We start from the raw sequence: 113,658 nt of genomic DNA, 5'->3' as shown, positions 1-113,658 counted from the left end.
GCTTACCGCGCCAAGGAAGCGGCCTCCGTGCAAGGCCCGTACCTGGTGCTGGCCGCTACTCTGGTAATCCTGGCCGTGCTGTTCGCGCTGGCAAAATTGCCGAAGATTTCGCATGCCGACGATGCCGCCGCCCTGGCGCACGATGGCCACAAGGTCTCGATCTGGTCGCACCGCCACCTGGTGCTGGGCGCGCTGGCCATCTTCCTGTACGTGGGCGGTGAAGTCAGCATCGGCAGCTTCCTGATCAACTTCCTGGGCGAGAGCCATATCGCTGGCCTCAGCCACGCCGATGCCGCCTATTTCGTCAGCTATTACTGGGGTGGCGCCATGCTGGGCCGCTTCGTCGGCTTCGCCGTGATGCGCTATGTCAGCCCGGGCAAGACCCTGGCCTTCAACGCCGCCGTCGTCATCGCGCTGATCCTCGTTGCCGTGTTCTCCAGCGGTCACACAGCCATGTGGGCCTTGATCGCCGTCGGCCTGTTCAACTCCATCATGTTCCCGACCATCTTCAGCATGGCCCTGAACAAGCTGGGCGCGCAAACGGGACAAGGTTCGGGCATCCTCTGCATGGCTATCGTCGGCGGCGCCATCGTGCCGTTCATCCAGGGCTTCCTGGCCGACCACATCAACCTGCAACTGTCCTTCCTCGTGCCGGCCCTGTGCTACACCTTCATTCTGTACTTCGGCTGGAAGTACGCCAGCATGTACAACGACAGCGCCAAGTAAGCAAGGTGGCGTGATCAAGCAAAAGGGTGGCCTCGGCCACCCTTTTTTACGTCAATGCGCGAACGGCGTGCCCAGCACGTCCTGGCATACCTCGAGCCAGGCGCGCGCCGCGTGCGACAGATAGCGCCCGCTCCAGATATGCGCCACCTGCCACGCCACCTCCGGCTCGACGATGCGCACGGCCTCCAGCGGTTCGCCAGCCAGGCGGTGGATGAACGGCTCGGGCAGCAGGGCCACGCCCAGGCCCGCCGAGGCCATCGCCACCAGCCAGTCCCATTGCCCGCTCTGGGCCGCGATGGTCGGCGCGAAGCCCGCTTGCGCGAAATGCTGGCGCAGGCTGCGCGTGAGGGCGAAATCATCCTTTAACAGCACCAGCGGCAAATCGGCCAGCGCCTTGAAGGGCAGGGTCGTGCGGTTTTTCTGGAACGTGCCCGGCTCGGCCAGGGCCCAGATCGGATAGTTGGCCACTTCCACGGCCACGAGATCGAGTTCCGGGTCGGCCGGCAGCACCGTCATGCCGATTTCCAGCTCGCCGGCCGCCACCTGGCGTTCGATCTGCTGGCCCGTGTCTTCCTGCAGCGTCAGGCTGATGTGCGGGTGACGCGCACGGAAGGCCTTTAATACAGGTGTGAACAGCACATTGATCATGGGCGGGATACCGACCGTCAGGCTGCCGCGCTGCAAGGCCTGGGTGTCGCGCACTTCCAGGGTCAGCTGGCGCATGTTCGCCAGCATTTCCTGGCCATGCTGGTAGACGATGCGGCCCGTGTCCGTCAGGGTCAGCTTGCGCCCGTCGCGCACCAGCAGCTGGGCGCCCACTTCATCTTCCAGCTGGCGCACCATCTTGCTGATGGTCGACTGGGTCAGATGCAGCGATTCGGCCGCCTGCGTAAAGCTCGACAGACGCACGGTTTCGACGAAATAGCGCAGGGAACGGATATCCACGAGGGTGCTCGGCATTGGCAAGGCATGAAAATATCGACTGGATGTGGCGAAATTAATTCATGCCATGCATGTGACCGCGATTTTATACTGATTCCACTTATGGGGCTGGTGTATGACAGCCATCCAGTTTGAGAATAGTAAGAAGATCAGGAGCATCAGATGTACGAGGACCGTATCCGCCACCCAGGCTTGCTCGGCAAAATCATGAGCGCCGATGAGGCAGCCAAATTGTTCCACAACGGAATGCGTGTCGGCATGAGCGGTTTTACCCGTGCCGGCGACGCCAAAGCCCTGCCGCGCGCGCTGGCCGAGCGCGCCCTGCAAGATCCATTAAGCCTGACCCTGATCACGGGCGCTTCGCTGGGCAATGGCAGCGACGGCTTGATGGCCGAGGCGGGCGTGCTGGCGCGCCGCATGCCGTTCCAGGTCGACCCGGTCTTGCGCGGCAAGATCAACAACGGCGAAGTCATGTTCATCGACCAGCATCTGTCGGAAACGGCCGAGCAGTTGCGCTCCGGCAACCTGGCCGCCGTCGATATCGCCGTCATCGAAGCCACGGCCATCACGGCGGCCGGCGCCATCATTCCGACCATGTCGGTGGGTAACTCCGCCGCCTTTGCCCAGCAAGCCACGCAAGTGATCATCGAGATCAACCTGTCTACGCCGCTGGCGCTGGAAGGCTTGCACGACATCTATATACCGCACACCTTGCCGGGCCGCGAGCCGATTCCCCTCACGCGCGTGGACCAGCGCCTGGGCAGCACGGCCATCGCCATCGACCCGGCCCGCATTGCCGCCATCGTCATCACGGACAGCCCCGACAGCCCGTCGAACGCCTTGCCGCCCGATGCGGAAACGCAGGCGATCGCCGGCCACGTGATCGCCTTCCTGCAGGGCGAAGTGGCGGCCGGGCGCATGGGGCCGGAATTGCTGCCGCTGCAGGCGGGCATCGGCACCATCGCCAACGCCGTGCTGCATGGCCTGATCGGCTCGCCTTTCCGCAACATGACGATGTATTCGGAAGTGCTGCAGGACAGCGCCATCGAGCTGCTCGATTCGGGCCAGCTGGCGTTTGCCTCGGCCTCGTCGATCACCCTGTCGGCCGCCGTGCACCAAAAGCTGATGGACAATATCGACCATTACCGCTCGAAGATCGTGCTGCGCCCGCAAGAGATCAGCAACCATCCCGAGATCGTGCGCCGCCTGGGCATCATCGCGCTGAACACGGCGCTCGAGTTCGATATCTACGGCAACGTCAATTCCACGCACGTGTGCGGCACGCACATGATGAACGGCATCGGCGGCTCGGGCGACTTTGCGCGCAATGGGCAAGTGTCGATGTTCGTGTCGAAATCGGCGGCCAAGGGCGGACGCATTTCCAGCGTCGTGCCGATGGTCTCGCATGTGGACCATACGGAGCATGACGTCGACGTGCTGGTGACGGAGTGGGGTTTTGCGGACTTGCGCGGCCTGGCGCCGCGTGAAAGGGCACCGTTGATCATCGAGCGCTGCACACATCCCGATTACCGCGCGCAGCTGCGTGCCTATTATGACGCGGCATGCCAGCGCGGCGGCCACACGCCACACATCCTGCAAGAGGCGCTGTCGTGGCATGTGCGCTACCAGGAAACGCAGAGCATGCTGGCAGCGCAGTAAGCTTCGCCAGCATCAAGACAGGGCAGGGCGGTGCGGCACCGCGCTGCCTTTTTACTTTCCTCAGTACATATGCAGCGCCTTGGCGCCCAAACCCAGCAGGGCAAACGTGGTGGTGGCCTGTATGCCCATGAACCACAGGAAGTGGGTGTGCATGTGCTTGCGGATGTCGCCCAGTTCCGTGCGCAGGGCGTGGCAGTCGCCGCGCAAGTCGCCGCAAAATTGCGTCAGGTCGGCACGCAGCAGCTGTGATTCGTTGTGCAATTCCGTGCGTACCTTATCGAGGCCTTCGCCAAGACGCTGTTCCAGGGTCTTGAACCATAGCCGGTCATGTTCCCGGTCCGTTTCCAGTTTTGTCAGGCGCGCTTCCATGCGTACAGCATTGTTCGCGCTTTGCTGTTTGTCAAGCCGGTCCGTGGAATAGGCTTCGTTCATCTCGCACTCCTTCGCGCAAGCCGCGCTGCATCGGCGCAGGCGGCTTCACTCCACTGTCCGCCTTTTCCGTCCGCCTGGTTTGCGCTGGATCAAACGTCAGGAAGGCGGTGCAAAGCGCAGGCGGATGCCTGTCGTGACGACGGCGAGCAAGTCGTCGATATGCGTGTTCATTTCCGGGTGCGGCGTCCATGGGTCGCCCGCATCCATGACGATGCGCAGCGACACGAGGCCGTGCAGCGATTGCCAGAAGATTTGCGTCATCGTGTGCAGCGCCGGCTCGTCCTGGCGTACCTGGCCCGCCTGCGCCAGCTCGCCGAACAGGTGCAGCGCGTAGGCATACGGGTCTTGTTCGATATTGCCGTGTTCGACGTCGACGGCGTCGACTTCCGCGTGCGGGCGCAGCTCCATGAAGATCAGCGAGTACTCGTCGGGATGCTGGAAGCCGTATTCGATGTAGGCGCGGCCGACCAGGCTGATGCGTTCCCATGGGTCAGTGCTGGTGTCGCAGGCCGTGCGCATGGCGCGCACCAGTTCCAGCAAGTCCTTGTCCATGGCCTGGGCGATCAGGGTGGCCTTGTCGCGGAACAGGGCGTACACGACGGTGGTGGAAAAGCCGGCCGCCTCGGCCACCTTGCGGATGGAGACGGCGCGCGCGCCGCCCTTCTTGATGAGGTCTTTGACGACGTCGATGATGTGCTCGCGCCGCGCCTGCGCCTCGCGTAATTTTCTTTCCTGAATATTGGTCAGCTTCTTGTCCACGACTCTTTCCTGGCGACTCTATGAAAGCAGGAATTATAGGGGGACGAGGGGCTGCCAATGTTTCCGGCATTGTTACAATTCAGTTTTTTGTCCGGTAGATGCGACAGTGGACCGATTTTTCGCGCTTTTGCCCGGCGCTTTTCCATCGATGCCCCGGAATGGTGCATAAATCACCGGACCAGGCTTTGCGAACGGGGCCAAAGGGCGGAAAATAGCGGGATAGCTTACACTGCGTTTTTTAGCGCGACGGCGGTGGCCCACGAGGCAGCGCCGGAACACTTACATTCGGACGGGATCATTACATGACCATTAAAATCAGCCAGAACTTCGACTCGGGCGCCATCGACGTGGTGAGCGCCACCAGCGCCGGCGCCATCGACTTGAACTTGCGCAAGGATAGCCACGCCGACATCCACCAGTGGTTCCACTTCCGCCTGCAGGGCGCGCGCGGCCAGGCATGCACGATGCGCTTCCTGAACGCGGGCCAGGCCACCTATCCGGCCGGCTATGAAGACTACCAGGCCGTGGCCAGCTACGACAGCGAAAACTGGTTTCGCGTGCCGACGGCGTTCGACGGCCAGGTCATGACGATCTCGCACACGCCTGAACTCGACAGCGTGTACTACGCCTACTTCGAGCCGTATTCGTGGGAGCGCCATTTGCGCCTGCTGGGCGAAGTGGCCGAGCATCCGCTGGCGCGCGTGTCCGACCTGGGCAGCACGGTCGATGGCCGCGACATGAACATGGTCACCATCGGCAATCCGCAGGCGGAAAAGAAGATCTGGGTCATCGCGCGCCAGCATCCGGGCGAATCGATGGCCGAATGGTTCGTCGAAGGCTTGATCGACTCGCTGCTCGACGACGCTAACCCGATCGCGCGCAAATTGCTGCAGCGCGCCGTGTTCCACATTGTGCCGAACATGAACCCGGACGGCTCCATCCGCGGCAACCTGCGCACGAATGCGGCCGGTGCCAACCTGAACCGCGAATGGATGACGCCTTCGCTGGAATCGAGCCCGGAAGTGCTGTGCGTGAAAAACAAGATCCACGAAACGGGCGTCGACATGTTCTTCGACATCCACGGCGATGAAGCGCTGCCGTACAACTTTGTGGCCGGCAATGAAATGCTGGAAAACTTCACGCCCGCCCAGGCGGCGCACCAGAAGGCCTTCATCGAGCGCTACAAGCAGGCCAGCCCCGACTTCCAGGACAAGTTCGGCTATGCGGCCAGCAAGTACAAGTCCGACATGCTGACCCTGGCGTCGAAATACATCGGCCACCACTTCGGCTGCCTGGCGCTGACCCTGGAAATGCCGTTCAAGGAAAACGCCGACTTGCCGGATCCAAGCGTGGGCTGGAATGGCGCGCGCAGCGCGGCACTGGGCGCGGCCATGCTGCAGCCTATCCTGCTGTCGCTCGATTGAACGGCGTTGATCATGGGCGTCGAGATCGAGCGTAAATTCCTGCTGGCCGGCGATGCCTGGCGCGGCCTGGGGCAGGCGGTGCTGCTGCGCCAGGGCTATCTGTCGTCCGCGCGCGAGCGCGTGGTGCGCGTGCGCATCGAGGGCGAACAGGCGATGCTGACCATCAAGGGCGCCAACGTGGGCGCCACGCGCGGCGAGTGGGAATATCCGATTCCGCTGGCCGACGCGGCCGAACTGCTCGACGGCCTGTGCGAGCAGCCGCTGATCGAAAAGGTTCGCCACCGCATCGAACACGCGGGCATGGTATGGGAAGTCGACGAGTTCCTCGGCGCCAATGCGGGCCTGCTGGTGGCCGAGATCGAACTGGCTTCGGAAGACCAGCCCTTCGACAAGCCGGACTGGATCGGCGCGGAAGTGTCGGGCGACGCGCGCTATTACAACGCGAATCTGATCCGCCACCCGTTTTCACAGTGGTGATGGCGCGTTAAGCGTGGCTTGAAATGCAAAAAGGCGGAACCGAGGTTCCGCCTTTTTTATGCGCCAACGCTGTTGTCGGATTACGCCGTGCCGGCTAATCCGACCTACGGCCCATACCGGCAGCGTAGGTCGGATTAGCGCGCAGCGCGTAATCCGACAACACCGTTACAGCATCAGTGGAAATGCTCTGTGCCTTGTGGCGTATCTTCGGGCATCTCCGCATGCGCCAGTTCGCCGACCGGGTCGGCAAACAGGGGCGCGCCGCAATCGTCGCAGTATTCACCGACAAAGCGTTCCGCGTGGCGCTTGATCTGCGTCACGCCAGCGGCGTTCAGGTGCTCGATGATTTCATCGACCGGTGTCTTTTGCTTGTCCAGCGCGGCGATGCCGACCTGGATCAGGCCTTCGATCGGCGTGCCATCCTCGTCTTCCTGGCCGTACAAAGGCCAGACGATGCCATAGATGACGTCCGGCGCCTGGCGCAGGGTGAAGGCGATGCGGTACTCGTCCACCTGGCCGTCGGCCGCTTCCTCGCCGAAGCCGGCGATGACGGCGCGCAGTTCCGACGGCTCGATGGCCAAGGTATGCGTCAGGTAGTGCACGGCGGCGCGTACGGAGACGGGGCGTATCAGCTTGTCCGCTTCGCGGCAGGCCACGTAATACGCCTCCGGCAGCAGCAATTCCAGGCCGCAGCCGGGCAGCAGGCGGGCGAATGTCGGCGTCGCCTGCGTGCGCCATTGCTCCAGGGCGGCGCTGCGTTCGGCGATGAAGTCGAGCTGGCTCGAAGGCGTCTGCCAGCGGAACAGCGGCGCGCCGGCAGGGGCCACCACGGCCACCAGCAGGTAGCGCGTGTCGGCCAGGAAGGGCGCCGTTTCCGCTTCTTTGCCCGAGGGCTTGACGGCCGTGCCTTTCAGCGCGGCCAGGGCAAGCTTTTGCGTCTTGGCATAGGTTTCGACATGGCTGCGCGGCAACTGGTCGATCGAGTACAGCGTTGGCGCCATGGCCATCTTCGTGCCGTCGGCCAGCAGGTGGGCGGCGAAATGCGCCGACAGCACACCGTGCGCGTCGCCGGCCATGGGGCCGGAAGCGATGGAAAAGCGCGTCCACGCGAGGATGGGCACGGCGACGAGCAGGGCGTCGTAGCGCACGTCTTCATGCGTGATGACGGTCGATTCGCTGACGGCTTCAACGCAGTCCATCAGCACGTCATAGGCGTTCAAGTCATCCTTGAACAGGCTGCCCAGGGTGTTGTCGATGGTGTCCTGGTGGCCGGTTTTGAGTAATTTCTGGAGCTGCGTATCCAGGCTGTGTTCCCAGGACCGCTCTTCGAGACGGCTGGCTGCCTGTACGATCGCCTGGGCAAAGGTGACCAGGCGCTGGCTGTCGGCAGTCAGTTTATGGGATGAATCTTTGGAAGGACGACGCATAGCGGGATAAGAGTCTCGGAAAGTGAAAAAAATGGATCAGTCAAACAATGATAAACCCTTATAACCGTATTGTAGAGGATTCAGCCGCACGCAATACGTAAGCTGTCCTTAGATCATGCCAATAGTCGAAATTTCAAGTCGGAACGGGATGCAGGGACGAAAAAAAGCGCCGGTCGAAACCGGCGCTTTGATCTTGCATCACAGCTGGGCTGATTACTCGGCCAGCAGTTGACGCAGCACGAATGGCAGGATACCGCCATGCTTGTAGTAATCGACTTCGATTGGCGTATCGATGCGCAGCAGGACTTTGACTTCCTGGCTGGAGCCGTCGGCGCGGTGGATCACCAGGGTAGCCAGTTGCTGTGGCTTGATTTCGCCTTCGAGGCCTTTCAGGTCGAAGGTTTCCTTGCCGGTGATGCCCAGGGTTTGCACGCTGTCGTCGCCGATGAATTGCAGCGGCAACACGCCCATGCCCACCAGGTTCGAGCGGTGGATACGCTCGAACGAACGGGTGATCACGGCTTTCACGCCCAGCAGTTGCGTACCTTTGGCTGCCCAGTCGCGCGACGAGCCCGTACCGTACTCTTCGCCGCCGAAGACCATGGTTGGCGTGCCTTCAGCAACATATTTCATCGCTGCGTCGTAGATCGACATTTCTTCGCCGGAAGGCTGGTGGATCGTGATGCCGCCTTCGACCGCCGAACCGTCCGCCTTGGCAGGGATCATGCGGTTTTTGATACGCACGTTGGCGAACGTGCCGCGCATCATGATTTCATGGTTGCCGCGACGCGAGCCGTAGGAGTTGAAGTCCGCTTTCAGGACGCCGTTTTCCTTCAGCCATTTGCCTGCAGGGCCGTTTTCCTGGATCGAGCCGGCTGGCGAGATGTGGTCGGTGGTGATGGAATCGCCGAACACGCCCAGTGCGCGCGCGCCTTCGATGCCGGTGGCCACGGCCGCTGGCGTCATCGAGAAGTTGTCGAAGAACGGTGGTTCCGCGATGTAGGTCGATTTCGGCCAGTTGTAGACTTGACCGGACACGGTCGTGACTTTTTCCCACAGCTTGCCTGGCGCGCCCTTGACGTCCGCGTAGTTGTCCTTGAACACCTTGGCGTTCATGGCGAACTTCATCATGGCCGATACTTCAGCCGAGGTCGGCCAGATGTCGCCCAGGTAGACGTCCTTGCCGCCCTTGCCCTTGCCGACCGGTTCCGTCATCAGGTCGCGCGTCATGTTGCCGGCGATGGCGTAAGCGACGACCAGCGGTGGCGAAGCGAGGAAGTTCGAGCGGATGTTCGGGTGAATACGCGCTTCGAAGTTGCGGTTGCCCGACAGCACGGCCGACGCGACGATGTCGTGCGTGGCAATCGCTGCGTTCAGCTCGGGCGTCAGGTCGCCCGCATTGCCGATACAGGTGGTGCAGCCGTAGGCGGTCACGCCGAAGCCCAGTTTTTCCAGGTATGGCAGCAGGCCGGCAGCGGTCAGGTACTCGGTCACGACGCGCGAACCAGGAGCCAGCGAAGTCTTGATGTGCGGAGCGACTTTCAGGCCGGCTTCGACGGCTTTCTTGGCCAGCAGGCCGGCAGCCAGCATCACGCTCGGGTTCGAGGTGTTGGTGCACGAGGTGATCGCGGCGATCAGCACGTCGCCGTTCGACACTTTCACGCCGTTCGTCGTTTCGTACACGGCAGCCAGGTCGGCCGGGTTCTTGTTGAAGCCGTTTTCCGTGGTTGGCTTGGCGAACAGCTCGGCGAAGTTCGCCTTGACGTTGCCGATTTCGATACGGTCTTGCGGGCGTTTCGGGCCAGCCAGCGACGGAGCGACCGATGCCAGGTCCAGTTCCACCACGCGGGTGTAGTCGATCTCGCCGGCTTTTGGCACGCCGAACAGGTTTTGCGCCTTGAAGTAGCCTTCGAACGCGGCGATTTCAGCCTTGCTGCGGCCGGTGCCCTTGAAATAATCGATGGTCGCTTCGTCGACCGGGAAGAAGCCCATGGTCGCGCCGTATTCCGGTGCCATGTTGGCGATCGTCGCGCGGTCGGTCAGGGTCAGCGATTCGGTGCCTTCGCCGAAGAATTCGACGAACTTGCCGACGACTTTTTCTTTGCGCAGCAGTTCGGTGATGGTCAGTACCAGGTCGGTGGCGGTGCAGCCTTCGCGCAATGCGCCCGACAGGTTCACGCCGATGACGTCTGGCGTCAGGAAGTAGACCGGTTGGCCCAGCATGCCGGCTTCCGCCTCGATGCCGCCCACGCCCCAGCCGACCACACCGATGCCGTTGATCATGGTGGTGTGCGAGTCGGTGCCGACCAGGGTGTCAGGGTAGTACACGTCGCCGGCTTTCTTGCCTGCGTGGTGCACGCCGCGCGCCAGGTATTCCAGGTTGACCTGGTGGACGATGCCGAAGCCTGGTGGCACGACGCCGAAGGTGTCGAATGCCTGCATGCCCCATTTCATGAACTGGTAACGCTCGTTGTTACGCGAGAATTCCAGTTTCATGTTCAGGTCCAGCGCTTTCTTTTCGCGGTAGTGATCGATGGTCACCGAGTGGTCGACCACCAGGTCGACCGGTACCAGCGGTTCGATCTTCTTGGCGTTGATGCCCATCTTGGCGGCCACGTTGCGCATTGCTGCCAGGTCGGCCAGCAGCGGTACGCCGGTGAAGTCTTGCAGCACGACGCGCGCCACTACGAACGGGATCTCGTCGGTGCGCTCGGCGGTCGGGCCCCAGCTCGCCAATTGCTTGACGTGTTCTTCGGTGACTTTTTTGCCGTCGCAGTTGCGCAATACCGATTCGAGCACGATACGAATCGACACTGGCAGGCGGGAGACATTGATGCCCAGGCTTTTTTCCAGCGCAGGCAGGGAGTACAGCTTGCCCTTCTTGCTATCCGAAATATTAAAGTCCTTGAGCGTGTTCAGAGTGTTGCGGGACATGACCTCTCCTTGTTGGGTATCGTCTATTTATTGATTATTCAAATTACAAAACATGACTGAGCCCCCGAAGAGGCCCTTGCTACGCACATCAGCCGCCGGCGGCCGGCAGCACGCCCAGCGATGGCGCGGCTTCCACCACTGCCGCCGGCTTGGCTTGCTCCGCATCCTTGCATTCATTGGCCAGCTGGCGGCCCTGCTTGGAATCGAGCAGCATGCCTTTGGCCGGGATGCCGATCCACACGAGGCCGTACAGACGGTTCTCGAAGCGGTTGGCGCCGGTGGTGGTGCCAACGCGGCTCAGGCGGTGCAGGCGCTTCTTCCAGCGCAGGGCGATGTGTTTGTCGTCAGTAGCATTGGTGTAGATGGTAATTTTGTTACCAAGTTCACAATTGAAATCGGTGGAAGCCGAGCCTGCGGTGTCCGGCTCATCGGATTCTTCCTTGTCGGCGACCGACATGGCGAGCGGATGGGCTTCCTTGGCGGCTGCCTTGGCCTTGCTGGTCTTGGCCTTTGGCTTGGCCTTGACAGCCTTGACGGCCTTGGGATTTGCCTCTGCCGTGGCGGCGAAGCTGGCTGGCGCCAGCGTGAGGGTCATGGCGCCCAGCGCGACGCTGCAGGCAATTGCTAATTTGGAGAGGGACATCGTGTAATTCCTGTCAGTTTTCAGTGGTGCTGGAAGAGGGGGTGTTGAGTAATGCAGCGGCCGCCTCGGGCAGGCCGAGGCCCGCCAGTTTGGCGCGTTGCAAAACGGTCCAATAATATCGGTAGCTGGCGCGGTCGTGCAAGCGGCCATTTTGTGCAATCGGTCCCCAGTTGGCGCGCAGCGCCTCGTTGAGGATGTTGCTCGCTTCGTTGACTTCGGACAGGCGCGGCGTAAAGGCCTTGATGATGGGCTTGATCTGGTCCGGGTGGATGCTCCACATGCGCGTGTAGCCGAACTCGGCTGTCGCGCGCTGGGCGTCATTCGCCACCACGGCCGAATCGCGCACGTCCGTCGTCACGTTGTGCGACGCCACCTTGCCGTGCGCGTGGCAGGCGGCCGCCACTTCCAGCTTGGCGCGCACCACCAGCGGGTGCGTGAACTGGCCCGGCGTGCGCATGGCGGCGGCGGGAATGGCGCCGTAGTGGGCCGACACGAAATCCATGATGCCGAAGGACAGGCATTCGACCTGGGGCAGGGCTGCGATCGCGTAGGCGTCGCGCAGCGCGCCATGCGTTTCGATCAGGATGTGCACGGGCAGGTTGTCGCGGCCGGCGCGGCGCGCGTGCAGGTTGATCAGGTCGATGGCCAGCATGGCATCCTGCACGCCAGCCACCTTGGGCACGGCGATATAGGCCAGGCGGGACGCGGCGCTGCAGATGATTTCCACGTCGCGCGCGAAAAACGGGCTGTCGACGTCGTGCACGCGCACGCCGATACGGTTGAACTGGTTTTCGCCGCTGGCCAGCAGGCCGGCGATCATCAGCGCGTGGGCTTCTTCGTTGCCGGCGCTGGCGCCGTCTTCGCAGTCGAACGTGATGTCGAACAGGGGGCCAAGCTCTTGTTGCAAAGCAATCGATTTACGCATCAGCTTTTCAGAGCCGGCGTAGTGGTCGCAAGCGGCGAGCAACAGCGGCTGGCGTTTGCCTTGGAATAAAACCTCGGAAGGGTGCATGCTTAAGGCATTTCTGCAGGTAAAGACTACTTGATAAAACAGCCGCGCCGCGACATGCGCGGGGCGGCCTTCTTTGGCGGGCGGCGCATTGCCGCGCCGCCAAAACTGGACTTAGGCCAGCAGGTGTTTCACGCCTTCGCGCTCTTCGGTCAGTTCCTTCAGGGTCAGGTTGATGCGCTCTTGCGAGAATGCATCGATTTCCAGACCTTGAACGATGGTGTACTCACCGTTGTCGGTGGTGACCGGGAAGCCGAACACGGTGCCTTCAGGGATGCCATACGAGCCATCCGAAGGAACGCCCATGGTGGTCCACTTGCCGGCCGTGCCCAGCATCCAGTCATGGATGTGGTCGATGGCGGCGTTCGCTGCCGACGCTGCCGACGACAGGCCGCGCGCTTCGATGATGGCCGCGCCGCGCTTGCCGACGGTAGGCAGGAACACGTTGGCGTTCCATTCCTGGTCGTTGATCAGGTCTTTGACAGCCTTGCCGTTCACGGTGGCGAAGCGGTAGTCGGCGTACATCGTAGGCGAGTGGTTGCCCCAGACGGTCAGCTTCTCGATGTCTTTCACGGCGGTGCCGGTCTTGGCAGCGACTTGCGACAGCGCGCGGTTGTGGTCCAGGCGCAGCATGGCGGTGAAGTTTTTCGCTGGCAGCGATGGTGCCGATTTCATGGCGATGTAGGCGTTGGTGTTGGCAGGGTTGCCGACCACCAGTACTTTGACATTGCGCGAAGCGACGGCGTCGAGCGCCTTGCCTTGTACCGTGAAGATCTGGGCGTTCGCTTCCAGCAGGTCCTTGCGTTCCATGCCTGGGCCGCGTGGACGCGCGCCAACCAGGACGGCCACATCGACATCCTTGAATGCGGTCAGCGGATCGGAGTGGGCGGTCATTTCCGTCAGCAGCGGGAAGGCGCAGTCGTCGATTTCCATCATCACGCCCTTGAGCGCCTTCTGGGCTTTTTCGTCCGGGATTTCAAGCAGTTGCAAGATGACAGGCTGGTCTTTGCCGAGCATGTCGCCATTGGCGATGCGGAACAACAGGGCGTAGCCGATCTGGCCGGCGGCGCCGGTCACTGCAACACGCATTGGGGTTTTAGCCATGATGAATCTCCAAAAATGGGAAAGAAAACGGGCTTGAAGCTGGGCTTACGCTTATCCGGAAAAACTGTAATGATACCAAAACCGGCCCGCGCCACCGAATTGCTGGTGTACGCTGCCGTCACGCTTGTGCTGCACGAGGCCAGAGTGGCTGGCCGACAACATAAAACGCTGGCTCACAAGTTTTATCGAGGGCAGTTTAGGCCTCTGATCCCTATCTGTCAATCATATCTTATGTCTTATATAAGACAGATAACTACGTCTGTTTTACTGGACGCGGGCAGTGATTTGTGTTGAAATGTCGGACTATGAATTCCGCCTCGTCCAATCTGACCAACAATGCCACTGCTGCAAGCGGGGCGGTCAGTCCGACCGCGGGCGCCCCGGCCACGCCTGCTGCCACTGCGGCCAGCACTCCTGTCGCCAGCGTCAATACCACTACCGCCGCCGTGTCCGCGCCTGCCGCGACCGCTTCTCCCACCTTCAGTCCCCTGTACCAGCAGATCAAGGCGCTCATCACGCAGAGCCTGCAATCGGGCGAATGGAAGCCGGGCGAGCTGATTCCCAGCGAAGTCGAACTGGCAGGCCGCTTCAAGGTCAGCCAGGGCACGGTGCGCAAGGCCATCGATGAACTGGCCGCCGAGAATCTCGTCATGCGCCGCCAGGGCAAGGGTACTTTCGTTTCCACCCACCATGAGGCGCGCGCGCATTTCCGCTTCCTGCGCCTGGTGCCGGACGAAGGCGTGCCGCATTATCCCGAAAGTAAGTTTATCGAAGTCAAGCGCGTGCGCGCGCCGGCCGACGTGGCGCGCCTGATGGACCTGAAGTCCGGCGACGCCGTCATCTTCATCAAGCGCGTGCAGTATTTCGACGGCGTGCCGACCATCGTCGAAGAGCTGTGGCTGCCCGGCCTGATCTTCAAGGGGCTCACGGCCGAGCGCCTGGTGGAATACAAGGGCCCCATGTACGGCCTGTTCGAAACGGAATTTGGCACGCGCATGATACGCGCGTCCGAACAGATCCGCGCCGTGTGTGCCGACGCGGGCGCCGCGCAATTGTTAAATATCGACCTCGGCACGCCCTTGCTCAGTTCCGAGCGCGTGTCGTTTACCTACGGCGACAAGCCGGTCGAACTGCGTCGGGGCTTGTACCTGACCAGTCGCCATCATTATCAGAATGAACTCAGCTGAAGCGGCGGGGCGCCTGCGGGCGTCCGAACAAGCAGCAAGGCTGAAGTGCATCGCTTGCAAGATGCCTGCCGCAAGGCGGGCAACGGAGACAACGGAAAGCGCAGAGACAGCATGGCCCGCCCCGGCGGGCCGTGTTTTGCCGGCGATTCTGTAATTAAATTACGTGAACTACGGAAAGTAGCGCGGTATTTTGTAGTAAAAAACCATTTTGGTTATATGTAACAATAGATATTGGTATGGGTTGCGAAAATCGGCGAAAATCGCGGCTTCAATATTTAGTTGAAATTCAAAGGGGAGGTTTTTGTTATGTCTGAAGCCGTAAGAGAAGTACCAAAAAAAGAACGGCCGCAATTCCGTAACATTCATGTTACCGAATTGTCGAACTACCGCATGGCTGTCGGCGCCATCGTCTCGATCCTGCATCGCATCAGCGGTTTCATCATTTTCGCCTTGCTGCCATGTATCCTGTACATGCTGGAACTGAGCCTGCGTTCCGAAATGTCCTACGCCTACTTCCAGGGCATCGCCTCGCACTGGTTCGTCAAGCTGATCACCCTGGGTCTGGTCTGGGCCTTCCTGCACCACTTCTGCGCCGGTATCCGTCACCTGTTCATGGATGTGCACGTTGCCATCGAAAAAGATTCGGCACGCAAGACCGCGTCGTCCGTGCTGGTCGTGAGCCTGGTGTTGACGGCCCTGGTCGCTTTGAAACTGTTTGGAGTATTTTAAACATGGCAGACAATAATATCGGACCGAAACGCCTCGTCGTCGGTGCCCATTACGGCTTGCGCGACTGGCTGGCGCAACGCGTTACCGCCATCGTCATGGTGGCCTATGTGGCCATCCTGCTTATTTCTTTCCTGACCGGTAGCAACTTCAGCTATGAAGGCTGGGCTGGTCTGTTCGCACAGCAGTGGTTTAAATTGTTCAGCCTGGTGACCTTCGTCGCCCTGTTCTACCACGCATGGGTCGGCGTACGCGACATCTGGATGGACTACGTGAAAAGCGCTGGCCTCCGTCTGACCCTGCAAATTGCCACCATGCTGTGGTTGATCGCTTGTGCCGGCTGGACGGTACAGATACTCTGGAGTGTGTAATCGTGGCAGCATATAAATCTGCAATCCCTACCCGCCGCTTTGATGCGGTTATCGTTGGCGCCGGCGGTTCCGGCATGCGCGCGTCGTTGCAGCTGGCTGAAGCCGGCCTGAACGTCGCAGTTCTGTCGAAAGTCTTCCCGACCCGCTCGCACACCGTTGCGGCGCAGGGCGGTATCGGCGCGTCGCTCGGCAACATGGCCGAAGACAACTGGTTCTGGCACATGTTCGACACCGTCAAGGGTGGCGACTATCTGGGCGACCAGGATGCCATCGAATTCATGTGCCGCGAAGCACCGAAGGTCGTGTACGAACTGGAACACTTCGGCATGCCATTCGACCGCAACCCTGACGGCACCATCTATCAGCGTCCATTCGGCGGCCACACGGCCCACTTCGGCGAAAAGCCGGTGCAGCGCGCTTGCGCGGCAGCCGACCGTACCGGTCACGCGCTGTTGCACACGCTGTACCAGCGCAACGTGCGTGCGCGTACGCACTTCTTCGTCGAATGGATGGCACTCGACCTGATCCGTGACGCCGAAGGCGACGTGATCGGTGTTGTCGCGCTGGAAATGGAAACCGGCGAATGTATGATCCTGGAAGCAAAAACGACGGTCATGGCAACGGGCGGCGCAGGCCGCATCTTCGCCGCGTCGACGAATGCGTTCATTAATACCGGCGACGGCATGGGCATGGCGGCACGCGCCGGCCTGCCGCTGCAGGACATGGAATTCTGGCAGTTCCACCCGACCGGCGTGGCCGGCGCGGGCGTATTGATCACCGAAGGCGTGCGCGGCGAAGGCGGCATCCTGATCAATAGCGAAGGCGAACGCTTCATGGAGCGCTATGCGCCGACCCTGAAGGATCTGGCGCCGCGCGACTTCGTCTCGCGTTCGATGGACCAGGAAATCAAGGAAGGCCGCGGCTGCGGTCCGAACAAGGACCACGTGATGCTGGACCTGCGCCATATCGGCGCCGACACCATCGCCAAGCGCCTGCCGTCGATCCTGGAAATCGGCCACAAGTTCGCCAACGTCGACGCGACCAAGGAACCGATTCCTGTCGTGCCGACGATTCACTACCAGATGGGCGGCATCCCGACGAACATCCACGGCCAGGTCGTCACCCCGACCGGTCCGGATAATTCGGCCAAGGTTGTCAACGGCCTGTACGCGATCGGCGAATGCGCCTGCGTGTCTGTGCACGGCGCCAACCGCCTGGGCACGAACTCGCTGCTCGACCTCGTGGTCTTCGGCCGCGCGGCCGGCAACCACATCGTCAACAGCGGCCTGAAAGCCAAGGAAAACAAGCCTTTGCCAGCCGATGCAGCCGAATTTGCCATGGGCCGCCTGGCGCGCCTGGAAAACTCGACCGGCACGGAAACCGTGCAGGGCGTGGCGAACGACATCCGCGCAACGATGCAGAAGTACTGCGGCGTGTTCCGTACCGACGAGATGCTGAACAAGGGCGTCGAAGAAATCATGAAGCTCGACGAGCGCCGCAAGCACGTCTCCTTCAAGGATAAATCGATGGTCTTCAACACGGCCCGCGTGGAAGCGCTGGAGCTGGACAACCTGATCGAAACGGCGAAAGCGACCATCGTTTCGGCGGCAGCGCGCAAGGAATCGCGCGGCGCCCACGCCCAGGACGACCATCCGCAACGTGACGACGACAACTGGATGAAGCACACTCTGTGGTATTCGGAAGGCAACCGACTGGAATACAAGCCAGTCGTGACCAAGCCGCTGACGGTTGATACCTTCAAACCGAAACCACGTACTTTCTAAGGCTATACCATGGCACGCACTCTTAAATTCAAAATCTACCGCTACGATCCTGACCAGGATGCCAAGCCGTACATGCAAGACCTGACGGTCGAACTGAAAGACACCGACAAGATGCTGCTCGACGCACTGCAGCGCATCAAGGCGGACGTCGATGACTCGCTGGCCCTGCGCCGCTCGTGCCGCGAAGGCGTGTGCGGTTCGGACGCGATGAACATCAACGGCAAGAACGGCCTGGCATGCACGACCAACCTGAACGAACTGTCGGAGCCTATCGTACTGCGTCCGTTGCCAGGTTTGCCGGTCATCCGCGACCTGATCGTCGACATGACGCAATTTTTCAAGCAGTACGATTCGATCAAGCCTTTCCTGATCAACGATTCGATCCCGCCTGAAAAAGAACGCCTGCAATCGCCGGAACAGCGCGAAGAACTCGATGGCCTGTACGAGTGCATCCTGTGCGCATGCTGCTCCACGTCGTGCCCGTCGTTCTGGTGGAATCCGGATAAATTCGTCGGCCCGGCCGGCCTGCTGCAAGCCTACCGCTTCATCGCCGATTCGCGCGACGAAGCCACTGGCGCGCGTCTGGACAACCTGGAAGACCCGTACCGCCTGTTCCGCTGCCATTCGATCATGAACTGTGTCGACGTCTGCCCGAAAGGGTTGAACCCGAACAAGGCGATCGGCAAGATCAAGGAATTGATGGTCCGCCGCGCGATCTGATCCCCCTGATCGCATCCGCCGGGCACCGTTTGCGGGAAGAGGGTATCCTCTCTTGCCTGCAGGCGGCGCCTGCAAAGCAGCACCGTGCCGCAAGGCACACGTAAAGTGGTAAACCAAATGACAGAATCAATTTTGTCCTCGCATCAGGCCGACCCGGCCAACCGCGCCCGCCTGCGCTGGCGTTCACGCCGTGGCCTGCTGGAAAACGATATTATCCTGACCCGTTTTCTCGATGCGTATGAAACCGAATTGACCGATGAAGAAGTTGACGCGCTGACGCGTTTGCTGGATTTATCGGACAATGCGTTAATGGATCTGGTACTGGCCCGTAAAGAGCCGGAAGGCGAAGTCGATCTGCCGCATGTGCGCGCACTGCTGCAACGACTGCGCATTGCCTAGACGCCTGGGCGATATATTGCAAACGGTGCGAGTGGCGCGCTGTAGCACTGCCGAGTGCGGTGCGAATTGCAGCCAGAATTTTTGATTTTAATTTCGACTCACTCCCGAGAAGGAAGAGCCCATGAATATCTCTGACACAAAAGCTACCCTGTCGTTCTCCGATGGCAGCCCATCGCTTGAATTTCCAATCTACAAAGGCACGGTTGGCCCGGACGTCATCGACATCCGCAAACTGTACGCCGGTAGCGGCAAGTTCACCTACGACCCAGGCTTTATGTCGACGGCCGCCTGCAACTCGTCGATCACCTACATCGACGGCGACAAGGGCGAGCTGCTGTACCGTGGTTACCCGATCGAACAGTTGGCCGTCAACGCCGACTTCATGGAATCGTGCTACCTGCTGCTGAACGGCGAACTGCCGAACGCGGCGCAAAAAGCCAAGTTCGTCGACACCGTCACCAAGCACACGATGGTGCACGAACAGATGCAATTCTTCTTCCGTGGCTTCCGCCGCGACGCGCATCCGATGTCGGTCCTGGTGGGCACCGTCGGCGCGCTGGCATCGTTCTACCATGACTCGCTGGATATCAACGACCCGCGTCACCGCGAAGTGTCGGCCATCCGCCTGATCGCCAAGATGCCAACCCTGGTCGCCATGACCTACAAGTACTCGGTCGGCCAGCCGTTCGTGTACCCACGCAACGACCTGTCGTACAGCGCCAACTTCATGCACATGATGTTCGCCAACCCGTGCGAAGAGTACAAGGTCAACGACGTGCTGGTGCGCGCCCTGGACCGCATCCTGATCCTGCACGCGGACCACGAGCAAAACGCATCGACATCGACCGTCCGTCTGGCCGGTTCGTCGGGCGCCAACCCGTTCGCCTGTATCGCTGCCGGTATCGCCTGCCTGTGGGGCCCTGCCCACGGCGGCGCCAACGAAGCGGCACTGAACATGCTGAAAGAAATCGGCACCGTCGAGAACATCCCTGCCTTCATCGCGCAAGTCAAGGACAAGAACTCCGGCGTCAAGCTGATGGGCTTTGGCCACCGCGTGTACAAGAACTTCGATCCACGCGCCAAGCTGATGCGTGAAACCTGCTACGAAGTGCTGCAAGAACTGGGTCTGCAAGACGACCCGCTGTTCAAGCTGGCGATGGAACTGGAAAAGATTGCACTGAACGACGAGTACTTCGTGTCGCGCAAACTGTACCCGAACGTCGACTTCTATTCGGGCATCGTGCAATCGGCGCTGGGCATCCCTGTGTCGCTGTTCACCGGTATCTTCGCCATGGCCCGTACGATCGGCTGGATCGCCCAATGGAACGAAATGATCGCCGACCCAGAGCAAAAAATCGGCCGTCCGCGCCAGCTGTTCGTCGGTTCGACCACGCGTGAAGTACTGCCACTGGACAAGCGTTAATCCAGAGCGGTATCTAGCGAACAAAAAAACGGGCTTCGGCCCGTTTTTTTATGCCGGGCTGTTATGCTCGGGCCCTGGTTCAACAGGAAACACAACGCGATGAATGAAGAAACCTGCGCCCCCGGCGGCGTGGCCCTTGGCGATACGGCATTCGGCTATACCTTGTCGCTGATCGGCGGCAAGTACAAGATGCTGATCCTGTATGCGCTGGCGGAAAACACGGTGCTGCGGCATAACGAACTCAAGCGCCATCTCGGCGGCATCGCCTTCAAGACCCTCAGCGTCGTGCTGAAGGAGCTGGAAGCGGACGCGCTGATCGTGCGCAAGGAATATCCGCAAGTGCCTCCCAAGGTGGAATATTCGCTCTCAAGCAAGGGCGCCTCGCTGATCCCCGTGCTGCACACTCTGTGCGAGTGGGGCGAGCGGCACCAGCCAGCCTGATCCTGATGTGCATGGCAAGGCGCTTTTCTACAGCTAAGTAACTTACTTTTTGTATGGTATGGGCAGTAAATGTGCGTACTTTTGAAAAGTACTCAGCATGGTTATGCTGTTTTTGCCTCTGCGGGCGCAACCACGCGCTACGGGGCAGGGTACCGGCTTGCCTGCTTTTCTGTGAACGCGGGGCCGGTGCATCCATCCCATTTCAGGAAAAACAGCATGTTGAAAACCCTCGTTATCGTCTTCCATCCCTCCATCGACACGTCGGTGGCCAACAAGCGCTGGCTGCAGGAGCTGGCGCAGTATCCCGACCGCTACACCATCCATGATGTGCACCAGGCTTACCCCGACGGCATCATCGACGTGGCGCGCGAGCAGGCGCTGGTGGAAGCGCACGCCAATGTGGTCTTGCAGTTCCCCGTGTACTGGTTCAACTGTCCGCCCTTGCTCAAGCAATGGCTCGACGAGGTACTGGCGTATGGCTGGGCCTACGGCACGGGCGGCGATGCCTTCAAGGGGAGAAAAGTGGCGCTGGCCGTGACGGCAGGCATCCGCCAGGAAGACTTCACGCCGGAAGGCAAGTGGAACGTCACCCTGGCGCAGCTGTTGGCGCCGTTCGATGTCACCCTGGCGTATATCGGCGCCGACAACCGCCGCTTCTTTGCCTTCTATGGCGCGGAAGACGGGCCGAAGGAGCCGGACTATGCCGGGCGGCTGGCACGCAGTGCGCAAGAGTATGAGCGCTTCCTGGCCGCGCTGTAAGGCAGCGGGTCCAGCCGCAGTTCAATGCTGCTTGCCGCTGGCGGCGATGGTGTGCGCTAACTGCGCCGCACCGGAACGGTTTCCAGGGTGCGGGCGCCGCGTGCAGGCATATTGTTCTTTATGTATTGAATGCTCTCCCGTCTTTCGACCAGGCGCGGCAAATAGGGTAGATTGCGGTATTAGTTGCATGGATCGGATGAATCAAGGGAGTATCACCGCATGGACCGTATCACCGCCGCACAAGTATTCGTCGCCATCGCCGAGCGGGGCAGCATGGTGGCTGCCAGCGAGACGCTCGATATGTCGCGCGCCATGGTGACGCGCTATCTGGCCGAGATGGAAGAGTGGGCGGGGGCGCGCCTGTTGCATCGCACCACGCGCCGTCTGAGCCTGACGGATGCGGGCGAGACCACCTTGGCGCGCTGCCGGCAGATGCTGGAAGTGGCCGGCGCCATGGCCGTCACCTCGCCCGAGGGTCTCGATACGCCGCACGGTTTGCTGCGCATCACCTGCTCGCAATCGCTGGCGCAGACGGCGCTCGCTGGCGCAGTAACCGCTTACCTGCGACGCTACCCGCGCGCCGCCGTCGACCTGCAGATGGAGAACCGCGCCGTCAACCTGGTGGAGCAGCGCATCGACCTGGCGATCCGCATCACGAACGCGCTCGAGCCGAACCTGATTGCGCGCCAGCTGGCCAGCTGCGCCTCGGTGGTGTGCGCCGCACCATCGTACCTCGCAGCGCACGGCACGCCGCGCCGGGCGCAAGACCTGGCCCTGCACAACTGCCTGACGTACACGTATTTCGGCAAGAGCCTGTGGCAATTTACGCATGACGGGGAAGCGCTCACTGTCCCCGTCAGCGGCCGCCTGTCGGCGAATGAGTCGCTGGTCCTGCTGGTGGCCACGGTGGCGGGGGCGGGCATCGCCTTGCAGCCGCGCTTTTCGGCCGCACCGCTGATCGCCAGCGGGCAACTGGTGGAGCTGCTGCCCGCGTACCAGCCGCAGGACATGGGCATCTACGGCGTCTACACCTCGCGCCAGCACATGTCGCCCCTGCTGCGCACCATGCTCGACTTCCTGGTGCAATGGTTTGCCGGCGATGCCGAGTGGCTGGCCGCCATCGCGGCGCCGCCTTCGCCGGGCAGACCAGTTGGCCGCAAGCGGCACGCCGGCAGGGCCGCCGATGTGCCGTAAGCACAACAGTGACAGGCTTGCAAGCCCGGGAAAATCAACAACACAGCTTACATTTGCTTGCCAAATAAAATTCAACTTGCCGTTGTTGCGTTACAATACCGCGTGCTATTCTAAATGACGGTATGCAGAATGCTGGTGCAATAAAAAAGCCCTTCCCCACAACTTGATGTGCAATCCGCTAACCGGTCAGGCCGTGTCGCGGAAGGTTAGATTAACCCGCTAATTCCTCGCGAAGCGCGAAGAAAGGTGAGCAATATATGCAGCAATTAACGACCAACTCCTACCTGTTCGGTGGGAATGCTCCGTACGTGGAAGACCTGTACGAGGCATATTTGAACAACCCAGGCTCGGTCCCCGATAACTGGCGTTCCTACTTCGACGCAATGCAGCACGTGCCTGCCGTCGATGGCACCAACAAGCCTGACGTGGCGCATGCCTCCGTCGTCGCCTCGTTCGCCGAGCGCGCAAAAGCAGGTCCGATCCGTACAGTGACCGCTTCCTTCGATGTTGAAATGGGCCGCAAGCGCGTCGCCGCCACGCAGCTGATCGCCGCTTACCGCTACCTCGGTTCCCACTGGGCCAACCTGGATCCGCTGCAACGCCAGGAACGTCCGATGATCCCTGAGCTTGAGCCGAGCTTCTACGGTTTCACCGACGCTGACATGGACACCGTGTTCAACATCAGCAATACCTATTTTGGCCCCGAGACCGCCACCCTGCGCGATCTGCTCAACTATCTGCGCGATACCTATACGCGTTCGATCGGCGCCGAATTCATGTACATCTCCGACCCGGCCGAAAAGCGCTGGCTGCAAGAGAAACTGGAATCGATCCGCTCGACCCCGAATTTCACCCCAGAGAAAAAAATTCACATCCTCGACCGCCTGACTGCGGCTGAAGGCCTGGAACGCTATCTGCACACCCGCTACGTGGGCCAGAAGCGCTTCTCCCTGGAAGGCGGCGAAACCTTCATCGCCTCGATGGATGAAACCATCCAGCGCGCCGGCGAAAAAGGCGTGCAGGAAATCGTCATCGGCATGGCCCACCGCGGCCGCCTGAACGTGCTGGTCAACACCCTGGGCAAAGCGCCGCAGGAACTGTTCGAAGAATTCGAAGGCAAGCATGGCGACGACCTGCCTGCCGGCGACGTGAAGTACCATCAAGGCTTCTCGTCGGACATCTCCACCGCAGGCGGCCCGGTCCACCTGTCGCTGGCGTTCAACCCGTCGCACCTGGAAATCGTCAACCCTGTGGTCGAAGGTTCCGTCAAGGCCCGCATGGATCGCCGCGGCGACGCGCAGGGCGCGCAAGTGCTGCCTATCCTGGTGCACGGCGATGCCGCTTTCGCCGGCCAGGGCGTGGTCATGGAAACGCTGAATCTGGCGCAAACCCGCGGCTACCATACCGGCGGCACGGTGCATATCGTGATCAACAACCAGATCGGTTTCACCACCTCGGATCCGCGCGATGCCCGCTCGACCCTGTACTGCTCGGACGTCGTCAAGATGATCGAAGCACCGGTCCTGCACATCAACGCCGATGATCCGGAAGCCGTGGTGCTGGCGACGCAGATCGCGCTCGACTACCGCATGGAATTCAAGAAGGACATCGTCCTCGACATCATCTGCTACCGCAAGCTTGGCCACAACGAGCAAGATACGCCGGCACTGACGCAGCCACTGATGTACAAGAAGATCGGCCAGCATCCAGGCACCCGCAAGCTGTACGCGGACAAGCTGGTAGCGCAAGGCGTGATCCCTGCCGATGGCGGCGACAAGATGGTGGCCGCATTCCGCGACGCCATGGACGCCGGCAAGCATACCGTCGACCCAGTCATCTCGAACTTCAAGAACAAGTACGCCGTCGACTGGCTGCCGTTCCTGAACAAGAAATGGACCGATTCGGCCGACACCGCCGTGCCGATGACGGAACTGAAACGCCTGGCCACCCGCATCACCACCGTGCCGGAAGACTTCAAGGTCCACTCGCTGGTTGAAAAAGTACTGGGCGACCGTGGCACCATGGGCCGTGGCGAAATGAACCTGGACTGGGGCATGGGCGAACACCTGGCCTACGCTTCGCTGGTATCGTCCGGCTATGCCATCCGCCTGACCGGACAGGATGCCGGCCGCGGCACCTTCGTGCACCGCCACGCCGTGCTGCATGACCAGAACCGCGAGCGTTGGGATGCAGGTACCTACATTCCGCTGCAAAACGTGTCGGACAACCAGGCGCCGTTTACCGTCATCGACTCGGTGCTGTCCGAAGAAGCCGTACTGGCCTTCGAATACGGCTACTCGACCGCTGAACCGAACACGCTGACGATCTGGGAAGCCCAGTTCGGCGACTTCGCCAACGGCGCGCAAGTGGTGATCGACCAATTCATCAGCTCCGGCGAAGTGAAGTGGGGCCGCGCTTCGGGCCTGGTCATGATGCTGCCGCACGGTTACGAAGGCCAGGGTCCTGAGCACTCGTCCGCACGTCCTGAACGTTTCCTGCAGCTGTGCGCAGACAACAACATGCAAGTGGTGCAGCCGACGACGGCTTCGCAGATCTTCCATTTGCTGCGCCGCCAGATGGTGCGCCAGTTCCGCAAGCCGCTGGTCATCCTGACGCCGAAGTCGCTGTTGCGCAACAAGGATGCCGGTTCGCCGCTGACCGACCTGGCCAAGGGCGGTTTCCAGACCGTCATCGGCGAAGTCGACGACAAAATCGACGCCAAGAAAGTCAAGCGCGTGGTCGCCTGCTCGGGTAAGGTCTATTACGACCTGGTCAACGCACGCAAGACCCGCGGCCAGACCGACACGGCCATCGTGCGGCTGGAACAGCTGTATCCGTTCCCGCACAAGTCGTTCGCTGCTGAACTGAAGAAGTTCCCGAACCTGGTCGAAGTCGTCTGGGCACAGGACGAGCCGCAAAACCAGGGCGCCTGGTTCCAGATCCAGCACAACATCTTCGAAGGCCTGGAATCGGGTCAGCGTCTGGCCTACGCCGGCCGTCCTGCTTCGGCGTCGCCTGCTGTCGGTTACTATGACAAGCACTACGCCCAGCAAAAAGATCTGCTGGAAACGGCATTCTCGAAGCTGAAGGGTTTTATCCTGACCAAGTAAGTGGCAGGATAAGGGGCGCCATGCGATTGCATGGCGCCTGCTTGCATACATCATGACGGAGCGCCGTCCTTGCTACGCAGGGGCGGCGCCGCAATAACAAAATAAACGGAGTTTTACATGGCACAAATCGAAGTCAAAGTTCCCCAGTTGTCGGAATCGGTTGCAGAAGCGACCCTGCTGGCATGGCACAAGAAAGTCGGCGAAGCAGTTGCGCGCGACGAAAACATGATCGATATCGAAACCGATAAAGTCGTGCTGGAACTGCCGGCGCCAGCCGCTGGCGTGATCGTTCAAATCATCAAGGCTGACGGCGCTACCGTCGTCGCCGGCGAAGTCATCGCCATCATCGACACCGACGGCTCGGCCAAGGTCAGCCCGATGGAAGTGTCGGCCGTGCCTGCGCCAGCCCTGGCCGCCGCCGCGCAAGACGCTTCGAGCGCGTCCGCTCCAGCCGCTGCGACCAAAGGCGATGTCGCCATGCCTGCCGCTGCCAAGATCCTGTCCGAAAAAGGCCTGTCCGCTGGCGACGTCGCCGGTTCGGGCAAAGACGGCCGCGTGACCAAGGGCGACGCCCTGGCCGCTTCCGCCAAGCCAGCTGTCGCGCCGCTGGCGCCAGCCGCTGCCAAGCCAGCGCTGCAACAAGTTGCCACGCCGTCGGCCGCCAACCTGGGCGACCGTCCTGAAGAGCGCGTGCCGATGAGCCGCCTGCGCGCACGTATCGCCGAGCGCCTGCTGCAATCGCAATCGACGAACGCCATCCTGACCACGTTCAATGAAGTGAACATGCAGCCGGTCATCGACCTGCGCAACAAGTACAAGGACAAGTTCGAGAAAGAGCACGGCGTCAAGCTGGGCTTCATGTCGTTCTTCGTCAAGGCCGCCGTCGCCGCCCTGAAAAAGTACCCGATCATCAATGCCTCCGTTGACGGCAATGACATCGTCTACCACGGCTACTTCGACATCGGTATCGCTGTCGGTTCGCCACGCGGCCTGGTCGTGCCTATCATCCGCAACGCGGACCAGCTGTCGATCGCCGACATCGAGAAAAAAATCGGTGAATTCGGCGCGAAAGCCAAGGAAGGCAAGCTGACCCTGGACGACCTGACGGGCGGCACGTTCTCGATCTCGAACGGCGGTACCTTCGGCTCCATGCTGTCGACCCCGATCATCAACCCGCCACAATCGGCCATCCTGGGCGTGCATGCGACCAAGGACCGCGCTGTCGTCGAAAACGGTCAGATCGTGGTACGTCCGATGAACTACCTGGCCATGTCCTACGACCACCGCATCATCGACGGCCGCGAAGCCGTCCTGGGCCTGGTGGCGATGAAAGAAGCGCTGGAAGATCCTGCACGCCTGCTGCTGGACCTGTAAGCACTGTAGTCCCCCGGCGTAGCCGCCGGGGCAATGTAGCTGATACCCCTTGCCAGAAGACGCAGCTGGCTGATCTCAATGAAAGAGGATTCCTATGAACATCTCTGAAGAAATCAAGCGTCTGCACGAGTTGCACCTGGCGGGCGCCCTGAGCGACGCGGAATTCGCGCAAGCGAAAGCCAAGCTCCTGAGCAATATCAACCTGGACAAGCCGGGCAGCACGTCCGGCGCCGGCGCCGATGCGGCCGCCGGTCCGGCGAACGACCTGGTGCAGGAATTCAACCGCCTGCGCCGTTCGCGCAACGACCGCTGGCTCGGCGGCGTCTGCGGCGGCCTGGGACGCGCTTCCGGCATGGAAGCGTGGATCTGGCGCCTCGTCTTCGTCCTGTTTACATTGACCTTCGGCTTCGGCGTGGTGATTTACCTTCTATTGTGGATTTTCGTACCAGACGAAGAGATTGGAATAACAAAACATGAGTACTAAACAATTTGACGTAGTTGTCATCGGTGCGGGCCCTGGCGGCTACATCGCCGCCATCCGCGCAGCGCAGCTGGGCTTTTCCGTCGCTTGCGTCGACGAGTGGTCGAACGCCAAGGGCGGCGCCGCTCCTGGCGGTACCTGCACCAACGTCGGCTGCATCCCGTCGAAAGCGCTGCTGCAATCGTCCGAGCATTTCGAACACGCGGGCCACAGCTTCGCCGAGCACGGCATCGACGTCGCCGGCCTGAAGCTGAACCTGGGCCAGATGCTCAAGCGCAAGGACACCGTCGTCAAGCAAAACAACGACGGCATCCTGTACCTGTTCAAGAAGAACAAGATCGCCTTCTTCCATGGCCGCGCCGCTTTCGCTGCCGCCGCCGCTGGCACGTATGACATCAGCGTGACGGGCGAAGCCAACGAAACCCTGACGGCCAAGCACGTGGTCATCGCCACGGGTTCGAACGCGCGCGAACTGCCGGGTGCACCATTCGACGAGAAACTGATCCTGTCGAACACGGGCGCACTGGCCATCGACGCCGTACCAGCCAAGCTGGGCGTCATCGGTGCCGGCGTGATCGGTCTGGAAATGGGCAGCGTCTGGCGCCGCCTGGGTTCGGACGTCACCGTACTGGAAGGCCTGCCGGTCTTCCTGGGCGCCGTCGACGAGCAGATCGCCAAGGAAGCGTCGAAGCTGTTCACCAAGCAAGGCTTGAAGATCAACCTCGGTTGCAAGATCGGTGCGATCACGCCAGGCAAGAAAGACGTCACCGTGGAATTCGTGGACGCCAAGGGTGAAGCGCAAAAAGCCGTGTTCGACAAGCTGATCATCTCGATCGGCCGTACGCCGAACACCAACGGCCTGGGCGCTGACAAAGTCGGCCTGCAGCTGGACGAGCGCGGCTTCATCGCCGTCGACGGCGACTGCAAGACCAACCTGCCGAACGTCTGGGCGGTGGGCGACGTCGTGCGCGGCCCGATGCTGGCGCACAAGGCGGAAGAAGAAGGCGTCGCTGTGGCCGAGCGTATCGCCGGCCAGCATGGCCACACCAACTTCAACACGATTCCGTGGGTCATCTACACCTCGCCGGAAATCGCGTGGGTCGGCAAGACCGAGCAAACCCTGAAGGCCGAAGGCATCGCCTACAAGGCCGGCACCTTCCCGTTCATGGCCAACGGCCGTGCGCGCGCGCTGGGCGACACCTCGGGCATGGTGAAATTCCTGGCCGATGCGACCACCGATGAAATCCTCGGCGTGCACATTGTCGGCCCGATGGCGTCCGAACTGATTTCCGAAGCCGTCGTGGCGATGGAATTCAAGGCCTCGGCCGAAGACATCGCGCGCATCTGCCACGCCCACCCATCCCTGTCGGAAGCGACCAAGGAAGCGGCATTGGCTGTTGACAAGCGTACGTTGAACTTTTAATTGTAGTTAGTCCTGCAGGGGCGCTCGCGGATTTTTTCCGCCGGCGCCCTTGTGCGTTAAAGCGAATCCCATGAACGTAGAAGAGTTTTACCAGCACGCGCTGCAGAAGCGTGATTTCAAGGCCGATGCCGCCCAGCGGCGCGCGGTCGACCGCCTGCAGCTGTGCTATGACGAGTGGGTGGCCTACAAGGGCCAGCGCTCGAGCACCTTCAAGCGCCTGCTGAACCGTCCTGCCGTGCCGAAAGGCGTGTATATGTGGGGCGGGGTGGGGCGCGGTAAATCGTTCCTGATGGACAGTTTTTACTCGGTCGTGCCCCTCGTGCGCAAGACGCGTTTGCACTTCCACGAATTCATGCGCGGCGTGCACCAGCAGCTCGATGAATTGAAAGGCGTGGCCGACCCGCTCGACGAGGTGGCCAAGCGCATCGCCAAGAAATACCGCCTCATCTGTTTCGATGAATTCCACGTTTCCGACATCGCCGACGCGATGATCCTGTACAACCTGCTGTCGGCCCTGTTCGCCAATGGCGTGTCCTTCATCATGACGTCGAATTACGATCCGGACCTGCTGTATCCGGACGGCCTGCACCGCGACCGCATGCTGCCGACCATCGCGCTGCTCAAGGACAAGCTCGACGTGATGAACGTCGACGCCGGCGTCGATTACCGCGGCCGCGCGCTGGAACAGGTGGAAAGCTACTATACCCCGCTGGGCGCGGAGACCGACAAGGCCCTGCGCGACGCCTACACGCGCATCGCCGAGACGGCCGACGAAGACGCGCGCATCCGCATCGAGAGCCGCGAAATCCATTGCCTGCGCCGCGCCGGCGGCATCATCTGGTTCGATTTCGCCACCTTGTGCGGCGGCCCCCGTTCGCAAAATGATTACCTGGAAATCGCCAGCCGCTTCCATACGGTGATATTGTCCGGCATACCGGCCATGTCGGCGGCGCAGTCGTCCGAGGCGCGCCGCTTCACGTGGTTGATCGACGTGTTTTATGACCAGAAGGTCAAGCTGATCATGTCGGCCGAAGTGCCGCCGGATGAGCTGTACACGAACGGCATGCTGGCCAACGAGTTTCACCGCACCGTTTCGCGTATCATCGAGATGCAATCGCGCGAATACATGGAAAAAGAACAGCGCGGCGCGGCCGACGCGATCGTTTGAGGCAGGGATAATGAACATGATGGCAAATACACTATATAAACTGGGTGCGGCGCTGGGCCTGGTCCTGGCGTTGTCCGCCTGCGCGCACCAGGGCGCCGCGGCATTGGATGAGGTCGGTGCACCGCAGGTGCCCGCGACCCTGTCCGTGGAAGAAGCGGACGCCAAACTGAAGCAGTCGGCCAGCGAGCGCGAAGCGGCGGAAAACGAGTTTGCCGCGCGCGAACTCGCGTGCTACGACAAGTTTTTCGTGAATAACTGCCTGGACAAGGCCAAGGAAAAGCGCCGCCTGATCCTCGTGCGCCTGCGCGCCGTCGATGCGGAAGCGAACTATTTCAAGCGGGCCGAATCCGTGCGCCTGCGCGATATCGACCTGGCCAGGACGCAGGAAAGTGCGCGCCTCGACGCCGAGCAGCGAGCCGCCGCCGTGCCCAAGCCCGTGAAAGTGGTTACGCCCGAGCCGGCGCCGCCCAAGCCGCAAGGCAAGAGCCTTGCCGAACGCGAGGCCGAGCAAGCGGCGAAGGTGGCGAAACAGGCTGCCGACGATGCGGCCGAAGCACCGCGCCGCGCGGCCCGTGAAGCCGCCTATGCGAAAAAACAGGCGGATGCCGTGGAGCGCCAGAAACGGGTGGCGCAACGCCTGGCCGAGCGCCAGGCCGAAGCGCAGGCCAAGGCTGCCAAGGCGGCGGCCGCCGCTGCCAGCGCGCCGGCCGTTGTGCCTGTGCCGCCGGCCAATTAAGACTGCCGTGCAAGGGTGCGCCGGAAATGGCGTGCCCTAAGGCGCGCGGCAGGTTAAACTACGCACCATGGCTGCCTGCGCGCGCCGGTTTCCCAACATTGTTACTAACACTGCCTGGAACGCAACACATGAGCGATGCACAGCAAATAGAGCGGCGCCTGATTGAACTCAACGTGGAACACCGCGACCTCGATGCCGTCATCGAGTTGCTGATACTCGATGGCCACCATGACGAGCTGCAGCTGCGCCGCCTGAAAAAGCGCAAATTGCAATTGAAGGATCACATCACCTTGCTGAAAATGCAGTTGGTGCCCGACGTTCCCGCCTGAGGGGCGCCAGTAGCGTCCAGTCCAGCCTTCACCTAAGTATATTTTGACCGATCACAATTCATTGCCAGTAAGCCCAGATGGCCAGCCGGCCGATCTGCAAGCCAGTCTGCCAGCCGAACCGCAGGCGGCGCCTGGCAAGCACGATGCCGACATCGAGCGCCTGTTTGGCGCCGGCGGCCCGCTCGGTCCCGCCGTGGGCAGCTACAAGCCGCGCCGTTCGCAAACGGAAATGGCGAAAGCCATCGCCAGCGCCATCGACAGCCAGACGACCCTGATCGCCGAGGCGGGCACGGGCACCGGCAAAACCTTCGCTTATCTGGTGCCGGCCCTGATGTGGGGCGGCAAGACCATCGTATCCACGGGCACGAAGAACTTGCAGGATCAATTGTTCCTGCGCGATATCCCCACCGTGCGCGCCGCGCTGCAGGCGCCCGTTTCCGTTGCCTTGCTCAAGGGCCGCTCGAACTACGTCTGCCACTATCATTTGGAACGCACGCTGCAGAACGGCCGCATGACGTCGCGCGACGACGTGGGCCATCTGCGCGAAATCTCGCGCTTCATCAAGATGACCAGTTCCGGCGACAAGGCCGAGCTGGCCAAGGTGCCGGAAAACGCCATGATCTGGAACCTGGTGACGTCCACGCGCGATACCTGCATGGGCGCCGAGTGCCAGTACTACCAGGATTGCTTCGTGATGAAGGCCCGCAAGGAAGCCCAGCAGGCTGACGTGGTGGTGGTCAACCATCATTTGTTCTTTGCCGACGTGGCCCTGAAGGACACGGGCGTGGCGGAATTGCTGCCGTCGGCCAATACCATCATCTTCGATGAGGCGCACCAGCTGCCCGATACGGCCACTTTGTTCTTTGGCAATACGGTGTCGACCTCGCAAATCCTCGAACTGTGCCGCGACGTGCTGGCCGAAGGCCTCGCGCACGCCCGTGGCATCGACTGGGCCAAGACCGTCACGGTGGTGGAAAAGGCGGCGCGCGACCTGCGTCTGACCTTCCCGCAAGACATCGTGCGCATGTCCCTGCCGCAGATCGCCCCGTCGAGCGACTTTTTCCCCGCGCTCGACACCCTCAAGGATGAGCTCGATGGCATGGTGGCCGTGCTGGAAACCCAGGCGGAACGGGCGGAAACGCTGGAGCAGTGCAGAGTGCGCGGCGTCGAGCTGGCGCAGCAGCTGAGCGGCTGGAAGTTCGATCCGAAGGCCAAGGTAGCGGCCGGCGAGGAAGCCGTGTTCTGGGTGGAAGCGTTTTCCAGCTCCCTGCAGTTGCATAAAACGCCATTGTCGATCGCGCCGATCTTCAACAACCAGCGCGAAGGCACGCCGCGCAGCTGGATTTTCACGTCCGCCACCCTGGCCGTGAAAAACGATTTCAAGCATTTTTCCGAACAGATGGGCTTGACGGGCGAGCCGTCGCATACGTGGCCGTCGCCGTTCGACTATGGCCAGCAGGGCTTGCTGTTCGTGCCGCAAAACCTGCCGCAACCGAACTCGCTCGGCTACACGGACGCCGTCATCGACTGCGCCTTGCCCATCATCGAGGCGGCGGGCGGGCGCACCTTCTTCCTGTGCACCACCTTGCGCGCCGTCAAGCGGGCCGCCGAGCGCCTGGCCGACGAATTCCGGCAGCGGGGCCTGAACTTCCCCCTGTTCGTGCAGGGAGAAAAGGGCCGCACGGAATTGCTCGACCAGTTCCGCGCGGCCGGCAATGGCGTGCTGATCGGTAGCCAGAGCTTCTGGGAAGGCGTCGACGTGCGCGGCGATGCGCTGTCCCTCGTCATCATCGACAAGCTGCCGTTCGCACCGCCCGACGACCCCGTGCTGGCCGCGCGCATCGAAGTGATGGAAAAGCAGGGCAAGAACGGTTTCATGCACCACTCGCTGCCGGAAGCGATCATCAACCTGAAGCAGGGCGCGGGCCGCCTGATCCGCGACGAAGGCGACCGGGGCGTACTGATGATTTGCGATCCGCGTCTCATTTCCAAGCCGTATGGCAAGCGCATCTGGCAAAGCTTGCCGCCGTTCAAGCGCACGCGCGATACCGCCGAAGTGGTGGAGTTCTTCCGCAACCTGCCCGCCAAGGGCGCTTAAGCCCCGCTTGCCGGCGCCATCCGCGCGCCGGCTTATTTCCCTTTATTATCAAGCGAGTAGCGCTTTTTCACACGGCGCCCGCTTGCGCGCCTGGTATGCCAGAAAGCGGCGCGATCACGCCAGTTTCTGGCATTGTGACGCATGTCCAGGACGCCAGACACATCTTTGCGCCAGCGCAAAAGGGTTGTTGCTGAGCGGTCTACAGTGAGCCCATGCCTTACAGGGGCAAGGCGCGGCGATGGCAGGGCCGCACTGGGAACAGGGGGATGCCATGGAGATCCGCTACGGCTGTTTCTTGAGTTATGCACACGGCCAATATGCGTTCATGAACAAGTTCAAGAATGACCTCATCGAGGCGCTGGCGTGCTATCTGGAGCCGCACCTGGACCGCGAGGAGGTCCTGTTCATCGACAGCGAGCAGCTGGGCGGCGGCGACGATATCGACTTGCGCGTGGCGCGCGCCATGTGCCAGAGCGTCTGCATGATCGTGCTGTACACGCCCAAATATGAAGCGCACGGCTATACGCGGCGCGAATTTGCCGCCATGCAGCTGATCGAACAGGAGCGGCGCGCCTGGTATGAACTGCCCAGCCACCTGATCATTCCCATCATCATGACGCGCCATCCGGACGGCTTGCCGCCGCAAATCACCGAGTCGGGCCTGTACGTCGATTTTTCCGGCTATACGCTGGCCAGCGGCGACCTGAAGTCAAACCCTCAATATCTGCCCGACATCGAACGCATCGTGCAGCGCATCGCCACGCATTACCACTTGCTCAAGCGGTCAACACCGCCCGGCCACGATTGCAGCCGTTTCGTGTTGCCCGATATTCCACCGGAATGGCGCGCCATTCCGCCTCCCCACTTTCCACGTTAATCACGTAAAAGGTCCTGTCATGGAATGCCAACGCCTCTCCCTGCCGCCTTTGAGCGCCCCTGGCGAAGTCGTCACTTTCTATTCCTACAAGGGCGGTACCGGCCGCACCATGGCCCTGTCGAATATCGCCGTCCTGCTGGCGCGCCGTGAAAACGCCAGCGTGCCCGTGCTGATGCTGGACTGGGACATGGAAGCGCCGGGCTTGCACCATTATTTCGAGCAGCACGAAGAGCGGCCGGGCGTGCTCGAGTTCTTCGAAGCGTGCCGCCAGCAGCTCGAACGCATCAGCCTGGAAACGGCGGGCGGGCGCGCCGGCGGGCAGGGCACAGGACGCGAAGACGCGGCGCTGGCCCAGCGCGTGCTCGACGCCATCGACTGGCAGCAGTACGTGGTGCGTGTCGACCAGGGCAGCCCGCTGTACCTGATGCGCGCGGGACGCTTCGACGCCAGCTACAGCGAGCGCCTGGCGCAGATGCGCTGGGATCAATTGTTCGACACGTGCCCGGCCCTGTTCCGCTGCTTCGCCGATACCCTGGCCCAGCATTTCCGCTATGTGCTCGTCGATTCGCGCACGGGCCGCACGGACAGCGCCGGCATCTGCACCACCTTGCTGCCGAAAAAGCTCGTGGTGGTCTTCACGCCGAACCGGCAAAGCCTGGAAGGCGTCGACGCGCTCGTCACCCGGGCCATCGAGTACCGCCGCAGCCATGAAGACGAACAGCGCCCGCTGCTCGTGTATCCCTTGCCCTCGCGCATAGAAATGGGCGATGGCGCGCAGCGCGCCGAGTGGCGCCGCGGCGACGCGCACAAGGGCATCGCCGGTTTCCAGCCCATGTTCGAGCGCCTGCTGCGCACTTCCTATGGTTTGCCGCAGATCGCCCTCGACAGCTATTTCGACGAAGTCCAGCTGCAGCAGACGAAAACCTTTGCCTATGGCGAGCAGCTGGCCGTGCGCATCGACCAGGGCGGCGACCGCTTTTCCCTCACGCGCACCTTCGAAGCCTTTTTGCAGTGGCTGACGGGTGGCTACTTCCCCTGGCAGTCGAGCCGTGAAATCGCCTTGCTGGGCGCCATCAGCGAAGCGCGCCAGGCCTTGCTGGCCGAGCCGGGCCGCGCCGTGGCCTTGCCGCTGGCGCGCGACCTGGCCCGTTTGGGCGAGCTGTACCGCAAGGATGGGCGCAGCGCCCAGGCGCTCGACGCCTTCCGCCAGAGCGTCGAGATCCGCGTGCGCCTGCTCGGTGAGGAGCATCCCGACAGCCTGGCATGCAAGAGCGGCATGGCGCGCCTGCTGCGCCAGCTGGGCAAGTTCGATGAAGCCCGCTTCCTGGAAGAAGACGTGCTCGACGTGCGCGAGCGCGTGCTGGGCAGCGAACATCCCGACACCCTGGCCGCCCGGGCCTGCCTGGCGCAAACCCTGTTGCTGCAGGGCGAACTGGCGGCGGCGCTGCTGCTGCAGGATACGGTGCTGGCCACCTATGCGCGCCAGCTGGGCGGCGAGCATCCGCTGACCCTCGATGCGATGGATGGCCGCGCCGCCACCTTGCTGCGCATGGGCCGGCTGGCGCAGGCGCAGCAAGTGCTGGGCACGGTGGTGGCGGCGCGCGAGCGCCTGTTTGGCGCCGAACATGGCGATACCTTGCGCAGCAAGCTGGCCCTGGCGCAGGCGCTGGGGCGCGAAGGCGACCTGGAGGGTGCGCGGCGCCTGCTCGCCGCCGTGCTGCAGGTACAGGAGCGGCGCCTGGGCAGCGACCATGCGGCCACCTTGTCCACGCGCGACTTGCTGGCCGACGTCGTGGCCGGGCAGGGCGACTGGGCCGGCGCGCGCCAACTGCACGAAGACCAGGTGGCGGCGCGCGAGCGCACGCGCGGGCTCGACCATCCGGAAACCCTGATGAGCCAGCGCAAGCTGGCCGAGGCGCTGCTGCGGCGCGGTGAACTCGATGCGGCGCGCAGTGTGCAGGAGCAGGTGCTGGAAGTGCATGCGCGCCTGCTGGGCGAAGACCACCTCGACACCTTGCACAGCAAGACGCAATTGGCCGGCACCCTGCAGCAGCAGGGCGACAGCGAGGCGGCGCGCCTGCTCGAAGACGCCGTGCTCAGCGGTAGCGACCGGCTGTTGAACGCCCCCGTCACCGGGCATGCGGACAGCGTGCTCGACGGCGCGCGGCATTTGCAGGAAACCATCCTGGCCGGCCGCGCCAACGGCCACGAAGGGGCCGAGCCGGACACCCTGGCCAGCATGATCTCGATGTTGCAAGGCATGATCGAGCGGGAACAGTATGCGCAGGCGGGCGAACTGGCCGAACATTTGAAGTCTTGCCTGCTGCGCCCAGGCGTGCCAGGCAAGCTGCGCCGGCGCGGCATGGCGCAGCTGAAAAGGATGTACAAGTTGCAAGGAGACCTGAATGCCTTGCTGGCCTTGCAGGAAGATGAAGTGCAGGCGCTGGAAGGGGCGTTGTCGGAAGCGCGCATCGAGCAGCGCTGACCTGGGTGCGCCATCTTCGCGCGGCGGCACAAAAAATGCTGCCTATCGGCGTGCGGCATGCGCAGTGTGGGCATTGCTTCAGGTAAAATCTCGTTATGAGAATTCTTATCAGTAACGACGACGGTTACCTGGCGCCCGGCCTGGCGGCATTGGCCGACGCGCTCGCACCCATCGCCGACATCGTCGTGGTGGCGCCCGACAGCAACCGTTCGGGCGCGTCCAATTCGCTGTCCCTGGACCGGCCCTTGTCCGTGCACAAGGCCGCCAACGGCTTTTACTTTGTCAACGGCACGCCCACCGACTGCGTGCACGTGGCGCTGACGGGCATGCTCATCGAGCGCCCCGACCTGGTGGTCTCCGGCATCAACAACGGCCCCAACATGGGCGACGACACCCTGTACTCGGGCACCGTCGCGGCCGCCACGGAAGGCTATCTGTTCGGCATTCCCGCCATCGCCTTTTCCCAGTCGCAGTTCGGCTGGGCCAATCTGGACGCGGCCGCCCGCGTGGCCAGGGAAATCGTCGAGCGCCAGTTTGACGCCCTGCAAAAACCGTATCTGCTGAACGTGAACATCCCGGCCATCCCTTACGAGCAATTGCAAGGCGTGGTGGCCACGCGCCTGGGCAAGCGCCATTCGGCCGAGCCCGTCATCCGCGCGCTCGACCCGCGTGGCCGTGAAATCTTCTGGATCGGCCCGGCCGGCGCGGCCAAGGAAGGCGGTCCGGGCACGGACTTCCATGCCGTTGAACATGGAAAAGTATCGATCACGCCGCTGCAGATCGACCTGACCCATACCACCCAACTCGATGCGCTGGCAAAAGGCCTGGCATGACCGCTCACTATGACTGACAAGCCGCGTACCTTCCCCCTTTCCCTCGATTCGCTGGCCGGCAAGCCCGCCAGGCAGGGCGGGGGGCAGTCGCTGGCCCAGTCCCGGATCGCCACGCCGCAGACGGCCACGCAGAATGCGGCGCAGAACGCGGCGCGCGGCGTGGCGCAGCCGTATGGCGCGCATGCGGCCATCGCGCCGTCGCGCGCGCAAGCGATCGCCAATGAGCGGGCGCAGCCGGCCGTCGTGTCGCCGCCGCGGCAAAACCCGCTCGTCTCGGAAGCCGTGCGCCGGGCCATGGTGGCCCGCGTGGCGAAGCAGGGCGTCAAGGACCAGGTCGTGCTCGACGCGCTGCAAGCCGTGCCGCGCCACATGTTCATGGACGAGGCGCTGGCGTCGCAGGCGTATATCGACGCCTCCTTGCCCATCGGCCACCACCAGACCATTTCGCAGCCGTACATCGTGGCGCGCATGATCGAAGTGATGCGCCAGGGCGGCAAGCTGCAGCGCGTGCTGGAAATCGGCACCGGTTGCGGCTACCAGGCGGCGGTGCTGTCGCTGGTGGCGAAGGAGGTGTATTCGATCGAGCGCATCCGGCCTCTGCACGAGCTGGCGAAGGCCAATCTACGCCCGCTGCGCGTGTCGAATCTGCGCTTGCAGTACGGAGATGGTATGCTTGGCCTGCCGCAGGCGGCGCCCTTCGACGGGATCATCCTTGCCGCAGCCGGCCTGGAAGTCCCGCAAGCCCTGCTGGAACAGCTGGCGCCCGGCGGGCGTCTGGTTGCGCCGGTGGGGGCTAAATTGCAACACTTACAACTCATTACCCGGGTGGGGAAAATGGAATGGACCAGCCAGACCCTAGAAGATTGCCATTTCGTGCCTTTGCGCCCGGGCACCATATGATCCCCGGATCAGCTAGCAAGCAGGACATACAATTACATGCGAATGATTAAGAAAAGTAACATACTTCTATGTAGCATCACCTTGGCCGCGCTGTTGAGCGGTTGCGGCACGACGGGCGTCCAGGCGCCCGTCGTGGAGCGCCACCCATCGAGCAGCAGCGCCGCCGCCAGCGATCCGCGCGACCGCGACCCGGCCTATTACACGGTCAAGCGCGGCGACACCCTGTTGCGCATCGCCCTCGAGCACGGGCAGAATTACCGCGACCTGGTGACCTGGAACGACTTGAGCAACCCGAACGACATCAAGGTCGACCAGGTGCTGCGCGTGCTGCCGCCAACTGGCGACACGGGCGGCGCGCAAACGTCGGCCATCGTCATGCCGCCGTCGACGGAAATCAAGCCGGCCGCGCCTGTCGTGCCGAAGAAAACGGGTCCGCGCGGCGAGAAGCGCGCCTATTCCGACGCCACCCTGGCCGAGCTGCGCGCCGATGGCGGCACCAGCGACGCCAAACCGGCGCCAGCGCCGGCGGCAACCGTCGCCGCTGCACCGGCTTCCGCCGCCGCGGCAGCCCCTGCCGCATCGGCGCCTGGCGAAGACAAGATCAGCTGGATGTGGCCTTCCGAAGGCAAGGTCATCGGCACTTTCGACGAAGGCAAGAACAAGGGCGTCGATATCGCCGGCAAGGCGGGCCAGCAAGTGGTGGCCGCCGGCGCGGGAAAAGTCATGTATGCCGGGAGCGGAATCCGTGGTTATGGTAATCTTGTCATCGTGAAGCACAGTAATAGTTTATTGTCGGCGTATGCGCATAACCGCAGCATCCTGGTGAAGGAAGGGCAGAACGTCAACAAAGGCCAGGCCATCGCTGAAATGGGCGATTCCGATGCCGACCGCGTGAAGCTGCACTTTGAAATCCGCCAGCAGGGCAAGCCCGTCGACCCTTCGAAATTCCTGCCTAACCGTTAGGTAAAGCAATGACACACGCGCCGCACGATCAGCTGGAAGATGACCCGGAACTGCCGGAAGACGGGGCAGACGAAGTCGTGACGGACGATATCGGCGAGCTCGACGGCATTGACGCCGTCGACGCGGGCGAGGGCGGCGAGGTGGCCAGCGTCAGCGTGGTGGTCGAAAGTGTCGATGAATTGAAAAAAGTGCTGGCGGCCGAGCTGTCGACCGATACCACGCAGCACTATCTGAACCAGATCGGCACGCGGCCCCTGCTGACGGCGCCGCAAGAGGTGCATTACGCCACCCTTGCCAAGCAGGGCAATTTCGAAGCCCGGCAAACCATGATCGAGCACAACCTGCGCCTCGTCGTGTCGATCGCCAAGCATTACATCAACCGCGGCGTGGTCTTGCTCGACATGATCGAGGAGGGCAACATCGGCCTGATGCGCGCCATCGACAAGTTCGAGCCCGAACGCGGTTTCCGTTTCTCTACCTACGCCACCTGGTGGATACGCCAGAGCATCGAGCGCGCCATCATGAACCAGGCGCGCACGGTGCGCCTGCCCGTGCACATGGTGCGCGAACTGAACCAGATCCTGCGTGGCAAATACCACCTGGAAGCCCAGCACCACGACGGCAAGGATGCCACCGCGGAAGACATCGCCCATCTGGTGGGCCGTCCCGTGGAGGAGGTGCAGGATATCCTGGCCCTGTCCGAGCACGCCACCTCGCTCGACGCGCCGCTCGACAACGACCCGCAGTCGTCGCTGATGGACATGCTGCCCGGCGCCAGCGAAGACAGCCCCGACGCGCGCGCGGAACACCATGAAATGACGGTGCTGGTGCGCGACTGGCTGACCAAGCTGCCCGACAAGCAGCGCGTCGTCATCATGCGCCGTTTCGGCCTCGACAACGACGATCCGGCCACCCTGGAAACCCTGGCCGAGGAGATGGGCGTGACGCGCGAGCGCGTGCGCCAGATCCAGCAGGAAGCCTTGATCAAGCTCAAACGGGCAATGGCCGCACGCGGCGTCGTGCGCGACTCATTATTGTAGGACGCCCGGTCCCGGTATTTCCGGGGCCGCATCTGCTATCATACGCCCCGCTCGCGGCGCCTGACCTTTCCCCCATTCTTTCAAGTTCCAGCGCGGCCTTGCGTCCTGGCCCACTCTTACCTATTGATCGCTATGCAAGAAAATATCATCGAAATCAAATCGCTCGACATGGACGCCCGTGGCGTTGGCCATATTGAGAACGAAGACGGCTCGCCGGGCAAGGTTGTGTTTGTCGAAGGCGCATTGCCGGGCGAGCGCGTGAGCTTTGTGACGTTCAAGAAAAAGAAGAACTGGGAAATGGCCCGCATGACGGCGCTGCACCGCGAATCGGCTATGCGCGTGACGCCCAAGTGCAAGCATTTCGACAATTGCGGCGGCTGCTCGATGCAGCATCTGGAACCGTCGGCGCAGGTGGCGATCAAGCAGCGCGTGCTGGAAGACAATCTGTGGCATATCGGCAAGGTGCGTCCGCAAAGCATCATGCGCCCCATGTATGGCCCGACGTGGGGCTACCGCTACCGCGCGCGCCTGTCCGTGCGCCACGTCAAGAAGAAAGACGCTGTGCTGGTGGGTTTCCATGAAAAGAAATCGGCGTTTGTCGCCGACATGGATAGCTGCGAAATCCTGCCGCCGCATATCTCGGCCATGCTGCTGCCCCTGCGTGGATTGATTGCTTCGCTGTCCATCTTCGATCAGATGCCGCAGATCGAGCTGGCCGTGGGCGAAGACGTGACCGCCATGGTCTTGCGCATCATGGCGCCGTTGACGGCGGATGACGAAACGAAATTGAAGGCCTTTGCCGACGAGTATGGCGTGCAATGGTGGTTGCAGGTGAAAGGCCCGGAAACGGCCGTGCCGTTCTACCCGCTCGACAAGCAATTGCATTACCTGCTGCCGGAATTCGGCGTCAAGATGCCGTTCAAGCCCGTCGATTTCACGCAGGTGAACCACCACATCAACCGCGTACTGGTATCGAAAGCACTGCGCCTGCTGGAAGTGCAGCCGACGGACCGCGTGGCCGACCTGTTCTGTGGTCTGGGCAATTTCACCTTGCCGCTGGCCACGCAAGGCAGCGAAGTGGTCGGCATCGAAGGCAGCACCACCCTGACGGAGCGGGCGCTGGAAAACGCGCTGGCCAATGGCCTGGCGGAAAAAACCTCGTTCTCGACGCGTAACCTGTTCGAAGTGACGACGGACGATCTGATCGCGCTGGGCAAGTTCGACCGCATCCTCGTCGACCCGCCGCGCGACGGCGCCATGGCCCTGTGCCAGGCGCTGGTCGGCCTGTCGCAAGTGCGTCCCGATCTGATGCCGAAACGCATCGTCTACGTCTCGTGCAGCCCGTCGACCCTGGCGCGCGACGCCGGCATCCTGGCGCTGGAAGCCGGTTATGTGCTGAGCAAGGCGGGCGTGGTCAACATGTTCCCGCATACCTCGCATGTCGAATCGATGGCTGTATTTGATTTGCCTCAGTAAGTCTGTCTGATACGGCGGGTGGCCAGGCAGGCACCCGCCGTTGCCGCATTCAGCGGCGCAGCAAGCTGTCGCAATACCACTTACACCGTGTTATAAAACTGGTCTGTCTTTTCCCGTTCCAGCGTCTTTTTTCATCCTCCCTCTGCCGTTTTTTCATTGTCCAGTAGGACAACACGCCGTTTGCACCCTCCGCTGCGCTTTCTGTTCGAAGTGGTATTGCTCACTTTGATGCCACTTCAAAACCACTTGACCGCCTATTTTTTCAGCAGCATGCTGTTCTTGCAACTGCAAAAAAACAAGATCACAGGGTAGTTATTTACGAGGCAGAGTGGCATTTCTGCAAACCTGAACAGGAGACAACGTGGAAAATTTAATACTCAAAAAAACAATCAGGAACATGATGGTATGTCTGGCCAGCGGCGGCGTGCTGGCGGCATGCGGTGGCGGTGGCGGTGACGCCGGCGCGCCGGCTGGTTCGCAATTGCTGGCGGCCAGCACGGTCGTCGCTTGCGTGCCGTGGCAGGAGGGCGGCACCTACAACGCGGGCACGGTGGTCACGTATCTGGGGGCCAACTACACGGCCCTGGTGACGCAGACCGATCATGTGGGCTCGGGCTGGAATCCCGTCTCCACGCCGAGCCTGTGGAGCGCCGGCGGCACCTGCGACGGCGGCACCACGCCGACCCCGACGCCGACTCCCACCCCGACACCGGAGCCAACGCCGACCCCAACGCCTACGCCGACCCCGACGCCAACCGGCGGCACCTGCGCACTGGCGTGGGCGGCCGGCACGGCTTACAGTGCGGGCGCCACTGTCAGCTATGCTGGCACGAATTACCGCGCCAATTACTGGACGCAGGGCGACAACCCGTCGACCAGCAGCGGCGGCGCCGGCACGGGCAAGCCATGGACCAGCCAGGAGATCTGCAGCACCACGCCGACCCCGACTCCGACGCCTACTCCAACACCGACTCCAACTCCAACACCGACTCCAACACCGACTCCAACACCGACTCCAACGCCGACACCTACTCCAACGCCAACGCCAACGGGCCGCGAAGTCGGTTCCTATTTCGCGCAGTGGGGCGTGTATGGCCGCGACTATGAAGTGGCGAACGTGCACACGAGCGGCGTAGCCGACAAGCTAACCTTCATCAACTACGCCTTCGGCAATATCTACCCGAAAAACGGTGGCTATGAATGCGGCATGATCACCAAGGCCGAGCCGGGCGCGACAAATCCGAATTCGCCCGATGCGGGCACGGGCGGCGATGCCGAGGCCGACTACATCCGCACGCCGAAGCGCACCGTCGATGGCCAGGTCATTCCATGGGACGCTCCATTGTCGGGCAACTTCCTGCAGCTGAAAAAGCTGAAGGCGGCGCATCCGAACCTGAAGCTGTTCATCTCGCTGGGCGGCTGGAGCTGGTCGAAGAACTTCTCCGTCGGTTCGGCCACGGATGCGCTGCGCAAGCAGATGGTGCGTTCCTGCATCGATATCTACATCAAGGGCAACCTGCCGGTGCAGGGCGGTCGCGGCGGCGTGGGCGCGGCGGCCAACATCTTTGACGGCATCGACATCGACTGGGAATATCCGGTCGGCGGTGGCCAGCCGTACAACACGGTCAGCCCGAACGACAAGCGCAATTTCACCTTGCTGATGGCGGAATTCCGCAGCCAGCTCGATGCGCTCGGTGCCGCCAACGGCAAGCGCTACCTGTTGACGGCGGCAGTCGGCGCCGGCAAGGACAAGATCGACAACACGGAACCGGCCCTGTACTCGCAGTACATGGATTGGATCAACCTGATGACCTACGACTTCCACGGCGGCTGGGAAACGAGCACCAACTTCAACGCCCAGCTGTTTGCCGACCCTGCCGACCCGTCGACGGGCATGGCGCGCGAATACGTGGGCGACAAGGCGGTGCAGTACATGATTGCCGCCGGCGTGCCGCGCGACAAACTGCTGCTGGGCATACCGTTCTATGGCCGCGGCTGGACGGGCGTGGCGCCAGGGCCGAACGGCGATGGCCTGTACCAGGCGGCCACGGGCACGGCGCCGGGCACGTACGAGTCGGGCATCGAGGACTATAAAATCCTCGTCGCCAAGGCCGGTACGCGCTACTACCATCCCGTGACCAAGCAGCTGTACCTGTACACGGGTGCGGGTGGCCAGTGGTGGAGCTATGACGATCCGACCGTCATTGGCACCAAGGTGAAATATGTGAAGGACCAGGGCTTGCGCGGCGCGTTCTCGTGGGAACTCGATGGCGACGCGAATGGCGTGCTGGCGACCGAGGTGTGGAAAGTGCGGTAACACTGGAGTAGAGTAAGATGCGGCCGGGCGGCATTGCTGCCCGGCCGCTTGTTCACATAAAAAACAGGAGACGGGCGATGGCGGCGGTATCGACATTCGGAGTAAAACATCCGGAACAGGAACTGAGCCGCGAGTGGCGCAGCTGGATTGCGGAAAACCTCATGCTGGGCAGCCACCCGTCGGCGCTGATGCCGGTGCTGCAACAGGCCGGCATCGCGGAGCCCCTGGCGCGCCGCGAAATCGAGCTGGCGCTGCAAAGCCCGTATCTTGCCGGCGCCGTGCGCCTGTCGAACCGTCTGGCCAAGCGCGACTGGGTGATCGACATCCAGCGCAAGCTGAACCAGCTGCGCGACCCCGAGATTCCCCGCCGCGACAAATTGACGGCGCAGGAATTCCTCGACGAGTACTACTCCACCAACCAGCCTGTTATCATCACTGGCATGATGGACGACTGGCCCGCCTTGGCCAAGTGGAGTCCCGCCTATTTCCGCGAGCATTACGCGCAGCGCGAAGTGGAGGTGCAGTTCGGCCGCGAAGCCGATGCGCAGTACGAAATGAACAGCGTGGCCCACAAGCGCAAGATGGCATTTGGCGAGTATGCCAGCCTGGTCGAGGGCAGCGGCGCGACCAACGATTTCTATATGACGGCGAATAACAATTCGCAGAACCGGCAAGCCCTGCGCGAGCTATGGGACGATATCGGCCAGCTGCCCGAATACCTGAAGCAGGATGGCGGCCCCACGGGCTTTCTGTGGTTCGGCCCGGCCGGCACCGTGACGCCATTCCACCACGACCTGACGAACAACTTCATGGCCCAGGTCAAAGGGCGCAAGCGCCTGCGCATCATGGCCGCCTGCGAGGTGGCGCGCGTGTACAACCAGCGCCACTGTTTTACGCCCGTCGACGGGCGCGACATCGACGTGCGGCGCTACCCGCTGATGGCCGACGTGCAGGTGCGCGAATGCGTGCTGGCGCCGGGCGAGATCCTGTTTTTACCCGTCGGCTGCTGGCATTTCGTCGAAGCGCTCGACGTATCGATGACGGTGGCGTTTACCAATTTCAGATGGAATAACGATTTTTACAGCAAGTATCCATCGAATCACGACTTCTGATGGCGGGGCCAAGATGCCGCGAACAGCCGCCTTACGGGCGGCTTTTTTCATGCTACGGTGCGCTTCTTGGATAAGATATTTCCATAAAATAATTGATTCAAATCATTTTGCAGCAATTATTTTGATATGAATGGCCACGATGTTTCATTATCCAGATGCTCATGGCGGGCGGATAATTTGATGGCTGGCGCGGCGCCAGCACCGACAACATCTGGAGGCGGCAGGGCATGAACACGCAGCACATGACACAGTTACGGCAAGCAGCAGCAGGTCGTACCGAACTTCGGCTCGACACAAGGCTGACCCGCGAAGCGGCCGAATTGCTGGCCAGGGCCGACATTCATTTGAACGGCCGCGCCGCGTGGGACATGCAGCTGCGCAAACCGGGCGTGCCGGAGCGCGCCTTCGCCAGCGGCAACCTGGGTCTCGGCGAGGCCTATATGGACGGCGACTGGGATGCGCAGCAGCTTGACGAATTCTTTTGCCATCTGCTGCGCGCCCGGGTGGCCGACGACGTGCGCCCCATGCGCCTGGCCTTCCACGCCCTGACCGCGCGCCTGTTCAACCTGCAGACGGAGCGCCGCGCCTGGATGGTGGGCAAGGAACACTACGACCTGGGCAACGCCTTCTATGCGGCCATGCTCGACCCGCGCATGACGTACACGTGCGGCTACTGGAAGGATGCGGCCAGCCTGGCCGAGGCGCAGGAAGCCAAGCTCGATCTGGTCTGCCGCAAGCTGCGCCTGGAACCGGGCATGCGCGTGCTCGATATCGGCTGCGGCTGGGGCAGTTTCATGCGCTATGCGGCGGAAAAATACCAGGTGCGGTGCGTGGGCGTGACGATTTCGCAAGAGCAGGCCGCGTATGCGCGCGCCATGCCGGGCGGCGAGCACCTGGACATCCGCCTGCAGGATTACCGCGACACCGATGAAAAATTCGACCGCATCGTCAGCATCGGCATGTTCGAGCACGTGGGCCACAAGAATCACCGCACCTTCATGGAAGTGGCGCACCGCTGCCTGGAAGACGACGGCCTGTTCCTGCTGCACACGATCGGCAAAAACAAGCGCCATTCCACGTGTGACCCGTGGATCGACAAATACATCTTCCCGAATGGCGACCTGCCATCGGTCGGCCAGATCGGCGACGCCATGGACGATCTGTTCGTGGCCGAGGACTTGCACAACTTCGGCGCCGACTATGACAAGACCCTGATGGCCTGGCATACAAATTTTGAGCTGGCGTGGCCGCGCTTTGCCGCCCAGCTGGGCGAGCGCTTCCACCGCATGTGGTCATACTATCTGCTGTCCTGCGCCGGTGCTTTCCGCGCGCGCGACCTGCAGCTGTGGCAGTGGGTGCTGTCGAAGCAGGGCGTGCTGGGCGGGTATGTTCGTGTCAGCTGATATCATGGACTGATGGATATCAATCAAGCGCGTACCTTCCTCGAAGTGGCGTCGTGCGGCAGCTTCATCATGGCCGCCGAACGCATGCACGTGACGCAGACGGCCGTCAGCGCCCGCATCCGCACCCTGGAGCAGCAGCTGGGGCGCCAGCTGTTCGTGCGCAACAAGGCGGGCGCGCGCCTGACGCCGGCCGGCGAGCGCTTCATGCGCCATGCGGCCACGATGGTGCAAGTGTGGGAGCGGGCGCGCCATCAGGTGGCCTTGCCGCCGGGGCGCGACGACGCCGTCAGCATCGGCTGCGAATTGAGCTTGTGGCCGCCGCTGCTGGGCGACTGGCTGATACGCATGAGCCGCGACTGTCCCGAGATCGCCTTGCGCGCGGAAGTCGACAGTCCCGCGCGCCTGCTCGACGCCGTGCACGACGGCTCGCTCGACCTGGCCGTCCTGTACAACCCGCCGCAACGCCCGGGCCTGGCCAGCGAACTGCTGGCCGAGGAAAAGCTCGTGATGGTGACCACGCGCGCCGACGGGCAGATGCATGCCGATACCTATGTGTACGTGGACTGGGGGCCGGCGTTTGCCGCGAACCACCAGGCCGCGTATCCGGAACTGAGCAGCCCGCCCGTGTCGATCTCGCTGGGCCCGCTGGCCCTCGTCTACCTGCTGGAAGTGGGCGGCGCCAGTTACTTCCGCATCGGCAGCGCGCAACCCTATCTCGATGCGGGCTTGCTGCACCGCGTGCGCGACGCGCCCGAATTCTCGCATTCCGCCTACGCCGTCTACGCGGCCCAGCGCGACAACCGGACCCTGGACCGCGCCCGCGCCTGCCTGCTTGAGGTGGCGGAGAAGATCAAGTAGATGTGACAGACGTAAAAAAGCCGACCCGAAGGTCGGCTTTTTTTATCCTGCTCATGCGCATAAGCGCAGAGCATAAAACGTTCAGGGCAAGGCGCGGTGCCGAAGACAGTACGACTAGTACGGCGAGGCACTGCAACGCCGCCCTGGGCGTTTTTGCGCTAGCGCTTAGTCGCGGCTGCCGCCGGCGAAGCCCAGCAAAGACAACAGGCTGGTGAAGATGTTGTACACGTCCAGGTAGATGCGCAGGGTTGCCGAGATGTAGTTGGTCTCGCCGCCGTTGATGATTTGCTGCACGTCATACAGGATGTAGGCCGAGAAGATGGCGATGGCGACCATGGAGATCACGATCGACAGTGCCGACAGGCCCAGGAAAATATTTGCCACCGATGCCAGGATCAGCACGATCACGCCAGCAAACAGCCATTTGCCCATGGCCGAGAAGTCGCGCTTCGAGACCGTGGCGATCGTCGCCATCACGGCCAGGATGGTGGCCGTGCCGCCGAATGCCGTCATGATCAGCATGCCGCCGTTTGAGTAGCCGAGCGTGCGCGTCAGCAGTGGCGTAAGCATCAGGCCCATGAAGAAGGTGAAGCCCAGCAGGACGGCGACGCCGAGGCCCGAGTTCTTCGTCTTTTCAATCGCGTACATGAAGCCGAATGCGACGGCCATGAAGATGATGAAGCCCATGCCGCCGGTCAGCATCGGCAAATGCATTTGCACGCCGATGAAGGCGCCCAGCACGGTCGGGATCATGGACAGCGCCAGCAGCCAGTAAGTGTTGCGCAAGACCTGATGGCGGACTTGCTGCATGCCCCCCGACAGGTCAAAGGTGCGTTGCATGTTCTGATTCATAGTGCCTCCGTGTTGTCAATTCAAATTACTGCTTTACTCAAGGATAGCATGAGGGCCGGAATTTGCCAAAAAAGCAGCTTAAGATTTCATTAAACAGGGGGAGGGCGGCAAGATGCCCCTGCCCGTCTGGGTGATATGGGGTGGAGTATGGTAAAATCAAAGGTTGATTGAGTTCTCAATTTACCGTTTTAAACCTTACTTTTTATTGGAGTTTTCACACATGGCAATCGAACGCACCCTGTCGATCATCAAACCAGACGCAGTTGCAAAAAATGTAATCGGTCAAATCTACTCGCGTTTTGAAAACGCTGGCCTGAAAATCGTTGCAGCACGCATGACCCAACTGTCGCGCGAACAAGCTGAAGGCTTCTACGCAGCGCACAAAGAACGCGGTTTCTTCAAGGATCTGGTCGACTTCATGGTTTCCGGTCCAGTCATGATTCAAGCCCTGGAAGGCGAAAACGCCGTTCTGGCCCACCGTGACCTGATGGGCGCGACCGATCCGAAGAAAGCAGAAAAAGGCACGATCCGCGCCGATTTCGCCGATTCGATCGACGCAAACGCCGTACACGGTTCCGACGCTGTCGAAGCTGCTAAAGTGGAAATCGCTTACTTCTTCCCAGAACTGAAGGCTTAATTGCCTTAGATAACGTTATTTCCTGGCGTTATCTGTGAAATAACTTATCACCCCCTGTTCCCGCTGCGCTGTGGAGTTTTCGCTCCGAATGCGCGCGGGGACGGATTTTTAGAATAGACAAGATCATGAATACGACGACCCTCACCAACTTGCTGGACCTCGATCCCGCGCAACTCATCGCCTACTGCGCCGAGTTGGGGGAGAAACCGTTTCGTGCGAAACAATTGCAACGTTGGATACACCAGTTCGGCGCCTCCGACTTTGACGCCATGACGGACCTGGCCAAGTCGCTGCGCGACAAGCTGGCCACGCGCGCCGAAGTGCGCGCCCCGGCCATCATCAGCGACCACACGTCGACGGATGGCACGCGCAAGTGGCTGGTCGACGTGGGCAATGGCAATGCCGTGGAAACCGTGTTCATTCCGGAAGAAAACCGCGGCACCCTATGCATCTCGACCCAGGCCGGCTGCGCCGTGAACTGCCGTTTCTGCTCGACGGGCAAGCAAGGCTTCAACCGCAACCTCAGTGTCGGCGAAATCATCGGCCAGCTGTGGATGGCGGAATTTGAATTGCGCCGCACCAAGGGCATCGAACCGGGCCCGAAAGGCGAGCGCCAGATCACCAACGTGGTCATGATGGGCATGGGCGAGCCCCTGCTGAACTTCGAGCCGACCGTCACGGCCCTGAAATTGATGCTCGACGACAACGCCTACGGCCTGTCGCGCCGCCGCGTGACCCTGTCGACGTCGGGCGTCGTGCCGATGATGGACAAGCTGTCGCAGGAAGTGCCGGTGGCCCTGGCCGTCTCGCTGCACGCCTCGAACGATGCCTTGCGCGATGGCTTGATTCCACTGAACAAGAAATACCCGCTGAAGGAATTGATGGCGGCCTGCAAGCGCTACCTGGAATTCGCCCCGCGCGATTTCATCACGTTTGAATACTGCATGCTCGACGGCGTCAACGACAGCGACGAGCACGCGCGTGAGCTGCTGGCGCTGGTGCAAGACCGCGAGTTCGGCGTGAACTGCAAGTTCAACCTGATCCCGTTCAACCCCTTCCCCGAGTCGGGCCTGTTCCGTTCGAAAAACCCGCGCATCAAGGCGTTTGCCCAGGTGCTGATGGATGGCGGCATCATCACCACCGTGCGCAAGACGCGCGGCGATGATATCGATGCGGCCTGCGGCCAGCTGGCCGGCGAAGTCAAGGACCGCACCCGGGTGCAGGAACGCATGGAAAAGATGACTGAGTATCAACAGAAATTTGGCGCTAATTTCGGCAAGATCGTGGAGATCCGCTCCTGATGAGGGAAGGCATGGCTTACCAACGCTCGCTTGCTGTGGCCGCTGTTTGCCTGGCCGTGCTGCTGGTCGGCTGTGCCTCTTCCACGCCGGACACGGTCGCCAGAGACGTGCAGGCGGGTGCGCCGGAACGCGCCGCGCTGCGCTTGCAGCTGGCCAGCGCGTACTATGCGCAAGGCCAGCTCGACGTGGCCCTGGCCGAAGCGCAGCAAGCCGTGCAACTGGCGCCGAACGATGCGCAAGCGTATGGCGTGCGCGCCCTGATCCTTGCGGCCCAGCGGCAAACTGCGTCTGCCGAGAAAGATTTCCTTTACGCTTTGCACCTTGCGCCCCACAATCCTGAGTTGAGCAATAATTACGGCCTGTTTTTGTGCCAGACGGGACGCGCCGCGCAATCGCTGGCGTATTTCGATGCGGCATTGGCGGATGCGGCGTATGTGTCGCCGGAAAAAGCGCTCAACAATGGGGGCGCTTGCAGCCTGGCCCTGAACGATTACCCGCGTGCGGGCGCGTATTGGATGCGCGCCGTACGCATCGCACCGGACGTGGCAGTGACGAACGCCGGCCTGGTGCGCGTGTATTACCAACAGCAAGACTACCGGCAGGCGGCTTATTATTTGCAGCGGCTCGGTAAGATAGTAACAATGGAGAGCCAGACGGCCGATGTGCTGTGGCTCGGGATCAAGGTGCAGCATAAGCTCGGGGATGCGGGTGCGGAAGCTGGCCTGGGGGCGCATTTGCGCAACCACCATGCCGGCTCCCCCGAATATGCTGCTTATCAAAATGGGGCGTTTGATGAGTGAGACAGGGATACCAATGAATTCAGAGTGGGCAGAAACGCCTCAGCAGCAGCCCCAGGGCAATCTGGCGTTGGCAGGCGCGCAGTTGAAGGCGCAGCGCGAAGCGCTGGGCTGGCCGGTGGAGCAGGTGGCCGACCAGCTCAAGCTGGCGCCGCGCCAGGTGGTCGCGCTGGAAGAGGGCGACATGGCGGCCTTGCCGAACCTGGCCGTGGTGCGCGGTTTCGTGCGCGCCTACGCCAAGGTCGTGCGTCTCGACGCGGCACCGCTGGTGGCCATGATCGAAGTCCACCCGGCGCCGGCGCAAGACCCGGCCGCGCCCGTACGGCGCGAGATTTCCGCCACGTTTTCCGAATCGCGCTTCCCGTCGATGACGCAGCGCTCGTCGAACCAGACGCCCCTGTGGATCGCCGGCGCCGTGGCCGTCGTCGTGGCGGCCGCCTTTGGCGCGTATAAACTCGGTTATGTGCCGGCCAGCCTGCTGTCCTCGCAGGCCGGGAAGGAAACATCGCATGCGGAAGTGGGCCCCGTGGAAACGACCCTGGTCAAGCCGGGCCAGGACTTGACGCCCGTGCAGTCGCCGTCCGTGCCCCTGATTTCCGTACCGCCGCCACCAGGCAACGATACGCAGACGGGCGCTCCGGCTTCCGCCATCGCTTCGGCGCCGGCCGCCGCCGTGCCGCCAGTCGCCGTGCCAGCCCCTGCGACAGCCGCGACGGCTGCCGTCACGCCGCCCGTGGCTGCCCCTGCCGTGGGCGCGAATGCGCTGGTGCTGAAAGTGGAGCAGGATTCCTGGGTGGAAATCCGCCGCCCTGGCAGCACGCCGCTGATTTCGCGCATGGTCAAGGCGGGCAGCACGGAAACGTTCGATATCACGGGCCCGGCCACCCTGGTGGTGGGCAAGCCCGGTGTGGTGCAGGCAACCTTGCGCGGCGCCAAGCTGGAGCTGCCGACCGTTGCCGGCGGCACGATCTCGCGCGTCAGCATCAAATAATTGCAGTAACCGTTCAAGCAAACTCAGAAGATAATATTATGGCTACCTCGAAAACAGCGATCGGCTCCGGTCCATCCGGCCGGCGCGACAGCCGCAAGGTGCTGATCGCGCACGGCCAGCGCCAGATCTGGGTGGGCGGCGACGCCCCCGTGGTGGTGCAGTCGATGACGAACACGGATACGGCCGACGCCATCGGCACGGCGATCCAGATCAAGGAACTGGCGCGTGCCGGTTCGGAACTGGTGCGCCTGACGGTGGACCGTCCGGAAGCGGCTGCGGCCGTGCCCTACATCCGCGAGCAGCTCGACAAGATGGATATCGACGTGCCGCTGGTCGGCGATTTCCACTATAACGGCCATACCCTGCTCAACGACTACCCCGATTGCGCGCGCGCGCTGTCGAAGTACCGCATCAATCCGGGCAACGTGGGCAAGGGCGCCAAGCGCGACACGCAATTTGCGCAAATGATCGAAGCGGCTTGCCGCTACGACAAGCCGGTGCGCATCGGCGTGAACTGGGGCAGCCTCGATCAAGCCTTGCTGGCACGTATCATGGATGAAAACGCCGGCCGCGCCGAACCGTGGCCGGCGCAAGCCGTCATGTACGAAGCGCTGGTGACGTCGGCGATTGAAAACGCCGTGCGCGCCGAAGAGCTGGGCCTGGCGCGCGACAAGATCATCCTGTCGTGCAAGGTCTCTGGCGTGCAGGACCTGATCGCCGTGTACCGCGAACTGGCGCAGCGCTGCGACTATCCGCTGCACCTGGGCCTGACGGAAGCGGGCATGGGCAGCAAGGGCATCGTCGCCTCGACGGCGGCCCTGGCCGTGCTGCTGCAGGAAGGCATCGGCGACACCATCCGCATTTCGCTCACGCCCGAACCGGGCGGCGACCGCACGCGTGAAGTCATCGTCGGCCAGGAAATTTTGCAAACCATGGGCTTGCGCAAGTTCGCGCCCATGGTCATCGCCTGTCCTGGTTGCGGCCGCACGACGTCGACCACCTTCCAGGAGCTGGCCGACAACATCCAGACGTATCTGCGCGAGCAGATGCCGGAGTGGAAGAAATCGTATCCGGGCGTGGAAGCGATGAACGTGGCCGTCATGGGCTGCATCGTCAACGGTCCCGGCGAATCGAAGCATGCGAACATCGGCATCAGCCTGCCCGGCACGGGCGAGTCGCCTGCCGCGCCCGTGTTTGTCGACGGTGAAAAAGTCGTCACCCTGCGCGGCGAACGCATCGTCGAGGAATTCCAGGACATCGTCCTCAATTATGTTAAAAGCCATTACGGCGCCGCCGCTACGGCAACGGCGTAGGTCGGATTAGCGCTGTGCGCGTCATCCGGCAATCAAGTTAAAGCAAAGAAGAACACTATGTCCGAAAATAAAAAGCTCGACAAAATCACCGCCGTCAAAGGCATGAACGATATCCTGCCAGCTGACGCCCCGCTGTGGGAATTGTTTGAAAACACGGCGCAATCCGTACTGCAAAGCTATGGCTTCCAGCAGATCCGCACGCCGATCGTGGAAGAAACGAAATTGTTCGCGCGCGCCATCGGCGCCGTGACCGATATCGTGGAAAAGGAAATGTATTCGTTCACCGATTCGATGAACGGCGACAACCTGACCCTGCGTCCTGAAGGCACGGCCGGCGTGGTGCGCGCCGTTGTCGAGCACAACCTCGTCTACGAAGGCCCGAAACGCCTGTGGTACAAGGGCCAGATGTTCCGCCACGAGCGTCCGCAAAAGGGCCGCTACCGCCAGTTCCACCAGTTCGGCGCGGAAGCCATCGGCTTCACGGGCCCGGACATCGACGCCGAGCTGATCATGATGACGCGCCGCCTGTGGGATGACCTGGGCCTGGAAGGCATCCGCCTGGAACTGAACTCGATCGGCGACGCGGCCGAGCGCCTGCGCCACCGCGCCGACCTGATCGCCTACCTGGAAAGCCACAGCGAGCTGCTCGACGAAGAAGCCAAGCGCCGCCTGCACAGCAACCCGCTGCGCATTTTGGATACCAAGAATCCTGCCATGCAGGATCTGGTCAATGGCGCGCCGAAGCTGCTCGAGTACCTGGGCGAGGAATCGCTGGCCCATTTCCACGGCGTGCAGAAGATTCTGAACCACAACAATATTCCATTCATCATCAATCCACGCCTGGTGCGCGGCCTCGATTACTACAACCGCACGGTGTTCGAGTGGGTCAGCGACAAGCTGGGCGCGCAAGGCACGGTCTGCGCCGGCGGCCGCTATGACGGCATGGTGGAAATGTTTGGCGGCAAATCGACGCCCGCCGTCGGTTTCGGCATGGGCGTCGAACGCCTGGTGCTGCTGATGAAGGACGCGGCCGAGCCGGAGCAGCCGGCCCAGTGCGACGTCTACCTGGTGCACCAGGGCGAGCAGGCAGGCTTGCAAGCGTTCGTGCTGGCCGAGCGGATTCGCGATGCCGGCCTGGACGTTGTGCTACATTGCGCAGCGAGCAACGGTGGCGGCAGCTTCAAGACGCAAATGAAAAAGGCGGACGCCAGCGGTGCGGCATTTGCCGTGATCATGGGCGACGATGAAATCGCCAACCATGTCGCGACGGTGAAAGCCATGCGCGAAGCCGATGCGGGCGCACAGCAGAACACGGTGCCGTTCGACGATGTCGTCGATTACGTGGTAGACCAGATCATCGGCGACCACGATTGCGGCCATGACCACGGTCCTGGCGGCCACGTGCATCATCACCACTGATTTGACGCAAGACCGTTCTACCCTCGATCAACTACTCATTAAAACTGACGACCCATGGCATACGATCACGAAGAACAAGAACAACTGGCAACCCTCAAAGCCTGGTGGCAGCGCAATGGCAATCTGACCTCCTGGGTCCTGATCGTGGCGCTGGCAGGCTACAGCGGCTGGGCTGGCTGGCAGTACTACCAGCGCACGCAGGCTGCGCAAGCGGGCCAGCTGTACGACGAACTGCAGAACGCCATCGCCGCCAAGGACACGGCCAAGGTGATGCGCGCGGCCGGCGACATGCAATCGCGTTTCAGCGGCACGGCGTATGCGCAGATGAGCGCCCTGGCCGCGGCCAAGGTGGCGTTCGACGCGAACGACCTGAAAACGGCCAAGACCCAGCTGCAGTGGGTGGCCGAGCATGGCACGGAAGAGTACAAGGCCATCGCCAAGCTGCGCCTGGCCGGTGTCCTGCTGGATGAAAAAGCCTACGATGAAGCGCTGAAAGTGCTGGCAACGGCTTCCGTGGCGCAATTTGCCGGTGCCGTGGCCGACCGCAAGGGCGACATCCTGGTGGCGCAAAACAAGCTGGCCGATGCCCGCACGGCTTACCTGGCCGCTCTGGCCGCGACGGACAAAAACAATCCAGGCCGTCAGCTGATCCAGGTCAAACTGGAAGCGATCGGTGGTACGGTACCGGAAGACAAGGCCAAGGCTGACAAGGCCGCCGCCTGACAGGAACACTGATGGCGGGGCCGGGTGGCGTTGTGCGCCGCCCGCCTTGCCCTTACAAGTACAAGAAAAAGGTTGGATAACACTTATGCGTGTCACTGAAAAGCTGGTAGCTGCAAGTCTGTTGGCCCTGATGGCCGGTTGCTCGTCCTGGAACCCGTTCGCCTCGAAAGATCCGAAAACCGAGCCGGCCAAGCTGGTCGAGTTAAAATCGAGCATCGCCGTGCGCGACGCCTGGAAGTATTCGATCGGCAAGGCTGGCGTGTACGCGTTTACGCCTGCGCTGGCTGGCAGCAGCCTGTACGTGGTCAGCGCCGATGGCGCGCTGGCGCGCCTCGATGCGGCCAGCGGCCGTGAAACGTGGCGCGTCAAGGCCGGCAGCGACATCACGTCGAGCCCCGGCAGCGATGGCACGGTCGTGGCCGTCGGCGCCGCCAAGGGTGCCGTGCTGGCGTTTGACGCCGATGGCAAGCAGCTGTGGAAGGCGCAGGCGTCCAGCGAAGTATTGACGGCGCCCGTCGTGGGACAGGGCGTGGTCGTGGTGCGCAGCGTGGACAACCGCATCGTCGGCTTCGACGCCAAGACGGGCGAGCGCAAGTGGACGGTGCAGCGCGTCACGCCGGCATTGACCTTGCGCAATGCGCCGGGCATGGCGCTGGGCGGCGCGAACATCTACGTGGCCCAGCCGGGCGGCAAGCTGCTGGCACTGACGGCGGCCACCGGTGTGGTACGCTGGGAGGTCGTCGTCAGCGAACCGCGCGGCGCCACCGAACTGGAGCGCGTCTCCGACATCGCCGGCACGCCGGTGGTGTACGAAGGCGAAGTGTGCGCTGTCACATACCAGGGCAAGGCGGGTTGTTTCGATGCCGCCACGGGCGTGCCGCGCTGGACCAAGCCGATCTCGTCCGATGTGGGCGTGGCCGTCGACCAGCGTTTCGTGTTCACCGCCGATGACCAGGGCGCCGTCGTGGCGTTCAGCCGCGAAGGCGGCCAGAGCGCCTGGAAGAATGACGCGCTGGCGCGCCGCCGCCTGTCGACGCCGGCCTCTTACGGCCGCAGCGTCGCCGTTGGCGATTATCAAGGTTACATCCACTTCCTGTCACGGGAAGATGGTGCATTAATAGGTCGTGTCAGCACCGACGGTAGCCCGATTGTTTCGGCTCCCGTTGTTGCCGGTTCGAATTTGATTTTTCAAACCCAATCAGGGACAGTGACCGCTCTCGCGGTCGAGTAATACAATGAAGCCGGTAATTGCACTAGTAGGTCGACCCAATGTTGGGAAATCGACTTTATTCAATCGTCTGACCCGCTCGCGCGACGCGCTGGTGGCGGATTTGCCTGGGTTGACGCGCGATCGTCACTATGGCGAAGGCCGTGTCGGCGAACGTCCCTTCCTCGTCATCGATACGGGTGGTTTCGAACCCGTCGCCAAGGAAGGCATCATGCACCAGATGGCACTGCAGACCAAGCAGGCCGTGGCCGAGGCCGACGTGGTGGTATTCATCGTGGACGGCCGTCAAGGCCTGACCCCGCATGACAAGACCATCGTCGACTTCCTGCGCAAGAGCGGCCGTCCGGTCTTGCTGGTGGTCAACAAAAGCGAAGGCATGCGCTACACGGCCGTCGTGTCCGAATTCTATGAATTGGGCATGGGCGATCCGTATGCGATCTCGTCGGCGCACGGCGACGGCGTCAACGACCTCGTCGAAGTGATGCTGGACCTGGCGTTCGCGCAGCGTCCGGATGAGCCTGAAGAGCTGGAAAAGACCGACCGCGGCATCAAGATCGCCCTCGTCGGCCGTCCGAACGTGGGCAAGTCGACCTTGATCAATACCCTGCTGGGCGAAGAGCGCGTGATCGCCTTCGACATGCCGGGCACGACGCGCGATTCGATCGAAATCCCGTTCGAGCGCGATGGCCAGCAATACACCTTGATCGACACGGCCGGTATCCGCCGCCGCGGCAAGGTGTTCGAAGCGATCGAGAAATTCTCTGTCGTGAAAACGCTGCAGTCGATTTCCGAAGCCAACGTGGTCGTGCTGATGCTCGACGCGCAGCAGGATATCTCGGAGCAAGACGCGCATATCGCCGGCTTCATCCTGGAATCGGGCCGCGCGCTGGTCGTGGCCGTGAATAAATGGGATGGCTTGCAATCGCACGAGCGCGATGAAATCAAGATCGATATCGACCGCAAGCTCGATTTCCTGTCGTTCGCGCAGATGCATTTCATTTCCGCGCTGAAAGGCACCAACATCGGTCCACTGATGAAGTCGCTCAACGCCGCGTATGCGGCCGCCATGTGCGACCTGTCGACGCCGAAGCTGACGCGCGCCCTGATCGAGGCCGTGGAAAAGCAGGAGCCGCGCCGCAAGGGTTCGATCCGTCCGAAGCTGCGCTATGCGCACCAGGGCGGCATGAACCCGCCTGTGATCGTTATTCACGGCAATGCGCTCGACGCCGTTGGCGACCCGTACAAACGCTATCTGGAAAAACATTTCCGCGATACGTTTGCCCTGGTCGGCACGCCGCTGCGCATTGAATTGCGTACGGGTAAAAACCCGTTTGCACGCACGCCAAGCAAGTAATGTTTTAAATGCTGAATTAAGTGCATATTAAGGCGCCGCGGAGATAATGCGGCGCCGACAGTCATTTAATGGCTGTTTGCACGAAAATAATAAAGTGTTAATGCGCCATGCGCGACAGCGATCGCGAAAACAGGTTACAGTAGCTATGACGCATCTTTCTTTCTTTGAAAGGTGTGAGAGCACTTGAAATCAAGCGAGTCGCCTCCAATTCTTACACAACAACATAAACAACGGAGCTGTTATGAGCAACAAAGGGCAACTGTTACAAGACCCATTCCTCAATGCATTACGCAAAGAGCATGTTCCTGTCTCGATCTACCTGGTCAATGGCATTAAATTGCAGGGCCATATCGAATCGTTCGATCAATATGTCGTATTGCTGCGCAATACGGTGACACAGATGGTGTACAAGCATGCCATCTCGACAGTGGTGCCGGCCCGTGCCGTCAATCTCAATATTGAATCTGAAGCGGAGTAAAGCGTTGAGCTTGACGGCCCAGCGCCTTTCACCGTCCATCGCCCCCGTCCGCGCCAGCGGCGCTGATGCGTTTGCATCGGCGTCGGCGTCCGCCACAACTCATCAGATGCCATCATGCGCGCGGCACTAGTCGGAGTTGACTTCGGTCACAGCGACTTCGCCGCCAGCATGGAGGAACTCATGCTGTTGTCGCGTTCTGCTGGCGCGGACCCGATTTCCACCATCACGGCCAAGCGTTCGAGTCCCGATTCCGCATATTTCGTCGGCAGCGGCAAGGCCGATGAAATTGGCGACGTCGTCGTCAACGATGGCCTGGAAATCGTCATCTTCAATCATGCCCTCTCGCCTGCCCAGCAGCGCAATCTGGAAAAGCGCCTGAATGTGCGCGTGCTCGACCGTACCAGCCTGATCCTCGACATCTTTGCGCAGCGCGCCAAGAGCCACGAGGGCAAGCTGCAAGTCGAGTTGGCCCAGCTGCAGCATCTGGCCACGCGCCTGATCCGCGGCTGGACCCACCTTGAGCGGCAAAAGGGCGGTATCGGCTTGCGCGGTCCCGGCGAGACGCAGCTCGAGACCGACCGCCGGCTGATCGGCGACCGCGTCAAGGCCTTGCGCGCCCGTCTGGAAAAGCTGCACAAGCAGCGCGAAACGCAGCGCCGCGCGCGCGGCCGCAATCACACATTCTCGGTGTCCCTGGTCGGCTATACCAATGCCGGCAAGTCGACCCTGTTCAATGCCGTGACCAAGGCCGGCGTGTACGTCGCCGACCAGTTGTTCGCCACGCTCGACACCACCTCGCGCCGGGTTTACCTGGGCCAGGAAGTGGGTAACGTGGTGATCTCCGACACGGTCGGCTTCGTGCGCGAATTGCCGCATCAGCTGGTGGCCGCATTCCGCGCCACGCTCGAAGAAACCATCCATGCCGATCTGCTGCTGCACGTCGTCGACGCCGCGTCGCCGGTGCGCATGGAGCAGATCGAGCAGGTCAACCTGGTCTTGAAAGAGATCGGCGCCGATCATATTCCGCAAATCCTCGTGTGGAACAAGATCGATGCGGCCGGGCTGGAGCCTTCGGTGGAGCGCGACGAATATGCTACGATCAGTCGCGTGTTCGTCAGTGCGCAGAAGGGCAGCGGGCTCGACCTGCTGCGCGATGCGATCGTCGAGATGGCCAGGAAGGCGCCCGGTTCGGCCCACCTGTATCAGAACGACGAAGCACCGCAGGAAGATCAGTTTGACGGTCAGTACGACCAGCACGATGGCGCCGCCCCGGACCAGGACGAAGAGCCTGGCGAGGACGATAGGATTTCCACCCACTCCCAAGTCGGAACACGATAGTTATGCTTGTCTCCCTACTCAAAAAAACAGGCTTGAAGTTGTCCCTGAACGATCCCCGCTGGGGCAATCGCAAGGACGACGGCAAGAAAGCCCAAGAAGGCAAAAAGCCCGGCGAAGGTCCGCCGGACCTCGATCAGTTGTGGCGCGATTTCAATCAGCGCCTGAACGCCTTTTTCGGACAGAAGAACCGTCCCGACAACGGCGGCAATAACAACGGCGGTGGCGGTGGTCCGCGCCCAGACATGAAGGGCGCCGGCATCACCGCAGGCGTGGTCGGCGTGATCGCCGTCTTCATCTGGCTCGCCAGCGGCGCCTTCATCGTGCAAGAGGGCCAGAACGGCGTCGTGCTCACGTTCGGCAAGTACAGCCACACCACGCCGGCCGGTTTCAACTGGCGCTGGCCGTACCCGTTCCAGACCGACGAAACCGTCAACGTGTCGCAGGTGCGTACGGTGGAAGTGGGTTACCGCCAGTCGCTGCGCAACAAGCAGGCCAGCGAGTCGCTGATGCTGACGGACGATGAAAACATCATCGACATCCAGTTCGCGGTGCAATACACCCTGAAAGATCCCGTGGCGTGGCTGTTCAACACGCGCGACCAGGAAGATACCTTGCGCCAGGTCGCCGAAACGGCGATCCGCGAAGTGGTCGGCCGCAGCAAGATGGACTTCGTGCTGTACGAGGGCCGCGAAAAGGTGGCCTACGATACGCAGCAGCTGATGCAGCAGATCCTCGACCGCTACAAGGTCGGCGCCGTCATCACCAACGTGACGATGCAGGCCGTGCAGCCGCCGGAGCAGGTGCAAGCCGCCTTCGACGACGCCGTCAAGGCAGGCCAGGACCGCGAACGCCAGAAGAATGAAGGCCAGGCTTACGCCAACGACGTCATTCCAAAAGCCCGCGGTGCCGCTTTCCGCCTGATGGAGGAAGCCGCAGCGTACAGCGCGATGGTGACCGAGAACGCGGCAGGTAATGCTTCGCGCTTCAAGCAGGTGCTGGTCGAGTACCAGAAGGCGCCGGTTGTCACGCGTGACCGCATGTACCTGGAAACGATGCAGCAAGTGTTCAGCAGTGCCAGCAAGGTCATGGTCGACGCGAAGACGGGCAGCAATCTGCTGTACCTGCCGCTCGACAAGCTGATCGCCCAGACGGCGGCCACCGACGCTGCCGCTGCCGCCGCCCGTGCTGCCGCGACACCCGCAGCCAACACCGTTTTGCCACAGGAAGCCATGCCGACAGTAGAAGTCAATCAGCGCCGCGACAGCCGCTCTTCGCGTGAACGGGAGAGCCGCTAATGAATCGTATCGTAGCCGCCCTGATCGCGGGCTTTATCGCGATCATGCTCTTGTCCTCGACCGTGTTCGTGGTCGACCAGCGTAAGTATGCGGTCGTCTTCGCCCTCGGCGAAGTCAAGGAAGTCATCAGCACGCCGGGTCTGTACTTCAAGCTGCCGCCGCCGTTCCAGAACGTGCTGTACCTGGACAAGCGCATCCTGACCTTGGATACGCCGGAACCGGAACGCTTCATCACGGCCGAGAAGAAAAACATTCTTGTCGACGCGTACGTGAAATGGCGCATCGCCGATCCGCGCCTGTATTTCCGCAGCTTCGGCGGCGATGAAAAGCCGGCCCGCAACCGCATGTCGCAAATCGTCAAGGCGGCGCTGAACGATGAAATCACAAAGCGCACCGTGCGCGAAGTGATCTCGGGCCAGCGCGGCAAGGTGATGGAAGCGATCCTGGCGAAGGTCTCGGCGGAAGCGAAGGCCATCGGCGTGGAAATCGTCGACGTGCGCCTGAAACGCGTCGACTACGTCGAGCAGATCAACAACTCCGTGTACGAGCGCATGAAGTCCGAGCGCGTGCGCGTGGCCAACGAGCTGCGTTCGACCGGTTCGGCCGACTCCGAGAAGATCCGCGCCGACGCCGACAAGCAGCGCACGGTGATCCTGGCCGAAGCGTACCGCGAAGCCGAGAAGATCCGCGGCGAGGGCGATGCCAAGGCATCGCAGATCTATGCGGAAGCGTTTGGCAAGAATCCGGAGTTCTACAAGTTCTATCGCAGCCTGGAAGCCTACCGCGCCACGTTCAAGGACAAGGGCGACGTGATGGTGGTCGATCCGAGTTCGGAATTCTTCAAGTACTTCAAGGGCGGCGGCGCAGCCGGTTCGGCCAAGAAGTAAGACAGCATCGGGACTGCCCCCGTCCGCAACGACGGGGCAGTAGCAGCGGGGCCGGCATCAATGCCGGCCCCGTTTTTTTGTGCCCGCCAGGTTGTTGCGGGAAGGCGTAAAATTCCCTGTTTTTAGGGCTGCGCGGCAGCGTTTCGGACAACTTATCCCTAAAGGCCCGTGTTTTCGCGTAAAATATCAGGTTCGGCCTCTTGCCTGGCGCGCCCGCCGCTGCCTCGCATGATGCATTTTTTCAACTTTCTTCCGTATCTCGCTCCCTCATGCCGAATTGGCTTTTGCCCGAAAATATTGCCGATGTTCTGCCGTCGGAAGCGCGCAAGATCGAAGAGCTGCGCCGCCTCATGCTGGATAATTTCCGTCTGTACGGATATGAACTGGTGATGCCGCCGCTGCTCGAGTATCTGGAATCGCTGATGACCGGCGCTGGCAAGGATACCGACCTGCGCACGTTCAAACTGGTCGACCAGCTGTCGGGCCGCATGCTCGGCCTGCGCGCCGACATGACGACGCAAGTGGCGCGCATCGACGCCCACCTGCTGAACCGTGCCACCGTCACCCGCCTGTGCTACGCCGGCAGCGTGCTGCATACCCGTCCGTCGGGTTTGCACGCCACCCGCGAACCGCTGCAGATCGGCGCCGAAATCTATGGCCACGCCGGCCTGGAAGCCGATGCCGAGATCCAGGAGCTGGCGCTTGCCTCGCTGGCACTGGCCGGTTTCGATAGCGTCCGCCTGGATTTGTCGCACGTCGGCCTGTTGCGCGCTATCATTGCGCAAGACGCCGCCGCCGAGCGCGACGAAGCTGCGCTGTACGCCTTGCTGCGCGCGAAAGATGCGCCGGGCCTGCGCGCCCTGACGGCATCCTACGATGCCGTCACGCGCGATGCGCTGCTGGCCTTGCCGAACCTGTATGGCGACATCGACGTGCTGGCGCGTGCGCGCGAAGTGCTGCCGCCGTTGCCGGGCGTGTTGAAGGCGCTGGCCGAACTGGCCGCGCTGGCAGGATCTGCCCTGGGCCGCGCCGAAGTGGCGATCGACCTGGCCGACCTGCGCGGCTACCAATATGAAAGTGGCGCGATGTTTGCGCTGTATGTACCTGGCTTGCCGAACGCGGTTGCGCGCGGCGGCCGTTATGACCACGTCGGCGAAGCGTTCGGCCGGGCACGTCCCGCGACCGGCTTCTCGCTCGATTTGCGCGAACTGGCGCGCCTGTTGCCGACCGCGGAACGGAAGCATTCGATCCGCGCGCCGTGGGGCAGTGCGCCAGAATTGAAGGAAAAAATCGCCGAGTTGCGCAAGGCGGGCGAGGTCGTGATCCAGAGTATGCCGGGTCACAGTAATGAACAAGACGAGTTCGAGTGCGATCGCGTGCTGGTACTTGCCGATAATGGTAGTAGCTGGATTCTTAAAAACTTAGGTTAAGTGATGTCAAAGAAAATTATGGCAAAGAACGTCGTTGTCATCGGCACCCAATGGGGCGATGAAGGTAAAGGCAAGATCGTCGATTGGTTGACCGATCACGCCCAAGGTGTGGTGCGCTTCCAGGGCGGCCACAATGCAGGCCACACGCTGGTCATCGGCGGCGTCAAAACCGCGCTGCAGCTGATCCCGTCGGGCATCATGCGTCCAGGCGTCGCCTGCTACATCGGTAACGGCGTGGTCGTTTCCGTGCCGGACGTGCTGCGCGAAATCGACAAGCTCGAAGCGGTCGGCGTCGAAGTCGCCTCGCGCCTGAAAGTGTCGGACGCGGCGCCCGTGATCCTGCCTTACCACACCGCGATCGACCTGGCGCGTGAAGCCAAGCGTGGCGATGCGAAGATCGGCACCACCGGCAAGGGCATCGGCCCGGCCTACGAAGACAAAGTGGCGCGCCGCGCGATCCGTATCGCCGACCTGCTGAACGAGAAGCGCTTTGCCGAAAAGCTGGCGGAAAACCTCGATTACCACAACTTCGTGCTGGAAAACTACCTGAAGGCGCCGAAAGTCGACTATCAGAAGACACTCGACGACGCGCTGGCCTATGTGCCGCGTCTGCGTCCGATGGTCACCGACGTGTCGAGCGCGCTGTACAAGGCGCACAAGGCCGGCGCGAATCTGCTGTTCGAAGGCGCGCAGGGTTCCCTGCTCGACGTCGACCACGGCACCTACCCGTTCGTCACCTCGTCGAACTGCGTGGCCGGCAATGCCGCCGCCGGTTCGGGTGTCGGTCCTGGCATGCTGCACTACATCATGGGCATCACCAAGGCCTACACGACGCGCGTCGGTTCCGGCCCGTTCCCTTCGGAACTGCCAACGGATGCGGGCGTCGGCCACCACCTGGCGCAAGTCGGCCATGAATTCGGCACCGTGACGGGCCGCGCCCGCCGCTGCGGCTGGTTCGACGCCGCCTTGCTGCGCCGCTCCGTGCAGATCAACGGCGTGACGGGCATGTGCCTGACCAAGCTGGACGTGCTGGATGGTATCGAAACGCTGAAACTGTGCACCGGCTACACCATCGACGGCGTAGCCACGGACATCTTCCCATCGGGCGCCGAAGAAGCCGCCCGTTGCGTGCCGGTGTACGAAGAGATGCCAGGCTGGACGGAAAGCACGGTCGGCGCGAAGTCGCTGGCGGCGCTGCCGGCAACGGCGCGCGCTTACATCAAGCGCATCGAAGAACTGGTTGGCGTACCGGTGGACATGGTTTCGACCGGTCCGGATCGTGAAGAAACGATCGTGCTGCGTCACCCATTCGAATAAGCTGCTGGACACAATCCGCCGCAAGGCGGATTTTTTTAATCACGCTAATAATAAGATTCCACTATCATGACTACCCCACAATCGAACGATCAACACCTTTGGGTCAACTGGGAAGAATACCACCGCCTGATCGAGCGCCTGGCGCTCAAGGTCTACGAATCGGGCTGGAAATTCGACCAGGTATTGTGCCTGGCGCGCGGTGGCGTGCGTCCCGGCGACGTATTCTCGCGCATTTTTGATTTGCCACTGGCTATCCTGTCGACCAGCTCCTACCGCGAAGACGCGGGCACGGTGCGCGGCGACCTCGATATCGCCAAGTACATGACCATGACCAAGGGCCCGCTGGCCGGCCGCATCCTGCTGGTCGACGACCTGGCCGATTCGGGCGTCACCCTGGACAAGGTCACGCGTCACCTGAAGGAAAACTTCCCTGACGTGACCGAAGTCAAATCGGCCGTGATCTGGCTGAAGGGCTGCTCCGTCGTGCGTCCCGACTACTTCCTCGACGAATTGCCGCACAATCCGTGGATCCACCAGCCATTCGAAGACTACGACGGCCTGCGTCCGCACCAGCTGGCGGCGTGGATCAAGAAGGGCGAAGCAGGCAAGTAATTGCGTGCGCGCTTGCAAAAAAAAGACGATCGTGTATCGTCTTTTTTTTCGTCCAAGGAAATGCGATGACCATACTGACGACGGCGCGCCTGCGCCTGGAACCGATTACGGAAAACCACTACGAGCGCATGCGCACGCTCAACACCGATCCCGAGGTGATGACCTACCTGAACGCGGGCCAGCCCGAAAAGGAAGAGGACACGCGCGCCGCCGTCAAGCGCGTCACGGGCCGCTGGGCCGAGTGGGGCTATTCGTGGTGGGCGCTGATACGCCTCGATGATGGCGAGATGGTGGGCATGGCCTGCCTGCAGCATCTCGATGGCGACAAGAGCAAGCCGCACGAAATCGGCTGGCGTCTGGCCCGCACGGGCTGGGGCCAGGGCTATGCCAGCGAAGCGGCGGCCGCCATCGTCGCGCATGCGTTCAACGTCGTCGGCGCGCCCGAAGTGGTGGCCGTGGCGCACCCGGACAATGCCGCCTCGATCAAGGTCATGACGCGGCTGGGCATGCAATACGTGGGCATGGAACGCCATTACGATATCGATAGCGTCGTGTACCGCCTGGCGCGCCCATGACGGCAAGGCCGAAGTCCTTGACGCTGGGCTGCGCCTACGGCGTGCGGTTTTCGCCCGATGGCACGCGCCTGGCCGTGCTGGGGCGCGACCTGGTCCTGTGGGACGTGGCGGCACGCCAGAAACTGTGGCGCGGCAAGTTCATCGCCCACTGTTCCAGCATGGCCTTTTCGCCCGATGGCGGCCGGCTGGCCATCAAGAGCACGACGGGCCAGATGGCCGTGGTGGATGCGCAGGCGGGCCAGTTGCTCGTGAACTTCCAGAACAAAAAAGATGGCGAAGGCTGCGGCCCCGCGTGGTCGCCGTGCGGCCGGTATCTTGTCGATGGCGGCTGGGATGGACGCCTGCGCGTGCGCGATGCGCAGACGGGCGACCTGCTGTTCATGCACGAGCACCCGGGCGAGATGCTGCGCGGTGTCTGGTCCATCGATGGCGGGCGGCGTTTGCTGGTCCTGCATGGCGTCAAGTCGGTGGAGGAAGGGCAGGTGCAGCCGCCCGACTACTGCAGCGTGTGGGACTGGCCATTGCAAGCGGGAGGCGGGCGCGTGGTGCTGTCGCTGCCCAAGCTGGCGTCGTGCGCACCATCGCCCGATGGCGCGCGTCTGGCCGTGCTGCATTACGCAGGCAGCGAGGAATTCTTATCGGTGCATGCGATGGACGATGGCCGCTGTCTGGCCACGGCGCCCGTGGAAGCGGGCGGCGGCACGGGCGACGCCCTGCGCTGGCTGCCCGACGGCAGCGCGCTGGGACGCATCGGCAAGGGCAAGCTGCTGTTCTATGCCTGGCCGGGGCTCGGCGTCGTGGCGCAGGAAGATTTTACGTATCCCTGCGCACTGGACTTTTTGCCTGGCTCGCCATTGGCCGCCATCGGTTCCTGGGAGTCTGGCATGCTGATGGATCTGAACGTTCACAAGGAAACCCCATGATCACCTGCTACCTGCGTTACATCATCGACCCATACAAATTGCGGGAATTCGAAGCCTACGGCAAGCTGTGGATACCGCTGGTCGAACGCTTCGGCGGCCAGCACCACGGCTACTTTTTGCCGTCCGAAGGCGCCAGCAACGTGGCGCTGGCCATGTTCTCGTTTCCCAGCCTGGCCTTGTACGAGCAGTACCGCAGCGACTCGATGCAGGACGCCGAATGCCAGGCCGCCTTCCGCTATGCGGAAGAGACGCGCTGCATCGTCAGCTATGAGCGCAGTTTCTTCCGTCCCGTGTTTGCCTGAACAGGGTCAATCGCGCTGCGGCGCGCCCAGTGGGAAGAGGTGGCGGTACGGTCGCGCCTCTTCGACCGCGCGGGCGAACGACGGGCGGGCCAGCAGGCGCGCGCGGTAGGCGTGCAGCAGGGGCAGCGCCGCGGGAATCGGCTGCGTCCAGTCCGCATAGAACAGCGAGGGCGCGGCGGCGCAGTCGGCCAGCGTAAAGTGGTCGCCGGCGGCCCACGTCTTGCCGGCCAGATGGGTTTCCAGCCAGGCGTAGGCGAGGTCCAGCTTGTCGCCTGCGAACGCGCGGCCTTCCTCGGTCTTCGCCGCGTCGCCGCTCAAGGCGGCGCCGACGGCATGCTGCACAGGTGTCATGACGTGCAGGTCGAAATAGCGGTCGAGAAAACGCACGTCCAGCGCCTGCATGGCGTCGTCCGGCAGTAGGCGCAGGGGACCCGGATGAGCCAGTTGCAGGTATTCGATGATGATGCTGGTCTCGGCGACGTTGCGCTCGCCGTCCACCAGCAGCGGGAATTTGCGCAGCGGCCAGCGCTCCAGCCATTGCCGCAAGTGTTGCTGCATGTCCGGCGCCAGGCAGCGGAAATCGAACGGTATGGCGTTTTCGTACAGGGCGACGAGCACCTTTTGCGTGTACGAGGAAAAGGGATGGCCGTAGAGGATCAGCGACACGGTGGAATCTCCTGTGCAAGGTTGGCAACACGCGCGTGTGGCAACGATAGTGCAATGACAGGATCAATGCAAGCGGTCCGGGCCGTTCCGCTTGCATCTGTTGCCCGCCCGCCGCCTAACTCAGGTTTGCCAGGTAGCGCAATCCCGTGATGCTGGGGAAGAAGCAATACACGCCGCCGCGCGTGATGACGCTGCGCGAAAAATGCTGCAGTTTCGTATTGCCGCTGCCCTTGGCGCCCACGCCGGGCAAGGTGAAGGAGCTGACGCTCGGGGCGTTGATTCCCAGGAACACGTCCTGGCCGCTGATGTTGAGCGTGGCATTGCCCGCCTCGGGACCGGCCGGGCCGACGGCCGATTTGACGAAGGTAGCGTCATCGTTCCATTGCTGCATCAGGAATTCGAACTGATTGCGCAGGTTGGCGTTGATGAAATAGCCGACCAATCCCCGCTGCTCTGCGATGGATGTCACCGGATCGTATTCGCTGCCGTAGGGCATGGCGCGCCGCACGATGCGGTGGTGGCGGGCCGAGGTGCCCACGACGCCTTCGTCGCGCGGATTGTTGCGCCGGATATGCGCGCCGACCGGGCATTTCAGGCCCAGCGTGTCGTCCAGTTCCGGCTGCGCATCGACATAGTGAAAGCGGTTCAGGCTGGCTTTCGGCAGCACGGGCCCCGGTTCGTCCGGCGCGAGCACGAGCGGATTGCCGTTGCGCCAGCGCCCGCACATCTTGGCGGCCACCATCTCGGTACTGAGTCCGGAGCTGGCCGCGCCCTGGCTCAGAATACTGTCGAACAGGGGTACGTCCTGCTCCAGGATGCGGAAGGCGGCATAGCTGCCATTGGTGGACAGTTGCGGCGGCTGCACCTGGTAGGTGCCGCCGTTTTCATTCGGATAGCCGAGCAGGAATTCGCCCGTCTTGACGCTGTTGAGCGGGTCCGGGTCGTATGCGCGTTCGTGCTTGCGCGGCGGGGCGCCGTCGACGTCCGGCTGGGCGATGTTGTCGCGGTAGCCGAAATGCACGCGGTTGCCTGGCAGGGCCACGCCGTCGTGCGCATACAGTTCACGCCAGCCGGCGGCAAAGGCGCCGCGCAGCTTGGCCGACGTTGCCTGCAGCACTTCCTCCGATTCGCTGACCCACAGGCTCAGCATCGCATGCACCTGGCCGGCTGTGGTGGCCGGCCCCAGGTTGCCGAGCCAGTGTTCGGGGGCGCTATCGCCCACGTCGCCCACGGCGGCGACGCTGGCCGGATCGGCCGCACCCCGTTGAAATGCCTGGTCAAAGGTGGCCAGCTCGGCCGCGGTTATCCCCAGAGCCGACAGGCCGGGAGCGGTAAAGCTGAGGTTCAGGAAGCAGGGCGGCTTGGGGTGGATATGGCGCGCGGTGGTAATGGACGGCAGCCCGTCGCTGCCGTCGAGCAGGGCCGCGATAGTGCGCCGCGCCTGCGCCGCATCCGTGATGCTGAAGATGAAATGGCGCGCCAGGTTGACGCGGTAGCCGCGCAGGATCGTGCCTTGCACGTCGTCGTAATCGATGGTGGGATCGGCCATGCTGTTTCTCCGGGGGCTGGGGTGATGGGGCCGCTTGCGCAGCCCCGGCGTGGCGTTTTCTTTAGACGGAAGCGAGGATTTGCTGGACGGTCTGCGGATAGGCGTTATACAGGCCCGTGTTGGGCACGTGCTGCGCGGCGTCGTTGGCGGTGATGAAGGCTTCGAATGCGGCCACATGGTCGGCAACGGGCATCAGCGCCTTGCCGCCCACGACAAACTGCAGCAGCGCGTCGAATACTTCGCCCAGCTGGGCCACGAAATCCTCGATGTAGCCGTTGAAGCTGCCGTCATACTCGGTGATGACGCCGATGATCAGGGTATCGGAAGTGCCCGTCTTGCCAATGTTGGGCAAGAGATTGGCCTGCGAGCGGTCAAACAGGACGAAGCGGGCAAAGTGCACGGTACCGATGTTGGTGAGGGCGGTATTGATCTTCGTCTGGTATTCCTGCAATGCTGCGGCGATGGAGATCGGATTGGTGCCGGGTAGTACCGGCATCATTAAGCACAGTGGATTTGCCATGGAAGGCTCCTCATTACGTGGTTGTCGGGACGACCGACACTACGCCGCGGCTCCTGCTGCGTCAAAAACTATATTTTTGCATTTGTTGCTAAATGTATACTATTGCAACATGATAGTTGCTATGAAATGTGGTCTCATGTGGATAGTTGCCGAGGCTGGCCGGCGCCGGCGGACACTCTGCCGCCAGGCGGTTCTTGCCTGATTCTGGAAGCGCAAGTGGCGCCGCCCGCAGGCCGGGTTCCGGATGGTTTATTTTTGCAGGCTGGGACGGCGCCTCAATCCTCGGCCTGGAACTCGCTGGCCGAGACGAACAGGTCCCACGAGGCGATGAACAGGGCCGCGACCACGGGGCCGATGACAAAGCCGTTCAGGCCAAACAGGGCCATGCCGCCCACGGTCGACAGCAGCACCACGTAGTCGGGCATCTTGGTGTCCTTGCCCACCAGGATAGGGCGCAGCACGTTGTCGACCAGGCCGATGACGAAGACGCCGAAGGCGGCCAGGCCCGCGCCTTGCCAGATGGCGCCCGTGGCCAGGAAGTAGACGGCCACGGGCGCCCAGACGAGGGCGGCGCCGACGGCCGGCAGCAGCGACAGGAAGGCCATCAGCACGGCCCACAGCAGGGGTGCCGGCACGTCGAGGAACCAGAACGCCAGGCCGCCGAGGGCGCCTTGGGCGATCGCCACGAGGATGTTGCCTTTCACCGTGGCACGGATCACGGTGGTGAAATTGGTGAACAGGCGCTGCTTGTACTTGCGGCTCAGCGGCACGGCACCCTTGATGCGGGCCGACAGGGTCGAGCCATCGCGCATGAGGAAAAACAGCAGGTACAGCATGATGCACAGGCTGGTGAGAAATTCGAAGGTGTACAGGCCCACGTTGATGGCTTTCACCGCCACCACCTGGCTCACCTGCGTGGCGCCCTCGGCCAGCTTGTCCTGCAGGCTGGCCAGGCTGGTCAGGTTGAAACGGTCGAGCAAGTTGATCAGCCATTGCGGCAGCACCGCCATGATTTTATTGAAGAACATGGCAACCGTGATTTCGCCCGAACGCACCATTTCCACGACGCTGGCCGCCTGGTTCACGAGCGATACGGAAATGAGCGACAGCGGCAGGATGACGATGACGATAATCAGCAGCAAGGTCAGCAGCGACGCCAGGCCGGCGCGGCCCCGAGTTTTCAGCAGCAGCCAGCGGTACACGGGCGCGAACAGGATCGCCAGGATGACGCCCCAGAAGATGGCGCCCGCATACGGCGCCAGTATCCAGCCGAAGCCGATGGTGACGATGCTCAGGAGGAGCAGGAACACTTTCTGGTGCAGCGTGAGGGTAGGCATGGGCGGTAGCGGAATGATAAGGGTTGAGTTGTCCCATCATAAGCGAGGCATGGTGCGGCGCGCCATACAATTGTCTCGATGCGTGCGCGAGCGCACCTGGCGCCGGCGGTCTGACAGCGCGGTGGCGGCAATTCCAGTAAGCTGTCGCTCCAGGCGTTCCATCCCGGGCGCTGTTGACTTTGACTTCAGGAACGCGCGTGGCCGACAATATTCACTTTTATGAACCTGCACAGGGCCATGGCTTGCCGCATGACCCTTTCAATGCCATCGTGGGGCCGCGGCCCATCGGCTGGATCGCTTCGCACAGCAGCGAGGGCGTGCTCAATCTGGCGCCGTACAGCTTTTTCAACGCCTTCAATTACCATCCGCCGCTGATCGGTTTTTCCAGTATCGGCCGCAAGGATACCCTGCGCAATATCGAACAGACGGGCGAATTCGTGTGGAACCTGGCCACGCGCCCACTGGCCGACGCGATGAATACCAGCTGCGCACCGGCGCCGCCCGAAGTCGATGAATTCGCGCTGGCCGGCCTGACGCCGGCCGCCTCGCGCATCGTCAATGTGCCGCGCGTGGCGGAAAGTCCCGTCTCCTTCGAATGCCGGCGCACGCAGATCATCGAGCTGCAAGGCGTCAATGGCGACGGTGTCGGCAGCTGGCTGGTGCTGGGGGAAGTGGTGGGCGTGCACATCGCGCGCCACCTGCTCAACGATGGCGTGTACGACACGGCGGCCGCCGCGCCGATCTTGCGCGGCGGCGGTCCGGCCGATTATTTCGAGATCGGGCCGGACAGCCTGTTCCACATGCGCCGGCCCGCCTGGCCGTAACATCATGCAGGGAGCGGATGGCGCTCCCTGACGATGCCGCGATAGATCAGCCACGTCGCCACCAGGCTGATGGCGCCGGCGCCGGCCATCCAGTAGCCTGGCGCCGCCTTGTCGCCGGTGCTCTCGATCAGCAGGGTCGACACCAGCGGCGTCATGCCGCCGAACAGCGCCGTGGCCAGGCTGTAGGCCAGCGAAAAGCCCGTGGTCCTGACGCTGGCCGGGATGATTTCCGTCAGCGCGACGATGGTGGCCCCGTTGTAGCTGCCGTACAGGAAGGACAGCCACAGCTCCACCATCAGCATGTGGTCGAAACTGGGATGGGCGACCAGCCACGACAGGGCCGGATACGCGGTCAGCACCGTCAGCGCCGAGCACACGGCCATGATGGGCCAGCGGCCGATGCGGTCGGACAGCGCCCCCATGACGGGCAGCCAGATGAAGTTCGACAGGCCGATGCACAAGGTGACGAGCAGGCTTTCCTCGGTGCTCAGCTTGAGTACGTTCTTGCCGAAGGTCGGCGTGTAGACGGTGATCAGGTAGAACGCGACCGTCGTCAGCACGATCAGCATCGTTCCGGTGACCACCAGCGGCCAGTTGAGGGCGATCGTCCCCAGCATTTGCCGGAACGTGGGATGCGACTTGCGCGTCAGGTAGGCCTCCGTCTCCTGCAGCGAACGGCGGATGTAGAACACCACGGGGATGATGGAGCAGCCGATGAAGAACGGGATGCGCCAGCCCCAGTCCGCGATGAATTCCTTGCTCAAGGTTTCGTTGAGATAGTAGCCGAGCGCGGCGGAAAAGATGATGGCCACCTGCTGGCTGGCCGATTGCCAGCTGACGTAATATCCCTTGTTGCCGGGTGTCGCCATTTCGGACAGGTAGACGGACACGCCCCCCAGTTCCACGCCGGCGGAAAAGCCTTGCAGCAAACGCCCGATCAGCACGAGGAACGGCGCCAGCAATCCGATGGTGGCATAGCCGGGCACGAAGGCGATCAGCGCCGTGCCGGAAGCCATGATGGCCAGGGTCAGCACCAGGCCCTTGCGGCGGCCGATGCGGTCGATATAGCTGCCGAGGATGATGGCGCCCAGCGGCCGCATGAAAAACCCCGCGCCGAAGGTAGCGAACGTCATCATCAGGGCCGCGTATTCGCTGGTGGCCGGGAAGAAGGCCTTGGCAATGTACGTGGCGTAAAAGCCGAACAGGAAAAAATCGTACATTTCGATGAAGTTCCCGCTCGTCACCCGGATGACGGTGGCGATGCGGGAGGGCGGACGCACTTGCGCGCGCGGCGTTGCGGCCTTGGCGATGGGTGCGGCGGTGGAGGGAATGTCCATGATTTACCTATTGATGAAAGATGAGTGACGCACGCCTAGTGCATTGCTGGCGTTGGCGCCGGCGCCGCCGCCGCCGCCGGTTCCAGACCGGTCGCCTCGATCACGCCGGCGTTGTCAGGGGAGGCGAGGAAGCGCAGCAGGGCGCGGCCCGCTTCAGGCTGTTTGCCGCCCGGGGCCAGCGCCGCCGAAAACTGCGTCATCTTTTGCACTTCCGGCGGCAGCAGGCCGACGATATCGATGCCCTCGACCGGCAGCAGCTCGCTGCGCTGCTGGCAGCCGAAATCGGCCTGGCCATGGGCGATGATTTCGCCGACGGGGGTGGCGGGAATTTTTGCGGCCTTGCCTTGCATCTGCTCCGAAATCTGCAACTTGTTCATCAGCTGCGTCTCGATGTAGACGCCGCTGGCGCTGTCCGAATAGGCGACCTTGTCCGCCTTCAGGAAAGCGCTGCGCAAGCCCTCGGTGGTGCTGATGTCGGGCTTGGCCGCGCCGCGCCGCACGGCGCAGGCAATCGGCGAATTGGCCAGCACCACCTTGCTGCCGGGGACCAGGCGGCCTTCCTGCATCAGCTTGTCGAGCGCGTCGCCCACCATGATGACGACGTCGATCGGCTCGCCGCGCGCCAGGCGCGCCGGGATCGCATTCTTGGTCGTCCCCATCGACGGTCCCCATTCGGAAACCAGATGGTCGCCGCTGGCGCGCTCGTAGGCGGGCGCCAGATTTTTGTAGGCCTGGGCGAAACCGCCCGAGCTGACCACGCGGATGTCGGCGGCATGGGCCGCGCCGGCGGCGAGCAGCATGAAGCCGGCCAGTAGGGGGGCGGAGCGCCGCACGAGGGTCTGTTGAAGCATGGTTGTTTCTCCTGTCGTTAAAATTTATGCATGAGGCCGAGCGTCAAGCCCATGCCTTTGCGGTCGTTGGCCCGCGTTCCCGTGACGCCGGCCGCATCGCCTTGCCACGTGGTGTAGTCCGATTCGAGATACAGGGTGGAGCGCGGCGAGAGCGTTTTTTCCAGGTAGGCGAAAGCGCGCTGGAAGCCGTCGTCGACGTGGCCCGTGGCGCTGCGCCGTACCTTGTAGTAGGCGGTTGTGAGCAGCACGTCCGGCGCCAATTGCCGTCCCACGCCGGCCGATATCACGCCTTGTCGGACCGACTTGCCGGCGCCCACGTCGGCGCGGTTGACGCCCAGGTTGGCCTTGAACTGCCAGGCATCCACCTTGTAAGCGGCACCCACGGTGGCGGCGTCGAGGCTGCGGTTGTCGCGATTGCGAAAGCGCATCGCCGCCCCGGACACGGCCAGCCCCGCCTGCTGGTACGTCAGGGCGCCGCCCCAGGTCGATAATGGCGACGTGGCGCCCGCCACCTCGCCGAACGAGTAGGCGGCGCGCGCCACCACCGGCCCGAGGCTGGCGCTGGCTTTCACCATGTTGTCGAGCCGGTAGAAGTTATCGGCATAGCCGCTGCTGCCGTATTGCTGGCCGAACGAGTGGCGGCCAAAAGCCGTATTGCTCAAGCCCGTGATGTTCACGTTCGGATTGAACGAGGCGTAGCGGATGCCCAGCGGGTCCACCGGTGCGATGGCGTCGGCCAGCAAGGTCGCCTGGCGCCCCAGGGTCACGGAGCCCAGCGGCGACTTCAGGCCCACCCACGCTTGCCGGTCGAACAGCTTGTCGGATTTGGCCGCGCTGCCCGTGTCCAGATTCAGGCCGCCCTCGAGGCGGTACAGCGCCTGCCAGCCGCCGCCGAGGTCTTCCTGGCCGCGCAGGCCCCAGCGGCTCGTGTTGTTGATGCCGCTGCTGACGGCGGGCGTGGTGCCGCCGGGCGTGGGCGCATTGGCGGCGTTCAAGCCTTTACCATAGCGGATGCCGGCATCCGCAATGCCATACAAAACCGCGCCGCTCTGGGCCAGGCAGGTGCCGCTGGCCGCGAACAACAGCGCGAAAGTGGAACAATGTCGCATGGTGTCTCCATCTTTTTTTGGGGTGATGCCTTCTTGGCGAGGCTCAGCATTAAGGCCCCATCATCGTTGAAATGGCATAATTTGATAATTGCAATTTTTCCGGGGATTCATGCATGCAGCGCATCAATTACGAACTTCATGATTTGCAGGCCTTCGTGGCCGTGGCGGAGCGCAACAGCTTTCGCCAGGCCGCGGCCGACCTGTTCCTGTCGCAGCCGGCACTGAGCCGCCGCATTGAAAAACTCGAGGATGCGCTGGGCGTCAAGCTGTTCGAACGCACCACCCGGCGCGTGCAGCTGACGAATGTGGGGCAGGTGTTTCTGGTGAACGTGCGCGATGCGCTCAATGGCCTCGAGGATGCCGTGCTCGGTGTCGCCGACCTGGCCGCGCACCGCACCGGGACGGTGACGTTCGCCTGCGTGCCATCGGCCGTGTGGCACTTCCTGCCGGACGTGCTCAAGCGCTTCAGCGCGCAGTTTCCGAAGATCCGCGTGCGCGTGCATGATGAAAGCGCGCAGGACGTGCTCAACCTCGTGCTGACGGGCGAGGCGGATTTCGGCATCAGTTTTACAGGCGCGGAAAATCCGGAGATCCATTTCCAGCCCATCTATGTCGAAACCTACGTGCTGGCGATGCGGCACGACCACCGGCTGGCCAGGCGCAAAAAGCTGAGCTGGAAGGATACCGTCGATGAACGCTATATCTCGGTGGCCAAGTCGAGCGGCAACCGCAGCGTGCTCGATGCGGCGCTGGCGGGCGTGGAAAAGCATCCGTGGATCTCGTGCGAGATCAACCACGTGTCAGGCATCTTGGCGCTGGTGGAGTCGGGCTTGGGCGTGGCGGCGGTGCCAGGGCTGTCGATTTTGCCGGAGCGGCAGGGCACGGTGGTCGGCGTGCCGCTCGTCAATCCCGCCGTGAAACGGACACTGGGCCTGATCAGCCGGCATCAGCATGCGATGCCGCCTGCGTCGCGCACCCTGTTCGACATGATGAGCGCGAGCATAGGCAAGCAGGGGCGGAGGGGATGAACGGTCTTATTTTTGCATGATGGGATCGCGCCCCAGTGTACGCGCCAGCGCGCCGCCGTCGCCGCGCCAGAATTCGCGGTCGGCCAGGCGCACGCGTTCGGCCGCGTGCTGCATGTGTTCCATGGCCGCCTGGCGCGCCCGTTGCGGGTCGCCATCGGCAATCGCCTGGACGATCTTTTCATGTTCGCGCCGCACTTCGATGGAAAAGTCCGTGCGCCGCGCTTCATTCGCGCGCGTCACCTTCACGGCCGAGCGGATCGGGTCGGCAAACATGGCAACGAATTTCGGCCAATAGGGGTTGCCCGTCGCTTCAGCGATCGACAGGTGCAGGCGTACGTCTTCTTCCACGCCGTCGACGCCGGCCGCCACGGCTTCCTCGATCCGGTGCAACGCATGCTCGATGTCGGCCAGCTGGCCCGGCGTGCGCCGCACGGCCGCCAGCGCGGCGATTTCCGCCTCCAGCCCTTGCCGCACCTCGATCAGGTTCAGCAGCGATTGCACGGACTGCTCCGTCAGCGCGTCGCCCCGTTCGCCCGTCTTCGCGCCATCTTGCGCGCACACGAAGGTGCCGCTGCCCTTGCGCGTAACGAGGATGCCGTCGGCCTGCAGCAGGGCGATGGCTTCGCGCAGCACCGTGCGGCTCACGCCGAAGTGGCTGGCCATCGCCTGCTCCGACGGCAAACGCGTGCCGCCGGCCAGGCCATCGTTGTGGATTTGCTGGCGCAGCCGTGCCGCCACCCGCGCACCCAGGGTGCCGGTGGTGAAACTGCCTGCGGCGGGCTCCGGCGGGGGAAGGGTAAAGCGGAACGTGCGGTCCATCGGTGCATCCTTGTGCTAGCGGTTCTCATGGGGCTTGCCTGCTTGCCTGCTTGCCATTATATGGAATATACAGCTTGACACACACAAAACACACACATAATATACATCCATACAAATTTTAGACAAGTTGCCAGCCACCTCCGGTGGACCATAAAAACCGGGCACGGTCGATCCCCCAGCGATCAGGAGACAAGCATGGACGTATCACAAGCATTGCCCGGGCAGCCGGCCGGCGCCGCCGCGAGCCAGAAAACCATCGACGACGCCGTCTACCGCAAGGTGACCTGGCGCATCATTCCCTTCCTCATGCTGTGCTACATCGTCGCTTACCTCGACCGTGTGAACGTGGGCTTCGCCAAGCTGCAAATGCTGGCCGATCTGCAGTTTTCCGAAACCGTATACGGCCTGGGCGCGGGCGTGTTCTTCCTCGGCTACTTCCTGTTCGAAGTGCCCAGCAACGTGATGCTGCACAAGATCGGCGCGCGCGTGTGGATCGCCCGCATCATGATCACGTGGGCCGTCATCTCGGGCGCCTTCATGTTCGTCACGACGCCGACCCAGTTCTACGTCATGCGCTTCCTGCTCGGTATCGCCGAGGCGGGCTTCTTCCCCGGCATCATCCTGTATTTGACCTACTGGTATCCGTCCGAGCGCCGTGCGCGCATGGTGTGCACCTTCATGGCCGCCATTCCCGTGGCGGGCCTGATCGGCGGCCCCCTGTCGGGCTGGATCATGGAAACTTTCGCCGGCTGGCACGGCTATGCGGGCTGGCAGTGGATGTTCGTGCTCGAAGCGATTCCCGCCGCGCTGATGGGCGTGGCCGTGCTGTTCTACCTCGATAACAGCATCCGCGCCGCGAAGTGGCTGACGGAAGACGAAAAAGTCATCCTCGAACAGCGCATCGCCACGGAAGCGCAGGGCAAGGTATCGCACCCGTCGATCCGCGCCATGTTCGCCGACCCGCGCATCTGGGTCATGGCCCTGATTTATTTCTGCTGCGTGATGGGCCAGTATTCGCTGACCTTCTGGCTGCCCAGCCTGATCAAGGCGGCCGGCGTGACGGGCGTGCTCAATATCGGCCTGTTCACGGCGATCCCGTACTCGGTGGCCGTGGCGTCGATGATTTTGCTGGGCCGCAGCTCGGACAAATACCGCGAACGCCGCTGGCACATGGCCATCCCGCTGGTGGTCGGTGCCGCCGCCATCGTCTGCAGTGCGCTGGCCGGCGCCCACAACACGGGCTGGGCCATCTTCTTCCTGACGATCGCCGCCGGCGGCATCCTGGCTGCCTCGCCGATGTTCTGGAGCCTGCCGACGGCTTTCCTGGGCGGCGTCTCGGCCGCCGCCGGCATCGCCGCCATCAACTCGGTGGGCAACCTGGCCGGCTTCGCGGCGCCGTACATGATCGGTTCCATCAAGGACCTGACGCAGTCGACCGACATCGCCATCTACCTGCTGGCCGGCATCCTGGTGATCGGCGCCATCATCATCATGCGCGTGCCGGCCAAGTTGGTGAACAAATAAAACTGGAGTAGCAGATGAACGTAGAAATGAAAAAAGTGGGCGTGATCGGCCTGGGCGCCATGGGCATGGGCATCGCGCAATCGTTGCTGCGCGCCGGCTTTGAAGTACATGCCTGCGACGTGCGCGCCGACACCGTGCAAGCGTTGGCCGGCCAGGGCGCCCATGCGGCGCAGTCTCCGGCCGCGCTGGCGGCGCGGGTACAAGCCTTGCTGATCGTCGTCGTCAATGCGCAGCAGACGGAAGCCGTGCTGTTTGGCGAACACGGTGCGGCTGCCAGCCTGGCGCCGGGCAGCGTGGTGATCGCCTGCGCCACCGTGGCGCCCGAGTTTGCCGAGGCCCTCGGCGCGCGTCTGGCGGCCATGGGACTGCGCTTCATCGATGCGCCCATTTCCGGCGGCGCGGCCAAGGCGGCTGCCGGCGAAATGTCGGTGATGGCGGCCGGCGCGCCCGATGCGTTCGACGCTTGCGCCGGCATTTTCGACGCCATCTGCGCCAAGCTGTATCGCCTGGGCGAACAGCCGGGGCAGGGTTCGAAGGTCAAGATGATCAACCAGTTGCTGGCCGGCGTGCACATCGCCGCCGCCGCCGAAGCGATGGCGCTGGGCTTGCGCGCCGGCTGCGACCCGGACGCCCTGTACGAAGTCATTTCAAACAGCGCCGGCAGTTCCTGGATGTTCCAGAACCGCGTGCCGCACATTTTGAAGGGCGATTACACGCCGCTGTCGGCCGTGAATATCTTCGTCAAGGATTTGGGCATCGTGCTCGATTACGCGAAGAAAAGCGTGTTTCCATTACCCCTGTCCGCCACGGCGCACCAGATGTTCATGCAGGCGTCGGCGGCAGGTTTTGGCGGCGAGGACGACTCGGCCGTCATCAAGACTTTCCCGGGCATTACTTTGCCGGTGCAAGCGTTACTGAATCAAGAGGAACCATCATGACCGTACTACTGGGATGTATCGCCGACGATTTCACGGGTGGCACCGACCTGGCCGGCATGCTGGTCAAGGCCGGCATGCGCACGGTGCAGCTGATCGGCGTGCCGCAAGGGCCGCCGCCAGCCGACGTCGACGCTGTCGTCATCGCCCTCAAGTCGCGCACGAATGCGCCCGAGGAAGCCGTGGCCGAATCGCTGGCCGCGCTGGCATGGCTGCAGCAAGCCGGATGCAAGCAGTTCTACTTCAAGTACTGCTCCACGTTCGACTCCACGCCGTGCGGCAATATCGGCCACGTGGCCGAAGCGCTGATGCGGGCGCTCGATACGGATTTCACCATCGCCTGTCCCGCATTCCCCGCCAACGGCCGCACCATCTACAAGGGCAACCTGTTCGTCGGCGACGTGCCGCTGGCCGAATCGGGCATGCGCGACCATCCCCTGACGCCGATGACGGATTCGAACCTGGTGCGCGTGCTGCAGCAGCAGGTGCAAGCCAAGGTAGGCCTGGCCGATTTCTCCGTGGTGGAGAAGGGCGCGGCCGCCATCGCCCAGCGCTTCACGGACTTGCGCGGCCAGGGCTGCCATTTCGCCGTCGTCGATGCCGTCTCGAACCGCGACCTGGAAGCCATCGGCGCCGCCTGCGCGGACTTGAAACTGATCACGGGCGGCTCCGGCATCGCACTGGGACTGCCGCAGAATTTCCGCCAGCGGGGACAGCTGGCGCCATCGCCGGCGGGACAGGCTGGACGCTTGCCGCCGCCGACGGGTTTGCGCGCCGTGATCTCGGGCAGCTGCTCGGTGGCCACGCAGCAGCAGGTGGCGCATTTGCGTGAACTGGCACCATCGTTCCACGTCGATCCGCTGCAGTTGGCCGCAGGCGGCGAAGTAGTCGATGCCGTCGTCGCGCAGGCGCTGGCATGGGCGGATGAGCACCTGGCGCAAGGTCCGGTGCTGATCTATGCCACGGCCACGCCGGACGCCGTGCGCGCCGTGCAGGCGCAGCTGGGCGTGGAGCGTGCCGGCGCCCTCGTCGAGGAAACCTTGGCCGCCATCGCGCAAGGCCTCGTGCGCCTCGGCGTGGGCCAGCTGATCGTCGCCGGCGGCGAAACCTCGGGCGCCGTGGTGAAAGCGCTGGGCGTGGCGGGCTTGCGCATCGGCCCCGAAATCGACCCCGGCGTGCCGTGGACGCAAGCCTTGCCCGCGCCGGGCGACGATGGCATGGCGCCGTTGGCGCTGGCCCTCAAGTCCGGCAATTTCGGCACGGTCGATTTTTTCAGCAAGGGCTGGCAGGTGCTGGCATGAGCGCCACCGAATCGCGCCAGCGCGAGCTGATCGTCGACTTCGGCAAGTCGCTGTTCGAGCGGGGCTTGACGGCCGGCAGCAGCGGCAACCTGAGCGTGCGCCTGGATGACGGCTGGCTGCTCACGCCGACGAACGCCAGCCTGGGACGGCTCGATCCCGCGCAATTGTCCAAGCTCGATTGGGACGGCAATTTGATCAGCGGCGCGCCGCCGTCAAAAGAGGCGTTCCTGCACCGCGCCATGTATGAAGAGCGGGGCAGCGCCGGCGCCATCGTGCACTTGCACTCGACCCATTCGGCCGCCGTGTCGTGCATGTGCGGCTTGAACCATGACGACTGCATTCCGCCGCTCACGCCATATTTCGTGATGAAGGTGGGACGCTTGCCGCTGGTGCCGTATCACCGGCCCGGTGACCCGGCGCTGGCCAGTGCGATCAGCGCCATGGCGCGCAAGCACTCGGCCGTGCTGCTGGCCAACCACGGTCCCGTCGTATCGGGCACGAGCCTGGAAGCGGCCGTGTATGCGGCCGAGGAACTGGAAGAGACGGCCAAGCTGTTCCTGCTGCTGCGTGACGTGCCCACGCGTCCGCTCGACGCGGCGCAGATCGCTGACCTGAAGCACACGTTCAAACTCGACATATAAGATTCCCAAGGAGATACCGCATGCCCCGTTTTGCCGCCAATTTGACCATGATGTTCAACGAAGTCCCTTTCCCGCAGCGCTTTGCCGCCGCCGCGCAAGCGGGTTTTAAAGGCGTCGAATTCCTGTTCCCGTATGACCACGCGCCGCAGGAAGTGGCCGGCTGGCTGCGCGAGCACGGTTTGCTAAATGTGCTGTTCAACCTGCCGCCGGGCGACTGGGCGGCCGGTGAGCGTGGCATCGCTTCGCTGCCGGGCCGCGAAGAAGAATTCCGTGCCGGCGTGGCACGCGCCATCGAGTATGCGCTGGCGCTGGGCACGCCGCGCGTGCACATGATGGCGGGCCTGCTGCCCGTGGGCGCCGACGTCAAGCTGCACCGCGCCACCTACCTGGCCAACCTGCGGTACGCGGCCCAGGCCGTGGGCGAGCATGGCCTTGAGCTGCTGATCGAACCGATCAACGGGCGCGACATGCCCGGCTACTTCCTCGTCACGCAGGCACAGGGCCATGCGCTGCGCCTGGAGTCGGGCGCGGCCAACGTCAAGGTGCAGATGGATTTTTACCACACGCAGATCGTCGAGGGCGATATCGCCATGACGTTCAAGAACAACTTCGACGGCATCGGCCACGTGCAGATCGCCAGCGTCCCGGCGCGCAATGAGCCGGACGATGGCGAAGTCAACTACCCGTATCTGTTCAAACTGCTGGATGACCTCGGCTACGAGGGCTGGATCGGCTGCGAATACCGTCCGCGCGGGCGTACTCAGGATGGCCTGGGCTGGCTGGCCGCTTACAACAACAAACAAGGAGCATGAACATGAAAGTACTGATTACCGGCGGCGCCGGTTTCCTCGGACAGCGCTTGGCGCGCCAGTTGCTGGCGCAAGGCCAGCTGACGGACAGCCACGGCCAGTTGCAAACGATCAGCGAGCTGGTACTGGTCGACGTGGTGGCCGCGCATGGCTTTAACGATGCGCGCGTCAAAGTGGTCACGGGCGACATCGCCGACGGCGCCTTGATGCGTGCCACCATCGATGCGCAGACCAGCTCGATCTTCCACCTGGCCGCCATCGTCAGCGGCCAGGCGGAAGCCGATTTCGAGCTGGGCATGCGCATCAACCTTGACGCCTCGCGACTGCTGCTCGACATCTGCCGCGAACTGGGACACAAGCCGAAGGTCGTGTTTACCAGTTCCGTGGCCGTGTACGGCGGCAAGCTGCCGGACGTGGTGCAGGACACCACCGCCCTGAACCCGCAATCGTCGTACGGCGCGCAAAAGGCCATCGGCGAATTGTTGCTCAACGATTACAGTCGCCGCGGCTTCGTCGACGGCCGCGTGCTGCGCCTGCCGACCATCAGCATACGTCCCGGCAAACCGAACAAGGCGGCATCGTCGTTCGCCAGCGGCATCATCCGCGAACCGTTGAATGGCGAGGCGGCCGTGTGCCCCGTGTCCACCGATCTGCGTCTGTGGCTGCTGTCGCCGCGCGGCGCCATCGCGTCGCTGATCGCCGGCCATGAACTGGCGGGCGAGGCCTTCGGAGCCAGCCGCACGGTGAACTTGCCGGGTTTGAGCGTGAGCGTGGGCGAGATGATCGCCGCACTGGAACAGGTGGCCGGCAGCGAAGTAACAAAGCGCATCAGCTATGCGCCTGATCTGGCCGTCGAGCGCATCGTCAAGAGCTGGCCCGGCGCCTGGGATACCCAACGCGCCGAGGCGCTGGGCTTGACGGCCGATGCGGATTTCGCCAGCATCATCCGCGCGTATATCGACGACGTGAAAGCGGCCGGCTAGGCGGCTGTCGGCAGTTGCGAGCGGCGATAGTCGAGCGGCGTGCTGCCCACCAGCTCCACAAAGCTGCGGCTGAAATGGGCCTGGTCAAAAAAGCCCAGTGCATGCGCCAGGCTGGCCAGGTCGGGCGCATCGGGCTGCGCCAGGCGCCAGATCGCTTCCTGCAGGCGGTAGCGCTGGATCACCCACTTCGGCGGCACGCCCACGTAGTTGGCGAACAGGCGCTGCAGCCGGCGTTCGCCGATATCCATTTTTTCGCACAGCTGCGCCACGCTCGCCGGGCCATTGTGGGCCGCCGCCGCGGCAGTCAGCCTGGCGGCCAGCAGGGCCGCGTCATCGACCTGCGGCAGCCTGGCCAGCAGCAACGCCTGTGCCTGCGCCACCATGGCCGCATCGCCGGCTTGCCCCAGCACGAGCGCCTCGGCTTGCCCTGCCGGCATGTCCAGCAGGGCATCGGCGGCGATGGTCGTATCGGTGAATGACGACAGGGGCTGGCTGATGAACGGGCGCAGGCCGCCCGGCGCGAAACGCACGCCCAGCACCTTGCCCGCACCGGTCAACGGCCTGTCAAAGGCGCCGCGCACGACGCCATGGATGGCCGTGCGCCCAAGGTCGAACACCAGGTGAGCGTTCGGGTACGGCAGCACGCGCTGCGTCTCCGGCGCGCAGCCCCGCCTGTCCCATTCCACCACCCAGAAGTACTCGACGAACGGCGCCAGCGCGGTGTCCGGCGCATAGGTCGCCAGCCGTATGCGGCGCGCCGCCGCCTGCGGGTCGACGATGCCCTTCGGCGCCTGGCCGCGCGCGGCGAGCACATTGCGCGTGTTGTCGGTTTTATCCAATATTTGTCTCCTGCGCGGCAATAAGATGGTTCTCTCGCATCGATTGAAAGGGGATCATGAAATCACACAGCTTGTCCGGCCTGGTGCTGGCCGCATGTTGTCTATCGGTGGCGCCGGCCGGCGCCGCCTCGTCTGCAGAGGGAGATCATCGCATGCCAGTGCACGCCACGGGAAGTTTCAGCATCACCATGACGCCATCCGCGGCGCCGCAGCGTGCGGGGCGCACGACCTTGGGCAAGGTACTGCTCGACAAAGTCTATGCCGGCGACCTGGTCGCCACGGCCAAGGGGGAGATGCTCAGCGCCGTCACCGACACCAAGGGCGCGGCCGGCTACGTCGCCATGGAAGCCATCACGGGCGTGCTGCAGGGCAGGGAAGGCAGCTTCGTGGCGCAGCATGCGGGCACCATGGCCGATGGCAAGCAGCAGCTGTCCATCGTCATCGTGCCGCATTCCGGCACGGGGCAACTGACGGGCATCAGCGGGACGCTGGCCATCCGCATTGAAAACGGCCAGCATTTCTACGATATCGACTATTCGCTGCCGGAGTAGGGCAAAGCATGGACAGCAATCTGTAGGCGCTGGTGCGGTCAAGGCTTTTCAAGTAGGTCGGATTAGCGGCAAGGCCGCGTAATCCGACACCGCCACCGGCGCCAACGATGTTGTCGGATTACGGCCCGCAGGGCCTAATCCGACCTACCCAGTATCGATGCCACATTGTCGGTGCCCGGTGCGCCAAACAGCTGCTGCTTGAGGATATGCAGCTGGTCGCGCACTTGCGCCGCCTTTTCGAACTCGAGGTTCTTGGCGTGGTCGACCATCAGTTTTTCCAGGCGCTTGATTTCCTTGCTGACCTGCTTCTCGCTCATGGCTTCGAACTTGGCCGCTTCCTGCGCCACTTGCAGGGTTTCGCGCGCTTCCTGCGGGCTGTAGACGCCGTCGATCATTTCGCGGATCGATTTCTTCACGCCGATCGGGATGATGTTATTCGCCGTATTGAAGGCGATCTGCTTGGCGCGGCGGCGTTCCGTCTCGTCTATGGCACGGCGCATGGAGTCCGTGATGCGGTCGCCGTACAAAATTGCCGTGCCGTTCAGGTTACGCGCGGCGCGGCCGATGGTCTGGATCAGGCTGCGCTCGGAGCGCAAAAAGCCTTCCTTGTCCGCGTCGAGGATGGCGACCAGCGACACTTCCGGCAAGTCCAGGCCCTCGCGCAGCAGGTTGATCCCCACGAGCACGTCGAACGTGCCCAGGCGCAGGTCGCGCAGGATTTCCACGCGCTCCACCGTTTCGATATCGCTGTGCAGGTAGCGCACCTTGATGCCATGGTCGCCCAGGTATTCCGTCAATTGCTCGGACATGCGCTTGGTCAGGGTCGTCACCAGCACGCGTTCGTCCTTCTTGATGCGCTCGACGATTTCCGACATCAGGTCGTCCACCTGGCTGCTGGCCGGGCGCACGATGATCTGCGGGTCGACCAGGCCCGTGGGCCGCACGACCTGTTCGACCACCTGGTCGGAATGCGTCTTTTCGTATTCGGCCGGCGTGGCCGAGACGAACACGGTCTGGCGCATCTTCTGCTCGAATTCCTCGAATTTCAAGGGCCGGTTGTCGAGCGCCGACGGCAGGCGGAAGCCGTAGTCGACGAGGTTCGTCTTGCGCGAGCGGTCGCCGTTGTACATGGCGCTCAACTGGCCCGTCAGCACGTGCGACTCGTCGAGGAACATGATGGCGTCGGGCGGCAGGTAGTCGACCAGGGTCGGCGGCGGTTCGCCCGGCAGCGCGCCGGACAGGTGGCGCGAGTAGTTCTCGATACCCTTGGTGAAACCGATTTCCGCCATCATTTCCAGGTCGAAGCGCGTACGCTGCTCGAGCCGCTGCTCTTCGATCAGTTTATTTTCCTTGCGGAAGAACTCGAGGCGCTCGCGCAGCTCGTCCTTGATGGTTTCCACGGCGCGCAGCACGGTGGAGCGGGGCGTCACATAGTGCGAGCCCGGATACACGGTGAAGCGGGGGATTTTCTGGCGTACGCGGCCCGTCAGCGGGTCGAACAGCTGGATCGATTCGATTTCGTCGTCGAACATTTCCAGGCGCACGGCCAGCTCCGCATGCTCGGCGGGGAAGATGTCGATGGTATCGCCGCGCACGCGGAAGGTGCCGCGGCCGAAATCGACCTCGTTGCGCGTGTACTGCATCTGGATCAGGCGCGCGATGACGTCGCGCTGGGCGACTTTGTCTTTGACGCGCAACGTCAGGATCATCTGGTGGTATTCGTTCGGGTTACCGATACCGTAGATGGCCGAGACGGTGGCGACGATGATGACGTCGCGCCGTTCCATCAGCGACTTGGTGCACGACAGGCGCATCTGCTCGATATGCTCGTTGATCGACGAGTCCTTTTCGATGAACAGGTCGCGCTGCGGCACGTAGGCTTCAGGCTGGTAGTAATCGTAGTAGCTGACGAAGTATTCGACCGCGTTTTGCGGGAAAAAGTCGCGGAACTCGCTGTACAGCTGCGCGGCCAGGGTCTTGTTCGGCGCAAAGACGATGGCGGGCCGGCCCATGCGCGCGATGACGTTGGCCATGGTGTAGGTCTTGCCCGAACCGGTCACGCCCAGCAGGGTCTGGAAGGCCAGTCCGTCGGCAATCCCCTCTGACAACTGGTCGATTGCCGTGGGCTGGTCACCGGCCGGAGGGAAGGGCTGGTGCAGCTTGAACGGGGAGTCCGGGAAAGAGATAATTGCGCTTTCCGCCTCGCTGGCGGTAGATAATTCGGGCATGTGAATCAGACCTTTGTTAGAATAGTGCTCTGCTGGCGGCCCTGGCGTTGTATTTTGGGGCGCTGTCTACAACTCCGCTGTGAACCTGCTTCCAATCGAATCCAATCTTATCATGACGAACCCAACTGTTTCTGCCAGTCTGTTTAGCGCCATCGAGATGGCCCCACGCGACCCGATCCTGGGCATCACCGAAGCATTTAACGCGGACCAGAATCCCGCCAAAATCAATCTGGGCGTTGGCGTCTATTATGACGACAACGGCAAAGTGCCTCTGTTAGCTTGCGTACGCAAGGCGGAAGCCATCCTGATCGAACAGGCGGCGCCACGCACCTATCTGCCGATCGAAGGCCTTGCCGCCTACGACAAGGCTGTGCAAGAACTCGTATTTGGCGCCGATAGCGCCGTAATTCAAGAGCGCCGCGCCGTCACCGTGCAAGCCATCGGCGGCACGGGCGCACTGAAGATCGGTGCCGACTTCCTGCAGCGTTTCGCGCCGGGCGCGCAAGTCTACATCAGCGACCCGAGCTGGGAAAACCACCGCGCGCTGTTCGAGAACGCCGGTTTCGTCGTCAATAACTACACCTACTACGATGCCGCCACCCATGGCGTGAACTTCGACGGCATGCTGGCCAGCCTGAACGCCATGCCAGCCGGCTCCATCGTCGTGCTGCACGCGTGCTGTCACAACCCGACCGGCGCCGACCTGAGCGTGGCCCAGTGGGATCAGATCATCAGCGTGGTGACCTCGCGCGGCCTGGTGCCGTTCCTGGACATGGCCTACCAAGGCTTCGCCAACGGCATCGCCGAAGACGGCGCCGTGGTGCGCCGCTTCGCCGACGCGGGCGGCCCGCTGCTGGTATCGAATTCGTTCTCGAAATCGTTCTCGCTGTACGGCGAGCGCGTGGGCGCCCTGAGCGTCGTCGCCTCAAGCGCCGACGAAGCGGCCCGTTTGCTGTCGCAGCTGAAGCGTGTCGTGCGCACCAACTACTCGAATCCGCCAGTACACGGCGGCAAGGTGGTCGCCACCGTGCTGGCTACGCCAGAACTGCGCCAGTTGTGGGAAGAGGAACTGGCCGGCATGCGCGTGCGCATCCGTGAAATGCGCAATGCCTTCGTGGAAAAGCTGAAAGCCAAGGCGCCAGGCCACGACTTCGAATTCGTGCGCCAGCAAATCGGCATGTTCTCGTACTCGGGTCTCACCAAGGAGCAGGTGGCGTCCTTGCGAGAGCAATCGATCTACGCCGTCGACACGGGCCGTATCTGCGTGGCAGCATTGAACTCGCGCAATATCGACATCGTCATTGACGCGATCGCCAAAGTGCTTTAATATCTTGCTTCTTCGGCGCTGCATGCAAGTGCGGCGCTGATGGCGGTAGAAAGTCGGCGATGGCCGTGTTTGTGATGATGCAGTGTCGGTCTTGCAAATATGGAACAAGCGACATATAATATTGCCTCTTTTCCCTGATAGCTCAGTTGGTAGAGCGACGGACTGTTAATCCGCAGGTCCCTGGTTCGAGTCCAGGTCGGGGAGCCAGAATTCGAAAGGCCACGTTGAAAAACGTGGCCTTTTTTGTTTTTGCGGCGCCGGCGTGTGGCTTGCGGCAAGATAAGATTTTCCCTATGGAAATCTGGACAGGGCCAGCTTTGGCCTATATAATACGGCCTCTTTTCCCTGATAGCTCAGTTGGTAGAGCGACGGACTGTTAATCCGCAGGTCCCTGGTTCGAGTCCAGGTCGGGGAGCCAGAACACGTAGTAGCAGAAAGCCCAGCCTTTACCGGTTGGGCTTTTTGCATTTCAGCGCGCCGCGATTGGTGCCGGCAGGGTCCCAATGATCGCCTGCTGGAATTTTTCCGGTTCATCCTGGTGTATCTGGTGTCCCGATTGTTCAAATACAAACAGCCCCTTCCTTGGTGCCTGCAGCTGCTCAAAATAGTCTTGCGTGATGCGGGTGGACGTCTGGATGTCGTTCTTGCCAACGAAGAAATAGACCGGGCAGTCGACTTTCTTCAAGGTCTTCGGCAAATCGATGTGCATCACTTCGTTCCATACGGGAGACCAGGCCTTGGACCATTGCAGAAAGCCGGTCTTGAAGCCATCGCTGGTCGCAAAAGCCTTACCCTCCTGATGGAAAAGCCATTTGCGCAGGTAAAACAGGTCTTCATCCTGTTGAAAGGGAATATGCACCTGCGCCAGTTCCTTGCTGGCGGTGGCATCGTCCCGGAAATGCGCCTTCAAATTGGCCAGCAATTCCTTTTCGCTGGCCAGCTGACTGACGACGGGATTGACGGCGAAATACGCATGCAGCAGTTCCGGATGCTGTTCGACGATATGAAAACCGAGCACATTGCCCCAGGAGCTGCCCAGCAAGTATATTTTTTCCTGCCTGAGCTCTTTTTGAAGAAACGTGATGACCTGATACGTGTCCTGCTTCATCTGCGCGACGGAAGGCTGGCTAGGCGACGGATTGAGTTTCAGGGTTTTTCCCGCATCGCGCTGATCCCACTGCACCAGCGTAAATCTGTTTTTCAGGATGGCGGTGAAGGCATCCGCATTCTTCAGCATTGAACTTCCCGGTCCGCCCGATAAAAAGAGCAGAACAGGTTTTTTTGAGTTATCTGTCTTGATTTCCACAAACTGCTTGATCCCGCCGATGTCCGGTGTCAGCAGCGCATCGATGGCGAGCGCTTGCGCTTTGCTTGCGGAAAATGGCATCAGGGTGATGAATAGCACTGCCAGTAGCTTAGTCATGGGCGGATATCGATGGTGGCCTGTGGGTAGGGGGGTGTCCATGGGGGATATTATCCGAATAACATGTTGCATATAGAGAATATGTGTGGCGTGGCGGGCCGCTGCCTGTGTGCTTTTTCGTTTTGCGCTATCCTGAATGTAACCCCATAGGAGAGCTGCCACCATGACCTGTTCAATTCCGTTGCGCCATATCGTCCTGTGTGACTTTCTCGAGGACATCACACCGGCCAAGCATGCCGAGCTGGTCTATGAATTTTCCCAGCTTAAACACCGCATTCCCGGCGTGCTGCAATTCGAATGGGGACCGAACGTCAGCCCGGAAGGCCTCGATGACGGTTTTACCGATTGCTTTACCTTGACCTTCGATGGCGCCAGCGCGCGCGACGTGTACCTGGCCCATCCTGCCCACTTGGCCTTTGTCGATCTGCTCAAGCCATGGCTGGGGCGGGTGCTGGTGTTTGACTATCAGCCCCGGGAAAATCCGGGCTGAGTGTCGCCGCGCGTAAATTTTTCAGCGTAAATCTGGACAACTGAAAATTTGCCCTATAGAATGCGGCCTCTTTTCCCTGATAGCTCAGTTGGTAGAGCGACGGACTGTTAATCCGCAGGTCCCTGGTTCGAGTCCAGGTCGGGGAGCCAGAACAGCAGCAGCATCAAAAAGCCTAGCCTTCACGGTTGGGCTTTTTGCATTGCGGCCATGGTTCTCGTGACATTTCACGCTGATTTGCCGAAAAGCATCTGTCATACTTGCTTGGCACGTTTGCTGCCTTTTGATGAAAACAACTTTCCTATGAAGAATCTCTGCGCCCTGCTGCTGATGCTGGCCGCCGGCACGGCCTACGCGCCCCTTGCCGGCGGCCAAGGGCGTCAGCCGCCATCGGAAGCGAAGGTCAAGCAGCAAATCATCGCCGAGTCGATTGCCGCCTATCCTGGCCGCTGCCCCTGTCCCTACAATGCCGCCAAGAATGGCAGCGCTTGCGGGGGACGCAGCGCATGGAGCCGGAAGGGCGGTTACGCTCCCATCTGCTATGAACGGGAAATCAGCAGCGAGATGGTGCGCAAGTGGCGCGAGGACAATGCCGCCGCGCTGTGACTATTGCCCCGTGCGCAACGCTTCCAGCGCCAGATAGCCGGGCTGCACTTGCGCGGCGATGGCGGCCAGGCCGCTGGCTGCGGCCACTGGCGGATCGCCGTGGTAGGCCGTGCCGTATTTCGCATGCACGCCGCTCCGCGCGCGCATCGCTTGCAACTGTGCCGGCGTGGGGGCGATGCCCAGGCGGGCCAATACATCGCTGAACACGATATCTGGCAATTGCTTGTAGTGAATTAACTGCAGCTGGCCGGCGGCGGCATGGGGCAGGGCTGCGTCGAACAGGCTGGTCAGCACGAGGCTCGTATAGCCATCGATATCGCCGGGCGCCAGCTGGTGCGGGGGCAGCGGCAGCTGTGTCGGGTGCAGCATGCCGGGAACCATTTGCGGGCCGCGCTGGCGCTGGTGCGAGGCCAGCACGGCCAGCGGTTCGCGGTAGACAAACAGGCAGGGCGTGCCGGGAAACGCCTGCAGCAGCAAGTCCAGGCTGTGGATGTGCCAGCAATCGAACTTGATGAAGAAATGTGTCTCTTCGCCCGTGCGGCGCTGGCCCAGGGCCAGGATAGCCTGGCGCAGCAGGGCGATGCCGTCGCTGCCCGCCATGCCATCGTGATGCAGGCGCAGCAGCGAGTCGATCACGGGCGGCTCGGACATGACGATGCACTGTGGCAAGGACGACAGCAGCTGGCTCAGCAGGGTCGAGCCGCAGCGCGAGACGTGGAAGATGAAGGCGTCGGGCGCCAAGCCATTGCCGAGCGTGGCCATCATGGTTAGCGCGGCCAGCGGCGTGCGGCAGACGCGGCGCTCCTCATGCGGCTGGCGCGCCAGGGTATTGACAAAGAAGGCGTCGCTGAAAGCCGTGTCCCCCAGCTCGCGCCAGCACATGGCGGCATCCTCCAGCGCCTCGCCGCGCTCCACATACAGCGGATACCAGCCGCGCAAGTCCATGCCTTCGTGCCATGCCACCGTCTCGCCTTTGGCCAGCAAGCGTTCCTGCTGGGCCAGGCCTGGCGTGGCGTTCACGGCGCGCTCCCGTCTGCCAATGCGGACAGTTGGCTGGCCAGCGCCAAGCTGGCGGGCGAGGGTGACAGCCGCAGCTGGGCGATGACGGCCCGCACATTGCCATCGTTGATGCTGGGGTCGCCATATTTATGGGCCGCTTTCGGCACGAAGCCGGCCGAGGCGAACAGCGTTTCGAGCCAGGCATTGGTGATGCAGTCGAGCACGAGGTGGATGCGCGGCGCGGCGCCATCGTTGCGCACCGCATGCAGGCAGCTGGCGTCCATGTACCAGGCGTGGCCGGCCGCGAAGTGCACGTTCTCGCCGTCGATGCTGAACAGCACTTGGGGCGTAGTGTGGATGGGAATGTGGATGCGGATCAAGCCATCGGCCAGCGACGTGCCGGCGTCGCGGTGGGCGCGGATGATGGCGCCTGGCGCCAGAGCCATCAGGCGCGCGGCGCGGATCTCGCAGGCGAAGCTGGCGAGCACCTCGCGTAGGCAGGGGCAGCGCGCCAGTTGCGGTGTGCTGGCATAGGCGGCGCCGTCGACGGGCATGATGTCGCCGGCTGCTCCACCGGGCGAGCGCAGCGGCACGCAGCTCCAGCCCTGGTCATAGGCGCCCGTATTGAAATGAGGGAGCCACTCGCCGGCGGCGAACTGGTCGCTGTCGCGCTGCATGCGCGCCACGTCAAAGCGCAGCGGCAGCCGCAGCCAGGTGCTGGGCGGAATCGGCGCCGCCACTATGGCGCGCTCCATTCCAGTTGTTCCTGGACGTCGTTTTCCCCGCATAATCGAAAGCCCAGCCGCTGGTACAGCGCGCGCGCGGCGGTGTTGCTTTTGTTGACAGCAAGGTGGATACGGCATTGCTGCGCGCTCGCTTGCGCCTGCAGGCCGCGCAGCACGGCGCTGCCTGCGCCCTGGCCTTGCGCGGGGGGCAGGATGGCGATGTCGACCAGATGCAGCACCTGATCATGGCGGTCCAGCACCAGGCGGCCGATGGGCGTGTCGCCGTGCTGCAGCACCAGATACGCGGCGTGCGGATACGCCTGACGATAGCCGTGGCTTTGCATGCGCTGCTGCATGGCGATCAGCTGCTCGATCACGGCGGGATCGGCCGGCATCTGGCGCAAGTCGTCGCGCGTGGAGCTGTACAGCGCGGCGGCAAAGCCATCGTCGTCGTCGCGCTGGACGCGCAACTGGTAGGGGGCGGAAAGCGGCAAGTCGTGCATCGGTGCTCCGGTAGGTGGTGGCGATGGGGGCGATGGTGCCAAATGCGCAGGCGTTTATTTATTTGCTATGCTGCCAATTTTTCCGCGCACTTGCAATCATTTCAAGGAAGCCGCCATGCATTCTGTCTTTATCCCGCCTTTTCCGTGGAGTTGCCCGTGGAGTTGCGCGTGACTTCGGCGCGCGTGGAACTGGCCGCCATGGCGGCCGCGCTGTGCGATCCGCAGCGTTCGCTGGCCAGCCTGGTCGGCGAAACGGTGCGGCTGCGCCAGCTCGTCGAGCGCCATTCGCGCTTGCCCATGGACCGGCAGGACGGCTTGCGCGACGGCGAAAGTTTTCTCCCCAGCGGCTGGGCCATCTCGCCCGTGCAGGCGGGCCTGTGCGCGCGCGAGCCCTACCGCAGCGCCGCCTTCATCCAGGGTCTGGCGCAGGCCGTGCGCGAGCGGCTGGCCGTGAACGGTGGGCGGCCCGTGCGCGTGCTGTATGCGGGCTGCGGCCCGTTCGCACTGCTGGCCCTGCCGGTGATGGCCGTGCTGAGTGCGACCCAGGTGCAGTTTGCCATCCTCGACGTGCATATGGAAACCCTGGACTATGCGCGCGAACTGATCGCCGCCTTGGGCCTGGACAGCCACATCGACGAATACATCTGCGCCGACGCGGCCGCCTATCAAATGCCTGCGGGCGCCATGCCGGACGTGATCGTCAGCGAAACCATGAATACGGCGCTGGGCAAGGAGCCGCAGGTCGCCATCCTGCGCAACCTGCACGCGCAAGCGCCTGCGGCGGCGCTGCTGCCGGCGGCCGTCACCGTGCACCTGGGCCTGGACCGGCGCAGCCCCGGCGAGCCGTGCACGGACTGGGGCCCCGTGTTTGCGCTCGACGCGGACGCCATGCGCGCCTGGCAGGGGGAGCGGGGCGACACGCTGCCCGCCGCCAGCATCCGCCTGCCTGACGTGCTGGAGCAGGCGCCGCGTTTGCTCACGCGCATCCGCGTGCATGGCGACATCGTCCTGGGCGACCATGAGTGCAGCCTGAACCTGCCACTGCCTTTGCCGGGCAAGCCCTCGTTGGCTGGCGGCAGCGTGCTCGACTTCCATTACCGCCTGGGCGGCCAGCCAGGACTGGCGTTTTGCCTGCGTGAAAAACAGGAATTGCCCGAGCCAATATCTCAGTAGTAATACTACATTGGCAGACAATTTACTTCTGTAGGATAATGTGGAACCGGTTCCATTTATGCGCAAATGCAATGTGGCGCAATCATCGAAGTCAATAAAACAACAAGTCTTGCGGGAGTCTCATGAACCATCCAGACACTGAACCATCTGCAACATCCGTTTCATCCCTTCCCCGCATCAGCCGCCGCCACGCCCTGATCGGCCTGGCTGCGTTGCTGGCGCAGGCTGGTTTCTGGAGCAATCCCCTGTCCGCCGCCATGCAGGCGCCGGCCAGCGCGCCGGCTGCCGGCCTGGCGCCCGCCACCATGCTGTTCTACACCCTGTCGCAAACGATCACGGGCCACCGCGATCTGTCCGCCGCGACGGCGGCGCGCATCGAGCAAGCCATGCGCAGCAACGTGCCCGGCTTCGCCGAGCGCTTGCCGCAGCTGGGCGCGCTGCTCGTCACGGGCCAGGAAGCGAAGACCTTGCTGGCGGCCGCCACCGCTACCGATGCGGCTTTGCGCGAGCTGGCGCTGGCCATCGTCGCCGCCTGGTACACGGGCACCGTCGCCGGCAACGCGGCGCAGGGCACGAAATCCATCGTCGTCGCCTACGCCGAGGCCTTGATGTACCGCACGGTGGCCGATGGCCAGGTCGTGCCGACTTACTGCAATTACGGCCCCCTGTGGTGGCTGAAGGCGCCGCCGGCCGTGCGCGTCTCCGCGCCCGTGGAACCGAAACCCGTACCGGCCCCGGCCACCACCGGCACCCCTGAACCGAAAGGCAAGCAAGCAAAATGAAATCACCCCAATTCAAGAGTAATGGCGACGTCGTCGCCGATGTCGTCATCGTCGGCACGGGTGTCGTCGGCGCCATGATGGCCGACCAGCTGGCCGCCCAAGGCCATTCCGTGATCATGCTGGAAGCGGGCCTGCGCATCGAGCGGGGGCAAGCCGTGGAAAACTGGCGCAACATGCCGTTCGAAAACCGCGTCGGTTCCGACTTCCAGGGCCTGTATCCGCAGGCGGAGAATGCCCCCGCGCCGCTGTATTTTCCGAAGAATAACTATGTGGAAGTGTCCGGCCCCAACGGCAGCAGTTTCCAGCAGGGCTATCTGCGCACGGTGGGCGGCACGACCTGGCACTGGGCCGCATCGTGCTGGCGCCACTTGCCATCCGACATGCGCATGAAAAGCGATTACGGGGTAGGGCGCGACTGGGCCATTTCCTACGATGAGCTGGAGCCGTACTATTGCCGCGCCGAGCAGGAAATGGGCGTGGCCGGCCCCAACGATCCTGCGCTGCAATCGCCGAGCGAGCGCAGCGCGCCATACCCGATGGACATGGTGCCCTGGGGCTATGGCGACAAGCGCTTCGCCGAAGTGGTCAACCCGCACGGCTACCGTTCCGTGCCGATTCCGCAAGGCCGTTCGACGCGCCCATGGCAAGGCCGTCCCACCTGCTGCGGCAATAATAATTGCCAGCCGATCTGCCCCATCGGCGCCATGTACAACGGCATCCACCACGTGGAGCGGGCCGAGCTGAAGGGCGCTGGCGTGCTGGCCGAGGCCGTCGTCTACCGCATCGACACGGACCACAACAACAGAGTGACGGCCGTGCACTGGTATGACGCCAAGAAACAATCGCACATGGCGACGGGCAAGGCTTTCGTGATTGCCTGCAATGGCATCGAAACGCCGCGTTTGCTGCTGCTGGCGGCGAACAAGAACAATCAGAACGGCATCGCCAACAGTTCTGACCAGGTGGGCCGCAACATGATGGACCACTCGGGTTTCCACTGTACCTTCCTCGCCAATGAACCGATCTGGACGGGCCGTGGCCCCGCGCAAAGCAGCTGCCTGGTGGGCCCGCGCGACGGCGCCTTCCGTGCGCAGTATTCTGCCAACAAGATGATCCTCAATAACATCACGAGGGTCGGACCTGCTACCCAGCAGTCCTTGAAGCTGGGCCTGGTGGGCAAGGACCTCGACGATGAAATCCGCCGCCGCGCCGCGTTCGGCGTGGACTTGTCGATCAGCCTGGAACCGCTGCCCGAAGCGCACAACCGCCTGACCCTGAGCAAGACGCGCAAGGACCCGCTGGGCCTGGCCTGCCCCGATATTTACTATGACGTGGGCGACTACGTGCGCGATGGCGCGAAGGCCGCGCATGCGCAGCTCAAGCACATCGGCAAGCTGTTCGGCGCCGTGGAATTCCATATCACCGACAGCCTGAACGCGAATAACCACATCATGGGTGGCGTCATCATGGGTTCGAATCGTCTTGACTCCGTGGTCGATGGCAATTGCCGCGCCCACGATCACGCCAACCTGTGGCTGCCCGGTGGCGGCGCCATGCCGTCGGCCAGCGTCGTCAACACCACCCTCAGCATGGCCGCGCTCGGTTTGCGCGCTGCCGACGACATCGCCCGCACCCTGGCAAGGGAGGCCGCATGATGCGCCGTTTATTGCTGAGCCTGACCCTGGCGGCCAGCTTGCCGCTGGCCGCGCACGCTGCGCCACCGGTGCCGCCCGTCACCCTGACGCCGGACCGCCCGGCCGCGCCCGTGCCCGCCAAGCCCAATGCGCGCCTCGAACGGGGCCGCTACCTGGCCATCGCCGCCGACTGCATGGCCTGCCATACGGCAGCGGGCGGCAAGCCGTATGCGGGCGGCTACGCCATCGATTCGCCGCTGGGTACGATCTACGCGACGAATATCACGCCGTCGAAAAAAGGCGGCATCGGCCACTACACGGAAGCCGACTTTGCGCGCGCCCTGCGCGAAGGCGTGCGCGCCGATGGCAGCCACCTGTATCCGGCCATGCCCTACACCAGCTATGCGCAGCTGACGGATGCGGACGTGGGCGACCTGTATTACTACTTCATGCAGGCCGTCAAGCCCGTCGATGAGCCGGCGCGCCAGACGGCCCTGCCATTCCCGTTCAATGTGCGCCTGTCGATGCTGGGCTGGAATACCTTGTTCCTCGACAATAAGCGCTTCGTGCCGGACGCAACGAAAAGCGCGCAGATCAACCGGGGCGCCTACCTGGCCGAAGGCCTGGCGCACTGTAGCGCCTGCCATACGCCGCGCAATGCGCTGATGGCGGAAATCGGCAGCCAGACCCTGGCCGGCGCCTCACTCGGCTCCTGGCATGCACCGAACATCACGTCCGACAAGGTCAGCGGCATCGGCGCGTGGACGGATGCGGAAATCGCCGCCTACCTGAAGACGGGCCACGTGGAAGGCAAGGGGCAGGCGGCGGGCGGCATGGCCGAAGCCATCCAGAACAGCCTGCAATTTCTGCGCGACGACGACGTGGCCGCCATCGTGGCCTGGCTGCGCACGGTGCCGCCCGTGCGTGCACCGGGCCAGACGAAAGCTGCCTTCAGCCATGGCAGCGCGGCCAGCGAAGAATCGGCATTGCGCGGCATGGCCAGTTCCACCGAGCATCATTCGCTCAACAGCGGCGCGGTGCTGTTTTCCGGCTACTGCGCCAGCTGCCACTCGGCCAGCGGCGCGGGCAGCACGGGGCAAAGCTATCCCGCCCTGTTCAACAACACGGCGACGGGCGGCAACACGCCGGCCAACCTGGTGTCGGCCATCTTGTTTGGCGTCGAGCGCAAGATCGAAGGGGAAGAGCACGAAGCGTTCATGCCCCGTTTCGACCAGCGTTCGTACGTGCAGCCCTTGACGGACGAGCAGATCGCGTCGATTGCCAATTATGTATTGAAACAGTACGGCAACCCGGACGTGTCCGTCACGCCCGCCTACGTGGCGCAGGCGCGCAGCGGTGGCGAGAAACCCGTGCTGGCGCGGGCGCAACCGTTCATGCTGCCGGGCGGCATCGTGGGCATCCTGCTGCTGATCGCGCTGTTTATATGGCTGCGCCGGCGCAGCCAGCGCAAGGAATAAGTGTCGAAACGGCGGCGAATATGAACGTTGGGCGCAACTTGCAGTAAAATGCAGGCTGAAAAATGGTTACGAGCAATCGTAGCCATTTTTTATTCTGGCCCGATCCTGGCGAGAGTGTTCGCCATATTTGAAAATTGACAATGTCCCATTCCCTGCATCACCAATTTATACGTTTCGCCGCCGTCGGCGCTTCCGGCACGGCCGTGCAATACAGCGTGCTGTGGGGCGGCGTGGAATGGGCCGGCATCAGCGCCGCCGCCGCATCCGGCATCGGCTACATCCTCGGTTCCGTCGTCAACTACATCCTCAATTACTTTTTCACGTTTAAAAGCGACAAGGGCCATGGCGAGGCGGCTTCCAAGTACTTCACCTTGCTGGGCATCGGCTGGTGCATCAATACGGGCCTGATGTGGCTGCTGGTACACCAACTGGGCTGGTATTACTGGCTGGCGCAGGTGCTGGCGACGGGCATCGGGCTGGTCTGGAATTTTGCGGGCAGCCGCTGGTGGGCCTTCAAACCGGCTGGCGCAGCGACCAAGTAAATAGTTGCAAGAAAAAATGCGCTAGGCCAAGACCAGGCGCGCGGTTTTACCAAAACAAGGGGTTAATCATGCAGTTCCTGGAACGCTATTTCAAACTGAAGGACAACGGGACCAATGTGCGCACGGAGCTGCTGGCCGGCCTGACCACGTTCCTGACGATGGCCTACATCATCTTCGTCAACCCGTCCATCCTCGGCGACGCGGGCATGCCGAAAGACTCCGTCTTTGTCGCCACCTGCCTGGCGGCCGCCATCGGCACCCTGATCATGGGCTTGTACGCGAACTACCCGATCGCGCTGGCGCCGGGCATGGGCTTGAATGCGTATTTCTCGTACACGGTGGTCAAGGGCATGGGCATGAGCTGGGAAGTGGCGCTGGGCGCCGTTTTCATTTCCGGCTGCCTGTTTATCCTGGTGAGCCTGTTCAAGGTGCGCGAGATGATCATCAACAGCATCCCGCCCGCGCTGCGCACGGCGATCACCGTGGGTATCGGCTTGTTCCTGGCCATCATTTCCCTGAAAAGCGCCGGCGTGGTGGTGTCGAACCCGGCCACGATCATCGCCTTGGGCGACTTGCACCAGGCGGCGCCCATCCTGGCCATCCTCGGCTTTTTCATCATCGTCGCGCTGGACCGCCTGAAAGTGCCGGGCGCCATCCTGATCGGCATCCTCGCCATCACGATTGCCAGTTTCTTCTTTGGCGGCAACCAGTTCAACGGCATCGTCTCGGCGCCACCGGCCATCGAGCCGACCTTGTTCAAGCTAGACATCATGGGCGCGCTGTCGATCGGCATCGTCAACGTGGTGCTGGTGTTTTTCCTGGTCGAACTGTTCGATGCGACGGGCACCCTGATGGGCGTGGCCAACCGTGCCGGTCTGCTGAAAGACGGCAAGATGGAACGCATGAACAAGGCCTTGCTGGCCGACAGCACGGCCATTGCGGCCGGCGCCTGCCTGGGCACGTCGAGCACGACGGCCTTCGTGGAAAGCGCGGCCGGCGTGCAAGCGGGCGGACGCACGGGCTTGACGGCCGTGGCTGTTGCGCTGCTGTTCCTGGGCAGCCTGTTCTTCGCCCCACTGGCGCACACGGTGCCGCCGTACGCGACGGCGCCCGCGTTGCTGTACGTGGCTTGTTTGATGTTGCGCGAATTGACTTTCATCGACTGGGATGACAGCACGGAAAGCATTCCCGCCGCCATCACGGCGCTGATGATGCCATTTACGTATTCTGTGGCCAGCGGCGTCGCCTTCGGCTTCATCACCTATGCCGTATTGAAACTGCTGACGGGCAAGGGCAAGCAGGTGTCCGTAGTGGCTTACATCATCGCCGCCATCTTCCTGTTCAAGTTTATCTACTTGGGCGAATAGCGTGGGCGAATAGCGGGTTTGCCGCCGCAATGACAGGGCCGCCCGTGCATCCGCACCGGCGGCCTTTTTTGATGGCGCAGCCTACATCAGCAGCGCCGCCACCAGGTCTTTTTTGGCCTCGCCGGCGCTGCCGTCGAAGCGCAGGGCCGCTTCCACGTGCGCCAAATGCTCGACCATCAGGCGCGCCGCCAGGTCCGCGTCGCCGCTGCGCGCAGCCTCGAGAAAGCGGCCGTGCTCGTCGCACGAGCAGGCGGCATCATGGCCCGACTGGTACAGCATGGTGATGAGCGAACTGCGGCCCACCAGTTCGCGCACGATGTCGCGCAGCACGGCGTTGCCGGCGATATCGGCCAGCAAGACGTGGAAGTCGCCCAGCAGTTGCGAGCGCAGCGGCGTCGCCTGGGCCAGCGCCTGGCGTTCCGCTTTCAGGTGGCGCTCGAGCATCCTGTAGTCGGCAGGCTTGGCCCGCGCAACGAATTCGCGCGCCAGTGCCGCCTCGATGATGCGCCGGGCGGCAAAGATGTCGCGCGCCTCCGCTTCGGTCGGCTGGCTGACGAAGGCGCCCTTGTCGGGCACCATGCGTATGAGTTTGTCTTTGGAGAGGATGAGCAGGGCGGCGCGGATCTTGGTGCGGCTGACGCCGTACAGCCGGCACAGCGCCTCTTCGCGCAGCCGCGTGCCGGGTGGCAATTGGCGTGCCACGATGGCGGCCGCCATATGCGCGGCAATGTCCGCCGAGCTGTCGCCGCTGCCGGGATTGTCCACCAGTGTTGCGCTTGATTCTGTCATGTCGGGTGAGAGCAGTAAGCCAGGGGCAAGGTGCGCCTTGCAAGCGCATGTCTGCGCGGGGGCGTGGTCGACGCTCCGCTGCCGGCATGCCGTTGTGCGCCTTGCGTGTCGGCAAGGCCTGGCTATTCTACTATCTTGCGTGGCGCCACGCAGACGGGCGCAGCCAGCCGGCGAGGCTTGCTCCCTGGCGGCCAGTTTTGCTGGCCATGCAGCAACAACTGGACATGGGAAATTTTGACGTATATAATTCGGCCTCCTTTCCCTGATAGCTCAGTTGGTAGAGCGACGGACTGTTAATCCGCAGGTCCCTGGTTCGAGTCCAGGTCGGGGAGCCAGAACAAGCAGCAGCAAAAGGCCACGTGGCAACACGTGGCCTTTTTTGTCATGCGCACACGGTTTCCCGTTCACGCTAGTTATCGCCTCGGCGCATCAACGGCACGCGCGGTGTTCCCTGATCAGGGATCCACAAACACGTCGAAACGCACCTTCAGCGGGCTGCCCCACGAGATATCCACCCAGGCACGGAAGCCGCCGTTATATGGCGCGATGTTGTACACGGCCATGCGGGCTGAGCCGATGAAGCGGTTCTGGGGAGTGGCGCCATATTCGCTGATGTTGAGCAATACGCGCGAATTGGCCTTCACGTTGGCGTTGGCGAAGTTGACCGAAGGATGCACGCCATTGGCCGTCCACGTGTAGTAGGTGGTGAAGGCGGCGGCGCTCAGGTTCAGGTCCTGTGCGGCCGCGTCTTGCGAGGCCTGGCCGTCCTGCTCCAGCGGCAGGTCGGTGGTTTCCGGGGCCAGGTTGCTGCCCGTGTGATTTTCTACTTTCATTTCCATGATGTACTCCTCATCGATAGTTTGGACACCGCGCCTGTCGTTGTGCGGCAAAACGCCCTATCTGTGTTGCCGTGACGGCCAGTGTCACGTCCGGGCTGATAAGGTAGCCGCCTGCTCCATGCTGTTGGAGTAATTCATTCTAGACATACACAGGCGTAGAAAGCGCGCTGTGCCGCTGGAAAAGCGGCGCTCGCTTGTGCTGGCGCAAACACCTTGCAGGCAGACGGCAAGAACTTTTCCGACAGGCTATTTTTATGGGGGCGCCACGCATGCCGCGCAGGACAATGGCACAATAGGCCCAGCCGACCTGCCGATACGGAACCCGTTGCGAGCCTAGCCCATGCCGATACTGAACCTGAGTGCCGAAACCGATATCTATTACGAATTGATCGAAGGCGACCCCGCCAAGCCCTGCCTGGTCTTCCTGCACGAGGGACTCGGTTGCTGTGCGATGTGGAAAGATTTTCCCGCGCAGCTATGCCAGGCGACGGGATGCCGCGGCTTGCTGTACGACCGCCACGGCTATGGGCAGTCGTCGCCGCTGGCGGCGCGCCGCCAGCTCCATTATCTGCACGACTACGCGCTGTGCGAGTTGCCGCAAGTGCTGGCGGCACTGCTGCCGGGACAGGACCATTTTCTCGTCGGCCACTCCGATGGCGGCAGCATCGCCCTGATCTATGCGGCGCAGCAGCCGCCGCGCTTGCGCGGGATCATCACCGAGGCGGCGCATGTGTTTGTCGAAGGCATCACGCTCGATGGCATACGCGAGGCGGACGCGGCGTTTGGCGCGGGCAAGCTGCGCGCGCTGGCGAAATACCATGGCGACAAGACGGAGACCATTTTCAAGGCCTGGTCGGACACCTGGCTCAGCTATGGCTTCCAATTCTGGAACATCGAGTATCTGCTGCCTTCCGTCGAATGCCCGGCGCTGGTGGTGCAGGGCAGCGAGGACCAGTACGGCAGCGCGGCCCAGGTCGAAACCATCGTGGCGCAGGCGCTCAACGCCATGCCCGCCATGGTCGAGCAGTGCGGCCATACGCCGCACCAGGAGCAGCCGCAGGCATTGCTGGCGCTGATGGAAGGCTTTTTGCAGGGCCGCATGGACGCGGCCATTCACCCGAGAACGGCATGATAGACCACCTCGATCACCTGGTACTGACCACCCGCGACAAGGCTGCCTGCATCGATTTCTATACGCGCGTGCTGGGCATGCAGATCGAAACGTTTGGCGCCGGCCGCCATGCCTTCAAGTTTGGCGCGCAAAAAATCAACCTGCATGAGGCCGGCAAGGAATTCCTGCCCAAAGCGGATTTGCCCACGCCCGGCGCGCTGGACCTGTGCTTCATCGCCGCCGTCCCGCTCGACGTGTTCATCGCCCATTTGGCGGCGCTGGGGATTGCCATCGAGGAAGGGCCGGTGGCCCGCACGGGCGCCAACTGGCCCATCCGCTCCGTGTATCTGCGCGACCCGGACCGCAATCTGATCGAAGTGTCCGAGCGCGCCTGAGGTTCACCCCGACGCTCAATGGCAGGCGGGATCGCTGTCCCAGCGGCCCGAGCAGATGCGTGAGCGGCACAGCATGCCTTCGATCAGGCCCAACTGCTGACAGCGCTGCAACAGGTCCGCCGTTTCCTCGTCCTGTTTGCGCAGCACCACGTCGCGCGCGGGTAACGCCGTGCCTGCTTGCCGGTGCGCATGGGCCACCATCGCCGTCAGCAAGGCGACGTCGCTGTCGCCGGGCGCGGCAGCCGGCTTCGCGCCTTGTGGGCGGGCGGCCGCCTGGCGCACGGGCGCTAGCACCTTGCGTGGCGCGCTCACGGCTGCCACCTCGGGCAAGGGCGGCCCCGCCGTATTGACGATGGTGGCGGCCTGCACCGGGGGCGCCGGGTATTGCAGCACCGTTGGCGCCGGTATTGCGGGCGTCGCCGTGGCAATGGCGGGCGCCGGCGGCAGCGGCGGGACGTCCATGTCGTAGGCGAGCACGGCCGTGATCAGCACCGCCAGGCATAGCGCGCCAGCGGCTCCGTGCCGCCAGCCGGGGCGCCAGCGAAGGGCTGGCTTGGCCACAGGCGCGGCGGTGCCGTGCTCGAGCTGCGACAGGATGCCATTGCCTTCGATGCGCGCGCCAGCCGCGCCGGCCTTGCTCAGCAGGTCAGGACCGCGCGCCTGGCCATCCCCGGTTTTCAGTAAAGACAAAATATCACCTCCGCAGTGGATCAAATTCAACTGACCTTGATGTAAACCGCGCCCATGCGGGCCGCGCACGCCTACGATCTAGCGATACCGCCGAGCAATGGATTGCCCGGCCCCGCCGATTCCCGTCACGGAGCGCCCCATGTTCGTCGCCCTGGTCCTGATGTATTTCTTGCTCGCCTGTCTTGCCTGCTGGCTGCTGCTGTTTCCCGGCGGCCGCGCCATCGTGCTGCACACGCTCGTCAACCTGGGCTGGCGCATGCAGCGGCGTGCACAGGGGGTGCAGCGGGGCGGCGGCGCGCAGTGGCAGCGCGTGCAGCAACACACGGGCTCGGGCATGGCGCGCGTCTGGCAACTGCTGTGGCGGCATCGCTGGCTGAGCCTGGCAGGCAGCGTGCTGGTCATCGTGCCGCCGCTGCTGGCCTGGCTGTCCAGCGACCGCATCGCCCTGCGCGGTTATGCCGACCAGCAACACGTCATCAACGACCAGGTCAGCGACTTGCTGAAGGGCGAGCAACTTGTGCCGCCACCGACCTTGCCGCCGCTGCTGTTTTCCACGGCGGAAGTAACGCAGCTGCGCCCGCTGCTGGGCGGCGCCAGCCGCAACTGGCAATTGCTCGATCACGATTTCGCGCAGCGCTTGCTGCTGGTCTTCAAGATCATGAAAGACGTGCATGGTTACGATATGGTCTTGCTGGAAGGCTATCGCAGCCCGGCGCGCCAGGATCAATTGGCGGCGGCCGGCCCGAACGTGACGAACGCGAGGGCGTTTCAAAGCTATCACCAGTATGGCCTGGCGGCCGATTGCGCATTCATGCATGAAGGAAAGCTCATCATTTCTGAAAAAAATGCCTGGGCCATGCGCGGCTACCGTTTATATGGCGTGACGGCCGAATCGGTGGGCCTGCGCTGGGGCGGACGCTGGACCATGATGGATTTTGGCCACACGGAATTGCCGCAACCGCGCGTGCTGGGCAAGTAAGCCGCGCCAGCCATTCTAGCGCCGCGTGCGGCCCCGAATTTCACCGCTGCAAGCTTGATTGCGCAGCGTCAATGACCTGCCAGTGCCTGCCGAGCGCTGGCGCCAGATACTTGTCGTATGTCAACAAAGCCGCGCCGCATTGCTGTCAGCATGGGCCGAATCCGCCTTGCTTTGCGACCTCACCCTGGGCTTATCATGCTGCGACGAATCTGGCATTTCCTCACCGACAGCCGCCAACTGACCATCCTCGGCTTCGTGGCGCTGGCCGTGTTCCTGTACCTGGGCGCCGAGGTGCTGGAAGTGGCGCTGATCTGGGCCCTGGTCTTGCTGCTGCTGGCCTTTGCCACTTGGCTGGGCCTGTGGCTGTGGCGCCGGCGTCGTGCGCGGCGCGATGCCCAGGCGCTGGGCCAGGCCATCCTCAACGAGGCCGAGATCGCCGCCGCGCAGGCGGCCTCGTCCTCAACGGCCAGCAACACCCAACAGGGCGAACTCGACGCCGTTCGCACGGGCATGCTGGCTGCCATCGACACCATCAAGACGTCCAAGCTGGGCCTCAAGTCGGGCGCCGCCGCCCTGTACGAACTGCCGTGGTACATGATCATCGGCAATCCGGCGGCCGGCAAGAGCAGCGCCATCCTGCATTCGGGCCTGCAATTCCCTTTCGCCGACGGCAAGATCGTGCAAGGCGTGGGCGGCACGCGCAACTGCGACTGGTTTTTCACGACGGACGGCATCGTGCTTGACACGGCGGGACGCTACTCCGTCGTCGACGAGCACCGCGGCGAGTGGTTCGGCTTTCTCGACCTGCTGAAAAAATACCGGCGCAAGGCGCCCATCAACGGCATCCTCATCGCCGTCAGCATCGCTGAGCTGGGCGGCGATCCTGATGTCGGCATGCAACTGGCGCGCAGCCTGCGCAAGCGCGTGCAGGACGTCATCGAACGCCTGGAAGTGTTTGCGCCCCTGTACATCGTGTTTACCAAGGCGGACCTGATCGCCGGCTTCACGGAGTTTTTCGCCGATGCCGAGCGCAGCGAACGCGAGCGCGTCTGGGGCGCCACCATGCCCTACCAGCGCAAGCTGCCCACGGCTGACTTGCTGGCCTTTTTCGACCAGAGTTTCGATGAATTGCACGATGGCTTGACGGAGCTGAGCCTGGCCAATATGGCGCACCGGCAACGCAAGACGATGGCGCCCGGCGTATTCACCTTTCCGCTGGAATTTGCCGCCATCAAGCCGGCCCTGCGCGCCTTCATCGCCACCCTGTTCGAGGAAAATCCGTTCCAGTTCCAGCCCGTGTTCCGCGGCTTTTATTTCACCAGCGCGCTGCAGGAAGGCGAGCCCGTCAGCGCGTCCTCGCAGCAGGTGGCGCGCCGCTTCGACCTGGCCTTCGCGCCGGCTCCGGCCGCAGCGCCGTCCGGCGCGCGCCAGCATGGCTATTTCCTGTTGGAGCTGTTCCGCAAGGTGATTTTTGCCGACAAGCATCTGGTGGCCAACTATGCCAACCGCGCCAAGCTGCGCTTCAAATATGCCGTGTTCTTTGCCGCGACGGTATCGCTGGGCGCCTGCCTCGGTGGCTGGAGCTGGTCCTACCTGGGCAACCGGCAACTGGTGGCCAATGTCGAGGCCGATTTAAATAAAGTGGTCAAGCTGCAGGAGCGGCGCCTGGACTTGCAGTCGCGCCTGGAAGCGCTCGAGATCTTGCAGGACCGCATCGAACAGCTGGACGCGTACCGCACGCAACGGCCGTGGTCCTTGCGCCTGGGCCTGTACCAGGGGGAGTTACTTGAACGCAAGCTGCGCGAGGAGTATTTTGCCGGCGCGCGCCAGGTCATGCTGGCCCCCGTGGCGGGCGCGCTGGAAGCCTTGCTGTTCGAGATGAACGCCAGCGCCGACCAGCTGCAGCCCACGGCGCGCACGCCGCAGACGCCGGCCGCCGCGCCCGCAGCGTCTTCCGCACCGCGCAGCGTGCAGTACCAGGCGGCCAGCGCGACGAATGTGGAAGACGCCTACAACGCGCTGAAAACCTATCTGATGCTGGCCGATAAGACGCATGCGGAAAGCAGCCACCTGAACGACCAGCTGACGCGCTTCTGGCGCGGCTGGCTGGAGAGCAATCGGGGCGCCATGCCGCGCGAGCAGATGATACGCAGCGCCGAACGGCTGCTGACGTTCTACCTGGCGCAGATCGGCGACCCGTCCTGGCCGCGCATCGAACAGAAGCTGGCGCTGGTCGACCAGGCGCGCGAAAATCTGCGCCGCGTGGTGCGCGGCATGCCGGCGCGCGAGCGCGTGTATGCCGACGTCAAGGCGCGCGCCTCGACGCGCTTTCCCGGCATGACGGTGGCGCGCATCGTCGGCGAGCAGGATCAGACCCTGCTGGCGGGCAGTTATGCCGTCTCCGGCGCCTTTACGCGCCAGGCCTGGGAAAAGTTCGTCGAGGGCGCGTTTCGCGACGCGGCCAACCGCGAACTGCAAAGCGCCGACTGGGTGCTGAAAAGTGCCTCCACCGACGACCTGACCCTGGAAGGCAGTCCGGAGCAGATCGAGAAAAATCTGGTGGCCATGTACAAGGCCGATTACGCGCGCGAGTGGCAAAAATTCGTGCAGGGCGTGGCCGTCGCCGATCTGAAAGGTTTTGACGGCGCCGTGCAGGCGATGAACCGCCTGGGCGATCCGCAGTCGTCGCCGATCGCCAAGCTGCTGACGACCATTTATGAGGAAACCTCGTGGGACAACCCGGCGCTGCAAAATGCGCAACTGCGCAAGGCCGAGCGGGGCATCATCGCCTGGTTCAAGGAAACCGTGCTGCGCCGCGCGCCGTCGCAGCTGACGACCAACCCCGGCATGAATGCGCAGCTCGACCCGGCTCGCCTGGATAAACCGATGGGTCCCGTGGGGCGCGAATTTGCCGGCGTGGGCAAACTGGTGGCGGCCAGGGACAACAATGCCTCGCTGATGCGCGCCTACCTGGAAGCGCTGTCGAAACTGCGCAGCCGTTTGAACCAGCTGAAGAACCAGGGCGACGCGGGACCAGGCGCGCGCCAGTTCATGCAGCAGACGCTGGAGGGAAGCGGCTCCGAACTGGCCGACGCCCTGAAGCTGGTCGACGAGCAGGTGCTCACGGGGATGAGCGACGCGCAAAAGCAGGCGATACGCCCGATTCTCGTGCGCCCGCTGATGCAGACCTTTGCCGTCATCGTCGCGCCGGCCGAACTCGATATCAACAAGACCTGGGCGGCGCAGGTGTACGAGCCGTTCCAGAAATCGCTGGCCAATAAATATCCGTTTGCGCCTACGGCGCGCATCGAGGCGAGCAACCTAGAGATCGGCCAGTTCTTCGGCCCCGAAGGCCTGGTGGCGAAATTCGTCACCACATCCATGGGCCCCTTGGTGGTGCGGCGCGGCGACGTGCTGGCGCCGCGCACCTGGGCCGACATGGGCATCAGCCTGGCGCCGCAGGTGGTGGCGCGCTTCCCCGGCTGGATCGCGCCGCTGGGCGCTGGCGGCGTGGCGGCCACCTCGACGGCGGCGCAAACCGTGTTCCAGATCCAGCCGTCGCCCGCGCCGGGCACCCTGGAATACACGGTGGAGATTGACGGCCAGCAGCTGCGCTACCGCAATACGCCAGCGCAGTGGACGAATATGGTGCATCCGGGTCCGCAGGGCGCGGCGGGCCAGCAAGGCGCGCGCATCACGGCAGTCACCTTCGACGGGCGCACGGTGGAACTGTTCAACGAACCGGGGCAATTCGGCTTGAAGCGCATGATCGACGCGGCGGCCAAGAAGCGCAAGGATGGCGGCGTGTTCGAACTGCGCTGGACGCGCGGCGAGGTGGCCGTGGCGGTCGACCTGAAAATCACCAGCAGCGCCGAGACGACGGGCGCCGGATCTGCCACCGCGGTGCAGGAGCAGGGCTTTCGCGGCATGCAGCTGCCCGAGACCATCGTCGGCATGCCGGGCGTTCCCGCGCCGGTCATGGCCGCAGTTGCGGCGACCGGGGTGGCGCCATGATGCGCGTGGCGCAGCAGGTGCGCCTCGGCTATTTTGGCAAGATCCCCGCGCGCGGCGATTTCATCAAGGCTTGCGACAATCACGCGCTGGTGCAGCTGCTTGATGACTGGCTGGCGCAGGTCATGATCGCGCTGACGGTGGAACCGCGCTGGAAGCTCAATTACGACGCCTTGCCGCCGCTGCGTTTTGCCTTCGTCGGCACGCGCAGCCGGCGCGCCATCGCCGGACGCCTGGAAGCGAGCAACGACCAGTCGCTGCGGCGCTTTCCCTTCATGGCCATGGGCGCGCTCGAAGTCGATGACGCCGAGGCCTTTGTCGCTTGCAGCCCGCTGGCGCTGGCGCCCCTGTGGCAGCGGGTGGAGCAGCTGTCGCAAGGCATCGTGGCCAGCGCCGAACCGGGGCCGGCCCTGCTGGCGCTGGCCGGCAACTTGGTCGAAGTCGAACCGGCCGCAGCGTGCCATGCGGAGCGGCTGGCTGACTTCCTGCAGGCGCAGACCGTGCATGGCCTGCAAGCGATGCTGGCGTCGCCCGCGTTCCCCGTGACGGTGCGCGAATTGCTGCTGGGCCTGGGCCTGCTGCTGCGGCCGGTGCGCCAGAGCGGCTTGCCGCGCCTGGAGAAAAGCCTGGTACTGCCGCTGCCGCAAGACGCGCAGCTGCGCGACGTGGTGGCCAGCTTCTGGCTGCATTTGATCGCGCCTTTCCTGCGTCTGGCCGATTTCGAACTGGCGCTGTTTTTTTCCCACCTCGACGAGGCGCCCGTGCTGGTGATCGGCTTTTGCGGCGCGGACCCGGATGGCTTGCGCGCGCTGATCGACCCGCAGGCCGGCAGCGAACGGCTGATCGTGTTCGACCAGCTGGACTGGGTCGAGGAGCAGCTGGGACACGACGCTGCGCTGCGCCAGTTTTCCGTCTGCCTGCAGCAGGAGCAGCTGTCGCTGCGCTCGGCCTGCGCCATGTTTGCCGACACCTTTGCCTGAAGGACCGCGATGAAATCGTATGCCATTTTCCTGCTGCTTGCCGCGGCAGTTCCCTGCCGCGCGCAAGCGCAAGTACCCCAGACGCCGATGCCGGGCCAGATCCTTGTCACGGGTACCCTGGCCGACGAGGCGGCCAAGGCGGCCGTGCTGGCCCGTCTGCGCGAACTGTACGGCGCCGAGCGCGTGGTCGACCAGATCGCCATCGGCAACGTGGCCGTGCCGGCCAACTGGAACGCCTACGTGCACAAGCTGATCGCGCCGAACCTGAAGCTCATTTCACGGGGGCAGATCACCGTCGACGGCAACAACGTCAGCGTGCGCGGCGAAGTGGCGAACGAGGCGCAGCGCCAGCAGATCGCCAGCGACATCGCCACCAGCCTCAATCCCACCTACATCGTCAACAATGGCTTGCGGGTCAAGGCGGCCGAGGCCGAGCAGGGCTTGCTCGATGCGGCGCTCGATAAACGCATCATCGAATTCGACAGCGGCAAGGCCACCATCACCTCGGCCGGCCTGGCCATCCTCGACGAGATGGCGGCCGTCATGCTCAAGCTGCGCGGACGCAAGGTCGAGGTGATCGGCCACACGGACGACACGGGCCTGCGCGCCAGTAACGTGGCCCTGAGCCAGGCGCGCGCCGAAGCCGTGCGCGCCTACCTGGCCAGCAAGGGCGTCGCGGCCGATTCGGTGCTGGTGTCGGGCCAGGGGCCGGACCGCCCCGTGGCCAGCAACGCCACGGCCGATGGCCGGGCGAGAAACCGGCGCATCGAGTTCAGGATTGCGCAGTAGATTGGGTTGACACCTCACAAAACCGTAGCGAGCGGAAGGGAGAGGCGGTCGAGAAGCGCAACCGTGCTAGAGCACGGTGAGCATCGCAGGCCGCCCATACCGACGCGCAGTAGGTTTTGTGAGGTGTTCAGGGCAGGGTGATGGTCAGGTGTGCCGGGCGTGGCGCCAGCTTGACCAGATCCGCATACGCGGCCAGGCTCGTTTGCGTGCCGCGCGTCAGATGCGTTTTCAGGCCCAGGTAGGCGCAGATGGCCAGCAGGGCGAAAAAGCTCGACAGCGCCCACAGCGGCACGTCGCTGCCACGCTTGTTGACCACCTGGTCGGGGCGTTCCGCGCGCGGCGCGAAGCCACGGCTCTTGCCCTTGATGTGGGCGATCTCGTCGCCCAGGCGCGCTGTCAGGTAGCTGAGTTTTTCGCCGCCGTCGATCGCATATTTACCCTGGAATCCCAGCAATAAACACATGTGGAAGACCTGCAGCGCCTGCACGCGCATGGCGCCCTTGCCGCGCAGGGCGTCGAGGCGGTCGAAGAAGTGTTCGCCGGCCAGCTGGTCGCCAAAGATCAGCAGCTGCAGCGGGCGCCGCTCCCACTGTTTGCGCAGGGCGAAAGGCGAGGCCAGGATGATTTCATCGACGGCCGCGCAGAACGCATACTTGGCCGCCTCGATATCGTCGCCATCGGCGCGGATTTTTTTCGCTTCGCGCTCGAAGTCGTCGAGGAAGGCCGTGATGCGGTCCATGAAGCTTTGCTCGTCGCCAGGCGCCGAGCCGTGCTTCAGCATGAACAGCATATAAAAGCCTTCGTGCATCAGGTCCAGCAGGGCGCTGCCGGCATGCCGGCTGGCCGTGCCGCCGGGGGCGGAACCGCGTTGTCCCAGCAGGGAGGGCGCCGCGCGCCGTTCGATGAGCTGGCTCATGCCGTCACCGCGATCAGTTCCAGCTGCAGGTCGCGTATGCCGGCCGGCACGTAGACGGAAATCGACTGCGCCTTGAGCATCTGCTCATACAGGACGCCGCGGTTTTCAATCGCAAAATAATAGGTGTCGGGGCGCACGGGAATGGCGGCCGGCACTTGCGGCGCATGCGACAGCTTCAGGCCGGGCATGGCTGTGAGCACGCATTTTTCCACGTCGTCGGGCGCGCCCACTTTCACGCGCAGCGGCACCACGTCGACCAGTTCGATGGCGGGCATGGCGGCGCGAATCGCCAGGTACAAGGTGGTGTGCTGGTCGATCTTGCCCGAATCGAGCTTGCCCAGGTAGTAGGACGGCTTGTCCTCGAGCAGGGCGATGGAAAAATACTTCGACGAGATGACGGTGTCGAGCAGTTCGCGGATGATCGCGTCGATGGCGTCGAAGCAGGCGCCCGGCTGCGCGTGGTCGTAGGCGGGCAGGCTGGCCAGGGTGTAATGCTTGGAGTAGCTGAGCAGGCCGCCCGCCAGGCCCAGCAGCGCCTCGTACAGGCGCTCCGGATGCAGGGCCGGATGGCGCACATAGTGCATCAGGGCGGCGGCGGCCGTGCTGACCGTGTGCAGCAGCCAGAACGAGGACACGTCGCCCGAGCGGAACTCGATCACGTTGCGGCTCGGTTCGCGGTGGTGGCCGTGCAGCGCGCTCACTTTCGCCTGCAAGGCGTCGAGCAGGTGTTCCAGCACGCCCTGCAGGCGCGGCGCGCCGGCGATCGCCAGGCTGGGCGCCATGAACGAGGGCACGGGTTCGAAGCCGCCCGACACCGTGCGCCGCAGGGCGATCAGCGGCAGGCAGTCGTAGGAGCCGCGCGCTTCGCTGTCGGGAATCAGGCGCACGGTTTTCTTCAGGTAGGCCACGTCGGCCACGGCGGACTCCGTAAACAGGTCGGGCGTGGCGCGCATGGCGTGCGCAAAGCGCGTGCTGGCCGGCGTGCCTGCCGTTGCTGCCTGCACCGTGTAATTCATGCCTTCGCGGTTGAGGATGGGCAGCGCCGCGTAATACGTCACTTCCTGCACGGCCGGCGGCAGCGCTTCCAGGTCCACGGGCGGGGGCAGGGTATCGCTGCCGGGCGCGCCGTCGCCCAGCGATTCGAACACTTCGCCGTCGCGGAAGATCGCCGACAGCGCTTGCAGGCGCAGGGTGCCCGTCTTCAGCGCCGCCAGGTCCCACGCCATGTGCGCCACACCCCACAGGTAGGGATGCAGCGCGCTGGCCGTATGATGCAGGCGCGCTTCGTGATATTGATCCTGGCGCTGGAAATGCTGCGGCCGCAGGAACAGGCCTTCTCCCCACAAGACTTTCGCTGCCATGCCCATCTCGGTTCTCCTTGAATGTGTGGCGTGTCTAGTCGTGTTACTGGCAGCGCGGGGCCGACAGCGCGGCTACCCCGCTGATGCTGAGCGCGCAGGCGTGCAGGCCGACGGTGATGCCGCCGCGTTCCGCATCGGCGGCGGCAAAGGTGGCGCGCCAGTGCTGCGCGGCCGGCGCGCGGAACAGGGCCACGACGCCGATGAAATACGCTTCCTTGCTGACTTTTTCCTGTACTTCGTAGCGCTGGCCCGGCACCAGCAGCACTTCCTTCACTTCCATCAGGTCGGCGCCCAGCGCGGCCTTTTCGCGCTGCGAGTCGAGGAAGCTGTCGTACGGCGCCTGTTCGAAGGCGGCGCTCTGGCGCAGCTTGTAGATGCGCGCCACCAGCGCCAGCGGCCGGCCGTCGGCATCCGTGTTCAGGCGCTGCGCCGCATGCAGGCGGATGCTGACATTGCGCGGCGGCTTTTGCGCGTCGGGCAGTTCCGGCGGCGGCTTGGCCACGCCGGCCATTTGCAGCGCCGCGCTGGCCAGTGTACCGATGGCGCCGCCCGCACAGCCGGCCAGCAGCAAGGCCATCAGCAGTAGCGCGGTGGCGCGGGCCGGGC

Annotated in this window: 105 protein-coding genes and 4 tRNA genes (2 of these 109 cut by a window edge); 80 read left to right on the top strand and 29 right to left on the bottom strand. The window is 63.0% G+C overall.

The window, feature by feature from the left end; translation table 11 throughout:
* Window positions 1-726, top strand: partial view of an L-fucose:H+ symporter permease gene (gene fucP / locus OPV09_RS21935; RefSeq protein WP_070301562.1) — the 3' portion only. It extends 576 nt beyond the left edge of the window; the window shows 726 of its 1,302 coding nt (coding positions 577-1,302); the start codon falls outside the window, past its left edge; the stop codon is at window positions 724-726.
* Window positions 727-777: 51 nt separating this feature from the next.
* Here fucP and OPV09_RS21930 read toward each other — a convergent pair whose 3' ends face one another.
* Window positions 778-1,671, bottom strand: coding sequence for a LysR substrate-binding domain-containing protein (locus OPV09_RS21930; protein WP_083292533.1), 894 nt, complete (start codon window positions 1,669-1,671; stop codon window positions 778-780).
* A 159-nt stretch (window positions 1,672-1,830) separates the two neighbouring features.
* Between OPV09_RS21930 and OPV09_RS21925 the strand changes: the two genes are divergently transcribed.
* Window positions 1,831-3,327 carry an acetyl-CoA hydrolase/transferase family protein gene (locus OPV09_RS21925; protein WP_338679366.1) on the top strand — a complete coding sequence of 499 codons (1,497 nt, stop codon included), beginning with the start codon at window positions 1,831-1,833 and terminating at the stop codon, window positions 3,325-3,327.
* A gap of 60 nt (window positions 3,328-3,387) precedes the next feature.
* Here OPV09_RS21925 and OPV09_RS21920 read toward each other — a convergent pair whose 3' ends face one another.
* Complete coding sequence (locus tag OPV09_RS21920; protein WP_338679365.1) at window positions 3,388-3,759, bottom strand: hypothetical protein; 372 nt, start codon at window positions 3,757-3,759, stop codon at window positions 3,388-3,390.
* A 96-nt stretch (window positions 3,760-3,855) separates the two neighbouring features.
* Window positions 3,856-4,518 (bottom strand): TetR/AcrR family transcriptional regulator, encoded by a 663-nt coding sequence (locus tag OPV09_RS21915; protein ID WP_338679364.1) that lies wholly within the window; start codon window positions 4,516-4,518, stop codon window positions 3,856-3,858.
* Window positions 4,519-4,820: 302 nt separating this feature from the next.
* Here OPV09_RS21915 and OPV09_RS21910 point away from each other — a divergent pair, with 302 nt between their 5' ends.
* Together OPV09_RS21910 and OPV09_RS21905 are read left to right on the top strand one after the other, a co-directional pair.
* A complete protein-coding gene (locus OPV09_RS21910) occupies window positions 4,821-5,942 on the top strand; it encodes a M14 family metallopeptidase (protein ID WP_070301543.1) in 1,122 nt (373 codons plus the stop codon).
* Window positions 5,943-5,954: 12 nt separating this feature from the next.
* Window positions 5,955-6,419 carry a CYTH domain-containing protein gene (locus OPV09_RS21905; RefSeq protein WP_092711278.1) on the top strand — a complete coding sequence of 155 codons (465 nt, stop codon included), beginning with the start codon at window positions 5,955-5,957 and terminating at the stop codon, window positions 6,417-6,419.
* A 173-nt stretch (window positions 6,420-6,592) separates the two neighbouring features.
* On the opposite strand, the gene OPV09_RS21900 is transcribed toward OPV09_RS21905, so the two are convergent.
* The 5 genes from OPV09_RS21900 to OPV09_RS21880 form a co-directional block, all read right to left on the bottom strand.
* Window positions 6,593-7,846 (bottom strand): DUF2863 family protein, encoded by a 1,254-nt coding sequence (locus tag OPV09_RS21900; protein WP_034752091.1) that lies wholly within the window; start codon window positions 7,844-7,846, stop codon window positions 6,593-6,595.
* 213 nt (window positions 7,847-8,059) lie between these two features.
* Complete coding sequence (gene acnA / locus OPV09_RS21895; RefSeq protein ID WP_034752089.1) at window positions 8,060-10,780, bottom strand: aconitate hydratase AcnA; 2,721 nt, start codon at window positions 10,778-10,780, stop codon at window positions 8,060-8,062.
* A gap of 88 nt (window positions 10,781-10,868) precedes the next feature.
* A complete protein-coding gene (locus OPV09_RS21890; RefSeq protein WP_070301541.1) occupies window positions 10,869-11,423 on the bottom strand; it encodes a hypothetical protein in 555 nt (184 codons plus the stop codon).
* A gap of 13 nt (window positions 11,424-11,436) precedes the next feature.
* Entirely contained in the window at window positions 11,437-12,435 is a 999-nt protein-coding gene (locus OPV09_RS21885; RefSeq protein ID WP_034752086.1) for an HpcH/HpaI aldolase/citrate lyase family protein, read from the bottom strand.
* A 111-nt stretch (window positions 12,436-12,546) separates the two neighbouring features.
* The gene (locus tag OPV09_RS21880) at window positions 12,547-13,536 is read right to left on the bottom strand and encodes a malate dehydrogenase (RefSeq protein ID WP_034752084.1); all 990 of its coding nucleotides are present in this window, start codon (window positions 13,534-13,536) and stop codon (window positions 12,547-12,549) included.
* A 305-nt stretch (window positions 13,537-13,841) separates the two neighbouring features.
* Here OPV09_RS21880 and OPV09_RS21875 point away from each other — a divergent pair, with 305 nt between their 5' ends.
* The 29 genes from OPV09_RS21875 to OPV09_RS21735 all read left to right on the top strand — a co-directional run bounded on the left by OPV09_RS21875 (window position 13,842) and on the right by OPV09_RS21735 (window position 47,523).
* Complete coding sequence (locus OPV09_RS21875; protein WP_338679362.1) at window positions 13,842-14,723, top strand: GntR family transcriptional regulator; 882 nt, start codon at window positions 13,842-13,844, stop codon at window positions 14,721-14,723.
* Window positions 14,724-15,029: 306 nt separating this feature from the next.
* Entirely contained in the window at window positions 15,030-15,452 is a 423-nt protein-coding gene (gene sdhC, locus OPV09_RS21870; RefSeq protein WP_034752080.1) for a succinate dehydrogenase, cytochrome b556 subunit, read from the top strand.
* 2 nt (window positions 15,453-15,454) lie between these two features.
* The gene (gene sdhD, locus OPV09_RS21865; RefSeq protein ID WP_034752078.1) at window positions 15,455-15,820 is read left to right on the top strand and encodes a succinate dehydrogenase, hydrophobic membrane anchor protein; all 366 of its coding nucleotides are present in this window, start codon (window positions 15,455-15,457) and stop codon (window positions 15,818-15,820) included.
* 2 nt (window positions 15,821-15,822) lie between these two features.
* The gene (gene sdhA, locus OPV09_RS21860) at window positions 15,823-17,604 is read left to right on the top strand and encodes a succinate dehydrogenase flavoprotein subunit (protein WP_035820761.1); all 1,782 of its coding nucleotides are present in this window, start codon (window positions 15,823-15,825) and stop codon (window positions 17,602-17,604) included.
* A gap of 9 nt (window positions 17,605-17,613) precedes the next feature.
* Window positions 17,614-18,324: a succinate dehydrogenase iron-sulfur subunit gene (locus OPV09_RS21855; protein ID WP_034752075.1), complete on the top strand. Its 711-nt coding sequence runs from the start codon at window positions 17,614-17,616 to the stop codon at window positions 18,322-18,324.
* Between the two features lie 117 nt (window positions 18,325-18,441).
* Window positions 18,442-18,723, top strand: a complete 282-nt coding sequence (locus OPV09_RS21850) for a succinate dehydrogenase assembly factor 2 (protein WP_034752073.1) — start codon at window positions 18,442-18,444, stop codon at window positions 18,721-18,723.
* Between the two features lie 121 nt (window positions 18,724-18,844).
* Complete coding sequence (gene gltA / locus OPV09_RS21845; RefSeq protein ID WP_034752071.1) at window positions 18,845-20,146, top strand: citrate synthase; 1,302 nt, start codon at window positions 18,845-18,847, stop codon at window positions 20,144-20,146.
* A 99-nt stretch (window positions 20,147-20,245) separates the two neighbouring features.
* Entirely contained in the window at window positions 20,246-20,587 is a 342-nt protein-coding gene (locus OPV09_RS21840; RefSeq protein ID WP_338679361.1) for a helix-turn-helix domain-containing protein, read from the top strand.
* Window positions 20,588-20,803: 216 nt separating this feature from the next.
* Entirely contained in the window at window positions 20,804-21,346 is a 543-nt protein-coding gene (locus OPV09_RS21835; RefSeq protein WP_338679360.1) for an NAD(P)H-dependent oxidoreductase, read from the top strand.
* Window positions 21,347-21,565: 219 nt separating this feature from the next.
* Window positions 21,566-22,540 (top strand): LysR family transcriptional regulator, encoded by a 975-nt coding sequence (locus OPV09_RS21830; RefSeq protein ID WP_072452583.1) that lies wholly within the window; start codon window positions 21,566-21,568, stop codon window positions 22,538-22,540.
* 257 nt (window positions 22,541-22,797) lie between these two features.
* Entirely contained in the window at window positions 22,798-25,650 is a 2,853-nt protein-coding gene (locus OPV09_RS21825) for a 2-oxoglutarate dehydrogenase E1 component (protein ID WP_128142393.1), read from the top strand.
* A gap of 117 nt (window positions 25,651-25,767) precedes the next feature.
* Window positions 25,768-27,024, top strand: coding sequence for a 2-oxoglutarate dehydrogenase complex dihydrolipoyllysine-residue succinyltransferase (gene odhB / locus OPV09_RS21820; RefSeq protein WP_070301537.1), 1,257 nt, complete (start codon window positions 25,768-25,770; stop codon window positions 27,022-27,024).
* Between the two features lie 94 nt (window positions 27,025-27,118).
* Window positions 27,119-27,508, top strand: a complete 390-nt coding sequence (locus tag OPV09_RS21815) for a PspC domain-containing protein (protein ID WP_034752060.1) — start codon at window positions 27,119-27,121, stop codon at window positions 27,506-27,508.
* On the top strand, window positions 27,498-28,928 hold the full coding sequence (lpdA, locus tag OPV09_RS21810) for a dihydrolipoyl dehydrogenase (RefSeq protein ID WP_034752057.1): 1,431 nt from the start codon (window positions 27,498-27,500) through the stop codon (window positions 28,926-28,928). Before OPV09_RS21815 ends, lpdA begins: the two co-directional genes overlap by 11 nt.
* A 70-nt stretch (window positions 28,929-28,998) precedes the next feature.
* Window positions 28,999-30,096: a cell division protein ZapE gene (gene zapE, locus OPV09_RS21805; RefSeq protein ID WP_034752052.1), complete on the top strand. Its 1,098-nt coding sequence runs from the start codon at window positions 28,999-29,001 to the stop codon at window positions 30,094-30,096.
* A gap of 16 nt (window positions 30,097-30,112) precedes the next feature.
* A complete protein-coding gene (locus OPV09_RS21800; RefSeq protein ID WP_219327454.1) occupies window positions 30,113-30,832 on the top strand; it encodes a hypothetical protein in 720 nt (239 codons plus the stop codon).
* A gap of 128 nt (window positions 30,833-30,960) precedes the next feature.
* A complete protein-coding gene (locus OPV09_RS21795) occupies window positions 30,961-31,161 on the top strand; it encodes a YdcH family protein (RefSeq protein ID WP_034752051.1) in 201 nt (66 codons plus the stop codon).
* A 43-nt stretch (window positions 31,162-31,204) separates the two neighbouring features.
* Entirely contained in the window at window positions 31,205-33,259 is a 2,055-nt protein-coding gene (locus tag OPV09_RS21790; RefSeq protein ID WP_425324004.1) for an ATP-dependent DNA helicase, read from the top strand.
* A gap of 271 nt (window positions 33,260-33,530) precedes the next feature.
* On the top strand, window positions 33,531-34,136 hold the full coding sequence (locus tag OPV09_RS21785; protein WP_034752049.1) for a toll/interleukin-1 receptor domain-containing protein: 606 nt from the start codon (window positions 33,531-33,533) through the stop codon (window positions 34,134-34,136).
* A 19-nt stretch (window positions 34,137-34,155) separates the two neighbouring features.
* Window positions 34,156-36,621, top strand: a complete 2,466-nt coding sequence (locus OPV09_RS21780; RefSeq protein ID WP_080698580.1) for a tetratricopeptide repeat protein — start codon at window positions 34,156-34,158, stop codon at window positions 36,619-36,621.
* A gap of 95 nt (window positions 36,622-36,716) precedes the next feature.
* Entirely contained in the window at window positions 36,717-37,454 is a 738-nt protein-coding gene (gene surE, locus OPV09_RS21775) for a 5'/3'-nucleotidase SurE (RefSeq protein WP_034752048.1), read from the top strand.
* Between the two features lie 9 nt (window positions 37,455-37,463).
* Window positions 37,464-38,354: a protein-L-isoaspartate(D-aspartate) O-methyltransferase gene (locus tag OPV09_RS21770; RefSeq protein ID WP_219327453.1), complete on the top strand. Its 891-nt coding sequence runs from the start codon at window positions 37,464-37,466 to the stop codon at window positions 38,352-38,354.
* 42 nt (window positions 38,355-38,396) lie between these two features.
* A complete protein-coding gene (locus tag OPV09_RS21765; RefSeq protein WP_338682338.1) occupies window positions 38,397-39,317 on the top strand; it encodes a peptidoglycan DD-metalloendopeptidase family protein in 921 nt (306 codons plus the stop codon).
* A gap of 8 nt (window positions 39,318-39,325) precedes the next feature.
* Window positions 39,326-40,357, top strand: a complete 1,032-nt coding sequence (gene rpoS, locus OPV09_RS21760) for an RNA polymerase sigma factor RpoS (RefSeq protein ID WP_034752045.1) — start codon at window positions 39,326-39,328, stop codon at window positions 40,355-40,357.
* Between the two features lie 132 nt (window positions 40,358-40,489).
* Window positions 40,490-41,833 (top strand): 23S rRNA (uracil(1939)-C(5))-methyltransferase RlmD, encoded by a 1,344-nt coding sequence (gene rlmD, locus OPV09_RS21755; protein ID WP_338679359.1) that lies wholly within the window; start codon window positions 40,490-40,492, stop codon window positions 41,831-41,833.
* A 397-nt stretch (window positions 41,834-42,230) separates the two neighbouring features.
* Entirely contained in the window at window positions 42,231-44,150 is a 1,920-nt protein-coding gene (locus OPV09_RS21750) for a glycosyl hydrolase family 18 protein (RefSeq protein ID WP_338679358.1), read from the top strand.
* Between the two features lie 77 nt (window positions 44,151-44,227).
* On the top strand, window positions 44,228-45,262 hold the full coding sequence (locus tag OPV09_RS21745) for a cupin-like domain-containing protein (RefSeq protein ID WP_338679357.1): 1,035 nt from the start codon (window positions 44,228-44,230) through the stop codon (window positions 45,260-45,262).
* Window positions 45,263-45,504: 242 nt separating this feature from the next.
* Window positions 45,505-46,665, top strand: a complete 1,161-nt coding sequence (cfa, locus tag OPV09_RS21740; RefSeq protein ID WP_425324062.1) for a cyclopropane fatty acyl phospholipid synthase — start codon at window positions 45,505-45,507, stop codon at window positions 46,663-46,665.
* Window positions 46,666-46,677: 12 nt separating this feature from the next.
* Window positions 46,678-47,523, top strand: coding sequence for a LysR family transcriptional regulator (locus tag OPV09_RS21735; protein ID WP_338679355.1), 846 nt, complete (start codon window positions 46,678-46,680; stop codon window positions 47,521-47,523).
* Window positions 47,524-47,688: 165 nt separating this feature from the next.
* Here the strand turns inward: OPV09_RS21735 and OPV09_RS21730 are convergent, their stop codons facing one another.
* Window positions 47,689-48,363 carry a Bax inhibitor-1/YccA family protein gene (locus OPV09_RS21730; protein ID WP_411268305.1) on the bottom strand — a complete coding sequence of 225 codons (675 nt, stop codon included), beginning with the start codon at window positions 48,361-48,363 and terminating at the stop codon, window positions 47,689-47,691.
* A 232-nt stretch (window positions 48,364-48,595) separates the two neighbouring features.
* Here OPV09_RS21730 and ndk point away from each other — a divergent pair, with 232 nt between their 5' ends.
* The 19 genes from ndk to OPV09_RS21635 all read left to right on the top strand — a co-directional run bounded on the left by ndk (window position 48,596) and on the right by OPV09_RS21635 (window position 67,295).
* The gene (gene ndk / locus OPV09_RS21725; protein WP_034752036.1) at window positions 48,596-49,012 is read left to right on the top strand and encodes a nucleoside-diphosphate kinase; all 417 of its coding nucleotides are present in this window, start codon (window positions 48,596-48,598) and stop codon (window positions 49,010-49,012) included.
* A 125-nt stretch (window positions 49,013-49,137) separates the two neighbouring features.
* A complete protein-coding gene (gene rlmN / locus OPV09_RS21720) occupies window positions 49,138-50,313 on the top strand; it encodes a 23S rRNA (adenine(2503)-C(2))-methyltransferase RlmN (RefSeq protein ID WP_034752035.1) in 1,176 nt (391 codons plus the stop codon).
* An 11-nt stretch (window positions 50,314-50,324) separates the two neighbouring features.
* Window positions 50,325-51,113, top strand: a complete 789-nt coding sequence (pilW, locus tag OPV09_RS21715) for a type IV pilus biogenesis/stability protein PilW (RefSeq protein WP_338679354.1) — start codon at window positions 50,325-50,327, stop codon at window positions 51,111-51,113.
* A 13-nt stretch (window positions 51,114-51,126) separates the two neighbouring features.
* On the top strand, window positions 51,127-52,101 hold the full coding sequence (locus tag OPV09_RS21710) for a helix-turn-helix domain-containing protein (protein WP_034752034.1): 975 nt from the start codon (window positions 51,127-51,129) through the stop codon (window positions 52,099-52,101).
* Between the two features lie 38 nt (window positions 52,102-52,139).
* Window positions 52,140-53,414, top strand: coding sequence for a flavodoxin-dependent (E)-4-hydroxy-3-methylbut-2-enyl-diphosphate synthase (gene ispG / locus OPV09_RS21705; protein ID WP_070301527.1), 1,275 nt, complete (start codon window positions 52,140-52,142; stop codon window positions 53,412-53,414).
* Window positions 53,415-53,471: 57 nt separating this feature from the next.
* Window positions 53,472-54,833 (top strand): histidine--tRNA ligase, encoded by a 1,362-nt coding sequence (gene hisS, locus OPV09_RS21700; protein ID WP_070301526.1) that lies wholly within the window; start codon window positions 53,472-53,474, stop codon window positions 54,831-54,833.
* 54 nt (window positions 54,834-54,887) lie between these two features.
* Complete coding sequence (locus tag OPV09_RS21695; protein WP_034752031.1) at window positions 54,888-55,556, top strand: YfgM family protein; 669 nt, start codon at window positions 54,888-54,890, stop codon at window positions 55,554-55,556.
* A gap of 85 nt (window positions 55,557-55,641) precedes the next feature.
* Complete coding sequence (gene bamB, locus OPV09_RS21690; RefSeq protein ID WP_331778047.1) at window positions 55,642-56,787, top strand: outer membrane protein assembly factor BamB; 1,146 nt, start codon at window positions 55,642-55,644, stop codon at window positions 56,785-56,787.
* Between the two features lie 4 nt (window positions 56,788-56,791).
* Entirely contained in the window at window positions 56,792-58,138 is a 1,347-nt protein-coding gene (der, locus tag OPV09_RS21685; protein ID WP_034752028.1) for a ribosome biogenesis GTPase Der, read from the top strand.
* A 241-nt stretch (window positions 58,139-58,379) separates the two neighbouring features.
* Window positions 58,380-58,616 carry an RNA chaperone Hfq gene (hfq, locus tag OPV09_RS21680; RefSeq protein ID WP_008450615.1) on the top strand — a complete coding sequence of 79 codons (237 nt, stop codon included), beginning with the start codon at window positions 58,380-58,382 and terminating at the stop codon, window positions 58,614-58,616.
* A gap of 114 nt (window positions 58,617-58,730) precedes the next feature.
* Entirely contained in the window at window positions 58,731-59,954 is a 1,224-nt protein-coding gene (hflX, locus tag OPV09_RS21675) for a GTPase HflX (protein ID WP_034752026.1), read from the top strand.
* A gap of 2 nt (window positions 59,955-59,956) precedes the next feature.
* Window positions 59,957-61,249, top strand: a complete 1,293-nt coding sequence (gene hflK / locus OPV09_RS21670) for an FtsH protease activity modulator HflK (protein ID WP_034752025.1) — start codon at window positions 59,957-59,959, stop codon at window positions 61,247-61,249.
* Complete coding sequence (hflC, locus tag OPV09_RS21665) at window positions 61,249-62,136, top strand: protease modulator HflC (RefSeq protein WP_034752023.1); 888 nt, start codon at window positions 61,249-61,251, stop codon at window positions 62,134-62,136. The genes hflK and hflC overlap by 1 nt, the downstream gene beginning before the upstream one ends.
* Before the next feature lie 269 nt (window positions 62,137-62,405).
* Entirely contained in the window at window positions 62,406-63,566 is a 1,161-nt protein-coding gene (locus OPV09_RS21660) for an ATP phosphoribosyltransferase regulatory subunit (RefSeq protein ID WP_034752022.1), read from the top strand.
* Between the two features lie 3 nt (window positions 63,567-63,569).
* Window positions 63,570-64,883, top strand: coding sequence for an adenylosuccinate synthase (locus OPV09_RS21655; protein WP_034752021.1), 1,314 nt, complete (start codon window positions 63,570-63,572; stop codon window positions 64,881-64,883).
* Between the two features lie 66 nt (window positions 64,884-64,949).
* Window positions 64,950-65,495 (top strand): phosphoribosyltransferase, encoded by a 546-nt coding sequence (locus tag OPV09_RS21650; RefSeq protein WP_034752020.1) that lies wholly within the window; start codon window positions 64,950-64,952, stop codon window positions 65,493-65,495.
* Between the two features lie 65 nt (window positions 65,496-65,560).
* Window positions 65,561-66,070: a GNAT family N-acetyltransferase gene (locus tag OPV09_RS21645; protein ID WP_338679353.1), complete on the top strand. Its 510-nt coding sequence runs from the start codon at window positions 65,561-65,563 to the stop codon at window positions 66,068-66,070.
* Complete coding sequence (locus OPV09_RS21640; protein ID WP_338679352.1) at window positions 66,067-66,993, top strand: hypothetical protein; 927 nt, start codon at window positions 66,067-66,069, stop codon at window positions 66,991-66,993. Before OPV09_RS21645 ends, OPV09_RS21640 begins: the two co-directional genes overlap by 4 nt.
* Window positions 66,990-67,295, top strand: coding sequence for an NIPSNAP family protein (locus tag OPV09_RS21635; protein WP_034752016.1), 306 nt, complete (start codon window positions 66,990-66,992; stop codon window positions 67,293-67,295). Before OPV09_RS21640 ends, OPV09_RS21635 begins: the two co-directional genes overlap by 4 nt.
* Window positions 67,296-67,301: 6 nt before the next feature.
* On the opposite strand, the gene OPV09_RS21630 is transcribed toward OPV09_RS21635, so the two are convergent.
* The 4 genes from OPV09_RS21630 to OPV09_RS21615 all read right to left on the bottom strand — a co-directional run bounded on the left by OPV09_RS21630 (window position 67,302) and on the right by OPV09_RS21615 (window position 71,367).
* On the bottom strand, window positions 67,302-67,961 hold the full coding sequence (locus OPV09_RS21630) for a glutathione S-transferase family protein (protein ID WP_338679351.1): 660 nt from the start codon (window positions 67,959-67,961) through the stop codon (window positions 67,302-67,304).
* A gap of 115 nt (window positions 67,962-68,076) precedes the next feature.
* Window positions 68,077-69,510: a hypothetical protein gene (locus OPV09_RS21625; protein WP_338679350.1), complete on the bottom strand. Its 1,434-nt coding sequence runs from the start codon at window positions 69,508-69,510 to the stop codon at window positions 68,077-68,079.
* Window positions 69,511-69,571: 61 nt separating this feature from the next.
* A complete protein-coding gene (locus tag OPV09_RS21620; protein ID WP_152546463.1) occupies window positions 69,572-70,030 on the bottom strand; it encodes a hypothetical protein in 459 nt (152 codons plus the stop codon).
* Between the two features lie 275 nt (window positions 70,031-70,305).
* A complete protein-coding gene (locus OPV09_RS21615; RefSeq protein ID WP_166449140.1) occupies window positions 70,306-71,367 on the bottom strand; it encodes an AI-2E family transporter in 1,062 nt (353 codons plus the stop codon).
* 197 nt (window positions 71,368-71,564) lie between these two features.
* Here OPV09_RS21615 and OPV09_RS21610 point away from each other — a divergent pair, with 197 nt between their 5' ends.
* Entirely contained in the window at window positions 71,565-72,191 is a 627-nt protein-coding gene (locus tag OPV09_RS21610) for a flavin reductase family protein (RefSeq protein ID WP_338679349.1), read from the top strand.
* Between the two features lie 2 nt (window positions 72,192-72,193).
* Here the strand turns inward: OPV09_RS21610 and OPV09_RS21605 are convergent, their stop codons facing one another.
* The 3 genes from OPV09_RS21605 to OPV09_RS21595 are packed head-to-tail and all read right to left on the bottom strand — an operon-like array spanning window position 72,194 to window position 75,488.
* Window positions 72,194-73,528, bottom strand: coding sequence for an MFS transporter (locus OPV09_RS21605; protein ID WP_338679348.1), 1,335 nt, complete (start codon window positions 73,526-73,528; stop codon window positions 72,194-72,196).
* 35 nt (window positions 73,529-73,563) lie between these two features.
* Window positions 73,564-74,379 carry a substrate-binding domain-containing protein gene (locus tag OPV09_RS21600; RefSeq protein WP_338679347.1) on the bottom strand — a complete coding sequence of 272 codons (816 nt, stop codon included), beginning with the start codon at window positions 74,377-74,379 and terminating at the stop codon, window positions 73,564-73,566.
* Window positions 74,380-74,396: 17 nt separating this feature from the next.
* The gene (locus OPV09_RS21595; RefSeq protein ID WP_338679346.1) at window positions 74,397-75,488 is read right to left on the bottom strand and encodes a porin; all 1,092 of its coding nucleotides are present in this window, start codon (window positions 75,486-75,488) and stop codon (window positions 74,397-74,399) included.
* A 113-nt stretch (window positions 75,489-75,601) separates the two neighbouring features.
* Here OPV09_RS21595 and OPV09_RS21590 point away from each other — a divergent pair, with 113 nt between their 5' ends.
* Window positions 75,602-76,516, top strand: coding sequence for a LysR family transcriptional regulator (locus tag OPV09_RS21590; RefSeq protein WP_338679345.1), 915 nt, complete (start codon window positions 75,602-75,604; stop codon window positions 76,514-76,516).
* A gap of 6 nt (window positions 76,517-76,522) precedes the next feature.
* Here the strand turns inward: OPV09_RS21590 and OPV09_RS21585 are convergent, their stop codons facing one another.
* Window positions 76,523-77,335 carry a FadR/GntR family transcriptional regulator gene (locus tag OPV09_RS21585; RefSeq protein WP_338679344.1) on the bottom strand — a complete coding sequence of 271 codons (813 nt, stop codon included), beginning with the start codon at window positions 77,333-77,335 and terminating at the stop codon, window positions 76,523-76,525.
* A 195-nt stretch (window positions 77,336-77,530) separates the two neighbouring features.
* Between OPV09_RS21585 and OPV09_RS21580 the strand changes: the two genes are divergently transcribed.
* Genes OPV09_RS21580 through denD form a run of 6 tightly spaced genes read left to right on the top strand, consistent with a single transcriptional unit; the run spans window position 77,531 to window position 83,528 of the window.
* Complete coding sequence (locus OPV09_RS21580; RefSeq protein ID WP_034752002.1) at window positions 77,531-78,859, top strand: MFS transporter; 1,329 nt, start codon at window positions 77,531-77,533, stop codon at window positions 78,857-78,859.
* A gap of 14 nt (window positions 78,860-78,873) precedes the next feature.
* Window positions 78,874-79,797: an L-threonate dehydrogenase gene (gene ltnD / locus OPV09_RS21575; protein WP_338679343.1), complete on the top strand. Its 924-nt coding sequence runs from the start codon at window positions 78,874-78,876 to the stop codon at window positions 79,795-79,797.
* Window positions 79,794-81,095: a 3-oxo-tetronate kinase gene (gene otnK / locus OPV09_RS21570; RefSeq protein WP_338679342.1), complete on the top strand. Its 1,302-nt coding sequence runs from the start codon at window positions 79,794-79,796 to the stop codon at window positions 81,093-81,095. The genes ltnD and otnK overlap by 4 nt, the downstream gene beginning before the upstream one ends.
* The gene (gene otnC / locus OPV09_RS21565; protein WP_338679341.1) at window positions 81,092-81,736 is read left to right on the top strand and encodes a 3-oxo-tetronate 4-phosphate decarboxylase; all 645 of its coding nucleotides are present in this window, start codon (window positions 81,092-81,094) and stop codon (window positions 81,734-81,736) included. Before otnK ends, otnC begins: the two co-directional genes overlap by 4 nt.
* 20 nt (window positions 81,737-81,756) lie before the next feature.
* Entirely contained in the window at window positions 81,757-82,548 is a 792-nt protein-coding gene (gene otnI, locus OPV09_RS21560; protein WP_338679340.1) for a 2-oxo-tetronate isomerase, read from the top strand.
* Window positions 82,549-82,550: 2 nt separating this feature from the next.
* Window positions 82,551-83,528 (top strand): D-erythronate dehydrogenase, encoded by a 978-nt coding sequence (denD, locus tag OPV09_RS21555; protein WP_338679339.1) that lies wholly within the window; start codon window positions 82,551-82,553, stop codon window positions 83,526-83,528.
* On the opposite strand, the gene OPV09_RS21550 is transcribed toward denD, so the two are convergent.
* The gene (locus OPV09_RS21550; protein WP_338679338.1) at window positions 83,525-84,367 is read right to left on the bottom strand and encodes a helix-turn-helix domain-containing protein; all 843 of its coding nucleotides are present in this window, start codon (window positions 84,365-84,367) and stop codon (window positions 83,525-83,527) included. The two genes, denD and OPV09_RS21550, sit on opposite strands and share 4 nt — an antisense overlap.
* A gap of 56 nt (window positions 84,368-84,423) precedes the next feature.
* On the opposite strand from OPV09_RS21550, the gene OPV09_RS21545 reads away from it, so the two are divergent.
* Window positions 84,424-84,918 carry a DUF3224 domain-containing protein gene (locus OPV09_RS21545; protein ID WP_252867359.1) on the top strand — a complete coding sequence of 165 codons (495 nt, stop codon included), beginning with the start codon at window positions 84,424-84,426 and terminating at the stop codon, window positions 84,916-84,918.
* 134 nt (window positions 84,919-85,052) lie between these two features.
* Here OPV09_RS21545 and uvrB read toward each other — a convergent pair whose 3' ends face one another.
* Window positions 85,053-87,146, bottom strand: a complete 2,094-nt coding sequence (uvrB, locus tag OPV09_RS21540) for an excinuclease ABC subunit UvrB (protein WP_338679337.1) — start codon at window positions 87,144-87,146, stop codon at window positions 85,053-85,055.
* Window positions 87,147-87,258: 112 nt separating this feature from the next.
* On the opposite strand from uvrB, the gene OPV09_RS21535 reads away from it, so the two are divergent.
* The 3 genes from OPV09_RS21535 to OPV09_RS21525 all read left to right on the top strand — a co-directional run bounded on the left by OPV09_RS21535 (window position 87,259) and on the right by OPV09_RS21525 (window position 88,891).
* Window positions 87,259-88,473, top strand: coding sequence for an aromatic amino acid transaminase (locus OPV09_RS21535; protein ID WP_175444492.1), 1,215 nt, complete (start codon window positions 87,259-87,261; stop codon window positions 88,471-88,473).
* A gap of 131 nt (window positions 88,474-88,604) precedes the next feature.
* Window positions 88,605-88,680, top strand: a tRNA-Asn gene (locus OPV09_RS21530).
* 135 nt (window positions 88,681-88,815) lie between these two features.
* Window positions 88,816-88,891 (top strand) — tRNA-Asn (locus OPV09_RS21525).
* Window positions 88,892-88,942: 51 nt separating this feature from the next.
* On the opposite strand, the gene OPV09_RS21520 is transcribed toward OPV09_RS21525, so the two are convergent.
* The gene (locus OPV09_RS21520; RefSeq protein WP_338679336.1) at window positions 88,943-89,896 is read right to left on the bottom strand and encodes an alpha/beta hydrolase; all 954 of its coding nucleotides are present in this window, start codon (window positions 89,894-89,896) and stop codon (window positions 88,943-88,945) included.
* Between the two features lie 163 nt (window positions 89,897-90,059).
* On the opposite strand from OPV09_RS21520, the gene OPV09_RS21515 reads away from it, so the two are divergent.
* From OPV09_RS21515 to OPV09_RS21505, 3 genes are all read left to right on the top strand, one after another.
* Window positions 90,060-90,386: a Dabb family protein gene (locus OPV09_RS21515; protein WP_034750182.1), complete on the top strand. Its 327-nt coding sequence runs from the start codon at window positions 90,060-90,062 to the stop codon at window positions 90,384-90,386.
* Between the two features lie 73 nt (window positions 90,387-90,459).
* Window positions 90,460-90,535 (top strand) — tRNA-Asn (locus OPV09_RS21510).
* Window positions 90,536-90,686: 151 nt separating this feature from the next.
* Entirely contained in the window at window positions 90,687-90,989 is a 303-nt protein-coding gene (locus OPV09_RS21505) for a hypothetical protein (RefSeq protein WP_338679335.1), read from the top strand.
* Here OPV09_RS21505 and OPV09_RS21500 read toward each other — a convergent pair whose 3' ends face one another.
* Genes OPV09_RS21500 through OPV09_RS21490 form a run of 3 tightly spaced genes read right to left on the bottom strand, consistent with a single transcriptional unit; the run spans window position 90,990 to window position 93,216 of the window.
* Window positions 90,990-92,009 (bottom strand): sulfotransferase, encoded by a 1,020-nt coding sequence (locus OPV09_RS21500; protein ID WP_338679334.1) that lies wholly within the window; start codon window positions 92,007-92,009, stop codon window positions 90,990-90,992. It abuts the gene before it with no gap.
* A complete protein-coding gene (locus OPV09_RS21495) occupies window positions 92,006-92,743 on the bottom strand; it encodes an aspartyl/asparaginyl beta-hydroxylase domain-containing protein (protein ID WP_338679333.1) in 738 nt (245 codons plus the stop codon). The genes OPV09_RS21500 and OPV09_RS21495 overlap by 4 nt, the downstream gene beginning before the upstream one ends.
* On the bottom strand, window positions 92,728-93,216 hold the full coding sequence (locus tag OPV09_RS21490; protein WP_072452647.1) for a GNAT family N-acetyltransferase: 489 nt from the start codon (window positions 93,214-93,216) through the stop codon (window positions 92,728-92,730). Before OPV09_RS21490 ends, OPV09_RS21495 begins: the two co-directional genes overlap by 16 nt.
* 168 nt (window positions 93,217-93,384) lie before the next feature.
* Between OPV09_RS21490 and OPV09_RS21485 the strand changes: the two genes are divergently transcribed.
* The 6 genes from OPV09_RS21485 (at window position 93,385) to OPV09_RS21460 (ending at window position 100,192) form a co-directional block, all read left to right on the top strand.
* Window positions 93,385-94,389, top strand: a complete 1,005-nt coding sequence (locus OPV09_RS21485; protein ID WP_338679332.1) for a hypothetical protein — start codon at window positions 93,385-93,387, stop codon at window positions 94,387-94,389.
* A gap of 122 nt (window positions 94,390-94,511) precedes the next feature.
* Entirely contained in the window at window positions 94,512-95,171 is a 660-nt protein-coding gene (locus tag OPV09_RS21480) for a sugar dehydrogenase complex small subunit (protein WP_338679331.1), read from the top strand.
* On the top strand, window positions 95,168-96,826 hold the full coding sequence (locus tag OPV09_RS21475; protein WP_338679330.1) for a GMC family oxidoreductase: 1,659 nt from the start codon (window positions 95,168-95,170) through the stop codon (window positions 96,824-96,826). Before OPV09_RS21480 ends, OPV09_RS21475 begins: the two co-directional genes overlap by 4 nt.
* Window positions 96,823-98,283 (top strand): c-type cytochrome, encoded by a 1,461-nt coding sequence (locus OPV09_RS21470; RefSeq protein WP_338679329.1) that lies wholly within the window; start codon window positions 96,823-96,825, stop codon window positions 98,281-98,283. Before OPV09_RS21475 ends, OPV09_RS21470 begins: the two co-directional genes overlap by 4 nt.
* 140 nt (window positions 98,284-98,423) lie before the next feature.
* Window positions 98,424-98,825 (top strand): GtrA family protein, encoded by a 402-nt coding sequence (locus OPV09_RS21465; protein ID WP_338679328.1) that lies wholly within the window; start codon window positions 98,424-98,426, stop codon window positions 98,823-98,825.
* A gap of 68 nt (window positions 98,826-98,893) precedes the next feature.
* Window positions 98,894-100,192 (top strand): NCS2 family permease, encoded by a 1,299-nt coding sequence (locus tag OPV09_RS21460; RefSeq protein WP_070302267.1) that lies wholly within the window; start codon window positions 98,894-98,896, stop codon window positions 100,190-100,192.
* 81 nt (window positions 100,193-100,273) lie between these two features.
* Here OPV09_RS21460 and OPV09_RS21455 read toward each other — a convergent pair whose 3' ends face one another.
* Window positions 100,274-100,981, bottom strand: coding sequence for a GntR family transcriptional regulator (locus OPV09_RS21455; protein ID WP_070302264.1), 708 nt, complete (start codon window positions 100,979-100,981; stop codon window positions 100,274-100,276).
* A gap of 259 nt (window positions 100,982-101,240) precedes the next feature.
* Here OPV09_RS21455 and OPV09_RS21450 point away from each other — a divergent pair.
* A tRNA-Asn gene (locus OPV09_RS21450) sits at window positions 101,241-101,316 on the top strand.
* A 120-nt stretch (window positions 101,317-101,436) separates the two neighbouring features.
* Here the strand turns inward: OPV09_RS21450 and OPV09_RS21445 are convergent.
* Window positions 101,437-101,820, bottom strand: a complete 384-nt coding sequence (locus OPV09_RS21445) for a hypothetical protein (RefSeq protein WP_223278793.1) — start codon at window positions 101,818-101,820, stop codon at window positions 101,437-101,439.
* Window positions 101,821-102,160: 340 nt separating this feature from the next.
* On the opposite strand from OPV09_RS21445, the gene OPV09_RS21440 reads away from it, so the two are divergent.
* Window positions 102,161-102,952: an alpha/beta hydrolase gene (locus tag OPV09_RS21440; protein ID WP_338679327.1), complete on the top strand. Its 792-nt coding sequence runs from the start codon at window positions 102,161-102,163 to the stop codon at window positions 102,950-102,952.
* Complete coding sequence (locus OPV09_RS21435; protein WP_034750152.1) at window positions 102,949-103,326, top strand: VOC family protein; 378 nt, start codon at window positions 102,949-102,951, stop codon at window positions 103,324-103,326. Before OPV09_RS21440 ends, OPV09_RS21435 begins: the two co-directional genes overlap by 4 nt.
* Before the next feature lie 15 nt (window positions 103,327-103,341).
* Here OPV09_RS21435 and OPV09_RS21430 read toward each other — a convergent pair whose 3' ends face one another.
* Window positions 103,342-104,016, bottom strand: coding sequence for a hypothetical protein (locus OPV09_RS21430; protein WP_338679326.1), 675 nt, complete (start codon window positions 104,014-104,016; stop codon window positions 103,342-103,344).
* 139 nt (window positions 104,017-104,155) lie between these two features.
* Here OPV09_RS21430 and OPV09_RS21425 point away from each other — a divergent pair, with 139 nt between their 5' ends.
* The 4 genes from OPV09_RS21425 to OPV09_RS21410 all read left to right on the top strand — a co-directional run bounded on the left by OPV09_RS21425 (window position 104,156) and on the right by OPV09_RS21410 (window position 110,775).
* Window positions 104,156-104,995, top strand: coding sequence for a M15 family metallopeptidase (locus OPV09_RS21425; RefSeq protein ID WP_338679325.1), 840 nt, complete (start codon window positions 104,156-104,158; stop codon window positions 104,993-104,995).
* Between the two features lie 195 nt (window positions 104,996-105,190).
* Window positions 105,191-109,009, top strand: a complete 3,819-nt coding sequence (gene tssM / locus OPV09_RS21420) for a type VI secretion system membrane subunit TssM (protein ID WP_338679324.1) — start codon at window positions 105,191-105,193, stop codon at window positions 109,007-109,009.
* The gene (gene tagF, locus OPV09_RS21415) at window positions 109,006-109,986 is read left to right on the top strand and encodes a type VI secretion system-associated protein TagF (protein ID WP_338679323.1); all 981 of its coding nucleotides are present in this window, start codon (window positions 109,006-109,008) and stop codon (window positions 109,984-109,986) included. The genes tssM and tagF overlap by 4 nt, the downstream gene beginning before the upstream one ends.
* 9 nt (window positions 109,987-109,995) lie before the next feature.
* Window positions 109,996-110,775, top strand: a complete 780-nt coding sequence (locus OPV09_RS21410; RefSeq protein ID WP_338679322.1) for an OmpA family protein — start codon at window positions 109,996-109,998, stop codon at window positions 110,773-110,775.
* A 127-nt stretch (window positions 110,776-110,902) separates the two neighbouring features.
* Here the strand turns inward: OPV09_RS21410 and icmH are convergent, their stop codons facing one another.
* The 3 genes in view from icmH to tssJ are tightly spaced (at most 37 nt apart) and all read right to left on the bottom strand, a layout consistent with a single transcriptional unit that may run on beyond the window.
* Window positions 110,903-111,691: a type IVB secretion system protein IcmH/DotU gene (gene icmH / locus OPV09_RS21405; RefSeq protein ID WP_070302256.1), complete on the bottom strand. Its 789-nt coding sequence runs from the start codon at window positions 111,689-111,691 to the stop codon at window positions 110,903-110,905.
* Window positions 111,688-113,058 carry a type VI secretion system baseplate subunit TssK gene (tssK, locus tag OPV09_RS21400; protein ID WP_319992906.1) on the bottom strand — a complete coding sequence of 457 codons (1,371 nt, stop codon included), beginning with the start codon at window positions 113,056-113,058 and terminating at the stop codon, window positions 111,688-111,690. The genes icmH and tssK overlap by 4 nt, the downstream gene beginning before the upstream one ends.
* Before the next feature lie 37 nt (window positions 113,059-113,095).
* Window positions 113,096-113,658, bottom strand: the 3' portion of a protein-coding gene (tssJ, locus tag OPV09_RS21395) for a type VI secretion system lipoprotein TssJ (RefSeq protein WP_338679321.1). Its footprint extends 22 nt past the window's final position; the window shows 563 of its 585 coding nt (coding positions 23-585); its start codon lies off the right edge, out of view; it ends in the stop codon at window positions 113,096-113,098.

Origin of the sequence: Janthinobacterium sp. TB1-E2, from assembly GCF_036885605.1 — a bacterium.
Taxonomy (GTDB): Bacteria; Pseudomonadota; Gammaproteobacteria; order Burkholderiales; family Burkholderiaceae_D; genus Janthinobacterium; species Janthinobacterium aestuarii.
Note: the sequence above shows the minus strand (reverse complement) of the source record. Positions and strands in the feature narration are given on the sequence as shown.

Coding starts and splice junctions, on each gene's coding strand:
- OPV09_RS21925 (WP_338679366.1), top strand. CDS start 1,831: ATGTACGAGGACCGTATCCGCCACCCAGGCTTGCTCGGCAAAATCATG.
- OPV09_RS21920 (WP_338679365.1), bottom strand. CDS start 3,759: ATGAACGAAGCCTATTCCACGGACCGGCTTGACAAACAGCAAAGCGCG.
- OPV09_RS21910 (WP_070301543.1), top strand. CDS start 4,821: ATGACCATTAAAATCAGCCAGAACTTCGACTCGGGCGCCATCGACGTG.
- OPV09_RS21905 (WP_092711278.1), top strand. CDS start 5,955: ATGGGCGTCGAGATCGAGCGTAAATTCCTGCTGGCCGGCGATGCCTGG.
- OPV09_RS21900 (WP_034752091.1), bottom strand. CDS start 7,846: ATGCGTCGTCCTTCCAAAGATTCATCCCATAAACTGACTGCCGACAGC.
- acnA (WP_034752089.1), bottom strand. CDS start 10,780: ATGTCCCGCAACACTCTGAACACGCTCAAGGACTTTAATATTTCGGAT.
- OPV09_RS21890 (WP_070301541.1), bottom strand. CDS start 11,423: ATGTCCCTCTCCAAATTAGCAATTGCCTGCAGCGTCGCGCTGGGCGCC.
- OPV09_RS21885 (WP_034752086.1), bottom strand. CDS start 12,435: ATGCACCCTTCCGAGGTTTTATTCCAAGGCAAACGCCAGCCGCTGTTG.
- OPV09_RS21880 (WP_034752084.1), bottom strand. CDS start 13,536: ATGGCTAAAACCCCAATGCGTGTTGCAGTGACCGGCGCCGCCGGCCAG.
- OPV09_RS21875 (WP_338679362.1), top strand. CDS start 13,842: ATGAATTCCGCCTCGTCCAATCTGACCAACAATGCCACTGCTGCAAGC.
- sdhC (WP_034752080.1), top strand. CDS start 15,030: ATGTCTGAAGCCGTAAGAGAAGTACCAAAAAAAGAACGGCCGCAATTC.
- sdhD (WP_034752078.1), top strand. CDS start 15,455: ATGGCAGACAATAATATCGGACCGAAACGCCTCGTCGTCGGTGCCCAT.
- OPV09_RS21855 (WP_034752075.1), top strand. CDS start 17,614: ATGGCACGCACTCTTAAATTCAAAATCTACCGCTACGATCCTGACCAG.
- OPV09_RS21850 (WP_034752073.1), top strand. CDS start 18,442: ATGACAGAATCAATTTTGTCCTCGCATCAGGCCGACCCGGCCAACCGC.
- gltA (WP_034752071.1), top strand. CDS start 18,845: ATGAATATCTCTGACACAAAAGCTACCCTGTCGTTCTCCGATGGCAGC.
- OPV09_RS21840 (WP_338679361.1), top strand. CDS start 20,246: ATGAATGAAGAAACCTGCGCCCCCGGCGGCGTGGCCCTTGGCGATACG.
- OPV09_RS21835 (WP_338679360.1), top strand. CDS start 20,804: ATGTTGAAAACCCTCGTTATCGTCTTCCATCCCTCCATCGACACGTCG.
- OPV09_RS21830 (WP_072452583.1), top strand. CDS start 21,566: ATGGACCGTATCACCGCCGCACAAGTATTCGTCGCCATCGCCGAGCGG.
- OPV09_RS21825 (WP_128142393.1), top strand. CDS start 22,798: ATGCAGCAATTAACGACCAACTCCTACCTGTTCGGTGGGAATGCTCCG.
- odhB (WP_070301537.1), top strand. CDS start 25,768: ATGGCACAAATCGAAGTCAAAGTTCCCCAGTTGTCGGAATCGGTTGCA.
- OPV09_RS21815 (WP_034752060.1), top strand. CDS start 27,119: ATGAACATCTCTGAAGAAATCAAGCGTCTGCACGAGTTGCACCTGGCG.
- lpdA (WP_034752057.1), top strand. CDS start 27,498: ATGAGTACTAAACAATTTGACGTAGTTGTCATCGGTGCGGGCCCTGGC.
- zapE (WP_034752052.1), top strand. CDS start 28,999: ATGAACGTAGAAGAGTTTTACCAGCACGCGCTGCAGAAGCGTGATTTC.
- OPV09_RS21800 (WP_219327454.1), top strand. CDS start 30,113: ATGATGGCAAATACACTATATAAACTGGGTGCGGCGCTGGGCCTGGTC.
- OPV09_RS21795 (WP_034752051.1), top strand. CDS start 30,961: ATGAGCGATGCACAGCAAATAGAGCGGCGCCTGATTGAACTCAACGTG.
- OPV09_RS21785 (WP_034752049.1), top strand. CDS start 33,531: ATGGAGATCCGCTACGGCTGTTTCTTGAGTTATGCACACGGCCAATAT.
- OPV09_RS21780 (WP_080698580.1), top strand. CDS start 34,156: ATGGAATGCCAACGCCTCTCCCTGCCGCCTTTGAGCGCCCCTGGCGAA.
- surE (WP_034752048.1), top strand. CDS start 36,717: ATGAGAATTCTTATCAGTAACGACGACGGTTACCTGGCGCCCGGCCTG.
- OPV09_RS21770 (WP_219327453.1), top strand. CDS start 37,464: ATGACTGACAAGCCGCGTACCTTCCCCCTTTCCCTCGATTCGCTGGCC.
- OPV09_RS21765 (WP_338682338.1), top strand. CDS start 38,397: ATGATTAAGAAAAGTAACATACTTCTATGTAGCATCACCTTGGCCGCG.
- rpoS (WP_034752045.1), top strand. CDS start 39,326: ATGACACACGCGCCGCACGATCAGCTGGAAGATGACCCGGAACTGCCG.
- rlmD (WP_338679359.1), top strand. CDS start 40,490: ATGCAAGAAAATATCATCGAAATCAAATCGCTCGACATGGACGCCCGT.
- OPV09_RS21750 (WP_338679358.1), top strand. CDS start 42,231: ATGATGGTATGTCTGGCCAGCGGCGGCGTGCTGGCGGCATGCGGTGGC.
- OPV09_RS21745 (WP_338679357.1), top strand. CDS start 44,228: ATGGCGGCGGTATCGACATTCGGAGTAAAACATCCGGAACAGGAACTG.
- cfa (WP_425324062.1), top strand. CDS start 45,505: ATGACACAGTTACGGCAAGCAGCAGCAGGTCGTACCGAACTTCGGCTC.
- OPV09_RS21735 (WP_338679355.1), top strand. CDS start 46,678: ATGGATATCAATCAAGCGCGTACCTTCCTCGAAGTGGCGTCGTGCGGC.
- OPV09_RS21730 (WP_411268305.1), bottom strand. CDS start 48,363: ATGCAACGCACCTTTGACCTGTCGGGGGGCATGCAGCAAGTCCGCCAT.
- ndk (WP_034752036.1), top strand. CDS start 48,596: ATGGCAATCGAACGCACCCTGTCGATCATCAAACCAGACGCAGTTGCA.
- rlmN (WP_034752035.1), top strand. CDS start 49,138: ATGAATACGACGACCCTCACCAACTTGCTGGACCTCGATCCCGCGCAA.
- pilW (WP_338679354.1), top strand. CDS start 50,325: ATGGCTTACCAACGCTCGCTTGCTGTGGCCGCTGTTTGCCTGGCCGTG.
- OPV09_RS21710 (WP_034752034.1), top strand. CDS start 51,127: ATGAATTCAGAGTGGGCAGAAACGCCTCAGCAGCAGCCCCAGGGCAAT.
- ispG (WP_070301527.1), top strand. CDS start 52,140: ATGGCTACCTCGAAAACAGCGATCGGCTCCGGTCCATCCGGCCGGCGC.
- hisS (WP_070301526.1), top strand. CDS start 53,472: ATGTCCGAAAATAAAAAGCTCGACAAAATCACCGCCGTCAAAGGCATG.
- OPV09_RS21695 (WP_034752031.1), top strand. CDS start 54,888: ATGGCATACGATCACGAAGAACAAGAACAACTGGCAACCCTCAAAGCC.
- bamB (WP_331778047.1), top strand. CDS start 55,642: ATGCGTGTCACTGAAAAGCTGGTAGCTGCAAGTCTGTTGGCCCTGATG.
- der (WP_034752028.1), top strand. CDS start 56,792: ATGAAGCCGGTAATTGCACTAGTAGGTCGACCCAATGTTGGGAAATCG.
- hfq (WP_008450615.1), top strand. CDS start 58,380: ATGAGCAACAAAGGGCAACTGTTACAAGACCCATTCCTCAATGCATTA.
- hflX (WP_034752026.1), top strand. CDS start 58,731: ATGCGCGCGGCACTAGTCGGAGTTGACTTCGGTCACAGCGACTTCGCC.
- hflK (WP_034752025.1), top strand. CDS start 59,957: ATGCTTGTCTCCCTACTCAAAAAAACAGGCTTGAAGTTGTCCCTGAAC.
- hflC (WP_034752023.1), top strand. CDS start 61,249: ATGAATCGTATCGTAGCCGCCCTGATCGCGGGCTTTATCGCGATCATG.
- OPV09_RS21660 (WP_034752022.1), top strand. CDS start 62,406: ATGCCGAATTGGCTTTTGCCCGAAAATATTGCCGATGTTCTGCCGTCG.
- OPV09_RS21655 (WP_034752021.1), top strand. CDS start 63,570: ATGTCAAAGAAAATTATGGCAAAGAACGTCGTTGTCATCGGCACCCAA.
- OPV09_RS21650 (WP_034752020.1), top strand. CDS start 64,950: ATGACTACCCCACAATCGAACGATCAACACCTTTGGGTCAACTGGGAA.
- OPV09_RS21645 (WP_338679353.1), top strand. CDS start 65,561: ATGACCATACTGACGACGGCGCGCCTGCGCCTGGAACCGATTACGGAA.
- OPV09_RS21640 (WP_338679352.1), top strand. CDS start 66,067: ATGACGGCAAGGCCGAAGTCCTTGACGCTGGGCTGCGCCTACGGCGTG.
- OPV09_RS21635 (WP_034752016.1), top strand. CDS start 66,990: ATGATCACCTGCTACCTGCGTTACATCATCGACCCATACAAATTGCGG.
- OPV09_RS21625 (WP_338679350.1), bottom strand. CDS start 69,510: ATGGCCGATCCCACCATCGATTACGACGACGTGCAAGGCACGATCCTG.
- OPV09_RS21620 (WP_152546463.1), bottom strand. CDS start 70,030: ATGGCAAATCCACTGTGCTTAATGATGCCGGTACTACCCGGCACCAAT.
- OPV09_RS21615 (WP_166449140.1), bottom strand. CDS start 71,367: ATGCCTACCCTCACGCTGCACCAGAAAGTGTTCCTGCTCCTCCTGAGC.
- OPV09_RS21605 (WP_338679348.1), bottom strand. CDS start 73,528: ATGGACATTCCCTCCACCGCCGCACCCATCGCCAAGGCCGCAACGCCG.
- OPV09_RS21600 (WP_338679347.1), bottom strand. CDS start 74,379: ATGCTTCAACAGACCCTCGTGCGGCGCTCCGCCCCCCTACTGGCCGGC.
- OPV09_RS21595 (WP_338679346.1), bottom strand. CDS start 75,488: ATGCGACATTGTTCCACTTTCGCGCTGTTGTTCGCGGCCAGCGGCACC.
- OPV09_RS21590 (WP_338679345.1), top strand. CDS start 75,602: ATGCAGCGCATCAATTACGAACTTCATGATTTGCAGGCCTTCGTGGCC.
- OPV09_RS21585 (WP_338679344.1), bottom strand. CDS start 77,335: ATGGACCGCACGTTCCGCTTTACCCTTCCCCCGCCGGAGCCCGCCGCA.
- OPV09_RS21580 (WP_034752002.1), top strand. CDS start 77,531: ATGGACGTATCACAAGCATTGCCCGGGCAGCCGGCCGGCGCCGCCGCG.
- ltnD (WP_338679343.1), top strand. CDS start 78,874: ATGAACGTAGAAATGAAAAAAGTGGGCGTGATCGGCCTGGGCGCCATG.
- otnK (WP_338679342.1), top strand. CDS start 79,794: ATGACCGTACTACTGGGATGTATCGCCGACGATTTCACGGGTGGCACC.
- otnC (WP_338679341.1), top strand. CDS start 81,092: ATGAGCGCCACCGAATCGCGCCAGCGCGAGCTGATCGTCGACTTCGGC.
- otnI (WP_338679340.1), top strand. CDS start 81,757: ATGCCCCGTTTTGCCGCCAATTTGACCATGATGTTCAACGAAGTCCCT.
- denD (WP_338679339.1), top strand. CDS start 82,551: ATGAAAGTACTGATTACCGGCGGCGCCGGTTTCCTCGGACAGCGCTTG.
- OPV09_RS21545 (WP_252867359.1), top strand. CDS start 84,424: ATGAAATCACACAGCTTGTCCGGCCTGGTGCTGGCCGCATGTTGTCTA.
- uvrB (WP_338679337.1), bottom strand. CDS start 87,146: ATGCCCGAATTATCTACCGCCAGCGAGGCGGAAAGCGCAATTATCTCT.
- OPV09_RS21535 (WP_175444492.1), top strand. CDS start 87,259: ATGACGAACCCAACTGTTTCTGCCAGTCTGTTTAGCGCCATCGAGATG.
- OPV09_RS21520 (WP_338679336.1), bottom strand. CDS start 89,896: ATGACTAAGCTACTGGCAGTGCTATTCATCACCCTGATGCCATTTTCC.
- OPV09_RS21515 (WP_034750182.1), top strand. CDS start 90,060: ATGACCTGTTCAATTCCGTTGCGCCATATCGTCCTGTGTGACTTTCTC.
- OPV09_RS21505 (WP_338679335.1), top strand. CDS start 90,687: ATGAAGAATCTCTGCGCCCTGCTGCTGATGCTGGCCGCCGGCACGGCC.
- OPV09_RS21495 (WP_338679333.1), bottom strand. CDS start 92,743: ATGGAGCGCGCCATAGTGGCGGCGCCGATTCCGCCCAGCACCTGGCTG.
- OPV09_RS21490 (WP_072452647.1), bottom strand. CDS start 93,216: ATGCACGACTTGCCGCTTTCCGCCCCCTACCAGTTGCGCGTCCAGCGC.
- OPV09_RS21480 (WP_338679331.1), top strand. CDS start 94,512: ATGAACCATCCAGACACTGAACCATCTGCAACATCCGTTTCATCCCTT.
- OPV09_RS21475 (WP_338679330.1), top strand. CDS start 95,168: ATGAAATCACCCCAATTCAAGAGTAATGGCGACGTCGTCGCCGATGTC.
- OPV09_RS21470 (WP_338679329.1), top strand. CDS start 96,823: ATGATGCGCCGTTTATTGCTGAGCCTGACCCTGGCGGCCAGCTTGCCG.
- OPV09_RS21465 (WP_338679328.1), top strand. CDS start 98,424: ATGTCCCATTCCCTGCATCACCAATTTATACGTTTCGCCGCCGTCGGC.
- OPV09_RS21460 (WP_070302267.1), top strand. CDS start 98,894: ATGCAGTTCCTGGAACGCTATTTCAAACTGAAGGACAACGGGACCAAT.
- OPV09_RS21455 (WP_070302264.1), bottom strand. CDS start 100,981: ATGACAGAATCAAGCGCAACACTGGTGGACAATCCCGGCAGCGGCGAC.
- OPV09_RS21445 (WP_223278793.1), bottom strand. CDS start 101,820: ATGGAAATGAAAGTAGAAAATCACACGGGCAGCAACCTGGCCCCGGAA.
- OPV09_RS21440 (WP_338679327.1), top strand. CDS start 102,161: ATGCCGATACTGAACCTGAGTGCCGAAACCGATATCTATTACGAATTG.
- OPV09_RS21435 (WP_034750152.1), top strand. CDS start 102,949: ATGATAGACCACCTCGATCACCTGGTACTGACCACCCGCGACAAGGCT.
- OPV09_RS21425 (WP_338679325.1), top strand. CDS start 104,156: ATGTTCGTCGCCCTGGTCCTGATGTATTTCTTGCTCGCCTGTCTTGCC.
- tssM (WP_338679324.1), top strand. CDS start 105,191: ATGCTGCGACGAATCTGGCATTTCCTCACCGACAGCCGCCAACTGACC.
- tagF (WP_338679323.1), top strand. CDS start 109,006: ATGATGCGCGTGGCGCAGCAGGTGCGCCTCGGCTATTTTGGCAAGATC.
- OPV09_RS21410 (WP_338679322.1), top strand. CDS start 109,996: ATGAAATCGTATGCCATTTTCCTGCTGCTTGCCGCGGCAGTTCCCTGC.
- icmH (WP_070302256.1), bottom strand. CDS start 111,691: ATGAGCCAGCTCATCGAACGGCGCGCGGCGCCCTCCCTGCTGGGACAA.
- tssK (WP_319992906.1), bottom strand. CDS start 113,058: ATGGGCATGGCAGCGAAAGTCTTGTGGGGAGAAGGCCTGTTCCTGCGG.